Origin of the sequence: Cupriavidus sp. YAF13, assembly GCF_052113425.1 — a bacterium.
Classification (GTDB): Bacteria; Pseudomonadota; Gammaproteobacteria; order Burkholderiales; family Burkholderiaceae; genus Cupriavidus.
On the sequence record NZ_JBFRDD010000001.1, the window covers coordinates 274787 to 370808 of the forward strand.

Annotated in this window: 88 protein-coding genes and 3 pseudogenes (1 of these 91 only partly in view); 60 read left to right on the forward strand and 31 right to left on the reverse strand. The window is 65.0% G+C overall.

The window, feature by feature from the left end; all coding sequences use genetic code 11:
• The 3 genes in view from AB4061_RS01570 to AB4061_RS01580 are tightly spaced (at most 59 nt apart) and all read left to right on the forward strand, a layout consistent with a single transcriptional unit that may run on beyond the window.
• Positions 1–10: the final stretch of a hypothetical protein gene (locus AB4061_RS01570; RefSeq protein ID WP_441630284.1), read on the forward strand. The gene continues 572 nt to the left of window position 1, outside the view; 10 of the gene's 582 nt are visible here — the last part of the coding sequence; the start codon falls outside the window, past its left edge; it ends in the stop codon at positions 8–10.
• 23 nt (positions 11–33) lie between these two features.
• Positions 34–687 carry a GNAT family N-acetyltransferase gene (locus AB4061_RS01575; RefSeq protein WP_441630286.1) on the forward strand — a complete coding sequence of 218 codons (654 nt, stop codon included), beginning with the start codon at positions 34–36 and terminating at the stop codon, positions 685–687.
• A 59-nt stretch (positions 688–746) separates the two neighbouring features.
• On the forward strand, positions 747–1232 hold the full coding sequence (locus tag AB4061_RS01580; protein WP_006161979.1) for a disulfide bond formation protein B: 486 nt from the start codon (positions 747–749) through the stop codon (positions 1230–1232).
• A gap of 88 nt (positions 1233–1320) precedes the next feature.
• On the opposite strand, the gene AB4061_RS01585 is transcribed toward AB4061_RS01580, so the two are convergent.
• Positions 1321–3267, reverse strand: coding sequence for an ATP-binding cassette domain-containing protein (locus AB4061_RS01585; protein WP_441630289.1), 1947 nt, complete (start codon positions 3265–3267; stop codon positions 1321–1323).
• Positions 3268–3523: 256 nt separating this feature from the next.
• Between AB4061_RS01585 and AB4061_RS01590 the strand changes: the two genes are divergently transcribed.
• The 10 genes from AB4061_RS01590 to AB4061_RS01635 all read left to right on the forward strand — a co-directional run bounded on the left by AB4061_RS01590 (position 3524) and on the right by AB4061_RS01635 (position 15228).
• On the forward strand, positions 3524–4636 hold the full coding sequence (locus AB4061_RS01590) for a MurR/RpiR family transcriptional regulator (RefSeq protein WP_441630291.1): 1113 nt from the start codon (positions 3524–3526) through the stop codon (positions 4634–4636).
• 5 nt (positions 4637–4641) lie between these two features.
• On the forward strand, positions 4642–5595 hold the full coding sequence (locus tag AB4061_RS01595; RefSeq protein WP_441630293.1) for an isoaspartyl peptidase/L-asparaginase family protein: 954 nt from the start codon (positions 4642–4644) through the stop codon (positions 5593–5595).
• A gap of 94 nt (positions 5596–5689) precedes the next feature.
• Positions 5690–7579: a dipeptide ABC transporter ATP-binding protein gene (locus AB4061_RS01600; protein WP_441630295.1), complete on the forward strand. Its 1890-nt coding sequence runs from the start codon at positions 5690–5692 to the stop codon at positions 7577–7579.
• A 23-nt stretch (positions 7580–7602) separates the two neighbouring features.
• Positions 7603–9150: a glutathione ABC transporter substrate-binding protein GsiB gene (gene gsiB / locus AB4061_RS01605; protein ID WP_441630296.1), complete on the forward strand. Its 1548-nt coding sequence runs from the start codon at positions 7603–7605 to the stop codon at positions 9148–9150.
• 154 nt (positions 9151–9304) lie between these two features.
• On the forward strand, positions 9305–10225 hold the full coding sequence (gsiC, locus tag AB4061_RS01610) for a glutathione ABC transporter permease GsiC (protein WP_441630298.1): 921 nt from the start codon (positions 9305–9307) through the stop codon (positions 10223–10225).
• Between the two features lie 11 nt (positions 10226–10236).
• Positions 10237–11154 carry a glutathione ABC transporter permease GsiD gene (gene gsiD, locus AB4061_RS01615; RefSeq protein ID WP_183031225.1) on the forward strand — a complete coding sequence of 306 codons (918 nt, stop codon included), beginning with the start codon at positions 10237–10239 and terminating at the stop codon, positions 11152–11154.
• A gap of 13 nt (positions 11155–11167) precedes the next feature.
• The gene (locus AB4061_RS01620; protein ID WP_441630300.1) at positions 11168–12235 is read left to right on the forward strand and encodes a DmpA family aminopeptidase; all 1068 of its coding nucleotides are present in this window, start codon (positions 11168–11170) and stop codon (positions 12233–12235) included.
• Positions 12236–12248: 13 nt separating this feature from the next.
• On the forward strand, positions 12249–13061 hold the full coding sequence (locus AB4061_RS01625) for a M55 family metallopeptidase (RefSeq protein WP_441630302.1): 813 nt from the start codon (positions 12249–12251) through the stop codon (positions 13059–13061).
• A gap of 155 nt (positions 13062–13216) precedes the next feature.
• Complete coding sequence (locus tag AB4061_RS01630; RefSeq protein ID WP_441630304.1) at positions 13217–14053, forward strand: hypothetical protein; 837 nt, start codon at positions 13217–13219, stop codon at positions 14051–14053.
• Between the two features lie 95 nt (positions 14054–14148).
• A complete protein-coding gene (locus AB4061_RS01635) occupies positions 14149–15228 on the forward strand; it encodes a M14 family metallopeptidase (protein WP_441630306.1) in 1080 nt (359 codons plus the stop codon).
• Positions 15229–15353: 125 nt separating this feature from the next.
• Here the strand turns inward: AB4061_RS01635 and prmB are convergent, their stop codons facing one another.
• The 6 genes from prmB to dapC form a co-directional block, all read right to left on the reverse strand.
• Positions 15354–16247: a 50S ribosomal protein L3 N(5)-glutamine methyltransferase gene (gene prmB, locus AB4061_RS01640; protein WP_441630308.1), complete on the reverse strand. Its 894-nt coding sequence runs from the start codon at positions 16245–16247 to the stop codon at positions 15354–15356.
• 25 nt (positions 16248–16272) lie between these two features.
• On the reverse strand, positions 16273–17424 hold the full coding sequence (gene dapE / locus AB4061_RS01645) for a succinyl-diaminopimelate desuccinylase (RefSeq protein WP_441630310.1): 1152 nt from the start codon (positions 17422–17424) through the stop codon (positions 16273–16275).
• A 97-nt stretch (positions 17425–17521) separates the two neighbouring features.
• The gene (locus AB4061_RS01650) at positions 17522–17869 is read right to left on the reverse strand and encodes an arsenate reductase (protein ID WP_441630448.1); all 348 of its coding nucleotides are present in this window, start codon (positions 17867–17869) and stop codon (positions 17522–17524) included.
• 49 nt (positions 17870–17918) lie between these two features.
• On the reverse strand, positions 17919–18281 hold the full coding sequence (locus tag AB4061_RS01655) for a hypothetical protein (RefSeq protein ID WP_441630312.1): 363 nt from the start codon (positions 18279–18281) through the stop codon (positions 17919–17921).
• Between the two features lie 217 nt (positions 18282–18498).
• Entirely contained in the window at positions 18499–19326 is an 828-nt protein-coding gene (gene dapD, locus AB4061_RS01660; RefSeq protein WP_043346976.1) for a 2,3,4,5-tetrahydropyridine-2,6-dicarboxylate N-succinyltransferase, read from the reverse strand.
• An 83-nt stretch (positions 19327–19409) separates the two neighbouring features.
• Positions 19410–20627 (reverse strand): succinyldiaminopimelate transaminase, encoded by a 1218-nt coding sequence (dapC, locus tag AB4061_RS01665; RefSeq protein WP_441630450.1) that lies wholly within the window; start codon positions 20625–20627, stop codon positions 19410–19412.
• A gap of 213 nt (positions 20628–20840) precedes the next feature.
• Between dapC and AB4061_RS01670 the strand changes: the two genes are divergently transcribed.
• Positions 20841–21821, forward strand: coding sequence for a DMT family transporter (locus tag AB4061_RS01670; protein WP_441630315.1), 981 nt, complete (start codon positions 20841–20843; stop codon positions 21819–21821).
• Between the two features lie 13 nt (positions 21822–21834).
• Here the strand turns inward: AB4061_RS01670 and AB4061_RS01675 are convergent, their stop codons facing one another.
• Positions 21835–22626, reverse strand: coding sequence for a ferritin-like domain-containing protein (locus AB4061_RS01675; RefSeq protein WP_441630317.1), 792 nt, complete (start codon positions 22624–22626; stop codon positions 21835–21837).
• Between the two features lie 534 nt (positions 22627–23160).
• On the opposite strand from AB4061_RS01675, the gene smc reads away from it, so the two are divergent.
• The 4 genes from smc to def are packed head-to-tail and all read left to right on the forward strand — an operon-like array spanning position 23161 to position 30770.
• On the forward strand, positions 23161–26676 hold the full coding sequence (smc, locus tag AB4061_RS01680; RefSeq protein ID WP_441630319.1) for a chromosome segregation protein SMC: 3516 nt from the start codon (positions 23161–23163) through the stop codon (positions 26674–26676).
• Positions 26673–28061 carry a cell division protein ZipA C-terminal FtsZ-binding domain-containing protein gene (locus AB4061_RS01685; RefSeq protein ID WP_441630321.1) on the forward strand — a complete coding sequence of 463 codons (1389 nt, stop codon included), beginning with the start codon at positions 26673–26675 and terminating at the stop codon, positions 28059–28061. The genes smc and AB4061_RS01685 overlap by 4 nt, the downstream gene beginning before the upstream one ends.
• Before the next feature lie 52 nt (positions 28062–28113).
• On the forward strand, positions 28114–30240 hold the full coding sequence (gene ligA / locus AB4061_RS01690) for an NAD-dependent DNA ligase LigA (protein ID WP_441630323.1): 2127 nt from the start codon (positions 28114–28116) through the stop codon (positions 30238–30240).
• Entirely contained in the window at positions 30237–30770 is a 534-nt protein-coding gene (gene def / locus AB4061_RS01695; protein WP_441630324.1) for a peptide deformylase, read from the forward strand. The genes ligA and def overlap by 4 nt, the downstream gene beginning before the upstream one ends.
• A gap of 28 nt (positions 30771–30798) precedes the next feature.
• On the opposite strand, the gene AB4061_RS01700 is transcribed toward def, so the two are convergent.
• Positions 30799–31743, reverse strand: a complete 945-nt coding sequence (locus tag AB4061_RS01700) for a LysR family transcriptional regulator (protein ID WP_441630326.1) — start codon at positions 31741–31743, stop codon at positions 30799–30801.
• Between the two features lie 172 nt (positions 31744–31915).
• On the opposite strand from AB4061_RS01700, the gene AB4061_RS01705 reads away from it, so the two are divergent.
• Positions 31916–33076 carry a hypothetical protein gene (locus AB4061_RS01705; RefSeq protein WP_441630328.1) on the forward strand — a complete coding sequence of 387 codons (1161 nt, stop codon included), beginning with the start codon at positions 31916–31918 and terminating at the stop codon, positions 33074–33076.
• A 137-nt stretch (positions 33077–33213) separates the two neighbouring features.
• Here AB4061_RS01705 and AB4061_RS01710 read toward each other — a convergent pair whose 3' ends face one another.
• From AB4061_RS01710 to map, 3 genes and pseudogenes are all read right to left on the reverse strand, one after another.
• On the reverse strand, positions 33214–35067 hold the full coding sequence (locus AB4061_RS01710; RefSeq protein WP_441630330.1) for a pseudouridine synthase: 1854 nt from the start codon (positions 35065–35067) through the stop codon (positions 33214–33216).
• A gap of 23 nt (positions 35068–35090) precedes the next feature.
• Complete coding sequence (locus tag AB4061_RS01715; protein WP_441630452.1) at positions 35091–37676, reverse strand: [protein-PII] uridylyltransferase; 2586 nt, start codon at positions 37674–37676, stop codon at positions 35091–35093.
• 67 nt (positions 37677–37743) lie between these two features.
• Positions 37744–38565 (reverse strand): annotated as a pseudogene (map, locus tag AB4061_RS01720) (type I methionyl aminopeptidase); the annotation flags it as partial.
• Between the two features lie 396 nt (positions 38566–38961).
• Between map and rpsB the strand changes: the two are divergent.
• From rpsB to AB4061_RS01800, 16 genes are all read left to right on the forward strand, one after another.
• Entirely contained in the window at positions 38962–39705 is a 744-nt protein-coding gene (gene rpsB, locus AB4061_RS01725; protein WP_043346950.1) for a 30S ribosomal protein S2, read from the forward strand.
• Positions 39706–39970: 265 nt separating this feature from the next.
• Complete coding sequence (tsf, locus tag AB4061_RS01730) at positions 39971–40849, forward strand: translation elongation factor Ts (protein WP_006163113.1); 879 nt, start codon at positions 39971–39973, stop codon at positions 40847–40849.
• 325 nt (positions 40850–41174) lie between these two features.
• Positions 41175–41885: a UMP kinase gene (pyrH, locus tag AB4061_RS01735; RefSeq protein WP_043346948.1), complete on the forward strand. Its 711-nt coding sequence runs from the start codon at positions 41175–41177 to the stop codon at positions 41883–41885.
• A gap of 120 nt (positions 41886–42005) precedes the next feature.
• Positions 42006–42566 (forward strand): ribosome recycling factor, encoded by a 561-nt coding sequence (gene frr / locus AB4061_RS01740; protein WP_043346946.1) that lies wholly within the window; start codon positions 42006–42008, stop codon positions 42564–42566.
• 53 nt (positions 42567–42619) lie between these two features.
• A complete protein-coding gene (locus tag AB4061_RS01745; protein ID WP_441630333.1) occupies positions 42620–43393 on the forward strand; it encodes an isoprenyl transferase in 774 nt (257 codons plus the stop codon).
• A gap of 38 nt (positions 43394–43431) precedes the next feature.
• Complete coding sequence (locus AB4061_RS01750; protein WP_441630335.1) at positions 43432–44253, forward strand: phosphatidate cytidylyltransferase; 822 nt, start codon at positions 43432–43434, stop codon at positions 44251–44253.
• An 11-nt stretch (positions 44254–44264) separates the two neighbouring features.
• Positions 44265–45443: a 1-deoxy-D-xylulose-5-phosphate reductoisomerase gene (ispC, locus tag AB4061_RS01755; RefSeq protein WP_441630337.1), complete on the forward strand. Its 1179-nt coding sequence runs from the start codon at positions 44265–44267 to the stop codon at positions 45441–45443.
• A 138-nt stretch (positions 45444–45581) separates the two neighbouring features.
• On the forward strand, positions 45582–46973 hold the full coding sequence (gene rseP, locus AB4061_RS01760) for an RIP metalloprotease RseP (protein ID WP_441630339.1): 1392 nt from the start codon (positions 45582–45584) through the stop codon (positions 46971–46973).
• Positions 46974–47071: 98 nt separating this feature from the next.
• Positions 47072–49405 carry an outer membrane protein assembly factor BamA gene (gene bamA / locus AB4061_RS01765; protein WP_441630341.1) on the forward strand — a complete coding sequence of 778 codons (2334 nt, stop codon included), beginning with the start codon at positions 47072–47074 and terminating at the stop codon, positions 49403–49405.
• 36 nt (positions 49406–49441) lie between these two features.
• Positions 49442–49969, forward strand: a complete 528-nt coding sequence (locus AB4061_RS01770) for an OmpH family outer membrane protein (protein WP_441630343.1) — start codon at positions 49442–49444, stop codon at positions 49967–49969.
• Between the two features lie 34 nt (positions 49970–50003).
• Complete coding sequence (gene lpxD / locus AB4061_RS01775) at positions 50004–51110, forward strand: UDP-3-O-(3-hydroxymyristoyl)glucosamine N-acyltransferase (RefSeq protein ID WP_441630345.1); 1107 nt, start codon at positions 50004–50006, stop codon at positions 51108–51110.
• Positions 51107–51556, forward strand: coding sequence for a 3-hydroxyacyl-ACP dehydratase FabZ (fabZ, locus tag AB4061_RS01780; protein ID WP_441630347.1), 450 nt, complete (start codon positions 51107–51109; stop codon positions 51554–51556). The genes lpxD and fabZ overlap by 4 nt, the downstream gene beginning before the upstream one ends.
• Before the next feature lie 103 nt (positions 51557–51659).
• On the forward strand, positions 51660–52463 hold the full coding sequence (gene lpxA, locus AB4061_RS01785; protein WP_441630349.1) for an acyl-ACP--UDP-N-acetylglucosamine O-acyltransferase: 804 nt from the start codon (positions 51660–51662) through the stop codon (positions 52461–52463).
• A gap of 14 nt (positions 52464–52477) precedes the next feature.
• Positions 52478–53683 carry a lipid-A-disaccharide synthase gene (lpxB, locus tag AB4061_RS01790; protein ID WP_441630351.1) on the forward strand — a complete coding sequence of 402 codons (1206 nt, stop codon included), beginning with the start codon at positions 52478–52480 and terminating at the stop codon, positions 53681–53683.
• Entirely contained in the window at positions 53683–54393 is a 711-nt protein-coding gene (gene rnhB, locus AB4061_RS01795; RefSeq protein ID WP_441630353.1) for a ribonuclease HII, read from the forward strand. Before lpxB ends, rnhB begins: the two co-directional genes overlap by 1 nt.
• Positions 54390–55172 (forward strand): TrmH family RNA methyltransferase, encoded by a 783-nt coding sequence (locus AB4061_RS01800; protein ID WP_441630355.1) that lies wholly within the window; start codon positions 54390–54392, stop codon positions 55170–55172. The genes rnhB and AB4061_RS01800 overlap by 4 nt, the downstream gene beginning before the upstream one ends.
• Positions 55173–55233: 61 nt before the next feature.
• On the opposite strand, the gene ppsR is transcribed toward AB4061_RS01800, so the two are convergent.
• Positions 55234–56145: a posphoenolpyruvate synthetase regulatory kinase/phosphorylase PpsR gene (gene ppsR / locus AB4061_RS01805; RefSeq protein ID WP_441630357.1), complete on the reverse strand. Its 912-nt coding sequence runs from the start codon at positions 56143–56145 to the stop codon at positions 55234–55236.
• Between the two features lie 268 nt (positions 56146–56413).
• Here ppsR and ppsA point away from each other — a divergent pair, with 268 nt between their 5' ends.
• The 3 genes from ppsA (at position 56414) to AB4061_RS01820 (ending at position 60373) form a co-directional block, all read left to right on the forward strand.
• Positions 56414–58798 (forward strand): phosphoenolpyruvate synthase, encoded by a 2385-nt coding sequence (gene ppsA, locus AB4061_RS01810; protein ID WP_441630359.1) that lies wholly within the window; start codon positions 56414–56416, stop codon positions 58796–58798.
• Between the two features lie 141 nt (positions 58799–58939).
• On the forward strand, positions 58940–59365 hold the full coding sequence (locus AB4061_RS01815; protein ID WP_441630360.1) for an NfeD family protein: 426 nt from the start codon (positions 58940–58942) through the stop codon (positions 59363–59365).
• Between the two features lie 75 nt (positions 59366–59440).
• Positions 59441–60373, forward strand: coding sequence for an SPFH domain-containing protein (locus AB4061_RS01820; RefSeq protein WP_441630362.1), 933 nt, complete (start codon positions 59441–59443; stop codon positions 60371–60373).
• A gap of 75 nt (positions 60374–60448) precedes the next feature.
• Here AB4061_RS01820 and smpB read toward each other — a convergent pair whose 3' ends face one another.
• Complete coding sequence (gene smpB, locus AB4061_RS01825) at positions 60449–60901, reverse strand: SsrA-binding protein SmpB (RefSeq protein WP_006164727.1); 453 nt, start codon at positions 60899–60901, stop codon at positions 60449–60451.
• 240 nt (positions 60902–61141) lie between these two features.
• Between smpB and AB4061_RS01830 the strand changes: the two genes are divergently transcribed.
• Both AB4061_RS01830 and AB4061_RS01835 read left to right on the forward strand, forming a co-directional pair.
• Complete coding sequence (locus tag AB4061_RS01830; RefSeq protein WP_150983478.1) at positions 61142–61579, forward strand: type II toxin-antitoxin system RatA family toxin; 438 nt, start codon at positions 61142–61144, stop codon at positions 61577–61579.
• Complete coding sequence (locus tag AB4061_RS01835; RefSeq protein WP_441630365.1) at positions 61572–61919, forward strand: RnfH family protein; 348 nt, start codon at positions 61572–61574, stop codon at positions 61917–61919. The genes AB4061_RS01830 and AB4061_RS01835 overlap by 8 nt, the downstream gene beginning before the upstream one ends.
• Positions 61920–61988: 69 nt before the next feature.
• On the opposite strand, the gene AB4061_RS01840 is transcribed toward AB4061_RS01835, so the two are convergent.
• Positions 61989–62579: a DUF4124 domain-containing protein gene (locus AB4061_RS01840; protein WP_441630367.1), complete on the reverse strand. Its 591-nt coding sequence runs from the start codon at positions 62577–62579 to the stop codon at positions 61989–61991.
• 118 nt (positions 62580–62697) lie between these two features.
• Positions 62698–63666 (reverse strand): DMT family transporter, encoded by a 969-nt coding sequence (locus tag AB4061_RS01845; RefSeq protein WP_441630369.1) that lies wholly within the window; start codon positions 63664–63666, stop codon positions 62698–62700.
• A 123-nt stretch (positions 63667–63789) separates the two neighbouring features.
• Here AB4061_RS01845 and guaB point away from each other — a divergent pair, with 123 nt between their 5' ends.
• The 3 genes from guaB (at position 63790) to guaA (ending at position 67434) form a co-directional block, all read left to right on the forward strand.
• A complete protein-coding gene (gene guaB / locus AB4061_RS01850; RefSeq protein ID WP_441630370.1) occupies positions 63790–65253 on the forward strand; it encodes an IMP dehydrogenase in 1464 nt (487 codons plus the stop codon).
• A 104-nt stretch (positions 65254–65357) separates the two neighbouring features.
• Positions 65358–65840, forward strand: coding sequence for a hypothetical protein (locus tag AB4061_RS01855; protein ID WP_441630454.1), 483 nt, complete (start codon positions 65358–65360; stop codon positions 65838–65840).
• Positions 65815–67434, forward strand: a complete 1620-nt coding sequence (gene guaA / locus AB4061_RS01860) for a glutamine-hydrolyzing GMP synthase (RefSeq protein WP_441630372.1) — start codon at positions 65815–65817, stop codon at positions 67432–67434. The genes AB4061_RS01855 and guaA overlap by 26 nt, the downstream gene beginning before the upstream one ends.
• Positions 67435–67974: 540 nt before the next feature.
• Here the strand turns inward: guaA and AB4061_RS01865 are convergent.
• The gene (locus tag AB4061_RS01865) at positions 67975–68733 is read right to left on the reverse strand and encodes a GntR family transcriptional regulator (protein WP_441630374.1); all 759 of its coding nucleotides are present in this window, start codon (positions 68731–68733) and stop codon (positions 67975–67977) included.
• Between the two features lie 17 nt (positions 68734–68750).
• On the reverse strand, positions 68751–69749 hold the full coding sequence (locus tag AB4061_RS01870; protein WP_441630376.1) for a Bug family tripartite tricarboxylate transporter substrate binding protein: 999 nt from the start codon (positions 69747–69749) through the stop codon (positions 68751–68753).
• Positions 69750–69874: 125 nt separating this feature from the next.
• Here AB4061_RS01870 and AB4061_RS01875 point away from each other — a divergent pair, with 125 nt between their 5' ends.
• From AB4061_RS01875 to leuD, 3 genes are read left to right on the forward strand one after another with little or no spacing between them, the layout of a single operon-like run.
• A complete protein-coding gene (locus AB4061_RS01875) occupies positions 69875–70768 on the forward strand; it encodes an isocitrate lyase/PEP mutase family protein (protein WP_441630378.1) in 894 nt (297 codons plus the stop codon).
• A 10-nt stretch (positions 70769–70778) separates the two neighbouring features.
• The gene (locus tag AB4061_RS01880; protein ID WP_441630380.1) at positions 70779–72185 is read left to right on the forward strand and encodes a 3-isopropylmalate dehydratase large subunit; all 1407 of its coding nucleotides are present in this window, start codon (positions 70779–70781) and stop codon (positions 72183–72185) included.
• 10 nt (positions 72186–72195) lie between these two features.
• Complete coding sequence (gene leuD / locus AB4061_RS01885) at positions 72196–72837, forward strand: 3-isopropylmalate dehydratase small subunit (RefSeq protein WP_441630382.1); 642 nt, start codon at positions 72196–72198, stop codon at positions 72835–72837.
• Positions 72838–73054: 217 nt separating this feature from the next.
• On the opposite strand, the gene AB4061_RS01890 is transcribed toward leuD, so the two are convergent.
• The 4 genes from AB4061_RS01890 to AB4061_RS01905 form a co-directional block, all read right to left on the reverse strand.
• Complete coding sequence (locus AB4061_RS01890) at positions 73055–74188, reverse strand: GGDEF domain-containing protein (protein ID WP_441630384.1); 1134 nt, start codon at positions 74186–74188, stop codon at positions 73055–73057.
• Between the two features lie 348 nt (positions 74189–74536).
• Positions 74537–74692, reverse strand: a complete 156-nt coding sequence (locus AB4061_RS01895; protein WP_441630386.1) for a hypothetical protein — start codon at positions 74690–74692, stop codon at positions 74537–74539.
• A 29-nt stretch (positions 74693–74721) separates the two neighbouring features.
• Positions 74722–75024 carry a UBP-type zinc finger domain-containing protein gene (locus tag AB4061_RS01900; RefSeq protein ID WP_441630388.1) on the reverse strand — a complete coding sequence of 101 codons (303 nt, stop codon included), beginning with the start codon at positions 75022–75024 and terminating at the stop codon, positions 74722–74724.
• Positions 75021–75347, reverse strand: coding sequence for an FAD-dependent oxidoreductase (locus AB4061_RS01905; protein WP_441630456.1), 327 nt, complete (start codon positions 75345–75347; stop codon positions 75021–75023). The genes AB4061_RS01900 and AB4061_RS01905 overlap by 4 nt, the downstream gene beginning before the upstream one ends.
• Before the next feature lie 474 nt (positions 75348–75821).
• Here AB4061_RS01905 and AB4061_RS01910 point away from each other — a divergent pair, with 474 nt between their 5' ends.
• Positions 75822–76520, forward strand: a complete 699-nt coding sequence (locus AB4061_RS01910) for a hydrolase (protein ID WP_441630390.1) — start codon at positions 75822–75824, stop codon at positions 76518–76520.
• Between the two features lie 87 nt (positions 76521–76607).
• On the forward strand, positions 76608–77234 hold the full coding sequence (locus tag AB4061_RS01915) for a hydrolase (RefSeq protein WP_441630392.1): 627 nt from the start codon (positions 76608–76610) through the stop codon (positions 77232–77234).
• A gap of 148 nt (positions 77235–77382) precedes the next feature.
• Here the strand turns inward: AB4061_RS01915 and AB4061_RS01920 are convergent, their stop codons facing one another.
• Together AB4061_RS01920 and AB4061_RS01925 are read right to left on the reverse strand one after the other, a co-directional pair.
• On the reverse strand, positions 77383–78390 hold the full coding sequence (locus AB4061_RS01920) for a tripartite tricarboxylate transporter substrate binding protein (protein ID WP_441630394.1): 1008 nt from the start codon (positions 78388–78390) through the stop codon (positions 77383–77385).
• A gap of 25 nt (positions 78391–78415) precedes the next feature.
• Entirely contained in the window at positions 78416–79594 is a 1179-nt protein-coding gene (locus AB4061_RS01925) for a M20 aminoacylase family protein (protein WP_441630396.1), read from the reverse strand.
• Between the two features lie 134 nt (positions 79595–79728).
• Between AB4061_RS01925 and AB4061_RS01930 the strand changes: the two genes are divergently transcribed.
• Both AB4061_RS01930 and AB4061_RS01935 read left to right on the forward strand, forming a co-directional pair.
• Positions 79729–80637, forward strand: a complete 909-nt coding sequence (locus tag AB4061_RS01930; protein ID WP_441630398.1) for a LysR family transcriptional regulator — start codon at positions 79729–79731, stop codon at positions 80635–80637.
• A gap of 178 nt (positions 80638–80815) precedes the next feature.
• A complete protein-coding gene (locus tag AB4061_RS01935; protein ID WP_441630400.1) occupies positions 80816–81943 on the forward strand; it encodes a sterol desaturase family protein in 1128 nt (375 codons plus the stop codon).
• A gap of 122 nt (positions 81944–82065) precedes the next feature.
• Here the strand turns inward: AB4061_RS01935 and AB4061_RS01940 are convergent, their stop codons facing one another.
• Both AB4061_RS01940 and AB4061_RS01945 read right to left on the reverse strand, forming a co-directional pair.
• The gene (locus AB4061_RS01940) at positions 82066–82266 is read right to left on the reverse strand and encodes a hypothetical protein (protein WP_441630402.1); all 201 of its coding nucleotides are present in this window, start codon (positions 82264–82266) and stop codon (positions 82066–82068) included.
• Between the two features lie 476 nt (positions 82267–82742).
• Positions 82743–82913 carry a hypothetical protein gene (locus tag AB4061_RS01945; protein ID WP_441630404.1) on the reverse strand — a complete coding sequence of 57 codons (171 nt, stop codon included), beginning with the start codon at positions 82911–82913 and terminating at the stop codon, positions 82743–82745.
• Between the two features lie 127 nt (positions 82914–83040).
• Here AB4061_RS01945 and AB4061_RS01950 point away from each other — a divergent pair, with 127 nt between their 5' ends.
• A complete protein-coding gene (locus AB4061_RS01950; protein WP_441630406.1) occupies positions 83041–85245 on the forward strand; it encodes an OsmC domain/YcaO domain-containing protein in 2205 nt (734 codons plus the stop codon).
• Positions 85246–85344: 99 nt separating this feature from the next.
• Positions 85345–86025 (forward strand): SMI1/KNR4 family protein, encoded by a 681-nt coding sequence (locus AB4061_RS01955; RefSeq protein WP_441630408.1) that lies wholly within the window; start codon positions 85345–85347, stop codon positions 86023–86025.
• A gap of 121 nt (positions 86026–86146) precedes the next feature.
• Here the strand turns inward: AB4061_RS01955 and AB4061_RS01960 are convergent, their stop codons facing one another.
• Positions 86147–87091 carry a LysR substrate-binding domain-containing protein gene (locus AB4061_RS01960; protein ID WP_441630410.1) on the reverse strand — a complete coding sequence of 315 codons (945 nt, stop codon included), beginning with the start codon at positions 87089–87091 and terminating at the stop codon, positions 86147–86149.
• A 151-nt stretch (positions 87092–87242) separates the two neighbouring features.
• Here AB4061_RS01960 and AB4061_RS01965 point away from each other — a divergent pair, with 151 nt between their 5' ends.
• From AB4061_RS01965 to AB4061_RS01980, 4 genes are all read left to right on the forward strand, one after another.
• On the forward strand, positions 87243–87986 hold the full coding sequence (locus AB4061_RS01965; protein WP_441630412.1) for an SDR family NAD(P)-dependent oxidoreductase: 744 nt from the start codon (positions 87243–87245) through the stop codon (positions 87984–87986).
• Positions 87987–88075: 89 nt separating this feature from the next.
• Positions 88076–88279 carry a tautomerase family protein gene (locus tag AB4061_RS01970; RefSeq protein WP_441630414.1) on the forward strand — a complete coding sequence of 68 codons (204 nt, stop codon included), beginning with the start codon at positions 88076–88078 and terminating at the stop codon, positions 88277–88279.
• A 222-nt stretch (positions 88280–88501) separates the two neighbouring features.
• The gene (locus AB4061_RS01975; protein WP_441630416.1) at positions 88502–89245 is read left to right on the forward strand and encodes a response regulator; all 744 of its coding nucleotides are present in this window, start codon (positions 88502–88504) and stop codon (positions 89243–89245) included.
• Positions 89242–90579, forward strand: coding sequence for a sensor histidine kinase (locus AB4061_RS01980; RefSeq protein ID WP_441630418.1), 1338 nt, complete (start codon positions 89242–89244; stop codon positions 90577–90579). Before AB4061_RS01975 ends, AB4061_RS01980 begins: the two co-directional genes overlap by 4 nt.
• A gap of 122 nt (positions 90580–90701) precedes the next feature.
• On the opposite strand, the gene AB4061_RS01985 is transcribed toward AB4061_RS01980, so the two are convergent.
• Positions 90702–91751: an alpha/beta fold hydrolase gene (locus tag AB4061_RS01985; RefSeq protein WP_441630420.1), complete on the reverse strand. Its 1050-nt coding sequence runs from the start codon at positions 91749–91751 to the stop codon at positions 90702–90704.
• Between the two features lie 360 nt (positions 91752–92111).
• On the opposite strand from AB4061_RS01985, the gene AB4061_RS01990 reads away from it, so the two are divergent.
• The gene (locus AB4061_RS01990) at positions 92112–92528 is read left to right on the forward strand and encodes an organic hydroperoxide resistance protein (RefSeq protein WP_441630422.1); all 417 of its coding nucleotides are present in this window, start codon (positions 92112–92114) and stop codon (positions 92526–92528) included.
• A gap of 174 nt (positions 92529–92702) precedes the next feature.
• Here the strand turns inward: AB4061_RS01990 and AB4061_RS01995 are convergent, their stop codons facing one another.
• Positions 92703–92930, reverse strand: coding sequence for a hypothetical protein (locus tag AB4061_RS01995; RefSeq protein WP_441630424.1), 228 nt, complete (start codon positions 92928–92930; stop codon positions 92703–92705).
• Positions 92931–93285: 355 nt separating this feature from the next.
• On the opposite strand from AB4061_RS01995, the gene AB4061_RS02000 reads away from it, so the two are divergent.
• Entirely contained in the window at positions 93286–93621 is a 336-nt protein-coding gene (locus tag AB4061_RS02000) for an SDR family NAD(P)-dependent oxidoreductase (protein WP_441630426.1), read from the forward strand.
• Between the two features lie 123 nt (positions 93622–93744).
• On the opposite strand, the pseudogene AB4061_RS02005 reads toward AB4061_RS02000, so the two are convergent.
• Positions 93745–94227 (reverse strand): annotated as a pseudogene (locus AB4061_RS02005) (hypothetical protein); the annotation flags it as partial.
• A 156-nt stretch (positions 94228–94383) separates the two neighbouring features.
• On the opposite strand from AB4061_RS02005, the gene AB4061_RS02010 reads away from it, so the two are divergent.
• Entirely contained in the window at positions 94384–94923 is a 540-nt protein-coding gene (locus tag AB4061_RS02010; protein ID WP_441630428.1) for a sigma-70 family RNA polymerase sigma factor, read from the forward strand.
• Entirely contained in the window at positions 94923–95708 is a 786-nt protein-coding gene (locus tag AB4061_RS02015; protein WP_441630430.1) for an anti-sigma factor family protein, read from the forward strand. Before AB4061_RS02010 ends, AB4061_RS02015 begins: the two co-directional genes overlap by 1 nt.
• Positions 95709–95903: 195 nt before the next feature.
• On the opposite strand, the pseudogene AB4061_RS02020 reads toward AB4061_RS02015, so the two are convergent.
• Positions 95904–96022: pseudogene (locus AB4061_RS02020) on the reverse strand (IS630-like element ISCARN39 family transposase); the annotation flags it as partial.

Consider the following 96022-nt stretch of genomic DNA (forward strand, 5'->3'; position numbering starts at 1 on the left):
TGCGCGCTGACCCTGGCCCAGGAGAACCGCCCCATGCCCGATCAACGCACTTCGGTAGCGGGCGCGGCTGGCCATGCGCCGGTCGTGCTGGAAACCGCGCGGCTGCGCCTGCGCCAGTGGCGTGAGGCGGATTTCGCACCCTTTGCCGCGCTCAATGCCGATCCTGTGGTGATGGCGTGTTTCCCCGCGCCGCTGGAGCGCGCGGCCAGCGACGCGATGGCGCTGCGCTGCCAGGCGCTGATCGCGCAGCGGGGCTGGGGCTTTTGGGCGGTGGAGCGCAAGGCCGATGGCGCTTTCATCGGCTTTGTCGGCCTGCACGAGCCTGCCGCCGCGTTGCCGTTTTCGCCCTGTGTGGAAATCGGCTGGCGCCTGGCGCAGGCGTACTGGGGGCAGGGCTATGCCTCGGAGGCGGCACAGGCTGCGCTGCGCTTCGGCTTCGAGCAGCTTGGGCTGGCGGAAATCGTCTCGTTCACTGCGCTGCCAAATGCCCGTTCGCGGGCCGTGATGGAGCGCCTGGGCATGGTGGCGGATGGCGCCTTCGAGCACCCGGCGGTCGCGCCGGACAGCCCGCTGCGCAAGCACTGGCTCTACCGCTTGCCGTTGGCGCGCTGGCATGCGTCAATCCGCCGCAAGCAGCGCCTTGCCCATCGCAACGGATTGGGCGGGCGCGATCCGCAAAATAGGTAATAATGTGCCTCGTATTGCGCGCCGGCGCATGTCGCCCGGCCCTTTTCTGCTAGTGAGCCATGCAAGCCAATTCCCGTAGTTTCTTTTTGCTGATCGCCGCGATTTCGTTTGGCCTGGTCGGCTATGCCCTCTACCTGCAGCATGTGGAGGGCTACCAGCCTTGCCCGCTCTGCGTGATGCAGCGCTTTGCCTTCGTCGGCATCGGCCTGTTCTCGCTGCTGGCCGCCATTGCGCAGAACACGCGCAGCCTGTGGCAGGGCCTGGGCATGTTGTCCGGCGTGGCCGGCATCGCGGTGGCGGGCTATCACGTGTCGCTGCTGCTCAACCCCAAGGCCAGCTGCGGCATCGACCCGCTGGAGAACTGGGTCAACCAGTTGCCCACGGCCAAGATCCTGCCGCAGGTGTTCTACTCGGATGGCATGTGCACCACGCCGCTGCCCCCGATCTTCGGCCTGTCGATCCCGGCCTGGTCGCTGATCTGGCTGTTCATCCTGTCCGCCACGCTGGCGGTCGGCATGATCCGGCGCGAGAAGAACTACCGCTGACCTGCCTGGCGCGCACTGGAGCGGCCGGCGCGCGCATCCCGGGGGCTGGCGCCCCCGGCACCCCTCGCACGATCAAACGATCAAACCATCAAACGATCAGCTCGATCTGCTCCTGCAGCTCCAGCCAGCGCTCTTCCAGCGTGTCCAGCTCGCCGCCGACTTCGCCCTGGCGCTTGAGCATCTCCATCAGCTTTGCCTTGTTGGCCTCCGCATAGCTGGCTTCGTCGGCCATGAACGTGTCGATCTCGCTCTTGGCCTGCTGCAACACGGCCATGCGCTTTTCCACCTTTTCCAGCTCCTTGGCCAGCGGCTTGCGCAATTGCGTCAGGCGCTGGCGCTCGTCGGCCTCGGCGCGGCGCTGGTCGCGGCGGTTGGCGATGGAGGTGGCTGGCGTTTCTCCGTCTTCCTGTGAGTGCGCCGCGGTGGCGGCGTTGCGCTTGGCCGCGGCTTGCTTGAGCAGCCAGTCCCGGTAATCGTCCAGGTCGCCGTCAAAGGGCTGTATGGTGCCGTCGGCCACCAGCAGGAACTGGTCGGTGGTGGCGCGCAGCAGGTGCCGGTCGTGGGAGACCACGATTAGCGTGCCTTCGAACTGCGCCAGCGCCATGGTGAGGGCCTCGCGGGTGTCGAGGTCCAGGTGGTTGGTCGGCTCATCCAGCAGCAGCAGGTTGGGCTTTTGCCAGACGATCAGCGACAGCGCCAGGCGCGCCTTCTCGCCGCCGGAGAAGGGCTCGATCGACGCGGTGGCCATTTCGCCGCGGAAGTTGAAGCTGCCGAGGAAGTCGCGCAGTTCCTGCTCGCGGGTGTCCGGCGCGAGCCGGGCCAAGTGCTGCAGTGGCGACTCGTGATCGCGCAGCGTTTCCAGCTGGTGCTGGGCAAAGTAGCCGATCTGCAGGCCCTTGCCCTGGCGCAGCGTGCCGGCCAGCGCTTCCTGCGAGGCGGCCAGCGTCTTGACCAGGGTTGACTTGCCCTGGCCGTTGGCGCCCAGCAGGCCGATGCGCTGGCCGGTCTGGATCGACAGCGTGAGGTTGCGCAGGATGGTCACGGGCGGTGCATCCGGCGCGGGAGCGGGATAGCCGCAGTCCACGCCTTCGAGCACCATCATCGGGTTAGGTGCCGAATCCGGCTCGCGGAACTCGAACGCAAAGCCCGCGGCGATATGCACCGGCGCCAGCCGCTCCATCTTCTCCAGTGCCTTGACCCGGCTCTGCGCCTGGCGTGCCTTGCTGGCCTTGGCCTTGAAGCGGGTGATGAAGGATTCGAGGTGGGCGATTTCCTTTTGCTGGCGCGAGTAGGCGGACTGCTGCAAGGCCATCTGCTGCAGGCGCAGCGTCTCGAACTGGCTGTAGTTGCCGCCGTAGCGGCGCAACTGCTGGTTCTCGATGTGCACGGTGACGTTGCAGATCGCATCGAGGAATTCGCGATCGTGGGAAATCATCACCAGCGTGCCCGGATAGCGTGCCAGCCAGTCTTCCAGCCAGACGATGGCGTCCAGGTCCAGGTGGTTGGTGGGCTCATCGAGCAGCAGCAGGTCGGACGGGCACATCAGCGCCTGCGCCAGGTTCAGCCGCATGCGCCAGCCGCCGGAGAACGAGGCCACCGGCTGCGATACCTGCGCCAGCGTAAAGCCCAGGCCCAGCAGCAGGGCCTCCGCGCGTGCCGGCGCGGTGTAGCCGTCGGCATCGGCAAAGGCGGCGTGGGCTTCGCCCTCGGCGCTGCCATCGCCGCTGGCCTGGGCCGCGGCGATGCGCGTTTCGATGTCGCGCAGCCGGGTATCGCCGTCGATCGTGTACTCCACCGCACTGCGCATTACCGCGGGGGTTTCCTGCGCCACGTGGGCAGTACGCCACTGCGGCGGGATGGCCACGTCGCCGCCGTCCGCCTGCAATTCTCCGCGCAGCATGGCGAACAGGGTCGACTTGCCGCTGCCGTTGGCACCGACAAGGCCGACGCGCTCGCCGGGGTTCAGCGTCACGCTGGTGTGGTCGAACAGCACCTTGGTGCCGCGCTGGAGGACTAGCTGGTCGATTCGGATCACGGGAAGGGAAAGGCTGAAGAGGGCTGCGGGTCTGGGGCGGTTGCCCTTGTAGCTCGAAATCTAACCGGCCCCGGCATGGCACGAGGCAACCCGGCATTGTAGCCGCTTCGTATGGCGGCGCCCCCGGAACGCTCGGCGCATGGCGTATGGCCGTCTTCGTTTTCGATTTACCTAGGTGAAAACCCTTGGGCTGGTAAAACTCTATTTTCATGGCATGGGGTTTGCGTGTAAATTTATTTACATAGATCCGCGCCGGATGAAAACGCTGTTTCCCGCCGCGCGCATCCCCGACCAACCCAATGCACGCGCCATGACCAACGGTAACGGTACCCACGGCTCTGCCGGAAAAAACGGCAGCAACGGTGGCAACGGCGGCGCTTCGATCGCGGAGCGCATCGCCCGCGCCTTGCCCACGCTCACGCCAGCGCACCAGCGCATGGCGGAGTACGTGCTGGGCAACCCGTTCCGCGCCGCCACCATGCGCATCGACGAATTCGCCGATGCCGTGGCGGTGTCGGTGGCCACCGCAAACCGCTTCGCGCGTGCGCTGGGCTTCGAAGGCTTCCCGCAGTTCCGCGCCGAACTGGTGCGCGGTTTCGAGGCAACGCTTGCACCAGTTGAGAAATTGCGCACCGAACTGGCGCGTCCCGCCACGGTGGCCGAAGTGTTTGCCGCGTCGCTGGAGGAGGATGTGCGCAACCTCGAAGCCTCGCGGCGCGCGCTCGATGCCGAGACCTGCGAGCGCGCGGTCGAGGCCATCCTGGCGGCGGAGCGCATCTTCGTGGTGGGCTTCGGCGCCAGCGGCTTCCTGGCGGGGCTGCTGCAGCACGGGCTGGATATGTCCTGCCGCACCGTGATCTCGGTCTCGGGCGCGGGCGGTGCGTCTACCGCGGCGCGCCAGTTGTTCAAGCTGCAGCCGCGCGACCTGCTGATCGTGATCGGCTTCCCGCGCTATGTGTATGACACCGTGGCCATCGCCAAGCGTGCCCGCTCGCATGGCGCCCACATCCTGGCGCTGACCGACGGGCCCACTTCGCCGCTGGCGCCGCTGGCCGATATCGCGCTGTACGCCCACACCGGGCGCCAGCTTTCCGCCAATTCGGATGCGGCCGTGCTGGCCTTTATCGAGGCGCTGTGCGGCGCGGTGGCGTATCGCGCCGCGCATGCGGTCAAGGCCGCCGCCGAGATGACCGACTTCCTGCTGCCGTGGCTGCACGGCGCGCCCGCCGGACAAGGGCGGGATGGGCGCGAGCCGCGTGACCAACGCGACCAACGCGAACAACGCGAACAACGCCACGACGAAGCGGCCGAAGGCCGCGCCAAGGCAGCTACGGCACGCCGCAAAAAGACTTCCCCGAACGCATCGTGAACCTCATGAACACCCCAGTCATTGCTATCCACGGCGGCGCCGGCACCATCACCCGTGCCGCCATGAGCCCCGCCAAGGAAGCCGAATACACCGCCGCGCTGAGCGCCGTGCTTGAAGCCGGCCAGCGCGTGCTGGCCGATGGCGGCAGCGCGCTCGATGCCGTCACCGAGGCCGTGCGCCTGCTGGAGGATTGCCCGTTGTTCAATGCCGGCCGCGGCTCGGTGCTGACCCACGCCGGCACCTATGAGCTGGATGCCGCGATCATGGACGGCGCCACGCTGGGCGCCGGCGCGGTGGCCTGCGTCAAGCACCTGCGCAACCCGGTGCTGGCCGCGCGCGCGGTGATGGAGAAGAGCCAGCACGTGCTGTTCGCCGGTGAGGGCGCCGAGGCCTTCGCGCAAGCGCAGGGCCTGGAACTGGTGACACCGGATTATTACTTCACGCAGGCGCGCACCGATCAGTGGGAACGCGCCCGCGCCGCCAGCGGCACGACCCTGCTGGACCACGACGCCGCCACGCTGGCCGCGGAACCCATTGACCCGGACACCAAGTTCGGCACCGTTGGCGCGGTGGCGTTCGATGCGCAGGGGCGCCTGGCCGCCGCGACTTCCACCGGCGGCGTGACCAACAAGCAGGTGGGGCGGGTGGGCGATACGCCCATCGTCGGCGCCGGCTGCTTTGCTGACGATGTGGCGGCGGTGTCCGCTACCGGCACTGGCGAAATGTTCATCCGCACCGTGGCAGCGTACGACGTGGCGGCGCAGATGCGTTATGCAGGCGTGCCGCTGGAAGACGCCGCGCGCCGCGTGGTGATGGAAAAGCTGCCTGCCATCGAAGGGCGCGGCGGCCTCATCGCCGTGGACCGCGCAGGCAACGTCACGCTGCCGTTCAATACCGAAGGCATGTACCGCGGTTTCGCCCGGGTGGGCGAGCCGGTCAATGTGTGGATCTACGGCTGAGCGTGCGCGAGCATGGCAGCGGCATCCGCATGGCAAGCAAAGCATCAAGCAACGCATCAAGCAAAGCATCAACCTAGGCACTAAAGGGGGCCCAGTGGCTGCATCCTCTTCCCAGTCGACCATCGTCCTGCCAGCGCAACGCGTGGTAGCCGTCAACGATCTCACCGTGCGTTTCTCCACCTCGGAGCGCACGGTGGAAGCCGTGCGCAACCTGTCTTTCCACGTCGATCGTGGCGAAACGCTAGCCGTGGTGGGCGAGTCGGGCTCGGGCAAGTCGGTGACCTCGCTTGCGCTGATGCGCCTGGTGGAACACGGCGGCGGCAAGATCGCCACCGGCAGCATGGCGCTGCGGCGGCGCAATGGCCAGGTGCTCGATCTCGCCACCGCCGATGGCGCGGCCATGCGCCGCGTGCGCGGCAGCGACGTGGCGATGATTTTCCAGGAGCCGATGACCTCGCTCAACCCGGTATTCCCGGTGGGCGAGCAGATTGCCGAATCGATCCGCCTGCACCAGGGCAAGAGCCGCGCCGAGGCGCGCGCCGAAGCCCTGCGCATGCTGGAGATCGTGCGCATTCCCGAGGCGCGTCGCGTGCTGGACCGCTTCCCGCACCAGCTCTCCGGCGGCATGCGCCAGCGCGTGATGATCGCCATGGCGCTGTCGTGCAAGCCGGCGCTGCTGATCGCCGACGAGCCCACCACGGCGCTCGACGTCACCATCCAGGCCGAGATCCTGCAACTGATCCGCAACCTGCAGTCCGAGATGGACATGGCCGTGGTCTTCATCACCCACGACATGGGCGTGGTGGCCGAGGTGGCCGACCGCGTGCTGGTGATGTACCGCGGCGAGAAGGTCGAGGAGGGCACTTCCGAGCAAGTCTTCGGCAAGCCCGCGCATCCCTACACCCGCGCGCTGCTGTCCGCGGTGCCCAAGCTGGGTGCCATGCGCGGCACCGACTGGCCGGCCAAGTTCCCGCTGGTGCAGCTGGACCAGGGCGAGCCGGTGGCGCCGGTGCCGCAGGATACGGTGGCGGTGGACGCCTCGCCGATCCTGCGCGTGCGCGACCTGGTGACCCGCTTCGACGTGCCGGGCGGCCTGCTGGGCCGTGTGGCGCGCCGCGTGCATGCGGTGGAGCGCGTGAGCTTTGACCTCTACCCCGGCGAGACCCTGGCACTGGTGGGCGAGTCCGGCTGCGGCAAGTCCACCACCGGCCGCTCGCTGCTGCGCCTGGTCGACAGCCAGAGCGGCACCATCGAGTTCAACGGGCAGGACATCAGCCAGATGCGCGGCGGTGCCTTGCAGACCCTGCGCCGCAATATCCAGTTCATCTTCCAGGACCCCTTCGCCTCGCTCGACCCGCGCGTGCCGGTGGGCTACTCCATCATGGAGCCGCTGCTGGTGCACAAGGTGGCCAGCGGCAGGCAGGCCGAGCAGCGCGTGGCCTGGCTGCTGGAAAAAGTGGGCCTGTCGGCCACCCACGCCTCGCGCTACCCGCACGAGTTCTCGGGCGGCCAGCGCCAGCGCATCTGCATTGCGCGTGCGCTCGCCTTGAACCCGAAGGTGGTGGTCGCTGACGAATCGGTCTCCGCGCTCGACGTTTCCATCCAGGCGCAGATCGTCAACCTGATGCTCGACCTGCAGCGCGAGATGGGCATTGCCTTCCTCTTTATCTCGCACGACATGGCCGTGGTGGAGCGTGTCAGCCACCGCGTGGCGGTGATGTACCTGGGCCAGATCGTCGAGATCGGCCCGCGCCGCGCCATCTTTGAAAACCCGCAGCACCCGTACACCAGGAAGCTGATGTCGGCGGTGCCGATCGCCGATCCGGCGCGCCGCCACCTCAAGCGCGAGCCGCTCTCGGACGAAATGCCCAGCCCGATCCGCGCGCTCGGCGACGAGCCGGTGGTGCAGCCGCTCGTCGCAGTCGGCGGCAACGCCGCTTCCCATCATTTTGTAGCCCGGCACGCCATCGGCGGCGCCTACTGAACTGACGAAACCAAGGAGAATCGATGATGACCCGTTTGGCCCCTTCCAAGTTGATCGCCGGTGGCCTGGCCCTGGCCGCGTTCGGCGCAGGTCCCGCCTTTGCCGCCAAGGATGCCGTGATGGCGGTGTACTCCACCTTCACCACGCTCGACCCGTACGACGCCAACGACACGCTGTCGCAAGCCGCCGCCAAGTCCTTCTACCAGGGCCTGTTCGGCTTCGACAAGGACATGAAGCTGATCAATGTGCTGGCCGAGAGCTATGAAGCCAGCAAGGATGGCCTCACGTACACCATCAAGCTGAAGAAGAACGTGAAGTTCCACGACGGCACCGCCTTCGATGCCGCCGCCGTCAAGGCCAACTTCGACCGCGTTACCAACCCGGCCAACAAGCTCAAGCGCTACACGCTGTTCAACCGCGTGGCCAAGACCGAAGTGGTCGACGCCAACACCGTCAAGGTCACGCTCAAGGAGCCGTTCTCGCCGTTCATCAACGTGCTGGCCCATCCGTCCGCGGTGATGATCTCGCCCGCCGCGCTGCAGAAGTACGGCAAGGACATTGCCTTCCATCCGGTCGGCACCGGCCCGTTCGAATTCGTCGAGTGGAAGCAGCCCGATCACCTGAAGGGCAAGAAATTTGCCGGTTTCTGGAAGACCGGCTATCCCAAGATCGACACCATCACCTGGAAGCCTGTGGTGGACAACAATACCCGCGCCGCCATCATGCAGACCGGCGAAGCGGACTTTGCCTTCAGCATTCCGTTCGAACAGGCAGCGGTGCTCAAGGGCAGCGCCAAGGTGGACCTGATCGCCTCGCCCTCGATCATCCAGCGCTACCTGAGCATGAACACCATGGTCAAGCCGTTCAACGACCCCAAGGTGCGCCAGGCCATCAACTACGCCATCAACAAGGACGCGCTGGCCAAGGTAGCCTTTGCCGGTTACGCCACGCCGATGGACGGTGTGGTGCCCGCGGGTGTGGACTATGCCGAGAAGCTGGGCCCGTGGCCGTATGACCCGGCCAAGGCACGCGCGCTGCTCAAGGAAGCCGGCTACCCGAATGGCTTCGAGACCACGCTGTGGTCCGCGTACAACCACACCACCGCGCAGAAGGTGATCCAGTTCGTGCAGCAGCAGCTGCAGCAAGTCGGCATCAAGGCGAGCGTGCAAGCGCTCGAGGCCGGCCAGCGTGTCGAGAAGGTCGAGAGCGTGCAGAAGCCGGAAGACGCCGGCGTGCGCATGTACTACGTGGGCTGGTCGTCGTCGACCGGCGAGTCCGACTGGGCGCTGCGTCCGCTGCTGGCCTCCGAATCGATGCCGCCCAAGCTGCTGAACACCGCGTACTACAAGAACGACCAGGTCGACGCCGACATCGCCGGCGCCCTGCGTACCACCGACCGTGGCGAGAAGGCCCGTCTGTACAAGGACGCGCAGGAACACATCTGGAAGGATGCGCCCTGGGCGTTCCTGGTGACCGAAAAGGTGCTGTATGCGCGCAGCAAGCGCCTGACGGGCGCCTACGTGACGCCGGACGGCTCGTTCAGCTTCGACGACATCGACATCAAGCAGTAAGCGATCTGGCTTGGCGCGTGGCGCATCCCATCAGCGCGGTGCCACGCGCTCAGCCATCGCTTAGCGGTACAGCGCAGCAAGCCGCGCAAGGCCGCCTGCCCACAGTCGCGGGGGCAGGGCGGGCGGCCCGCGGTCTTTAATCATCCGGTGCATCATGCTGAATTACTTTCTCAAACGATTCCTGGGCGTGATCCCCACATTGCTGATCGTGGCAGTGCTGGTGTTCCTGTTCGTCCACCTGTTGCCCGGCGATCCCGCCCGGCTCGCGGCCGGCCCCGAGGCCGACCAGGCCACGGTGGAACTGGTGCGCCGCGATCTCGGCCTGGACAAGCCGCTGCCCGAGCAGTTCGTGCAATTCTTCTCGAACGCCGTGCGCTGGGAGTTTGGCCATTCGCTGCGCACCAAGCGTCCGGTCAGCGAGGAAATCGGCGACCGCTTCATGCCGACCCTGTACCTGACGCTGGCCTCGATGGTGTGGGCGGTGATCTTCGGCATGGTGATCGGGATCAGCTCGGCCGTCTGGCGCAACCGCTGGCCCGACCGCTTCGGCATGACGCTCGCCGTGTCCGGCATCTCGTTTCCCGCCTTCGCGCTGGGCATGCTGCTGATGGAGGTGTTCTCGGTGCAGCTGGGCTGGCTGCCGTCGATCGGCGCCGATACCTGGAAGCACTACATCCTGCCGTCGATCACGCTGGGCGCCGCGGTGGCCGCCGTGATGGCGCGTTTTACCCGTGCCTCCTTTGTCGAGGTGCTGAATGAAGATTTCGTGCGCACCGCGCGCGCCAAGGGCGTGGGCGAGTTCCTGGTGGTGGCCAAGCACTGCCTGCGCAACGCCATGATTCCCGTGGTGACCATGATGGGCCTGCAGTTCGGCTTCCTGCTGGGCGGCTCGATCGTGGTGGAAAAGGTGTTCAACTGGCCTGGCCTCGGACGCCTGCTGGTGGACGCGGTCGAGATGCGCGACTACCCGGTCATCCAGGCCGAAGTGCTGCTGTTCTCGCTCGAGTTCATCCTGATCAACCTGGTGGTCGACGTGCTGTACACCGTCATCAACCCCGCCATTCGTTACAAGTAAGTGAGGCCGGCATGACCCAGCTATCCACGCCCGCCAACGGCGAACCCGCCGTCCCGGCCGCCGCCGCCACGCAAGAAGCCGTGCGCACGCCCTGGACCGAGTTCTGGCGCAAGTTCCGCAAGCAGCACCTGGCGCTCGGCGCCGGCGTGTTCGTGCTGCTGCTGGTGGCGGTGGCGGTCCTCGCCCCGCACCTGGTGCCTTACGATCCGGAGAATTTCTTTGACTACGACGCGCTCAATGCCGGGCCCTCCGCCGCGCACTGGTTCGGCGTCGATTCGCTCGGGCGCGACATCTTCAGCCGCATCCTGGCCGGTGCCCGCATCTCGCTGGCGGCGGGCTTCTTCTCGGTGATCATCGGCGCCATCGTGGGCACCGTGCTCGGCCTGCTGGCCGGCTACTACGAAGGCTGGTGGGACCGCATCGTGATGCGCATCTCGGATGTGCTGTTCGCCTTCCCCGGCATCCTGCTGGCGATCGGCATCGTGGCCATCCTCGGCAATGGCATGACCAACGTGATCTTCGCGGTGGCTGTGTTCAGCATCCCGGCGTTCGCCCGCCTGGTGCGCGGCAATACGCTGATGCTCAAGCGCCTGACGTATGTGGAAGCCGCGCGCAGCATTGGCGCGTCGGACTTCACCATCCTGATGCGCCACATCCTGCCGGGCACCATCTCGTCCATCGTGGTGTATTTCTCGATGCGCATCGGCACCTCGATCATCACCGCCGCCAGCCTGTCCTTCCTGGGCCTGGGCGCGCAGCCGCCCACGCCGGAGTGGGGCGCGATGCTCAACGAAGCCCGCGCCGACATGGTGACCGCGCCGCACGTGGCGATTTTCCCCAGCCTGGCCATCTTCCTGACCGTGCTGGCGTTCAACCTGCTGGGCGACGGCCTGCGCGACGCGCTGGACCCGAAGATCGACCGGCGCTAAGGAGCGCACGCGGATGTCCGGATCCATGCCGCATATCGGCGCGTTGCCAGCCGGCGCGCGCAACAGCATCACCGACGTGCCGGGAGTGGCGGTTGGCCAATGCACGCTGGCCGATGGCGCCTGCCAGACCGGTGTGACGGTGGTGCTGCCGCACGGCGGCAACCTGTTCACCGACAAGGTGCCGGCCGCCGCGACCGTGCTCAATGGCTTCGGCAAGAGCGTGGGCCTGGTGCAGGTGGAAGAGCTCGGCGTGCTGGAGACACCCATCGCGCTGAGCAACACCTTTGCCGTGGGCGCGCTGTCGCAGGCGCAGATCCGGCAGGCCATTGCGGCCAATCCGGAAATTGGCCGCGCCTGGCCAACGGTCAACCCGCTGGTGTTCGAGTGCAATGACGGCTACCTGAACGACATACAGGCGATGGCCGTGCAGGAGGTGCATTATGCGCAAGCCTGCGCCGCGGCCAGCGTGGATTTCGCGCAGGGCGCGGTCGGGGCAGGGCGCGGCATGTCGTCGTTCGGGCTGAAAGGCGGCATCGGCTCGGCCTCCCGCCAGGCGGGCGGATACCATGTGGGCGTGCTGGTGCAGGCGAATTTCGGCACCTTGCCCAGCTTCACCGTGGCCGGCGCGCGCCTTGGCGGCGTGCTGGCTGAACGGCTCCAGGCGCATACGCGAGCGCCGGCGGAGTCAGGGCCGGAGAAGGGCTCGATCATCATGATCCTCGCCACCGATGCGCCGCTCGACGCCCGCCAGCTGCGCCGCCTGTCGCTACGCGCGGGGGCGGGCCTGGCGCGTACCGGCTCGGTATTCGGCCACGGCTCGGGCGACATCGCGCTCGCTTTTTCCACCGCCTACACCGTGCCGCAGCAAGCCGGCGCGCCCATGCCGGCACTGGCCATGCTGCATGAAACCCGGCTCGATGCGCTGTTTCATGCTGCCGCCGACAGCGTTGAGCAGGCCATCCTGCATGCGCTGTGGCAGGCCGAAACCGTGCATGGCCGCGATGGGCACCAGCGTGTCGCGCTGCGCGAACTGATGCCCGAGCTGCCGCAATGGCTGCTGCGCGCGGCACCGACGAACTGAATCTCCACAAGCCATGAAGATCCTGATTTCCACCGACATCGAAGGCGTTGCCGGCGTTTTTCATCCCGAGCAGACCCGCGCCGGCAACGGCGAGTACGAACGCGCCCGCGCCTGGATGACGGCCGAAGCCAATGCCGCCGTGCAGGGCGCCTTCGCGGGCGGCGCAGCCGAAGTGCTGGTCAACGATTCCCACGGCGGCTTTCGCAACCTGCTGCCCGACCAGCTCGACCCGCGCGCGTGCCTGGTGCTGGGCAAGCCGCGCTACCTTGGCATGATGGCCGGGGTGCACGGCTGCGACGGCGTCTTCATGATCGGCTACCACGGCCGCGCGCAAAGCCGCGGTATCCTCGCGCACACCATCAACAGCAGCGCGTTCGCCCGCATCTGGCTCAACGATCAGGAGTTGGGCGAGGCCGGGATCTACGGCGCCCTGGCGGGCGAATTCGGCGTGCCGGTGCTGATGGCCAGCGGCGACGATGTCTTCGTGGACGAGACCCGGCCGCTGATGCCCTGGGTACGCTATGTGCAGACCAAGCAAGCCGGCGGGCAAGGCAGCGGTACCACGCTGTCGCTTGCCGCAGCGCGCGATGCCATCGCCGCGCAAGCCGAGCAAGCCGTACGCGAGCAGGGCGGGCAGCCCCTGAAGATCAGCGGCCCGATCCGCTGCCGCTTGCAAACCCAAGGCCCGGCCTATGCCGACCTGTTCTGCCAGTGGCCCGCGCTGGAGCGCGTGGACGGCGTGACGCTGGTATTCGACGCCGCTTCGGTGCAGGCGGCCGTGCGCATGCTGAACTGCCTGTCGGCGATGTCGTTCATGCTGAAGTAGGGCGCGGCCTGGCCTGTTGTGGTTGTTGAGGCGTTCGTGCCCGCTTGTGCCGCTGCTGGCCGCATGGTGGACAATGGCGGGTGGCAGGCGCCGGTGGCGCCCCGCAAGCCATCAGCCACTTTGCAGCACTCATCACGGCAGGTACAAGCAGATTCATGATCGCAGTCAACGACGGGAGCTGGACTCCCGTACGCAAGGATTTTGTCGAGCCCGGCACGCGCTGCCGGCAGCAGGCCGGCCGTGGGCGGCACCACGGCTTCGGCAACGGCCAGGCCTTCATCCTGCGCGACGGGCAAGGCCACGAGTACCCCTTTGGCGAGGCCTGCGCGCGGGCCGTGCTTGCTGAGCCGGACCTGTTGTACCTGGTGCCCGACTACACCGAGCGGGACGCCGGCCAGCCCGTGCCCGAAGCGACCGCGCCGGACAACGACGAGTTCGAGGCCACCGGCCCGGCCACCCCGCGTGCCCGCGGCGCGGCGGGCGGCGGCCGCCAAAGCAAGGTCAGCGACGCCGCGCTGCGGCGCACGGCCGCCATCCGTTACCTCGTGCTGCGCATGGAAAAGGTGGCCAGCGTGCCGCGCGTGCAACCCACCGTGCGATTTCCTGCCCTCGAAGCGGTGTATCAGTCCTACCTTGAAACCGGCGAGCTGCCGGATGCCCAGGTCAAGCGCATTCTCGCCATCGAGCGTAGCGCAACCACGCCGCCCAAGCTCAAGACCATCAACTTGCTCGATGTCTACACCGCGCACGTCAAGCTGGAGCGCGTGATCCAGGAATCCAACCGCGTCGAACAGCGCCGGTTCCTGCGCAGCATCCATGACTGGCTGGCGCGCCACTTGGTGCTGTCCGCCGCCCAGATCGCCGCGGCAGGCATCCAGATGCATCCGCATGCGTTCCGCTCCCTGCTGCTGCGTGAGGCGGTGCCGGCGGACGCCACCAAGGGCGAGAAGGGCGAGAAGGGCGAGAAGGGTGCCAAGGGCGGCAAAGGCTAGCTGCCTGGCTTCGGGCGGCTTCGGATGGCAATGCCGGCCAAGTTGGCGTTTAATAGCGGCACCCCCACTCCTCGCCAAGCGCGAAATCTGCTGTCATGTCCTTGCATACCAGCTTTTCCCGCAGCTATGCCGAAGCCCGGCAGAAATTCCGTGACGCGGCCCAGGCAGCCGGCGGCACCCTGACCGATTTTCCCCATCCCACCAAGCGCGGCTGCGCCGACGAGGAACTCGCCATGGATGTCGCCTGGGTGGGCAGCGCCGAGGCCAGGCGCATGCTCATGGTGACCTCAGGCATGCACGGGGTGGAAGGCTTCTGCGGCTCCGGGGCGCAGGTCGCCCTGCTGGCCGACGCGGAACTGCTGCAGGCGTGTGCCGGCGCCGGCGTGGCGCTGCTGCTGGTGCACGCGGTCAATCCCTACGGCTTCTCGCATATGCGGCGGGTCAACGAGGACAACATCGACCTCAACCGCAATTTCATGGATTTCACCCGGCCGCTGCCCGACAACGCGCCGTATGCCGAGGTGGCGCCCATGCTCCTGCCCGAGCACTGGCCGCCCTCCGAGGCCGACCAGGCCGCGCTGATGAAGACGGTGGCCGAGAAAGGCCTGCCCTGGTACCAGGCGGCGGTGAGCGCCGGCCAGTACCAGGCGCCAGACGGGCTGTTCTTCGGCGGCAACAAGGCGACCTGGAGCAATTACACGCTGCGCCGCATCCTGGCGCGCTTCGGCGCCGGGCGCGAGGCCGTGCGCTGGATCGACGTGCACACCGGCCTGGGGCCGTGGGGCTATGGCGAGCCGATTTACATGGGGCCGGACAACGCGGAGCAGATCGACAAGGTGCGTGCCATCTGGGGCAATACCGTGACCTCGATCTATGACGGCTCATCGGCTTCGGCCAATCTGAACGGCATGGCATGGCTGGCTGTGCCGGAGACGTTGCCCACGCTGGGTTACAACGGGATCGCGCTGGAGTTCGGGACGTTGCCGGTGACCGAGGTGCTTGAGGCGCTGCGGGGAGATCACTGGCTGCATTTGCATCCCGAGGCGGATGAAGGCCAGCGCAATTTGATCCGGCAGGCGATGTGGCATGCGTTCTATGGCGATGCCGATGACTGGCGGGAGGGGGTGGTGGAGCAGGTGAGGGAGGCGGTGGTCAAGGGGGTGGTGGGGTGGTAGCTTAGTCCGGGCTTGGCGGCCCGTTGAAAAAAGCCCTTCTTCGGCTCAGCGAAGAAGGGCTTTTCCCAATGCAAGGCGTAACACCGTCACGCTTCGGCGCTGAAGCGCCGGTTACCTTCAATCCCTCAATCCGGCAGCGCCTCATAAGTCAGCAGGAACACCTGTTCCTCGCCAGCGCTGACCGGCAGCCAGACGATCTCCAGTTCGGGGAACGCAGCTTCCACATTGGCGTGCTCGTTGCCGATCTCCACCACCAGCGCGCCGCCCGGGTTCAGGTGCGCTTTGGCGCCGGCGATGATGCGGCGGACCACGTTCATGCCGTCGTCGCCGCCAGCCAGTGCGATGCGCGGCTCGGCCTGGTATTCGGCCGGCAGCGCTTGCATGGAGGTTTCGTTGACGTAGGGCGGGTTGGTGAGGATCACATCGTACTTGGCGCCCGCGGGCAGCGGTGCGTACAGGTCGCCCTCGTACAGGCTGATGCGGTCTTCCATCTTGTAGTCCGCCACATTGCGGCGGGCTACGGCCAGCGCATCCGGCGAGATGTCGACCGCATCGATGCGGGCCTTCGGCCAGACATGCGCGGCGATGATGGGCAGGCAGCCCGAGCCGGTGCACAGCTCCAGCACCGGGCCGATTTCGGCGCTGTCGCCTACCCACGGTTCCAGCCCTTCATGCAGCAGTTCGCCAACGAAGCTGCGCGGCACGATCACGCGCGAGTCCACGTAAAAGCGCAGGCCATGCATGAAGGCCTCGTTGGTGATATAGGCCGCGGGCACGCGCTCGGTCACGCGGCGTTCGATGACCTGCAGCACGGCGTCGACTTCTTCGGGCAGCAGGCGCGCGTCGAGGAACGGGTCGAGCGTGTCCAGCGGCAGGTGCAGCGTGTGCAGCGTCAGGTACGCGGCTTCGTCGTAGGCATTGGCGCTGCCGTGGCCAAAGGACAGCTTGGCCTGGGTGAAGCGCGATACCGCGAAGCGCAGCAGGTCGCGCACGGTGAGCAGGGGGGAGGAGGTTGCCATAACGTCTTTTTCTGGTCCGCGGCGATCAGGCGATCAGGCGTTCCAGCACGCCACGGTAAATGTTCTTGAGGGGTTCGATAAATCGCACTTCCACGTGCTCGTCGATCTTGTGGATGCTTGCATTGGGCGGCCCGAACTCGATCACCTGCGGGCAGATCCTGGCAATAAAGCGGCCATCCGAGGTGCCGCCGGTGGTGGACAGCTCGGTCTTGACGCCCGTTTCCGCCGCGATGGCGCCAGCCAGCGCTTCGGAGAGATCGCCGCGCGCGGTCAGGAAGGGCTCGCCGCCCAGGGTCCAGTCCAGGTCGTAGTCGAGCTGGTGGCGATCCAGGATGGCATGCACGCGTGCCTTCAGGCCGTCGGGCGTGCTGGCGGTGGAGAAGCGGAAATTGAAATCGACGGTGACATGGCCGGGGATCACGTTGGTGGCGCCGGCGCCGCCGTGGATATTCGACATCTGCCAGCTGGTGGCGGGGAAGTACTCGTTGCCTTCGTCCCAGCGCTCGTTCACCAGGTCGGTCAGTGCGGGCGCGGCCAGGTGGATGGGGTTCTTGGCCAGATGCGGGTAGGCGATATGGCCTTGCACGCCCTTGACGGTGAGCTTGCCGGAGAGCGAGCCGCGACGGCCGTTCTTGACCATGTCGCCGAGCGTGTCGACGGAGGTGGGCTCGCCCACCACGCAGTAGTCGAGCCGTTCGCCGCGCGCCTTGAGCGCTTCGACCACTTTCACGGTCCCGTCATGCGCCGGGCCTTCTTCGTCGCTGGTGATCAGGAAGGCGATCGATCCCGCGTGGTCCGGGTGGGCCTGCACGAATTCTTCGACCGCCACCACGAAGCCGGCGATCGAGGTCTTCATGTCGGCGGCGCCGCGGCCGTACAGCTTGCCGTCGCGGTGGCTGGGCAGGAAGGGGTCGGAGCCCCATTGCTCCAGCGGGCCGGTGGGCACCACGTCGGTGTGGCCGGCAAAGGCCAGCAGCTTGCCGTCCTGGCCGCGCGTGCCGCGCTTGACGGCCCACAGATTGGTCACGCGGAAGTCGTCCGGGCCGCTGACGATGGCTTCGCAGGCGAAGCCCAGCGCCTTCAGGCGGGTTTCCAGCACGGCCTGGCAGCCTTCATCGGCGGGCGTGACGGAGCGGCGGCGGATCAGGTCTTCGGTGAGGGCGAGGGTGGGGTTCATGGTGGCAGCGAGGAGGCATGTGGCGCCGGAATCCGGCGGGTGCATGGTTCGAGTCTTGCGTCCTGGCAGCGCGCATGTCCTGGCGCTGCCATCGGGCTTAAAAAAGGCTGGCGTAATTATCCGGTGAAAACCCCACGCTGACGCTGCCCTTGTGGGCCAGCACCGGCCGCTTGATCAGCGACGGGCTTTGCTGCATCAGCGCAATCGCGCCGGCTTCCTGTTCTGCAAGCGCCTTGTCCGCGTCGGACAGCGCGCGCCAGGTGGTGCCTTTGCGGTTGAGCAGGGTGGCGAGCGGCACATGCGCGAGCCAGCCGCGCAGCATGGCTTCGTCCACGCCTTGCTTCTTGAAGTCGTGGAAGGTGTATTCCACGCCGTTGGATTCAAGCCAGGTGCGGGCTTTCTTGACGGTATCGCAGTTGGGAATGCCGTAGAGCAGGACAGTCATGGCGATGAGGGAGACGATGAGCGGAGAAACGCGGGGCAGGCCGGTCTGGCTAGCGCAGCAGAAGGTTAAGGGCGACCACCAGGCCGGCAAGTCCAAGCGCAAAGCCGGCCATGGCCACGCCGGTCATCAGGCGCAGGCGACGATCCAGCCGCGCGGCTTCGCGGCGCAGGGCCTCGATGGTGATGGCGTGTTGCTCGGCCAGCAGCTTGACGGCCTCGGCCTGCTGCATGGCGGCGTTTTCCAGCTCTGCAATGCGCGCGGCAGGGTCGCGCGTGTCCGGACCTGGCATGCCGTCGGCGCCGCCATCGCGGCGCTTGCCCTTCTTGATCTTCTCGATGGTCTTGTTGGCCTGTTCGAGGATCGTGGGCAGCAGCGAGAGAACGGTGGTGACAGTGGTCGGGTCCAGGGCCATGATTCGCTTGCGAAGGGCGGGCCAGCGGCGGCCGGCGGCGGTATCCATTGAGCGGGAACCGTTGGAGAGCGGGAAACAGGAATCGGGAAAAGGAAACGGGAAACGAGAAACGGGGCGAGGGGAGCGTCAGCGTTCTGATCCGGCATTCCGATTCAGACCGGCCGCGCACGCGCGCGGTTCCGGGCCAGGGGCGCTCCCCTCGATGCAGCGGGCGAGATCAGTCGCCGCGCAGCAGGTCGTTCAGGCTGGTCTTGGCGCGGGTCTGCGCGTCCACCTTCTTGACGATCACGGCGCAGTACAGGCTGTACTTGCCATCCTTGGAGGGCAGGTTGCCCGCCACCACCACCGAGCCAGCCGGCACGCGGCCGTAGTGGATCTCGCCGGTTTCGCGGTCATAGATCTTGGTCGACTGGCCGAGGTACACGCCCATCGAGATCACCGAGTTTTCTTCCACGATCACGCCTTCGACCACTTCCGAGCGCGCGCCGATGAAGCAGTTGTCTTCGATGATGACCGGGTTGGCCTGCAGCGGCTCGAGCACGCCGCCGATGCCGACGCCGCCGGACAGGTGGACGTTCTTGCCGATCTGGGCGCACGAGCCGACGGTGGCCCAGGTGTCGACCATGGTGCCTTCATCGACGTAGGCGCCGATGTTGACGTACGAGGGCATCAGCACGGCGTTCTTGGCGATGAACGAGCCACGGCGGGCGACCGCCGGGGGCACCACGCGGAAGCCGCCCTTGGCGAAGTCGTCGGCGGTCCAGTTGGCGAACTTGGTCGGCACCTTGTCGTAGAACTGGGCGAAGCCGCCAGCGGACATCGGCGCGTTGTCTTCCAGGCGGAACGACAGCAGCACGGCCTTCTTGATCCACTGGTTGACGATCCATTCCTTGCCTTGCTTCTCGGCCACGCGCAGGGCGCCGGTGTCGAGCTGGCCGATCACGTTGGCCACGGCTTCGCGGATGTCGTTGGGGGCGGACTTGGGCGAGAGGCTTGCGCGGTCTTCCCATGCCTGGTCGATCAGGGCTTGCAGTGCTTGCGTCATATGCGTGTTTTCAGTGGTTGATCGTTGTCTACAACAAAATACGGTGTGTGCGGTGCGGTGCACTTTGCCCGCACACGCTGGTTTCAGCCCAGCGACTTGCAGAAGGCGACGATGCGGCGCGCGCCTTCCAGGCATTCCTCGGGCGTGGCCACCAGCGCCATGCGCACGCGGTTGGCGCCCGGGTTGATGCCGTCGGCCTCGCGTGCCAGGTAGCTGCCCGGCAGCACGGTGACGTTCTGCTCGGCCAGCAGGCGCGCGGCAAACTCAGTGTCGGACAGGCCGGTGCGCGAGACATCCGCCCACAGGTAGAAACCGGCATCGGGCAAGGCCACGTCCAGCACCTCGGCCAGCATCGGCGTGACCTGGGCAAACTTGCGCACGTAGGCGGCGCGATTGTCGCGCACATGGGCCTCGTCGTTCCAGGCCGCCACGCTGGCGGTCTGCACCGCCGGGTTCATGGCGCCGCCGTGATAGGTACGGTATAGCAGGAATTTCTTCAGCAGGGCGGCATCGCCGGCCACGAAGCCCGAGCGCAGGCCCGGTACGTTGGAGCGCTTGGACAGGCTGGAGAACATCACCAGGCGCTCGAAGGGATGTGCGCCTTCGGCGCGGCCCAGCTTGTGCGCCGCTTCCAGCGCGCCCAGCGGCGGTTCGCCTTCCTTGAAGTAGATCTCGGAGTAGCACTCGTCCGAGGCGATCACGAAGCCATGGCGGTCGGACAGCGCGAACAGCTCGCGCCAGTCTTCCAGCGACAGCACGGCGCCGGTCGGGTTGCCCGGAGAGCACACAAAGACCAGTTGCACCTTGGCCCAGGTCTCGTCGCGGATGCGGTCGAAAGCGGGCGCGAAGTTGCGCGCCGGATCGCTGTTTGCAAATACCGGCGTGGCACCGGCCAGCAAGGCCGCGCCTTCATAGATCTGATAGAACGGGTTGGGGCACAGCACCAGCGCGCCGGGCTGGCTGGCGTCGACCACGGTCTGGGCGAAAGCGAACAACGCCTCACGCGAGCCGGTGACCGGCAGCACCTGGGTGGCGGCATTGACCGCCGGCAGGCTGTAGCGGCGCTGGATCCACGCGGCCATGCACTGTCGTAGTGCATCGGATCCGGCCGTTGTGGGATAATTCGCCAGCCCTTGCAGCGCGTTCGACAGCGCCGTCTTGATGAATTCGGGCGTGGGGTGCTTGGGTTCGCCGATGCCGAAGCTGATCGCGGGCAGCGCGCCGTTTGGTTTGACGTCAGCCAGCAGCACGCGCAGTTTCTCGAACGGATAGGGCTGGAGCAGGTCGAGGCGGGGATTCACGATCGGGTTCAGGCCGGTAGGGCCAAGCTCAAAGCCGGTCATTATAAAGGATTGCCGGGCATTCCCGCGTGCCGGCAAGGCCTTGGCGGCGCGCCGCGCCGGCTTGTCCCTGGCTATCCCCAGCCGTCCGCGACCGGCCCCGGTCGCGCCGCGGTGATTTTCCGATACCGAATACTGAACGGTTGCCCAAGCGGCAGCCCTAACCGTTTTCCCATGAGTAATCTGCCCGTCACTTCCACCGATTCGGCCCCGGCCGACCCGCATGCCTTCAAATCCACCTTGTCCATCCTGCTGGGTGCCTCGGTCTGGGGCATCGCCTGGTTCCCCTACCGGGTCCTCGCCGGCTGGGGCCTGGGCGGCATGACGGCAGCCGCGCTGGTGAGCGCCATGGCAGCGCTGATCGCCCTGGTGGCCTTCGCCCGCCACCTGGGCGGCCTGCGCTGGTCGTGGCTGTTCGTGGCGATCGGGCTGGCGGCGGGCGTGACCAACGCCGGCTTTGTATGGGGCAGCGTCAACGGCCATGTGATGCGGGTGTTGCTGCTGTTTTACCTGACGCCGGTATGGACGGCCTTGTTTGCCCGCGTCTTCCTGGGCGAGAAGCTGTCTGCCTCCGGCTTGCTGCTGGTGGTGCTGGCGCTGTTTGGCGCAGGGTTGATGCTATGGACGCCGGAAGTGGGCCTGCCGCTGCCCACACGCGCGGCGGAATGGTCCGGCCTGATCGGCGGCATGGGGTTTGCCGTCAACAACGTGCTGTCGCGCCGGGCCGGGCAGCTTTACCCGCAGATGGATGCGCGCCTGCGCACCGTGATGGTCTACGTGGGTTGCACCGCGGTCGGCCTGCCGTGCGCGCTGTTGCTGGAGCCGGGCGGCGTGGCGCTGTCGCCGGTCATCGGCTGGGCCGGCGCGGCGCTGATGCTGGGTCTTGCCGCCACGCTGGTGCTGAGCAATTCGGTGGTCCAGTACGGACTGCAGCGCCTGCCGGCCAACCGGGTATCGCTGCTGATGCTGTTCGAGATCGTGATCGCGGCGGTGTCGTCGTGGTGGCTGGCGACCGAGACGCTGAGCTGGAAGGAGGCCGCCGGCGGCCTGTGCATCGTGGCGGCTGGCGCCTTGTCGGGGCTGGTGCACCGCACCAAGGCGCGCCGCGGCGACGATGCCGCCGGTGCGGCGGACCAGGCGCTACAGCCGCAATAGCTGGCGCCGCGCCTCAGTAAAGCATCGCCCGCGACACCACCGCCACCAGCGGCTTGCGGATGGCGCGTTCCACGCCGGCATGCAGGTGCAGCGGGCGGAGCAGCATCTTGACCGTCATCTCGATCGGCAGGTTGCGCCGGATCACGGCGCTCACCCGGGAGTTGAGCCTGCGCACGTCCCGCTGCGGAATCTCCTCGGTGCCGCGCTCGATGCGCAGCACGTTGCGCAGCGCGATCTCCGCGTCTTCGTTCTTGATTTCCAGCAAGCGGCGCACCAAGGCCCCCAGTACGCGCAGGCGGCCGAGCCGTTCCACGCCGTTGAAGGTGTTGAAGTAGCGGTAGAAGTGCTTGTAGTGGCGCACCTCGTCGTCAGCGATGCGCCGCGTCAGGTTGCGCAGCACCGGCTCGTCGCTGGCTTGCTCCAGAGAGCGGTAGAGGGCCGCGGTGCCAGTCTCGACTACGCAGCGCGCGGCCATCTCAAGGGCTTTCGTGGGCTCGAAATTGTCGATCGAGCAGGTATGGCGGTATTCGTCGAAGAACCGCGCATAGCCACGCTCCCAGTCGAATTCGGGCCAGACATGCTCCACGTAGCGCCGCAGGGCCATGCCGTGCTGCAGCTCCTCCGCCTCCCAGTGTTCGGACAGCCAGCTGGAGGCCTCGGGATTGGTGGCGTAGTAGTTGGCCAGGTTGCCGGCGTACGTGTCCGAGCCGCTTTCGACAAAGGACGCCGACACCAGCAGGTAGAACAACTCTCGATCGGGCCGGACAAGGGCGGTGTCGATGGCCTGGAAATCGATGTCGCTCAAGGACCATGGTGGCGTTTTAGCCACATTCCCGGCATCTTGGCCGGGTAAGCTGCTGTCTGATATCGCCGGTGAGAAGGCGGTCATGCTGGACACTCCCAGAAGGGTCGCGAAGCCGGGTTCCGTGTTGGCCGGAGGCAGCCATTGCGCCGGAAGCGGGGCGGCAGGTGCAATAGGCCTCAAGGATCACGCTGACAATAAAGAGACTAGCACTAACCCTTGGAAGTTTCCCGCCGGTGCCAAGAGATGCGAGGATTTTCCGTGCAGGGTGGTGTCTTTTGTCGCATGGCAGCATCGCCGCAAGTGTGGGGCGTGAACGGCACAAGGTGTATCGGAAGCGGCCCAAATCCCCAAGGGAAATGGCTTGCGCTTAGCCCGGAAAGCGCCCGGACGCCGAAGGCGCGATGGTATGATTAGCGCCATCTATCGGGCACAAGAGAGAAGGCATGGGGCGCAACCGGCACGCGTCGGCCCCGCTTCTCATTGGAGCCCGGCTCTCCTGAACGCTGCATTACGCTAGATACCCCACGACCAACCGTGCGACTGTCCTCGATCAAGCTGGCGGGCTTCAAGTCCTTCGTCGATCCCACCAATTTTCAAGTGCCCGGCCAACTGGTCGGCATCGTCGGTCCCAACGGCTGCGGCAAATCGAACATCATCGACGCGGTGCGCTGGGTGCTGGGCGAGTCGCGTGCCTCCGAGCTGCGCGGCGAGTCCATGCAGGACGTGATCTTCAATGGCTCCACCGCACGCAAACAGGCTGGCCGCGCCAGCGTCGAACTGGTGTTCGACAACCCTGAGGGGCGCGCTGGCGGGCAATGGAGCCAATACGCCGAGATCGCCGTCAAGCGGGTGCTGACCCGCGACGGCACGTCCTCCTACTACATCAACAACCAGGCCGTGCGCCGCCGCGATATCCAGGACATCTTCCTGGGCACTGGCCTGGGGCCGCGCGCCTACGCCATCATCGGGCAGGGCATGATCTCGCGCATCATCGAGGCCAAGCCCGATGACATGCGGATCTTTCTCGAAGAAGCCGCGGGGGTGTCCAAGTACAAGGAACGCCGCCGCGAAACCGAAAACCGCCTGTCCGACACGCGCGAGAACCTGACCCGCGTGGAAGACATCCTGCGCGAGCTCGGCACCAACCTGGACAAGCTCGAAGGGCAGGCCGAAGTGGCCCAGCGCTTCAAGACCTTGCAGTCCGACGGCGAGGAAAAGCAGCACCTGCTGTGGCTGCTGCGCAAGCGCGAGGCACAGGCCGAGCAGGAGCGGCACACGCGTGCCATCGAGCAGGCACAGATCGACCTGGAGGCGCAAACCGCGCAACTGCGCCACGTCGAGGCCGAGCTCGAGACCATGCGCRCCGCGCATTACGCCGCCTCCGACAATATGCACACCGCGCAGGGCGGCTTGTACGAAGCCAATGCCGAGGTCAGCAAGCTCGAGGCCGAGATCCGCTATGTGGTGGAGTCGCGCAACCGCGTGCAGGCGCAGATCGCAGCACTGACGGCGCAGCGCGAGCAGTGGCAGGGCAAGGCCGAGCAGGCTACCGATGCCCTGGCGCAGGCCGAGGAAGAGCTGGCGGTGGCCGAAGGCCGCACCATCGAAGCCCAGGAGGCCGTCGCGCACAAGACCGATGAGCTGCCCACGCTGGAAGCCCAGTGGCGCGATGCCCAGGTGCTGTCCAACGAGCAGCGCGCCAGCATCATGCAGGCTGAGCAGGCGCTTAAGCTGGAGGCCGCGCAGCAGCGCAGCGCCGACCAGATGCTGCAGCAGCTGGAGCAACGCCGCGAGCGCCTGTCCGGGGAAGAAAAGGGGCTGGACCGCCCCGATGAAACCCGCCTGGAAGAGCAACGCGCCGAGCTGGCCGAGCAGGAAGCCGTGCTGGAAGAAGCGCAGGCCATCCTGGCCGACTCCGCCGACAGCGTGCCGCGCCTGGATAGCGAGCGCCGCAGCGCGCAGGAGCGCGTGCAGCGCGAGGCCGCCGCGATCGGGTCGCTCGAAGCGCGCCTGACCGCGCTAAAGCAGCTGCAGGAAAACGTGCAGACCGAAGGCAAGGTGCAGCCCTGGCTGGCCAAGCACGGCCTGGCCGATCTGCCGCGCCTGTGGAAGAAGCTCCATATCGAGCCGGGCTGGGAGAGCGCGCTGGAATCCGTGCTGCGCGAGAAGCTCGGCGCGCTCGAAGTCTCCAACCTGGACTGGATCAAGTCCTTCCTGTCCGACGCGCCGCCCGCCAAGCTGGCCTTCTACTCGCCGCCACCGGCCGGGCGCCCGCAGGAAACCCCCGCCGGCATGCGTCCGCTGATGGCGCTGGTGCAGATCACCGAGCCCGGCATCCGGGCCGTGATGCAGGACTGGCTGGCCGATATCTACACCGCCACCGACATGGCGTCGGCGCTGGCCCAGCGTGCCACGCTGCCCGAAGGCGCGTCGTTCGTCGTGGCCGAGGGCCATCTGGTGGGCCGCAGCTCGGTCCACCTCTATGCGGCCGATTCCGAGCAGGCCGGCATGCTGGCCCGCGAGCAGGAAATCGAAAACTTGCAAAAGCAGGCGCGCGCCCAGCTGCTGCTGTCCGACGAAGCCAAGAGCCAGGCGGTCCGAGCCGAGGCAGCCTACACCCAGGCCAGCGCCGCGCTCACCGAGGCCCGCGGACGCAGCGAGCAGGCCACGCGCCGCGTGCACGCGCTGCAGATGGATGTGCTCAAGCTGTCGCAGGCCATGGAGCGCTACGCCGCGCGCAGCGGCCAGATCCGCGAGGAACTGGCCGAAATCGCCGCGCAGATCGAAGAGCAGCGCGCCATCCGCGCCGAGTCCGAAGCCAGCTTCGAGCAGCACGACGCCGCGCTGGCGGAGATGCAATCCACGCACGAAGACCACCAGATGGCCTTCGAGGCGCTGGACAGCAAGCTGTCGTCGGCGCGGCACCAGCTGCGCGACTTCGAGCGCGCGGCGCAGGAAGCGCTGTTTGCCGAGCGCAACCTGGCTAACCGCATCGACGAGCTGCGCCGCAATATCCAGACCGCGGGCGACCAGTCGGAGCGTCTCGCCCAGTCGCTGGAAGATGCCCGCGTCGAGCTGGAAACCATCAATGAGCAGACCGCCCACACCGGCCTGCAGGATGCGCTGGAGCGCCGTGCCGAGAAGGAAGAAAAGCTCCAGCTCGCCCGCACCGAGCTCGATGCGCTGTCGGCGCAATTGCGCCAGTACGACGACCAGCGCCTGGCCGCCGAACGTAGCCTGCAGCCGCTGCGCGACCGCATCACCGAGTACCAGTTGAAGGAGCAGGCCGCGCGCCTGAACCAGGAGCAGTTCAGCGAGCAGCTGACGACCGCCGAGGTGGACGAGGCCGCGCTGGCCGGGAAGCTCACGCCCGATCTCAAGCCCTCCTACCTGCAGGGCGAGGTCACGCGCCTGAACAACGCCATCAACGCGCTCGGGCCGGTGAACATGGCCGCGCTGGACGAACTGGCGGCGGCGCGCGAGCGCAAGACTTTCCTCGATGCGCAGTCGGCCGACCTGATCGACGCCATCACCACGCTGGAAGACGCGATCCACAAGATCGACCAGGAAACCCGCGCGATGCTGCAAGGGACCTTCGACCAGGTCAACCTTCACTTCGGCGAGCTGTTCCCGTCGCTGTTCGGTGGCGGGCAAGCCAAGCTGATCATGACCGGCGACGAAATCCTCGACGCCGGCGTGCAGGTGATGGCGCAGCCGCCGGGCAAGAAGAACTCGACCATCCACCTGCTGTCGGGCGGTGAGAAGGCCCTGACGGCCATCGCGCTGGTGTTCGCCATGTTCCAGCTCAACCCGGCGCCGTTCTGCCTGCTGGACGAGGTGGACGCGCCGCTGGACGATGCCAATACGGAGCGCTACGCCAATATGGTGGCGCGCATGTCGGACAAGACCCAGTTCGTCTTCATTTCCCACAATAAAATCGCAATGGAAATGGCACACCAGTTGATTGGCGTGACGATGCAAGAGCAAGGTGTATCGCGTATCGTCGCCGTGGATATGGACGCAGCGCTCTCGATGGCGGAGGCAGCATGACGCTCCAGACCGCCCTGATCGTTGCAGGCATTGTCCTGCTGCTGCTGGTAGTCGCCTACAACCAGTGGCAGATCCGCAAGGCGCGCCGCCCGCGCGCCCTACAGCCCGATGATGACCTGCCGCCGATGCGCGAGCCGGTGGTGAGCCCGGTGGTCAAGCCGGAAGTCAGCGCCAAGCTGCATGAGCCATTGCCCGAGCATCAGGTCGAGCGGCGCGAGCCCACGTTGTCGGCTTCGCCGCTGGACGCCGCCGCCGTGGCGGCTGGCATGGCCGCCAGCTCAGCCGATGCCGACGACGCCCTGGCGGATGAAGTCGCCGTTGCCGCGGCGCCGTCGTCGGCCCATGCACCCAATGCGGCTGCCGGCAAGCCCGGGCATGCCGAGGAGGCGGGAGAGTCTGCCGGGACCGCCGAATCGCACGGCGCTGCGGACCACGAAGAACACGCGGACCACGCGGACCACGGGGAACGCACTGAACAGCAAAAGCCCAAGCAAGAGGCCGCGCCTGCCCAGGCAGCGCAGCCGGAGCCCGTTGCGCTCGATGGCCAGCCCACGCCGGCCGTCATCGATCCGCTGATCGACTGCATCGTGCCGCTGCACCTGGAGCGCAAAAGCTCGGGTGATCGCATCCTGCCGCTCACCGGCCGCCTGCGCCGTGCGGGGACCAAGCAGGTGCACATCGAAGGCCTGCGCAGCGAAGCCAATGCCTGGGAGGCGGTCACAGCCGGCCATCAGTATGAAGACCTGCAGGTGGCGGTGCAGCTTGCCAACCGCGGCGGCGCGCTCAATGCGCTCGAGTTTTCGGAGTTCGTCAATGCGGTGGAAGCGCTGGCGGAAGCGCTCGACGCCTCGGCCGATCTGCCCGACATGACCGAGACGGTCGCCAACGGCCGCGAGCTGGATGCGTTTGCCGCCAGTTGCGATGTGCAGCTTGGCGTCAACGTGATCTCCGACGGCGCGCCGTGGTCGGCAGCCTATGTGCAGACGGTGGCGACCCAGGACGGGCTGGTCCTGTCGCGCGACGGCACTCGCTTCACGCGCTATCAGGCCAACGCCGAGGGCGTGCAGCGGGCGCTGTTCACGCTGCAGTTCGGCGATACCAACTTCCTGCGCGATGACCTCACGGCCAAGGCCGGCCGCCAGATCACGCTGCTGCTCGATGTGCCGTCCGCGACGCAGGCGACCAAGCCGTTCAAGACCGTGTGCGAGTACGGCTACAGCCTGGCGCAGCGCATGGGCGCGCAACTGGTCGACGACAACATGCGGCCGTTGAGCGAATCGTCCTTCGTCGCCATCTTCGGCCAGCTTCAAACACTCTACGACAAGCTGGAAGCCCGCGGCATGCCCGCGGGCTCGCCGGTGACGCTACGTTTGTTCAGTCTCTGATACGCCAGTTCGGCATCGACGATAACGACGACAACGGATTCAGTCCTTCAGCATGAGCACCAAACCAGAAGGTGCGGCGGCGCAAGCCCCCGCGCCTATCAGCGATTCTCCCGCCGCGCGCGCCGACTGGCTGCGCGCCGAGCTGGAGCGCCACAACTATCAGTACTACGTCCTCGATGCGCCTTCGGTGCCCGATGCCGAGTACGACGCGCTGTTCCGCGAATTGCAGGACATCGAGGCCAAGCATCCCGAATTGCTGACACCTGAGTCGCCCACGCAACGCGTGGGCGGCCAGCCGCTGTCGGCCTTCGATACGGTGCGCCACGCCATCCCGATGCTGTCGCTCAACAACGGCTTCGAGGATGAGGATGTGCTGGCCTTCGACCGCCGTTGCGCACAGGGGCTGGGGCGTGCCGCCCCCGCCGAGGGCACGGCCGACCTGTTCAGCGCCGCCGAAGCGGTGGAGTATGCCTGCGAGCTGAAGTTCGATGGCCTGGCCATGTCCTTGCGCTACGAGGCCGGCCGGCTGGTGCAGGCCGCCACCCGCGGCGACGGCGAGACCGGCGAGGACGTGACCGTCAACGTGCGCACCATCAAGGCGATTCCGCTGCGCTTGCGCGGGGAGGCTGAGGCCTTGCCGGCGGTGCTGGAAGTGCGCGGGGAAGTCTTCATGTATCGCCGCGAGTTCGACAAGCTCAATGCGCGGCAGGCCGAGGCCGGGGAGAAGACCTTCGTCAATCCGCGCAATGCTGCCGCCGGCAGCCTGCGCCAGCTGGATCCGCGCATCACCGCCAAGCGCCCGTTGTCGTTCTTTGCCTACGGGCTGGGCGAACTGCAAGGCGTGCCGCGTCCCGAGACGCACAGCGCCATGCTCGACTGGTTCGCCGGGCTCGGCATGCCAGTCTGCGCGGAGCGCGAAGTCGTGCGGGGCGCGGACGGTTTGCTGAGCTTCTATCGCGGAGTGGGCGAGCGGCGCGCGGCGTTGCCTTACGACATCGACGGCGTGGTGTACAAGGTCAACGCGCTGGCCGAGCAGGAGCGCCTTGGCTTCGTGTCGCGCGCGCCGCGCTTCGCGCTGGCGCACAAGTTCCCGGCCCAGGAAATGACCACGGTGGTCGAGGATATCGAGGTGCAGGTTGGCCGCACCGGCGCCATCACGCCGGTGGCGCGGCTGGCGCCGGTGTTCGTTGGCGGCGTGACGGTGACCAATGCCACGCTGCACAACGAGGACGAGATCCGCCGCAAGGACGTGCATATCGGCGATACCGTGATCGTGCGGCGCGCCGGCGACGTGATTCCCGAAGTGGTGGCGGTGGTGCCGGAGCGCCGGCCCGCCGACGCACGCGCCTTCGTCATGCCCACCGCATGCCCGGTGTGCGGATCGCACATCGAGAAGCTGGAAGGCGAGGTGATCGCGCGCTGCACCGGCGGATTGATCTGCGCGGCCCAGCGTAAGCAGGCGCTGCTGCATTTCGCGCAGCGCCGCGCCATGGATATCGAAGGCCTGGGCGACAAAGTGGTCGAGCAGCTGGTCGACATGGCGATCGTGCACACGCCAGCCGATCTCTACAAGCTCGGCGTCGCCAAGCTGGCCGCGCTGGACCGGATGGCCGACAAGTCGGCTACCAACCTGGTGGCGGCCATCGAGGCGTCGCGCGAGACCACGCTCAACCGCTTTATCTTCTCGCTTGGCATCCGCCATGTGGGCGAAGCGACGGCCAAGGACCTGGCCAAGCATTTCGGCAAGCTCGATGGCCTGCTGGCAGCCGACGAGGCCGCCTTGCTGGAGGTCAACGACGTGGGGCCGGTGGTGGCGCAGTCCATCGCCAACTTCCTGGCCGAGCCGCACAATGTGGAAGTCATCGAGCAACTGCGTGCCGCCGGCGTGCAATGGCCGGAAAGCGAGCCGGCGGAGCGCGCTGCGCCCGCGCCGCTGAGCGGCAAGACGTTCGTGCTGACTGGCACGCTGCCCACGCTGTCGCGCGAAGACGCCAAGGAAAAGCTGGAAGCGGCCGGCGCCAAGGTGGCCGGCTCGGTGTCGAAGAAGACCGACTATGTGGTGGCTGGCGCGGAAGCCGGCAGCAAACTGGAAAAAGCCGAGGCGCTCGGCGTGCCCGTGCTGGACGAGGCCGCCTTGCTGGCTTTGCTGGCCGAGCTTAATACCGGAGATCAAGCATGATCCGTGACATTCTCAAGATGGGCGACCCGCGCCTGCTCCAGGTAGCGCGCCCTGTCACGCGCTTCAACACGCCCGAGCTGCGCATCCTGATCGACGATATGTTCGACACCATGGATCACGCCAATGGCGCTGGCCTGGCTGCGCCGCAGATCGGCGTGGACCTGCAGGTGGTGATCTTCGGCTTCGACCGCAATCCGCGCTATCCCGACGCGCCGACCGTGCCCAAGACCGTGCTGATCAATCCCGAGCTGACGCCGCTTGGCGAGGAGCAGGATGAAGCCTGGGAAGGCTGCCTGTCGGTGCCGGGGCTGCGCGGTGTGGTGCCGCGTTTCACGCGCCTGAAGTACACCGGCTTTGACGTGATGGGCGGGCGCATCGAGCGCATTGCCGAGGATTTCCACGCGCGCGTGGTGCAGCATGAATGCGACCACCTGCAGGGCATCCTCTATCCCATGCGGGTGACGGACTTCACGCGCTTCGGCTTTACCGATGTGCTGTTCCCCGAGCTGCCTCCCAATAGTGACGACTGACTGGCGACGACTGACCGGTGACGACTGATCAGCGATTGCCCTGGCGGCGATGGCGTGCCGCGATACGGTGGGTCAGGGCGACCAGCGCCGCGCAGGCGGGATTGTCGTCGCGCTCCCGGTAAGCCAGGGTCAGCGGCGCGCGCAGCTGGTCGGCTTCTTCCATGCGGCGGTAGGCCACGCCGTGCGGGTTGAGCCCGGCCATCGAGGCCGGCACCACGGTCACGCCGGCGCCGGCGGCTACCAGGTTCAGGTTGCTCAGCATGCGCTCGACTTCCGCGCCCACGCGCGGCGTGAAGCCCAGCCGCTCGCACACCTTCAGCAGATCGCCATACATGCCCGGCGCGCCCGGGCGCCGCACCAGGATGAACGCATCGTCTGCCAGCGCGCGCAGCGAGATGGCTTCCTGGGCCGCTGCGTGGGCCGGCGCGCCGCGCTTGCGCAGCAGCGGATGGTCCAGCGGCAGCGCGATCACCATTTCCTCTTCCAGCAGCAACTCGAAACGCAGGCCTTCGGGGCGCCCCACCGGCGCGCGCAGCAGTGCGACATCGATCGTGCCTGCGGTGAGTTGCTCGATCACCTCGGCGGCGTTGTTCTCGCTGAGCTTGAGCGCAATGCCGGGAAAGCGGCGGCGGCAGGCGCGCAGGACCTCGGGCGTCAGCTTGTGCGCGGCTGCCGAGCTGGTGAATCCGACCGATAGCATGCCTTCCTCGCCGCGTGCCATGCGGCGCATGCGCTGGCGCGTCTGGTCCAGGCGCGCGAAGATGTCCAGCGCGTCAGTGCGCAGCGCCTGTCCGGCGGCGGTGAGCGCCACACCGCGCGGCTGGCGCTCGAACAGCATCACGCCCAGCTCCGTCTCGAGCGCCTTCAACTGTTGCGACAGCGGAGGCTGCTGGATGCCCAGCTGCTCGGCGGCGCGCGTGATGTGGCCGGTTTCGGCTACCGCGAGAAAGTAACGAAGGTGTCTCAGTTCCATGGTGTCTTTCCGGGCTGGGCGCGGCAGAAAGCATATCTTTTCGATATGTATTTCCACTGTGGCATATATTTTACATCGAGGTCGCGGCGGCCTAGGATGGTGCGGCTTTACGAACGAAAACACGGGCGCGCGCGCCAGGCGGCGCGCCGCATCGAGCACCGGGAGACAGGATATGAAGACACTTTGCCTTGCACGCTGCGCATCGATCGCCTCGATTGCACTGATTGCGCTAGCCGCGGCGGCCCAGTTTGGCTGCGCCGCCCCGGGCGCGGACAGTGCCGCGAGCGCGAAGCAGGCCGCACCGGCGCCCGGCACGGCGCAGCAAGCTGCAGCGCCCCAATGGCAGCGGGTCAGGCTCGGCACGGGCGCGAGCGCCTACGATTTCCCGGCCTATGCCAACCATCCGCTGGACGCAGACCTGCGCGGCATCCGCGAGGTGATCTTCGTCCAGCACGGGCTGCAGCGTAACGGCGACGACTACTTCGCGGCCGGCGCGGCACTGCTCAAGCAAACCGGGCGCAATCCCGACGAGGTGCTGCTCATCGCGCTGAACTTCCCCGGCACGCCGGATGCGGCCAAGGGCAAGCATTTCGACGGCATGCCGATATGGAGCGTGCAGGGCTGGATGAGCGGGGAGGATGCGGTCAACCCGCCGTTCTCGGTCAGCTCGCTGCAGGTGCTGGACGACCTCGTCAGCATGGTGACCAACAAGGCCCGTTTTCCCGCGGTGACCCGCGTGACCGTGGCCGGCCATTCGGGTGGCGCGCAACTGGTGCATCGCTATGCAGTGCTGAACAATGTCGATGAGCGTATCCGCGCGGGCGGCATCGATCTGCGCTACGTGGTGGCGAATCCTTCGTCGTATCTGTATTTCACGCCGGAGCGCCCACGCGGAACGAGCTTTGCGCCCTATGACACAGCCATTTGCGCGGACTACGACAATTACCGCTACGGCATGCGCGACATGGTGCCCTATGCGCGCGGCGCGAGCGGCGATGCGCTGTTCCGCCGCTATCTCCAGCGCCAGGTGACCTATCTCGTGGGCTCGGAAGATAACGACCCCAACCACCGCGTGCTCGACAAGGCCTGCGGCGCCGAGGCCGAAGGCCCGACCCGGCTGGAGCGCGCGCGTGGCTACCTGCGCTACGCGCGGTACCTTGCCGCATCGATGGGCAGCCAGCGTCCGCCGGTGCGCCACCAGGCGTTCGAGGTGGTTGGCGTCGGCCACAACCAGCACCGGATGCTTGGCTCGCAATGCGGTGCCAAGGCGGTGTTCGGGCTGGCGGAGACGGCCAATGCGGACGGCGCGGCTTGCCGTGCGCCGCAGCTGTGAAGCGATTGGCGCAGGGCAGGGCGCGGGCTTGCGGCATGGCTTGAGACATTGGCCATGCTATGAGCCGGTGGGTACGCGGCTCGGCAGATGCGCGCTGGTGGCCATGGCGGCCGCCAGCTTGCTTTTTGGCCTGGTGCTCAGAACTTCTCGAAGGCGCCGAGGAAGCGCCACTGGCCCACCGGCAGGTCGCCCAGCACGATGCGGCCCATGCGTACGCGCTTCAGGCCCACGACCCGCAGGCCAACCTGCTCGCACATGCGGCGGATCTGGCGCTTCTTGCCCTCGCGCAGGACAAAGCGCAATTGCTCCTCGTTCTGCCAGCTCACCTTGGCCGGCTTGAGCGCTTCGCCATCCAGCGACAGGCCGTGGCGCAGCTTCTCGATCAGTTCCACCGGGAACACGTGCGAGATGTCGCGCTCGACCAGGCCTTCCGGCGAATCCCAGCTCACCCGCACCAGGTATTCTTTCTCGACGGTCGAGTCCTCGCCGATCAGGTGGCGCGCAACGCGGCCGTCCTGGGTCAGCACCAGCAGGCCGGTCGAGTCGATGTCGAGCCGGCCGGCAGGCGCCAGGCTCTTGCGCTGCCACGGGGCAAAGCGCTTGCGGGTGGGGTCCAGCTCCCACTGGTTTTCCGGCGCGAACAGCACGGCGGCAGGCTCGTAGCCATCTTCGGCCTGGCCCGACACGTAACCGACCGGCTTGTGCAGCAGCACGGTCACGCGTTCGCCCTGCTCGGAGCGTGCGGCCTGGTGGATCTCGATATTGGCGTCCGGGCTGATGCGCGAGCCCAGTTCGGTAACGGGCTGCCCGTCGACCAATACCCAGCCGCGCGGAATCCATTCATCGGCTTCGCGGCGCGAGCACAGGCCAAGTTCCGACATCCGCTTGGACAGGCGCACCAGGCCATCGGAGCTAGGCTGGGGCGCGTTCTGCACGGGGGCGGCACGTTCCGTACGTTCCGCACGGGCGCCGCCCTGGTAGTCGCGCTGGCCGGCATCGCCGGAGCGGCGCGGACGGTCATTGTCGCCACCGTGAGCGGGACGGCGAGGGCGGTCGTCGCCCTGGCCCGCAAAGCGGCGCGGCCGGTCCTGGCCTTCGCCAGGGCTGAAGCGGCGCGGACGATCGTTGCCTTCGCCCGGGCCGAAATTGCGCGGACGATCATTGCCTTCACCGGCAAAGCGGCGGGGCCGATCCTGGCCTTCGCCTGGGGCGAAACGACGCGGACGGTCATTGCCTTCGCCAGCAAAGCGGCGAGGCCGATCCTGGCTTTCACCCGGGGTGAAACGGCGCGGCCGGTCCTGGCCTTCGCCGGAGCCAAAGTTGCGCGGGCGGTCGTTGCTGTCGCCGCCAAAGCGGCGGGGCCGATCCTGGCCTTCGCCCGGGGTGAAACGGCGCGGCCGGTCCTGGCCTTCGCCGGAGCCGAAGTTGCGCGGGCGGTCGTTGCTGTCGCCGCCAAAGCGGCGGGGCCGATCCTGGCCTTCGCCAGGGGTAAAACGGCGCGGCCGATCCTGGCCTTCACCCGGGGTGAAACGGCGCGGCCGGTCCTGGCCTTCGCCGGAGCCAAAGTTGCGCGGGCGGTCGTTGCTGTCGCCGCCAAAGCGGCGGGGCCGATCCTGGCCTTCGCCAGGGGTAAAACGGCGCGGCCGATCCTGGCCTTCACCGGAGCCAAAGTTGCGCGGGCGGTCGTTGCTGTCGCCGCCGAAGCGGCGGGGCCGATCCTGGCCTTCGCCCGGTCCAAAGCGACGTGGCCGGTCCTGGCCGTCGCCCGTGCGCGGGCCGCGCGGCGGGCGCTGGCTAGCGTCTTCCGCCTTCTTGCGGCCACCGGCGCGTTCCTGTGCCTGCTTGATGCCGTCGACCACGGCGCGCACGCGTCCGCGGTTCAGGTCGGACACTCGCACCGGCCGGGTGGCGGCGGGTTTGCGGGCATTGCCCTCGGGCGCGGCGGTCTTGATGCCCAGCGTCTTGCGCTTGGGCGAATTGCTATCGGTCATATCTTCTATGTGGGGCGTCCGGCCTAGATGGCCAGCGCCGCCAGCAGGTCCTGTTCAAGCTGTAACTGCAGTTTGTTATCCGAGGCGAGGCGGCTGCCATCGACCAGGAAAACGTCTTCCACCCGCTCGCCGAGCGTATTGATGCGGGCGGTATGCACCGAGGTGCGATGTTTGGCCAGTACGCGGGAAATCGCGTACAGCAGGCCGGTGCGGTCGTTGGCCGACAAGGAAAGCAGGTAGTACTGGCCGCGCTCGTCGGGGCGCAGGTCCACGCGCGGCTTGATCGGGAAGCTGCGCGACTGGCGCGACAGCCGCCCCTGGGCGGGTTCCGGCAGCGTGCCTTGCTGCTGCAGGCGCTCGGCCAGTTCGTGCTCCACCAGCGCGATGATGTCGCGGTAGTTGCCGCTGGCATCGCTGCTGATGCCCGGGTCGGTCACCTGGAACGTATCCAGCGCATAGCCGTGGCGCGTGGTGTGGATCTTGGCTTCCTGGATGGAGAAGCTCTTGCGCTCGAAATAGCCGCAGATGCGCGCGAACACGTCGGGCTGGTCCTTGACGTAGACCGCCACCTGCAGGCCTTCGCCCGCAGGCGACAGGCGTGCCTTGACCACCGGCACCGGGCTGTCCACCTTGTTGTACAGGTGCCGCGTGAGCCAGGCGATGTCGCGTGCGTCGTGGCGCAGGAAGAAGGCCACGTCGAGCTGGGCCCACAATGGCTTGCCCAGTTCCGGGTCGAACGCCTTGAGCCGCAGTTGCGCGATGGTGTCGTCCTTGCGCTGCGCCCACAGCGAGTGCGGGTCCACGCGCGCGCCGCCCAGCACGCGCAGCGTGATGCGGTAGAGGTCTTCCAGCAGCTTGCCCTTCCACGCGTTCCACACCTTGGGGCTGGTGCCGCGGATATCGGCCACGGTCAGCAGGTAGAGCGCGGTCAGGTAGCGTTCGGTGCCGACCACGCGGGCGAAGGCATGGATCACGTCCGCATCGGTCAGGTCTTGCTTTTGCGCGACATGGCTCATGGTCAGGTGATGCTCGACCAGCCAGGCGATCAGGTCGGTATCTTCGCGCTCGATGCCGTGCTGCTTGCAAAAGCGCCGCGCATCCGCCGTGCCGAGCTTGGAGTGATCGCCGCCGCGGCCCTTGGCGATGTCGTGGAACAGCGCCGCCACCCACAGCACCCAGGGGCGGTCGAAGGTGGCCATCAGCTGGCTGCAGAAGGGGAATTCGTGCGTGTGCTCGACGATGGCGAAGCGGCGCATGTTGCGCACCACCATCAGGATGTGCTGGTCCACCGTGTAGACGTGGAACAGGTCGTGCTGCATCTGCCCGACGATGCGGCGGAAGTTGATCAGGTAGCGGCCCAGCACGCTGGTCTGGTTCATCAGGCGCAGCGCGTGGGTGATGCCCTGCGGCTCTTGCACGATGGCGAGGAACAGGCGGCGGTTCACCGGATCGTTGCGCCAGCTCGCGTCCATCACCGTGCGGGCGTTGTACAGGCCGCGCAGCGTGCGTGGCGACAAGCCCTTGACGCCCGGCGTGCGCTCGTACACCAGGAAGGTTTCCAGGATGGCGTGGGGCTCGCGCTCGTAGAGATCGTCGCTGGTGATCTCGAGCATACCCTGGCGTTCCACGAAGCGCTCGTTGATGACGCGCGTCACCTTGGATTCGCTCGGGAACAGCATGGCCTCGATATTGAGCAGCAGCACGATATTGAGCTGCGTGACCGCCTTGGCTGCCCAGTAGTAGCGGCGCATCAGCTGCTCGCTGGCGCGCTTGTTATTGTTCTGGCGGTAGCCGAAGGCCTCGGCCAGCGCGGTCTGCAGGTCGAACACCAGCACGTCCTGGCGGCGCCCGGCCACCAGGTGCAGGCGCGCGCGGATGGTCTTGAGCAGGCGCTCGTTGCGGGCGAGTTCCTGCGCTTCGCGCTCGCTCAGCAGCCCGCGCTCGAACAGTTCCTTCCAGCTGTCGCCCAGCCCGGCGGCCTTGGTCATCCACAGGATCAACTGCAGGTCGCGCAGGCCGCCGGGGCTTTCCTTGCTGTTGGGTTCGAGCGAGTAGGGCGTGTCCTGGTACTTGGCGTGGCGCTGGCGCATTTCCAGCAGCTTGGCCTGGAAGAAGGCGCGCGGGTCCAGGTCGGCCTGGTAGCGCGTCTGCAGCTCGGCAAACAGCTTGCGGTTGCCGGTAAGCAGGCGCGCTTCCAGCAAGGACGTCTGGATGGTCACGTCCTGGTGCGATTCGCGGATGCAATCGTCCACGGTGCGCACGGCGGAGCCGATCTCAAGGCCCAGGTCCCAGCACAGGCCAATGAACTTCTCCAGCCTGGAGGTGGTGTCCTCGTCGGGTTCCGCGGGCAGCAGCAGCAGCACATCCACGTCGGAAAACGGGAACAGCTCGCCGCGCCCATAGCCGCCCACCGCCACCAGCGCGCTGTCGTCCGGCAGGCCCAGGCCGCACCAGGCTTCGACCAGCGCGGCATCGACCGCGCGCCGCAGGCGCGTCAGCAGGTGCCCGACATGGCCGTGCGCGTTGAAGTCCGCGAACACGGCTTGCTTGTCGGCTTTCAGCTGATCGCGAACACGGGTGGCGAGGATGATTTCCGGCGTGGCGTCCATGGCTAGGGCTTGGGGCATCGAAGGGACGGCTGAAACAAGAAGGGCGCCAACTTTGGCGCCCGTAGCGTCAGGCTGCAACAGAATCAGTGATGAACGACGGCGGCGCCTGCGTGCCCGCGGAGACGGTAAGCACGTCGTAGCCGGTCTCGGTCACCAGGATGGTGTGCTCCCACTGCGCGGACAGGCTGCGGTCACGCGTCTTGACGGTCCAGTGGTCGGGCATGGTGCGGATATCGCGCTTGCCGGCGTTGACCATCGGCTCGATCGTGAAGATCATGCCGGCCTGGATTTCCATGCCGGTGCCGGGGCGGCCGTAGTGCAGGATCTGCGGGTCCTCGTGGAAGTTCTTGCCGATGCCATGGCCGCAGTACTCGCGCACCACGGTGTAGCCCGCCGCTTCCGCATGGACCTGGATCACATGGCCGATATCGCCGAGGCGGGCGCCGGGGCGCACCTGGGCAATGCCCTTCCACATGCATTCGAAGGTGATCTGCGCCAGGCGCTTGGCCAGGATCGAGCCCTCACCGGCAATGAACATGCGGCTGGTGTCGCCGTAGTAGCCTTCCTTGGTGATCACGGTGATGTCGAGGTTCACCGCGTCGCCGGACTTCAGCACGCGTTCGCCCGGGATGCCATGGCAAATCACGTCGTTGACCGACGTGCAGATGGCGCCGGGGAAGGGGGGGTAGCCGGGCGGCGCATAATTCAGGGGCGCGGGTACCGTGCCCTGCACATCGCGCATATAGGCGTGGCACAGCCGGTCGAGTTCGCCGGTGGTGACCCCCGGCTTGACGAAGGGCGTGATGTAGTCGAGGACCTCGGAGGCCAGCCGGCAGGCCACCCGCATTTGGGCGATATCGTCGGCGTTCTTGATATGGATGCTCATGCTGCTCGCAAAAGTGGYGGCGAAGCCACGGGCTGCGCCTCAAATTGAATCTGAAAGTGGGATTATCGCACCATCGGGCACCAACCGCAGCCGAAAACGGGCTTCGCCGGCGACGGGCGCCTGCTTTTCATGGCGAGTGGCCCCTTGAGCGAAGTCCTGTTTTGTTGCTACAATCGCTGGCTAGCCTTCTTGTGGCTACCTGGCAGGTCGATGTGACTTGCCAGCAGCGRCTCGCGGGCCGGGGCAGTCACTACTGTGCTGCGGTATTTGGCAGGCGCCTTGCGCTTATTAAATACAAAGTTTTTGAAATTGCTTGAAATTGCGAGTCCGTCCATCCGGGGTGTTCCTTTTCAGGAATGTCGGGGCGGACTTCAGACCTAACCCTTTTGGAGATTTTTCATGTCCGTTACCATGCGCGAAATGCTGGAGGCCGGTTGCCACTTCGGCCACCAAACCCGCTTCTGGAACCCCAAGATGGCTCCGTACATCTTCGGCCATCGCAACAAGATCCATATTATCAACCTCGAAAAGACGTTGCCGATGTTCCAGGACGCGCTGAAGTACGTGCGTCAACTGGCAGCAAACCGCGGCACCGTGCTGTTCGTGGGCACCAAGCGTCAATCGCGCGAAATCCTGGCTGAAGAAGCAGGCCGCGCTGGCATGCCTTACGTCGATGCCCGCTGGCTCGGCGGCATGATGACCAACTTCAAGACCGTCAAGATCTCGATCAAGCGCCTGAAGGACATGGAAGCCGCCAAGGAAGCTGGCGCGCTGGAAACCATGAGCAAGAAGGAAGCGCTGATGTTCGAGCGCGAAATGGACAAGCTGCAAAAGTCCATCGGCGGCATCAAGGACATGGGCGGCGTGCCTGACGCCATCTTCGTGGTCGACGTCGGCTACCACAAGATTGCCGTCACCGAAGCCAAGAAGCTGGGCGTGCCCGTCATCGGTGTGGTCGATACCAACCACTCGCCGGAAGGTATCGACTACGTGATCCCGGGCAACGACGACTCGAGCAAGGCAGTTGCCCTGTATGTGCGCGGCGTGGCCGACGCGATCCTGGAAGGCCGTGCAAACGCCGTGCAGGACGTGGTTGAAGCCGCACGCGGCGGCGACGATTTCGTCGAAGTCGAAGAAGCCTAAAGGCTTGCTGCCGAGAGGACCCCGTACCGCGCGCATCGCAAGCTGACACATCATCGCTAGCCAACCGGCCCCTGGGCCGGGGTGCTGCGCGCAGCCGGGGGCTTTCCGGCAACCGAGGGGGCGAATCTTACGCCCCCTTTTTTCGAATTGTTGTCATCCGCCCCTGGCATGATCTGGCGCGGGTGAAGTTGAACTTACCTCCGGTCCCGGATCGCGCCACATCGACGGCGGGGTAGGGCGGGGCGAACCATTCAAGGAGTGACAAATGGCGGCAATTACCGCAAGCATGGTGGCAGAACTGCGCGCGAAGACCGACGCGCCGATGATGGAATGCAAGAAGGCCCTGACCGAGGCCGAAGGCAACCTGGAAAAGGCTGAAGAGCTGCTGCGCGTCAAGCTGGGCAACAAGGCCAGCAAGGCCGCTTCGCGCGTGACCGCCGAAGGCGTGGTCGTGTCCTTCATCGAAGGTACCACCGGCGCGCTGGTGGAACTGAACTGCGAAACCGACTTCGTGTCGAAGAACGATGACTTCATGGCGTTCTCGAACAAGGTCGCCGAACTGGTCGCCAAGCAGAACCCGGCCGACGTGGCTGCGCTGTCGGCGCTGGAAATCGACGGCGTGACCGTGGAAGCCACCCGTACCGCCCTGATCGGCAAGATCGGCGAAAACCTGGCGATCCGCCGCTTTGCCCGCTACGCCAATGGCGGCAAGCTGGCCGCTTACCTGCACGGCACCCGCATCGGCGTGATGGTCGAGTTCGACGGCGACGAAACCGCCGCCAAGGACGTGGCCATGCACGTTGCCGCGATGAAGCCGGTGTCGCTGTCGTCCGCCGACGTGCCCGCCGACCTGATCGCCAAGGAACGCAGCATCGCCGAGCAAAAGGCTGCCGAATCGGGCAAGCCGGCCGAAATCGTCGCCAAGATGGTCGACGGCTCGGTGCAGAAGTACCTGAAGGAAGTGTCGCTGTTCAACCAGACCTTCGTGAAGAACGACAAGCAGACCGTCGAGCAGATGCTCAAGGCCGCTAACACCACGGTCAAGGGTTTCACCCTGTACGTGGTCGGTGAAGGCATCGAGAAGAAGCAGGACGACTTCGCCGCTGAAGTGGCCGCCCAGGTGGCAGCTGCCCAAAAGGCCTGAAGTCCTGGCGGCCAGGGTGCCCGGTAGGGTGCCCTACCGGTCGCCGTATAATGCCGAGGGGCACCGCAAGGTGCCCCTCGGCACAAATGACCGCGCCGCGCTTACCCGTGCGGCGCGGGCTTGGTAGCCCGTTTCCGCAGTCGTCTGACCAGCCGTGCTTCAGGGGCGCTTTGTACGCGAGGTTTCGTGTGCTATTGCGCTGTTGCCGTGCCGGAACCAGGCCACCCCGAAAACCGGCTTTTATAGCGGCGGCACGCCGATCCGTGCCGCCTGCCTTCAAATTTGCGGCTCAACAGAACGAGCCGAACCAGCTCCGGGGATCAATATGCCAGCCTATAAGCGCGTCCTACTGAAATTGTCCGGCGAAGCCCTGATGGGCGATGATGCCTTCGGCATCAACCGCTCCACCATCGAAAGCATGGTCAATGACATCGCCGAGATCGTAAGGCTGGGCGTCCAGGTCGCGGTGGTGATTGGCGGCGGCAATATTTTCCGCGGCGTGGCCGGCGGGGCAGCGGGCATGGACCGCGCCACGGCCGACTACATGGGCATGCTGGCCACCATGATGAATGCGCTGGCCCTGCAGGACGCCATGCGCCACGCCGACATCGTGGGCCGCGTGCAGTCGGCGCTGCGCATGGACCAGGTGGTCGAGCCTTACATCCGCCCGCGCGCCATCCGCCAGCTGGAGGAGGGCAAGGTGGTGATCTTCGCCGCCGGCACCGGCAACCCGTTCTTCACCACCGATACCGCGGCGGCCCTGCGCGGCGCGGAAATCGGTGCGGAGATCGTGCTCAAGGCGACCAAGGTGGACGGTGTCTACACTGCCGACCCCAAGAAGGACCCCAGCGCCACGCGTTACACCACGATCTCCTTTGATGAGGCGATCTCGCGCAACCTGCAGGTGATGGATGCTACGGCATTCGCCCTGTGCCGCGACCAGAAGCTGCCGATCAAGGTGTTCTCCATCGTCAAGCCGGGCGCGCTCAAACGTGTGATCCTGGGTGAAGACGAAGGTACGCTGGTGCACGTATAAGTGCGGCACCAGGCGCTGGCACGCTGCCGCCGAAGGTGGCGCRCGTGCTGGCAAAGAGTAGAATGATTCATTTTCGATCCCGCCGTCCGGGATCATGATTACCCGTTTTCGGAGGTAAAGATGAGCGTCGCCGACACCAAGAAGAGCGTCGAGCAGAAAATGCAAAAGACCATTGAAGCGTTCAAGGCCGACCTGGCCAAGATTCGCACTGGTCGTGCACACACCGGTCTGCTCGACCACGTGCAAGTGGATTACTACGGCTCCCCCGTGCCGATCAGCCAGGTGGCCAACGTCGGCCTGGCCGATTCGCGCACCATCAGCGTGCAGCCTTGGGAAAAGAAGATGGTCAGCGCCATCGAGAAGGCCATCCGCGACGCGGACCTGGGCCTGAACCCGTCGACCATGGGCGAGACCATCCGCGTGCCCATGCCCATGCTGACCGAAGAGCGCCGCAAGGAACTCGCCAAGGTCGTCAAGGGCGAGGCCGAGGGCGCCAAGATCGCCGTGCGCAACCTGCGCCGGGATGCCAACGAGCAGTTCAAGAAGCTGGTCAAGGACAAAGCCATTTCCGAGGACGACGAGCGCCGCGGCCAGGACGATGTCCAGAAGCTGACCGACAAGTTCGTTGCCGAGATCGACAGGATGGTCGCCGAGAAGGACAAGGAGATCATGACGGTGTGACGCATGATGCGGCGGCTTGCCAGCCGCCGCTGTGTCCGGTACCGTTTCCCATCATGCATCACATCAGTTCCACGCTCAGCGTCCCCGACTCTACCTATGTGCCCCGCCACGTTGCCATCATCATGGATGGCAACGGCCGCTGGGCGACCCAGCGGCACTTGCCACGCGTAGCCGGCCACAGCCGTGGCCTGGATGCCGTCCGGGCCGTGGTGGAGGCCTGTGCCGCGCGTGGCGTGCAGTACCTGACCCTGTTCGCGTTCAGTTCCGAGAACTGGCGCCGCCCGGCGGACGAAGTCTCGTTCCTGATGCGGCTGTTCATGACCGCACTGCGCCGTGAGGTGATCAAGATGCACGCCAACAACATCCGCGTGCGGGTGGTTGGCGACCTGAGCCGCTTCAGCCCGCGGATCCAGCAGCTGATCACCGATGCCGAGGCTCGCACGGACGGCAACACTGGCCTGACGGTGACCATCGCCGCCAATTACGGCGGCCGCTGGGATCTGCTCCAGGCCGTGCGCAAGATGCTGGCGCGCTCGCCCATGCTCGATCCGGAATCCGTGGACGAATCCGTGCTCGCGCCGCACCTGGCCATGGCCTACGCGCCGGAGCCGGACCTGTTCATCCGCACTGGCGGCGAGCAGCGCATCAGCAATTTCCTGCTGTGGCAGCTGGCCTACTCCGAGCTCTATTTCACCGACGTGTTCTGGCCGGATTTCAGCGCTGCGGAGCTTGACAAGGCGTTTGCCTCGTACCGGCAGCGCGAGCGCCGCTTCGGCCGTACCAGCGCGCAAGTGGTCGCACCACCCGGCCTTTCCGGCACCGCCTGAAGCCCGTTTTCCATTTTTTCACCGGAATCCCGCAGCGCATGCTTCTTACCCGTGTCATCACCGCCGTATGCCTGTTGCTGCTGATCCTGCCGATCCTGTTTCTGGCACCTCCGTCGGCGCTGGCTGGCCTGGTGGCGGTGATCGTCGTCCTGGCAGGCTGGGAATTCGGCCGCCTGATCGGGCTGCGCGGCTTCTGGCCCTATGTCTATGCGGTGGCCTGCCTGGTCGCCCTGATCGGCTGGCATGATGCCGCCGACCGCCAGGCGCTGACGCGCCTGCTGCAGATCGGCGTGGCCTGCTGGGGCGTCGCCGTGGTGCTGCTGGCGCGCGGCGTACGCCAGGCGAGCCCGTCCTTTACCTTGCTGGGCGCCATTCTCGGCCTGTTCATGCTGCCCGCGTTCGGCCACGCCACCCTGATCCTGCGCGAGCTGGGCATCGGGGTGCTGCTATCGGTAGCGGTGCTGGTCTGGGCGGCCGATATTGGTGCCTATTTCGTCGGCAAGGCCATCGGGCGGCGCAAGCTGGCCCCCACCATCAGCCCGGGCAAGTCCTGGGAAGGCGCCATCGGCGGCTGGCTGGTGGTGCTGCTGATCGCATTCGGGCTGGCCGCTACCCAAGCTTTTTCCCCGACCTGGTTCTCTCGCATGGCCGACCGTAACGGCCTGGCCGTCGTGGCGCTGCTGTCGACCCTGCTGGTGGTTGCCAGCGTGGTCGGCGATCTCTTCGAGTCGTTGCTCAAGCGCCAGGTTGGCATGAAAGACAGCAGCCGGCTGTTGCCTGGCCATGGCGGCGTGCTCGACCGGATCGACGCGCTGTTGCCCGTGTTTCCGCTGGCCGCCTTGCTGGCCATCTATCTTTGAGTTGATCTGATATGCGTCGTATTACCGTCCTGGGTGCCACCGGCTCGATCGGGGAAAGTACGCTTGATGTGGTCAAGCGCCACCCCGAGCGCTATGCCGTCCATGCGCTGACGGCGCACCGGCAGGTCGACAAGCTGGCGGCGCAGTGCCGCGAGTTCCGCCCAGCGCACGCCGTGGTAGGCACCGCCCAGGCCGCAAGCGAGCTGCAGGCGCTGCTGCGTGCCGAAGGCATCAAAACCGAGGTGGGCTATGGCGAAGCGGCCCTGGAAGCGGTGGCGGTCGATCCCGCGGCCGATTCGGTGATGGCCGCCATCGTCGGCGCCGCCGGGTTGCGTCCCACGCTGGCCGCGGCGCGGGCGGGCAAGCGCGTGCTGCTGGCCAACAAGGAAGCGCTGGTGATGTCGGGCCGGCTCTTCATGGATGCCGTGCGCGAGCACGGCGCCACGCTGCTGCCGATCGACAGCGAGCACAATGCCATCTTCCAGTGCCTGCCGGCGGACGATCCGCGCCTGAGCGCGGGCGTCTCCAAGATCCTGCTGACGGCTTCCGGCGGCCCGTTCCGGACTCGGGACCCGGCCACCTTGCACGATATCTCGCCGGACGAGGCCTGCGCCCACCCGAACTGGGTGATGGGCCGCAAGATCTCGGTCGACTCCGCCACTATGATGAACAAGGGGCTGGAGGTGATCGAGGCGCACTGGCTGTTCGCCGCGCCGGCGGACCGCATCGAGGTGCTGATCCACCCGCAGAGCATCGTGCATTCGATGGTGTCCTACGCGGACGGCTCGGTGCTGGCCCAGCTCGGCAACCCCGACATGCGTACGCCGATCGCCTATGGGCTCGCCTATCCCGAACGCATGCACGCGGGCGTTTCCCCGCTGGACCTCACCCGTGCGGGCGCACTGACCTTCGAAACCCCGGATCTGGCGCGTTTTCCCTGCCTGGGCCTGGCGTTCGACGCCTTGCGGGCGGGCGRGGTGGCCCCGGCCATCCTGAACGCCGCCAACGAGGTTGCCGTCGAGGCGTTCCTGCAAGGCCGGATCCGTTTTACCGACATCGCGCGCATCGTGGCGCAGGTGCTGGCGCAGGCCTCGCCGGGCAGTGTCGACACGCTGGAAGGCGTGATGGACATCGACCAGGATGCGCGCCGCCGCGCCGGCGCCCTACTGGAAAGCGCGCGTTCGTGCTGACGCCGGTGGCGGCGCGGCCGGGATCGGCGACAATAGCGGCGCACCGGCCCATGCCGGCGCACCGGTTGCCGGGCCGCCTGCCCGGCGTCTACTTTGTGCCATCGGGGCATTCCGGCCCCTGACGACAAGCTGCCTGCCATGCAAACCGTAATTGCTTTCGTCGCCGCCCTTTGCATCCTGATCTATTTCCATGAAATGGGTCATTACCTGGCCGCGCGCCTGTGCGGGGTCAAGGTGCTGCGCTTCTCGATCGGCTTCGGGCGGCCGCTGGTGCGCTGGGTGTCCAAGGGGCGGGACCGCACCGAGTGGACCATCGCCGCGATTCCGCTCGGCGGCTACGTCAAGATGCTCGATGAGCGGGAGAGCGATCCGGGCCATGATGCGCCGGTCGATCCCGCGGACCTGCCACGCGCCTTCAACCGGCAACCGGTGGCCAAGCGCTTCGCGATCGTGGCAGCCGGGCCGCTGGCCAACTTTGCCCTGGCCATCGTGCTGTATTTCGTGCTGTTTGCAGGCGGCATGCGCGAGGCCGCGCCCATCGTCGCGGCGCCGCCTGCCGGCACCCCTGCTGCGGCGGCGGGCTTGCGCGAGGGCGACCGCGTGCTGGCGCTGCAGGCCAACGGCGAGACCGAGCAGGTTCGTTCCTGGAACGACCTGCGCATGGCCGTGTTCGCCCAGGGCTTTGGCGACGCCAGCGCGGTGCTGCACGTGCGCGCTGCCGATGGCGCCGAGCGCGATGTGAAGCTGCCGCGGCTGCCGAATACCGGCGGCAATCCCGAGCAAGACCCGCTTGCCACGCTGGGGCTGGCCCTCAAGGGCGGGCCGGTGACGATCACCGAAGTCCTGCCGGACTCCGCCGCGCAACGCGCCGGCCTGCGCCAGGGCGATCGCGTGGTGGCCTGGCAAGGACGCCCGCTGACCCAGGCTGGCGAACTGATCCGCGGGGTCAGGGCGCAGCCCGGCGCCCAGGTCACGCTTGGCATCGAGCGGGAGGGCCGGCGCCTGGATGTGCCCGTGAAGCTCGATACGGTTGCCGCGGCGCAGGGCGCCAGCGCGGCAACCGGCGCCACCGGCAAGCTGGGCGCCGCGCTGAGCCAGGCGGTCGAGATGGAAACCGTGCGCTACCAGCCGGTCGAGGCGCTGAGCCGCGCGGTCGGGCAGGTCTGGAGCACCAGCGCGCTCTCGCTCAAGCTGCTCGGAAAGATGCTGGTGGGGCAGGCTTCGCTGCAGAACCTGAGCGGCCCGCTGACCGTGGCGGACTACGCGGGGCGCGCCGCCCACCTCGGCTGGCAGCCCTTTGTCGGCTTCCTGGCGTTGGTCAGTGTTAGCCTCGGTGTATTGAATTTGTTACCTATTCCGGTATTGGATGGGGGGCATTTGCTGTATTATTGCGTTGAATTTTTGACTGGCAGGCCCGTACCAGACCACTGGCAGGCTGTGCTGCAGAAGGTCGGCATCGCCTGCGTCTTGCTCCTGACTTCGCTCGCCTTGTTCAACGATGTCAGCCGGCTGTTCTTAGCGCGCGGCTAGACATAGGTTGCCGGCTGCGGCGTGCGGGTGTCACTGACACCCCGCGCCGGATGCCGAGCCAAGGCGCAGCCCCGTGAAGCATCGGAGCCCAATCCTGCATGGAATCAAAGAGGGGATCAAGATTGATCAGACATAAGCGCATCTCGCTGGGCGTGCTGGCGAGTGCCATCATCGCGGCCTGGACCCCAGTGAGTTGGGCCGCGGAGCCATTCGTCGTCAAGGACATTCGTGTCGAAGGCCTGCAGCGGGTCGAGCCGGGTACGGTGTTCGGCTACCTGCCGGTCAAGGTCGGCGAAACCTTCAGCGACGACAAGGGCGCGGACGCCATTCGTGCCCTGTATAACACCGGGTTCTTCAAGGACGTCCAGATCCGTTCCGAGGACGGCGTGCTGGTGGTCCAGGTGGAAGAACGTCCCGCCATTTCCCAGCTCGAATTCGTCGGCATCAAGGAATTCGACAAGGACACCCTGCGCCGCTCGTTGCGCGCGGTGGGCGTGGCCGAGGCCCGGTACTACGACAAGGCCCTGATCGACAAGGCAGAGCAGGAGCTCAAGCGCCAGTATGTGGCGCGTGGCTACTATGCTGCCGACGTCCAGACCACGATCACCCCGGTCGACCGCAACCGCGTGTCGGTGGTGTTCAATGTCGACGAAGGTCCGGTGGCCAAGATCCGCCAGATCAATATCGTCGGCAACAAGGCCTTCAAGGAAAGCACGCTGCGCGATGAAATGCAGCTGTCGACCCCGAACTGGCTGTCCTGGTACACCAAGAACGACCTGTATTCCAAGCAAAAGCTCACCGCCGACCTGGAAGCACTGCGTTCGTACTATCTGAACCGCGGCTACCTCGAGTTCTCCATCGAATCGACACAAGTGTCGATCACGCCGGACAAGAAGGACATCTTCCTGACGCTGAACATCAAGGAAGGCGACCAGTACAAGGTGTCGGACATCCGCCTGGCGGGCGAGCTGCTCGGCAAGCAGGCCGAGATGGAAAAACTGCTCAGGCTGCAGAAGGGCGAGGTCTTCTCGTCCGAGAAGCTGACCCAGAGCACCAAGGCCATTACCGACCTGCTGGGCACCTACGGCTACGCGTTCACCACCATCAACCCGCAGCCGCAGATCGACAAGGAAAAGCGTGAAGTCGCGCTGACCCTGATGGTCGATCCGGGCCGTCGCGTCTACGTGCGCCGCGTCAACGTGGTGGGCAACAGCAAGACGCGCGACGAAGTCGTGCGCCGCGAAATGCGCCAGATGGAAAGCTCGTGGTTCGACAGCGAAAAGCTGACGCAATCGCAGGCCCGTATCAACCGTACCGGCTACTTCACCGACACCAACATCACCACCGAGGACGTGCCGGGCGCGCCCGACCAGGTCGATGTGAACGTCAACGTGACCGAGAAGCCGACCGGGCAGATCAGCCTGGGCCTGGGCTTCTCCTCCACGGACAAGCTGGTGCTGCAAGCCGGCCTGCGCCAGGACAACGTGTTCGGGTCGGGTACCAGCCTGGGCCTGGACGTGAACACGGCGAAGTCCTTCCGTACCATCTCGCTGACGCAGTACGATCCGTACTTCACGGTGGACGGCATCAGCCGCTCGACCGATATCTACTACCGTACGTCGCGGCCGCTGTACTACACCGGCGACCAGGATTACAAGATCGTATCGGAAGGCGGCAACGTCAAGTTCGGTGTGCCGTTTACGGAAACCGATACCGTGTTCTTCGGTATCGGCTACGAGCGCACCCAGGTGACCATCTCGCCGAACACGCCGATCCAGTACGGCCAGTGGCTGAGCAAGATCGGCAAATCGAGCGGCGATCCGATCAACAACTTCCCGTTTACGATCGGCTGGGCCCGTGACCGTCGCGACAGCGCGCTGGTCCCGACCAAGGGACCCTACACGCAGGTCAACCTTGAAGTGGGCGTGCCCGGCGGCGATACGCAATATTATCGCGCCAGTGCCCAGCAGCAATATTTCTATCCGCTGTCCAAGGCCTTCACGCTGGCCTTCAACGGTGAAGTGGCTTACGGTCACGGCTACGGGAACACGCCGTTCCCGGTGTTCAAGWACTTCTACGCCGGTGGTATCGGTTCGGTKCGCGGCTACCAGACCAGCACGCTSGGMMMGAAGGACCAGAACGGCAATCCGATCGGCGGCGCCTCCAAGATGATCGGCAATGTCGAATTCATCTTCCCGCTGCCGGGCTCGGGCGTGGACCGGACCCTGCGCCTGTTCACCTTCTTCGACTTTGGTAACGTGTACGAGGAAGGGGCCCCGATACTGTTCAGCCAGCTCAAGTATTCGACGGGCCTGGGCATGTCCTGGCTGTCGCCGATCGGCCCGCTCAAGATCAGCGTGGGCTTCCCGCTGAAGAAGGACGAGACCGACAAGGTACAGCGCTTCCAGTTCCAGATCGGTACTGCGTTCTGATCGGGCATAGAAGATAGAAGATTGAGGAACGGATTCATGAAAACAACATTCCCACTGATCAAAAGCCTGACGGCGGCTGCGCTGACGGCTGGCGCGCTGCTGGCAGCCGCGCCCGCGACGGCACAGGAAGCGCGCATCGCCGCGGTCAATTCCGAGCGTATCCTGCGTGATTCGGTGCCTGCCAAGCAGGCCCAGGTCAAGCTGGAGCAGGAGTTCTCCAAGCGCGATCGCGAGTTGCAGGACATGGCCCAGAAGATCAAGGGCATGGCCGACAAGCTCGACAAGGACACCGCTGTGCTGGCCGATGCCGACCGCCAGCGCCGTCAACGCGAAGTGGCCGATCTCGATCGCGAATTCCAGCGCAAGCAACGTGAATTCCGCGAGGATCTGAACCAGCGCCGCAACGAGGAACTGGCCCAGGTGCTCGAGCGCGCCAACCGCGTGATTCGCCAGCTTGCGGAGCAGCGCAAGTACGACCTGATCGTGCAAGAGGCCGTGTATGTCAATCCTCGCATCGACATTACCGACGATGTGATGAAAGCGTTGAACGCCGGCAGCAAGTAAGCTGCCAGTTTTCGCCGTCCAAGGAAGTACTGCCATGCAAACACCCACACTGGGTCAGCTCGCCACCGATACCGGCGCGCAGGTTGTGGGTGATCCCGACCTCGCCGTGCGCGGCCTCGCGCCGCTCGACCAGGCCGGTCCCGACCAGCTCTCGTTTCTCTCGAATCCCCTGTACCTGCCGCAGGCGCTGGCCTCCGGCGCCGGCGCCGTGATCGTGTCGGCGGCCGACCTGGAGCGCATTCGCGCCGAAGGGCAGGCCGACGGCCGCAACTGGCTGGTGGCACGCAATCCCTACGTGTGCTTTGCGCGTATCGCGCAGGGGTTCGATCGCCGCGCCAATACCGACCACCGTACCGGCATCGACCCGCACGCCAGCGTGGCGCCCGATGCCGTGGTGCCGGCGTCCTGCTTCATCGGCCCCAACGTGGTGATCGAGAGCGGGGCGCGGCTTGGCGAGCGGGTGCGCATCCTGGCCAACGGCTTTGTCGGTGCCGGGGCGCAGATTGGCGATGACACGCTGATCTACGCCAATGTCTCGGTCTACCACCAATGCGTGGTGGGTATGAGATGCATACTGCACAGCGGTGTGGTGCTGGGTGCGGATGGCTTCGGCTTTGCCCCGGACATCGGCCCGGCTGGCGTCGAGTACGTCAAGATTCCCCAGACCGGCCGCGCCGTGCTGGGCAATGACGTCGAGGTCGGCGCCAATACCGCGATCGACCGCGGCGCCATGGCCGACACGGTCATCGAGGACGGCTGCAAGCTCGACAACCAGGTACAGATCGCGCATAACGTGCGGGTGGGCGCGCATACTGTGATCGCGGGATGCGCGGCGATTGCTGGCAGTACCAAGGTAGGGCGCTTCTGCGTGATCGGGGGCTCGGCCAACTTTGCCGGCCACCTGAACATTGCCGACCGCACCACGGTATCCGGTGGCACTTCGATCACTAAATCCATTTCCAAGCCCGGCGGGCATTTCACAAGCGTGTTCCCGGTCCAGCCGCATGGCGAGTGGGAACGCACTGCAGCCACCTTGCGAGGCCTGAGCAAATTGCGCGATCGCGTGATCCAGCTCGAGAAGCGCTTGCAAGGGCAGGACGCCGGCAAATCTATCCAGCATACCGAAGAGAAAAAACCATGAACGCCGTCGATATCGACATCTGCAAGATCCTCAAGCTGCTGCCGCATCGTTACCCGTTCCTGATGGTAGACCGCGTGCTTGAACTGGAGCCGCAAAAGCGTATCAAAACGCTGAAGAACGTCACCATGAACGAACCGTACTTCCAGGGCCATTTCCCGGGCCACCCCGTGATGCCGGGCGTGATGATCCTCGAAGCGCTGGCGCAGTCGGCCGGCTTGCTGACCTTCGGCGCCGAAGTAGAGCGCAAGGAAAACTCGCTGTATTACTTGGTCGGCATCGACGGCGCGCGCTTCAAGCAGGTCGTGACGCCGGGCGACCAACTGCACATGACGGTATCCGTAGAACGCTATATCCGCGGCATCTGGAAGTTCAAGGCATTTGCCACCGTCGACGACAAGGTGGCTTGTGAAGCTGAGTTGATGTGCACCGTCAAACAAGCCGACTAAGAAACCTGCCTTCAGGGCTACGTCCTGAAGGCAGGTCTTGGACGTATTTGGCTCACTGTGTTGACCGTTCAATCTTTTCATCTCAGACCATAGGACAGGACGCATGACGCAAATCCATCCCAGCGCACTGGTTGACCCGAAGGCCGAGCTTGCTGCCGACGTGACCGTCGGGCCGTTTTCCATCGTGGGTCCGCACGTGCGCCTTGGCAGCGGTACCCAGGTGGGCGCGCATACCACCATCGAAGGGCATACCACTGTTGGCGCGGATAACCGCATCGGGCCTTACGCTTCGGTGGGCGGCACGCCGCAGGACATGAAGTACCGCAACGAGCCGACCCGGCTTGTGATCGGCGATCGCAATACCATTCGCGAATTCACCACCATCCACACCGGCACGGTGCAGGACCGGGGCGTGACCAGCATCGGCGACGACAACTGGATCATGGCCTACGTGCACATCGCGCACGATTGCCAGGTGGGCAACCACACGGTGTTCTCCAGCAACGCGCAGATCGCCGGCCACGTGCAGGTGGGCGACTGGGCCATTCTTGGCGGGATGAGCGGGGTGCACCAGTTCGTGCGCATCGGCGCGCACGCCATGCTGGGCGGCGCCTCGGCCCTGGTGCAGGACCTGCCGCCGTTCGTGATCGCCGCTGGCGACAAGGGCGGCAACAAGGCCACGCCGCACGGCATCAACGTGGAAGGCATGCGCCGCCGTGGTTTTGACGCCGCGCAGATCGCGGCCCTGCGCCAGGCTTACAAGGTGCTGTACAAGTCCGACCTGAGCTTTGAAACCGCCCGCAACGAGATCGCGCAACTCATTGCACAGGCCGAAGGCACCGCCACGGCTCCGTTGCAGGATTTCCTCGACTTCATTGCCGCCACGCAGCGCGGCATTGTGCGCTGAAGCCGGATACAGCCATGGTCGAAGGTGTCCTACCGGCCATGGAGGCCACGCCGGTTGCGGCGGGCGCGGGCAATCGCGGCACCATTGCCATGGTGGCTGGCGAGAACTCTGGCGACCTGCTTGCCTCCCTGCTGATGGGTGGGCTCAAGGCCCGCCTCGGTGAAGTGAGTTACGCCGGCATTGGCGGCCCCCGCATGATGGCGCAGGGGTTCGAGTCGCAATGGCCGATGGACACCCTCTCGGTCAACGGCTACGTGGAGGTGCTGGGCTCGCTGCGCGAGATTCTCGCCACGCGCCGCGCCATCAAGGAAAAGCTGCTGGCGCAGCCGCCGCTGTGCTTTATCGGCGTGGACGCGCCAGATTTCAACTTCGGGCTCGAAGTGCCGCTGCGCCGAGCCGGCATTCCGGTGGTGCACTTTGTCAGCCCATCGATCTGGGCCTGGCGCGGCGGGCGCATCCGCACCATCGCGCGCGCGGTCGACCACATCCTGTGCCTGTTCCCGTTCGAGCCGGAGATCTATGCCCGCGCCGGGATTCCCGCCACTTATGTGGGCCATCCGCTGGCCGACGTGATCCCGATGGTGCCGGACACGCAGGGCGCCCGCGAGAAGCTTGGCCTGCCAGCCGGGCCGCGCGTGGTGGCCGTGCTGCCCGGTAGCCGGCAGTCCGAGGTGCGCAACCTGGGCGCGACGTTCTTCGCGGCCATGGCGCGMATGTACAGCATGGACGGCAATCTCGCCTTTGTGCTGCCGGTTGCCAGCGCGCCGCTGCGAGAGATCGTCGCGGGCCTGCACCAGCAGTATCCGCAGATCCCGCTGACCGTCATCGACGGGCAGTCTCACCTGGCCATGGAAGCCGCCGACGTGATCCTGCTGGCGAGCGGTACCGCCACGCTGGAGGCCGCGTTGTACAAGAAGCCCATGGTGATTTCGTACAAGGTGCCCTGGCTGACCGCGCAGATCATGAAGCGGCAGGGTTACCTGCCGTATGTGGGCCTGCCCAACATCCTGTCGGGGCGTTTTGTCGTGCCCGAATTGTTGCAGGATGACGCGACGCCCGAGGCATTGGCGCGCGAGACGCTGCTGCAGTTGAACGACGAAGGCAATACCGCGTTCCTGCGGGACCATTTCACCCAGATGCACCAGACGCTTAAACGCAATACCGCCGAGATCGCTTCGGCCGTGGTCGCCGACCTGATCCAGCAGCGGAGGGGTGTGTAATGGCGCGCCGACCCACAGCCACCGCCAAGGGCGATTCGGCCCAGCTCGGCTTTGACCTTGCCGGCACCGCCGCGCAGGTACGCCACTTGTGCGGCGTGGACGAAGCGGGCAGGGGCCCGCTGGCCGGCCCGGTCTATGCCGCCGCCGTGGTGCTGGATCCGGCCCGCCCGATCCAGGGCCTGGCGGACTCCAAGGTGCTGACCGCGCGCCGTCGTGAAGCGCTGTTCGACGAGATTCGCGAGCGCGCCCTGGGCTGGCATATCGCCCAGGCTTCGGTGGAAGAAATCGACACGATCAACATCCTGCATGCCACCATGCTGGCCATGCAGCGTGCCGTGCATGGCCTGGCCGATTCCGGCCTGGAGCCGGACCTGGTGCAGGTCGACGGCAACCGCTGCCCGCAGGTGCGCTTTGCGGTCGAGGCCATCGTCAAAGGCGATGCCAAGGTGCAGGCCATCTCGGCGGCTTCCATCCTGGCCAAGGTGGCGCGCGACCGCGAGCTGCTGGTGCTGCACGCCACGTACCCACAGTACGGCTTCGATGCCCACGCCGGTTACGGCACGCCGCAGCACCTGGCCGCGCTTGCCGAGTTCGGCGCCACGCCGCACCACCGGCGCTCGTTCGCGCCCGTGCGCGAAGCCATCGCGATGGGGCGGATCGCGCCCGTGGCCGCCATCCCGGCGCCAGCACTCCCGGAGCCGCTACTGTGAAACACGTCACGTCGCGCGAAAACGCGCTGTTCAAGCACCTCAAGGCACTGACTGGTTCCACGCATGCGCGCCGCAAGGCAGGGCAGTCGGTGCTCGATGGCGTGCACCTGGCGCAAGCCTACCTGGACGCGCTGGGCCAGCCGGTGCAGTGCGTGGTGTCGGAGCGGCACTACGATCATGCCGAGGTGGCGCAGCTGCTCAGGCAGATCGAGCCCGAGCGCGTGGTCCTGCTGGCGGATGCCTTGTTCGATCTGATTGCCGGCGTGGTCAATGGCATCGACCTGATGCTGGTCATCGAAACGCCCTCCGGCCACCTGCCGTCCCATATCGACACCGATTGCATCATCCTGGACGGCGTCCAGGATGCCGGCAACGTCGGCTCTATCCTGCGCAGCGCCGCGGCCGCAGGCATCCAGCACGCCTTCCTCGTCACGGGCAGCGCCTTCGCCTGGTCCACCAAGACCCTGCGCGCAGCCATGGGCGCCAATTTCCACCTGAACATTGTCGAACACTGCACGCTCGACATGCTGGCGCCGCGCCTGGCGGTGCCGCTGCTGGCCACGTCCTCGCACGCGCAGGCAGCCGTGTTCGACACCGACCTGCGCGCACCGGTAGGCTGGGTGGTCGGCAATGAAGGCGCGGGCGTGAGCCCGGAATGGATGGCCAAGGTCGGCCGCACGGTGGGCATTCCCCAGCCGGGCGGGCTGGAGTCGCTGAATGTGGCGGCCGCGACGGCGATCTGCCTGTTCGAGGCGGTGCGGCAGCGCCGCCCTGGCTAAGCCTGCCACCACTTCGCCGTACTGACGGGCCCGCGCGCCCGCCGTGCGGCGTCGGCCTGACTCAATAATTGCTGTCGCGGTCCACCTTGATCTCCTGCAGGATCGTGGTGGCGATCTCTTCGATCGACTTGTGGGTGGACGACAGCCACTTGATGCCCTCGCGGCGCATCATGGCCTCGGCCTCGTTGACCTCGTAGCGGCAGTTTTCCGGCGCGGCGTACTTGCTGCCCGGACGCCGCTCGTTGCGGATCTCGGCCAGGCGCTGCGGGTTGATCGACAACCCGAAGATCTTGCTCTTGAACGCGTAGAGCGCGGTGGGCAGCTTGCCGCGCTCGAAGTCGTCGGGAATCAGCGGGTAGTTGGCCGCCTTTAGCCCGTACTGCATGGCAAGGTACAGGCTGGTCGGGGTCTTGCCGCTGCGCGACACGCCCACCAGGATGATGTCGGCCTCGGCCAGGTTCTTGTGCGACTGGCCATCGTCATGCGCGAGCGAGAAGTTGATCGCCTCGATGCGGTTCTGGTAGGCCTCGGTGTCCGCATTCTGGTGAAAACGGCCGATCGCATGGGTGGACTTCAGGCCGAGTTCCTTCTCCAGCGGCTCGATGAAGGTCTGGAACATGTCCAGGATCATGGCCTTGGCGCGGCGGATCGCCTTGTTCGACTCCTGGTTGACCAGGGTGGTGAAGACGATGGGCTGCACGCCTTCCGCGTAAAAGGCCTCGTTGATCTTGCCCACCGCGATGTGCGCTTTTTCGGGCGTGTCGACGAACGGCATGCGCACCTTGCGGAAACGCATCTCGAACTGGGCCAGGATCGAGTGGCTGAAGGTTTCGGCGGTAATGCCGGTGCCATCGGAGACGATAAAGACGGTGCGGATGGCGGGGCGCTCCTCCTCCTTACGCGGTTCCTGGGGGTGCTGCGGCGCAAGTGGCGCGGCGGGAGCGTCGGGCTGGGGAGCGTCGGGGAAGGACATGTATGGACAATTATTTTTGAATCCGCGTTCCGCGAAAGTGCGGTGCGGCACGGTAGAATAGCGGCGATCTTTTCGCTAAGCAATTCCGCCAGCGCTGTTGGCACAACGATTCGGCCACGAATTGTCAACAATGTGCGCTGCAGCAATCACGATCGCACACCGATTGTGAGCCGCTGGGGCTGTTTAGCCAAGCGATCCGTCCGGTAGCAGAACTCCAACAATATTCCGGGCGTCAGCAACAGGTTTCTTACTTTGTTTTGAGGCTTTTATGAACAACCCGGCAATTGACGGCGCATACCTGCTGCCGTTCGAGCAGTTGCGCAAGGAAGATGTGGAAACCGTGGGCGGCAAGAATTCGTCGCTCGGCGAGATGATCTCGCAGCTGGCCGAGGCTGGCGTGCGTGTGCCCGGCGGCTTTGCCACCACTTCGCTGGCTTTCCGCGACTTCCTCGCCTACAGCAACCTGACCCAACGCATTTCCGATCGCCTGAAGGCCCTCAACGTCGACGACGTCAAGGCCCTGGCCGAAGCCGGTGCCGAGATCCGCAACTGGGTCGTCGAAGCGCCGTTCCAGCCCCGCCTGGAAAAGGAAATCCGCGAGTTCTACGCGCGTGCCGAAGAGCGCGAAGGCGCCGAGGCTTCGTTCGCCGTGCGCTCGTCGGCTACCGCCGAAGACCTGCCGGATGCATCGTTCGCCGGCCAGCAGGAGTCGTACCTCAATGTCAGCGGCATTGACGATGTGCTGGACAAGATCCGCCACGTGTTCGCCTCGCTGTACAACGACCGCGCCATTTCCTATCGCGTGCACAAGGGCTTCGCGCACGACATCGTCGCGCTGTCCGCCGGCGTGCAGCGCATGGTGCGCTCGGATGTGGGCGCCGCAGGCGTGATGTTCACGATCGACACCGAATCCGGCTTCCCCGATGTCGTCTTCATCACCTCCAGCTACGGCCTGGGCGAAACGGTGGTGCAGGGCGCGGTCAACCCGGACGAGTTCTACGTCTTCAAGCCCACGCTGCAAGCGGGCAAGTACCCCATCATCCGCCGCTCGATCGGATCCAAGCTGATCAAGATGGAATTCACCGCGCCGGGCGAAGCCGGCCGCGTCAAGACCGTCGACGTACCCATCGAGCTGCGCAACCGCTACTCCATCACCGACGCCGATGTGTCGGAGCTGGCCAAGTACGCGATGATCATCGAGAAGCACTACGGCCGCCCGATGGACATCGAGTGGGGCAAGGACGGCCGCGACGGCAAGATCTACATCCTGCAGGCCCGCCCGGAAACGGTGAAGAGCCAGTCCGCCGGCAAGGCCGAGCAGCGCTTCAAGCTCAAGGGTACGGCACCCGTGCTCACCAGCGGTCGCGCCATTGGCCAGAAGATCGGCACCGGCCGCGTCCGTGTGATCAATGACCCGTCCGAAATGGAACGCGTGCAGCCCGGCGACGTGCTGGTCGCCGACATGACCGATCCCAACTGGGAACCGGTGATGAAGCGCGCCGCCGCCATCGTGACCAACCGCGGTGGCCGTACCTGCCACGCGGCCATCATCGCGCGCGAGCTGGGCGTGCCCGCCGTGGTCGGCTGCGGCGACGCCACCGACCTGCTCAAGGACGGCACACTGGTGACGGTGTCTTGCGCCGAGGGCGATGAAGGCCGCGTGTACGATGGCCTGCTGGAAACCGAGGTCACCGAAGTGCAGCGCGGCGAAATGCCGGACATCGACGTCAAGATCATGATGAACGTCGGCAACCCGCAACTGGCCTTCGACTTCTGCCAGATCCCGAACCAGGGTGTTGGCCTGGCCCGCCTCGAGTTCATCATCAACAACAACATCGGTGTCCACCCGAAGGCCATTCTCGACTACCCGCAAGTCGATGCCGACCTGAAGAAGGCCGTCGAAAGCGTGGCCCGCGGCCATGCCAGCCCGCGTGCGTTCTACGTGGACAAGCTGGCCGAAGGCATCGCCACCATCGGCGCGGCGTTCTACCCGAAGCCCGTCATCGTGCGCCTGTCGGATTTCAAGTCCAACGAGTACAAGAAGCTGATCGGCGGTTCGCGCTACGAGCCGGACGAAGAAAACCCCATGCTGGGTTTCCGTGGCGCCTCGCGCTACATCTCCGAGGACTTTGCCGAAGCCTTCGAGATGGAATGCAAGGCCATGAAGCGCGTGCGCGACGACATGGGCCTGACCAACGTCGAGATCATGGTGCCGTTCGTGCGCACGCTCGGCCAGGCCGAGAAGGTCATCGGCCTGCTGGCCAAGCACGGCCTGAAGCGCGGCGAGAATGGCCTGCGTGTCATCATGATGTGCGAAGTGCCGTCCAACGCCATCCTGGCCGAAGAGTTCCTGCAGTACTTCGACGGCTTCTCGATCGGCTCGAACGACCTGACCCAGCTCACGCTGGGCCTGGACCGCGACTCCGGCATGGAGCTGCTGGCCAAGGACTTCGACGAACGCGACCCGGCCGTCAAGTTCATGCTGTCGCGCGCTATCTCTACCGCGCTGCGCCTGGACAAGTACGTTGGCATCTGCGGCCAGGGCCCCTCGGACCACCCGGACTTTGCACTGTGGCTGGCCAAGGAAGGCATCAAGTCGATCTCGCTGAATCCGGATTCGGTGGTCGATACCTGGAAGCAACTGGCTTCCTGAGGCATTTGACGTCACAATAGCGGTACACCGGCCCTGCGCCAGGTGTTCCGAACCCCCGCAGGCGCTCTGGCGCTGCGGGGGTTTTTTGTTTTGGCCGTGGCCAGGACAAACGTAGGCAAGCAGGCAAGCAAGGAGGCAAGGATGGCGCCGTACTACATCTGGTTTGCGCTGGCCGCGGTGCTGGTGATCGCGGAACTGGGGCTCGGCACCTTGTATTTGCTGATGGTGGCGCTTGGCGCCGCGGCAGGTGGCCTGGGTGCGCTGGCCGGGCTTGGCGCAGCCGCCCAGACCCTGGTGGCGGCGCTGGTGGCGCTAGCCGGCTTTGTCGCGCTGCGGCGCTCCCGCTATGGGCACGTGAGGCGCGATGCGGCGGAGCGCGATCCCAACGTCAACCCGGACATCGGCCAGGAACTCGAGGTACCAGCCTGGGGCGAGGCCGGGCGGGCACGCGTGCGTTACCGCGGCACCGACTGGGACGTGGAACTCCAGGCGGCCGGCCCGGCAGCGCCTGGGCGTTTTCGCATCGTCGAGGTGCGCGGCAACACGCTCTTCGTCAGCCCGCGATAGAGCAAGGCAGGGCGCGCCCCCGGTTTCCCCCCGTTTTCTGCTGTTCGCTTTTCTCAACCCCGTCACGGAGGTCCCATGTTCGAATTCTTCGGCAGCCTGCTGCCCCTGCTGATCCTGGTCGCCGTCATCGTGCTAGTGGCGCAAAGCTTCAAGATCGTGCCGCAGCAACATGCCTGGGTGCTGGAACGCCTCGGCAAGTACCGCGCCACGCTGACGCCGGGGCTGACCGTCGTGCTGCCCTTCATCGATCGCGTGGCCTACAAGCATGTCCTGAAGGAGATCCCGCTCGATGTGCCGAGCCAGATCTGCATCACCAGGGACAACACGCAATTGCAGGTGGACGGCGTGCTGTATTTCCAGGTGACCGACCCGATGAAGGCATCCTACGGGTCCAGCAATTTCGTGGTGGCTATCACCCAGTTGTCGCAGACCACGCTGCGCTCGGTGATCGGCAAGCTGGAGCTGGACAAGACCTTCGAGGAGCGCGAGTACATCAACCACAGCGTGGTCAATGCGCTGGACGAGGCCGCCGCGAGCTGGGGCGTGAAGGTGCTGCGCTACGAGATCAAGGACCTCACGCCGCCCAAGGAAATCCTGCATGCGATGCAGGCGCAGATTACCGCCGAGCGTGAAAAGCGCGCGCTGATCGCCGCGTCGGAAGGCAAGCGCCAGGAGCAGATCAACCTGGCCACGGGCGCGCGCGAGGCCGCCATCCAGAAGTCCGAAGGCGAGCGGCAGGCGGCCATCAACCGGGCGCAGGGCGAGGCCTCGGCGATCCTGGCGGTGGCCGAGGCCAATGCGCAGGCCATCGAGAAGATCGGGCATGCCATCCGCACGGACGGCGGCATGGAGGCGGTGAACCTGAAGGTGGCGGAGGAGTACGTGAGCGCCTTCGGCAACCTGGCCAAGCAGGGCAACACGCTGATCGTGCCGGGCAACCTTGGCGAGATGAGCACCATGATTGCGTCGGCGCTGCAGATCGTCAAAAGCCAGCAGAAGGGGGCTTGAAGCGAGGGGGCTTGAAGAAGCGGGCTTGCGTAGAGCAGGCAGTCTTGCGGCGTGCCGCCGGGCTGCCGCGGTCTTTTACTCCTTGCCCGCGCCCTTCATGATGCGCGCCTTCTCCCGCTGCCAGTCGCGGTCCTTCTCGGTTTCGCGCTTGTCGAACATCTTCTTGCCCTTGGCCAGGCCGATCTCGCATTTGACGCGTCCGCGCGTGTAGTGCAGGTTGAGCGGCACGATCGTGAAGCCGCGCTGCTCCACCTTGCCGATCAGGCGCTTGATCTCTTCTGCCTTGAGCAGCAGCTTGCGGGTGCGCACCGCGTCGGGCGAGATGTGGGTGGAGGCGCTGTTGAGCGCGCTGATATGGGCGCCGATCAGGAACAGCTCGGCATCGCGAATGACCACGTAGCCTTCCTTGATCTGCACGCGTCCCGCGCGGATCGCCTTGACTTCCCAGCCCTCGAGCACGATCCCCGCCTCATATCGCTCTTCGATGAAGTAGTCGAAAAAGGCTTTCTTGTTGTCTGCGATGGTCATGCGGTCCGGATAGTGGAAATGGAGATAAGTAAAACAAACACCAAAAAAACGAAGGGGAAAGTCGCTGCAGGGCCGTGCAAGGCCATCAGGCGGCGGTTTGGGCGCTATCGTGCGCGTCCGGGGTGCTGTCGGCGCGCGCGTGGGCTAAAATCGGGATTCTAGCAAACCGGCCCGCTCCGGTGGATTCCGCAGTGCGTCATGGCGCTGGCGGCGCCCGCGCGGGCCATGATTCCCCACTACATGGCAGACGTCCATAAATCCGTGCTGCTCGGCCATTCTGCCGAGCAGATGTACAACCTGGTCACGCAAGTCGAGGACTATCCCAAGTTCCTCCCCTGGTGCGGTGGCGTGGAGGTGTTCGAGCAGACCGAGACGATGCTCGACGCCAAGATCTACATCCACTTCAACGGCATCAAGCAGTATTTCCACACCCGCAATACGCAGGAGCGGCCTACCAAGATCGATATGGTGTTCGAGGACGGCCCCTTCAAGACCTTCAGCGGTTCCTGGCGCTTCACGCCGCTGCGCGAGGATGCCTGCAAGATTGAATTCCACCTGCACTACGAGTTTTCCAGCTTCCTGCTGGAGAAAATCATCGGGCCGGTGTTCAGCATGATCGCCAATACGTTTGTCGATGCGTTCGTCAAGCGTGCCGAAATGGTCTACGGCAATGGCTGAGCACGACGCCGGCACCGCGGCCCCGGTGCGCATCTCGGTTTGCTATGCCCGCCCAGGCAACGCCTTCCTGAAGGAGGTCGAGGTACCCGCCGGCACCAGCATTGTCGCCGCGATCGCAGCTTCGGGCCTGCTGCAGGCTTGTCCGGAAGTGGATCCCGCCACCATGCGGGTCGGCATCTTCAGCAAGCTCAAGACGCCGGATACCCTGGTGCGGGCCGGCGACCGCGTCGAGGTCTATCGCCCGCTGGTGGCCGATCCCCAGTCGGCGCGCAACCGGCGCGTGCAGAAGACCCGCAAGGGCGGCACGCGCGAAGGGCAGAAATGGCTGCGTGGCGGCTGACAGGCCCCGGCGCGGAGCTGCGCGGGCGCGCAGGTGCTCGGGTGCTCGGGTGCTCGGGTGCTCGGGTGCTCAGGTGCAGTTTTGCGCGAGCGTGGCGTTGATGCGTTGCAATTCGGCCTGCCGCTCGTCATCGTTCAGTTGCTGCGGCGAGCCATCGGGCGCTGACACGGCAATGCGGCGGTTCTGCTGCAAGGACGTCGCATAGTTGCGCGATTGCGCGCAGCGCACCTGGCGCTCCTGCGCGGCCAGGTCCTTGGCAGCCTGATCCGCTTCGGCCTTCGCCTGCGCGGCGCGGCGTTTCTCGAAGGCTTCCTCGGCACTTGCCATGGACTCTGCTTTCACGTTGCCATTGCCCTTTGCGCCCGGCGCCGGCGCAGTCTGGGTGGCGGCGGCAACGCCTGCGGGGCTGGCTGCCGCGGTTGCCGCGGCTGGCGAGCCGCCCGGCGGCTCGACCGGGCGCAAGCTGCCGGCAAAGCGGCCGGGTGCCTTGATCACGCGGGCGGCCGGCACCGAAGGCGGCGGCGGCACGTCGCTGTAGACCATGTGACCGCTGCCGTCGCGCCACTGCCATGGCGAATCCGCCTGGGCGGTGGCTGCCTGGCACAGGCAGGCGAGGGCGGCCAGCGTGGCGAGCTTGATGTGCGCGGTCGATCGTTTCATGGCTTAGCGTGTTGGGGCAGCCTGCGGTGATAGTGAATGCGGCAGCAGGGCGCGCAGGGCTGGAACCCCGCTGTGCGAGTGACGCGCGCGCCCTTGGCTGCCGGGATTGGCCGCTAGTTTAGGCAGACTTGTCGGCGGCGTGCAAGCGTACCGACCAGGCCACGCCAATCATCAGCAACGCGATGGCCGCGATCTCCAGCGGGCGCGGCAGGCGGTGGTCGAAGACAAAGCCGTACGCCAGCGCGAACAGCGTCTCGAATACGATCATTTGCCCCGACAGCGTAAGCGGCAGGCGGCGGCTGGAGATATTCCAGAGGTTGTTGCCGATCAGTGACGCACCAAGCGCCACGGCCGCGTTGACCATCCAGAACCACTGCCAGTCGCGGCCGCCGCTGGCCGCATCCAGGCTGTCGCCGGCCACCAGCCAGCCCAGCAGTGCCAGCAGCGCGAGCACCACCGATACCACGCCGGTGGAGATGCCGTACAGCGCGGACCATTCATTGCCGCTGTACTGCGGGTTGCGCTGCAGGTAGCGTGCGTTGTCGACCGCGTAGAGCGTCCAGCACACCAGCGCGCCAGCCGCGCACATCACGCCGGCCAGCCGTTGCCAGACGGTGCGCACCGCCTCACCCGCGGCAGCGCCGTGCGCGTGTCCGCCGCCGGCGAACAGGTCGATATTGATGCAGGCGATGCCGGCGGCCACCACCAGCAACGGCCAGATCAGGCGCGACAGCGGCACGGCGCCATGGTCGCGCCGGCCCATGATGGTGACGGAGATGGGCAGGATGCCGATGATCAGCGAGGTGGGGCCCACGCCGGCCAGCTGCACGCCGAACGCCAGYAGCACGTAATAGAGCAGGTTGCCGGTGAAGGCCTGGCGCAGCAGCGCAAGGCAGTCCGCGCGCGTGAGCTTGCGCGCAATGCGCTTCATCAGCGGCAGCGCGGCGATGAAGGCAACCAGCCCATAGGCCAGGTAGCGGCCGATCGCGAGTTCCCAGGGGGAGAATACGGGCAGCAGCTTGGGGGCGATAAACACCATGCCCCAGAAGGCGCCGGCCAGCAGGCCGCACAGTACGCCAATACCCATTGTGGCTTGCCTATCCCTGAAAAAAAGACAAAGAGCATAGCAGACTTGAACAAGGGCACTCGCAGGCGCGTCAAGAAACGTGCCATTCCTGTATAATTCGGTTTTGCGCCTAGAGGAATTGCTATGCGTCTTGTCCAGAAAGCACTCACATTCGATGACGTGCTCCTCGTGCCGGCCTATTCGTCGGTACTGCCCCGGGATGTTTCGCTCCGTACCCGCCTGACCCGTTCGATCGAATTGAACATTCCGCTGGTATCCGCCGCCATGGATACCGTCACGGAAGCCCGCCTGGCAATTGCCATGGCGCAGGCCGGTGGTATCGGCATTGTCCACAAGAACCTGAAGCCGGCCGACCAGGCCCGGGAAGTGGCGCGCGTGAAGCGCTACGAATCCGGCGTGCTGCGTGACCCGATCACCATTCCCCCCGACATGAAGATCCGCGATGTGATTGCACTATCACATCAATACGGCATCTCCGGTTTCCCGGTGGTGGAAGGCAAGACCGTGGTCGGTATCATCACCAACCGCGACCTGCGTTTCGAGGAAGAGCTGGATGCGCCCGCGCGCGCCAAGATGACGCCGCGCGAAAAGCTCGTCACGGTGGGCGAAGACGCATCGCTGGAAGACGCCAAGCGCCTGATGAACCGCCACCGCCTCGAGCGCGTGCTGGTGGTCAACAAGGACTTTGAGCTCAACGGCCTGATCACCGTCAAGGACATCCAGAAGGCAGTGGAACATCCGCTGGCCAGCAAGGATGACCGCGGACAGCTGCGGGTCGGCGCCGCAGTCGGCGTGGGCCCTGACAACGACGAGCGCGTGGACCTGCTGGTCAAGGCCGGCGTGGACGTGATCGTGGTCGATACCGCCCACGGCCACAGCCAGGGCGTGCTGGACCGCGTGCGCTGGGTCAAGCAGAACTACCCGCAAGTGCAGGTGATCGGCGGCAACATCGCCACCGGTGCTGCCGCGCGCGCGCTGGTCGATCATGGCGCCGACGSCGTCAAGGTCGGCATCGGCCCGGGCTCGATCTGCACCACCCGCATCGTCGCTGGCGTGGGCGTGCCGCAGATCACTGCGGTCTCCAACGTGGCCGAAGCCCTCAAGGGCACCGGCGTGCCGCTGGTGGCCGACGGCGGCATCCGCTACTCGGGCGACATCGCCAAGGCACTGGCTGCCGGCGCGCATGTGGTCATGATGGGCGGCATGTTCTCCGGCACCGAAGAGGCACCGGGTGAAGTGTTCCTGTACCAGGGTCGTTCCTTCAAGAGCTACCGCGGCATGGGTTCGGTCGGCGCGATGAAGGACGGCGCGGCCGATCGCTACTTCCAGGAAGACAATACCGCCAACGTCGACAAGCTGGTCCCCGAAGGCATTGAAGGCCGCGTGGCCTACAAGGGCTCGGTCACCGCCATCATCCACCAGATGTGCGGCGGCGTGCGTGCCTCCATGGGCTACTGCGGCAGCAGCTCGATCGCCGACTGGCACGAGACGTCCGAGTTCGTGCAGATCACCGCCGCGGGCATGCGCGAGTCGCATGTGCACGACGTGCAGATCACCAAGGAAGCGCCGAACTACTACATCGACTAAGTTGGTGTCAGTGAGTCGACCCGGCAGGTCTTTATGAACTGGCGGCTGTGCGGGATCCCCGGATCCCGCACAGCGCGCTGCAACTGCCGCAGCCGCAGCCCGCGATGTACGGGCAGTTACTCGGCGTGGCCTTGACCGGCCTGGCCTTGCTGCTGTGGCAGGCAACCGTCAACGGGCAGCTCACGGTGGCGGTGGCGCGAACAGTCGGGCAGGTCAACCTCGCCAGCGCGGTGCTGATCGTGGCGTGGATGCTTATGTTCGACCTGCCGGTGCAGGGTGCCGGAAAGATCTGGCTGCCGGTGCTGGCCGCGGTCCTGGCCTTCTTCGCCGCGGTGCAGATCCCGGCCGCCAAGCGCGTACGCGTGCGCGAACGCGAGCAGCGTGAACAACGCGAGCTGCAAAAAGAGACGCAAAACAAGGATGCCGGCACAGTCCCCGTGGCACGCCGGCCGCAATCACCCGAATACCGGCGCGAGCCGAGTGTCACGCCGCCGCCCGGCTATGGTCCGGGCACCGAAGTGATGACCGAGCCCGCACCGGACGAAACGCCATCCGCCCATCATGCACGACAAAGTCCTCATCCTTGATTTCGGCTCGCAAGTCACGCAGCTGATCGCCCGCCGCGTGCGCGAAGCGCACGTCTACTGCGAAATCCACCCGAACGACGTCACGGACGAATTCGTGCGCGAGTTCGCGCCCAAGGGCATCATCCTGTCCGGCAGCCACGCCAGTACCTACGAAGACCACCAGCTGCGCGCGCCGCAGGCAGTGTGGGACCTCGGCGTGCCGGTGCTGGGCATCTGCTACGGCATGCAGACCATGGCCGTGCAACTGGGCGGCAAGGTGGAGTGGAGCGACCATCGCGAGTTCGGCTACGCCGAGATGCGCGCGCATGGCCACACCGCGCTGCTCAAGGACCTGGAGGATTTCTCCACGCCCGAAGGCCACGGCATGCTCAAGGTCTGGATGAGCCACGGCGACAAGGTTGCCGAGCTGCCGCCGGGCTTCAAGCTGATGGCGTCCACGCCCAGCTGCCCGATCGCCGCCATGGCCGACGAAGCGCGCGGCTACTACGCCGTGCAGTTCCACCCGGAAGTCACGCATACCGCCAAGGGCCGCGACATCCTGGAGCGCTTCGTGCTGAAGATCGCGGGCGCCAAGCCTGACTGGGTCATGCATGACCACATCACCGAAGCCGTCGCCAAGATCCGCGAACAGGTGGGCGACGAAGAAGTGATCCTCGGCCTGTCCGGCGGCGTCGATTCCTCGGTGGCCGCAGCCCTGATCCACCGYGCCATCGGCGACCAGCTCACCTGCGTGTTCGTCGACCACGGCCTGCTGCGCCTGAACGARGGCRASATGGTSATGGASATGTTCGCCGGCCGCCTGCACGCCAAGGTCATCGCCATCGACGCGTCCGAGCAGTTCCTTGGCCACCTGGCCGGCGTGACCGATCCGGAGCAAAAGCGCAAGATCATCGGCCGCGAGTTCGTCGAAGTGTTCCAGGCCGAGGCCAAGAAGCTGACCAACGCGAAGTGGCTGGCTCAAGGCACGATCTACCCCGACGTGGTGGAGTCCGGCGGCACCAAGACCAAGAAAGCCACCACCATCAAGAGCCACCACAATGTGGGCGGCCTGCCGGAAACGCTCGGCCTGAAGCTGCTCGAACCGCTGCGCGACCTGTTCAAGGACGAAGTCCGCGAACTCGGCGTGGCGCTCGGCCTGCCGCCGGAGATGGTCTACCGCCACCCGTTCCCGGGCCCGGGCCTGGGTGTGCGTATCCTGGGCGAGGTCAAGCGTGACTACGCCGAACTGCTGCGCCGCGCCGACGCAATCTTCATCGAAGAGCTGCGTGGCACGGTTGCTACCGAGCAGGATGCCGCTGCCGGCATGTGCGAGCCTTCGCAAGTCGGCAAGAGCTGGTACGACCTGACCAGCCAGGCCTTTGCGGTGTTCCTGCCGGTCAAGTCGGTTGGCGTGATGGGCGACGGCCGCACCTATGACTACGTGGTCGCGCTGCGCGCGGTGCAGACCACCGACTTCATGACGGCGCACTGGGCGCATTTGCCGTACGCGCTGCTGGGCCGCTGCTCGAACCGCATCATCAATGAGGTTCGTGGTTTGAATCGCGTGGTGTACGACGTGTCGGGCAAGCCGCCGGCGACGATCGAGTGGGAGTGAAATCGGGTCCTTCGGGGACTATCGCCGGCCAGTGGAACAGGTTGGCGGTAGAACCCGGAGGCCGGATTAAGGCCCTCCCGTTTACTATCCAGACCAAATCGGTCTTTGACGGTAAAAACCCCCCTTTGGAAAGCACGATTTCATGCGGTTTTCCGGGCATGAGCAGGCTTCCTGGCTCCCGACGGTAAAAAGCCGTCACGACTCGATCTCTCAAACGGGATGCGGCTCACGCCGCTCGCCACTGTCGCTGACGATTCCCAGACCAGGCTCAGGCGCGGGCTCACACCGTGGCGTCCGGTAACGCCACGGGCTCGCACCAATGACGTGTCGGTCATCGCGGCGCTGCCGTTCCCTTTATAGCGCGGAACCGTTTCTTCGCGAACGCCGGGCGCGTCCATGGGCTTGGGAGGCTCAGAAAGCGACACAACACTGGATCCAGCGCCTCCCCAAATTTCGTCACCCACTCCACCATACCGATCAAAATTGCTACCTGCGCTGGCTCCCCAAGCACGAGCACGAGCAGGGGGAAACGCCGCCGCTCTAGTAGGAAAGCAATTGGCCGCCGCTGCCGGGCACCTGCGCCGCTGTGCCCAGCCTGTTCGTCGCTAGGGCGCGGATCAGCACGTCACGATTGGTAAGGATGTGCTCGCGCATCAATGCCTCGGCGCGGCCGACCTCGTGCAGCGCCAGCGCGTCCACGATGCGGTAGTGCTCCGCCAGCGCCTGCCGACTGTGGTCGCGCTGGTACAGCAGCATCAGGGCGTCATGGTCGTGGGGATGCGATTTGCTGTCGAAGATGATGGGCAACTGCCGCGCGCGGCGCACGGCGTCGGTCAGCCAGCTGTTGTCCGCCAACTCCAGCAGCGCGTAGTGAAAGTCGAGATTCATGTTCTGCCACAGCAGGGCCTGCTGGTCGTTCCACTCTTCCTCGTGCAGCACCCGCCGCTGAGCCGCCAGGAGGCCGCCCAGGCGCTCCTGTTCGGCGTGCATCAGGCCGCGCTCGCCGATCAGCCGGCAGCCCAAGCCCTCGAGCGTGGCCCGCACGGTGAAGGCGTCCTTGATGTCCTTGGGCTGGAAGCGGCGGACCAGGAAGCCGCGATTGGGCTGGTAGACCAGCAGGCCCTCGTCGGCGAGCCGGGCCAGCGCATCGCGCACCGGCGTGCGGGAGACGCCCAACTCCTGGGCCAGTGTGACCTCCATCAAGTGGGACCCGGGCGGAATCTCGCCGTCGAAGATGCGGTTGCGCAGGGTATCCGCGACTGATAGCGCGCGGGTCCGGGAAGTTTCGGGAGAGGACATCTTTCTGGATTGTGGATTCAGTCGGTGTGGATGTGTCGGCTGCGGATGAGATTACCCCACATTGTCCGCTCGCCGGCAAGGAACCGGCTGGTCTGCTCGGGCGTCGAGGGGAATCTCTCTGCTCCGCTGGCCTCGATCGCCTGGGCGAGCTGCCCGTCATCGAGCGCCTGCGCAAGGGCGCCATGTAGCTTGCCGATAATCTCCTTCGGCGTTTCGGCCCGCGTAAACAGGCAGGTCCAGCTATAGATCTCCACCGGGATGCCCGATTCCTTCAGCGTGGGCACGTCCGGCAGCGACGCGATCCGCGCGCGCGACGCCACCGCGAGCGGCCGCAGCGTGCCGCTGCGGATATGGGGCAGCACGGTGGCCGGATTGGAAAACATCATCTGCACCTGGCCGCCGATGGTGTCCGCGATGGCCGGCGCATTGCCGCGATAGGGGATGTGCGTGAGCACGACGCCGGTCGCCTGCGCGAACAGTTCGCCAGACAGGTGGGAAGTGTTGCCATTGCCCGCGCTGCCGAAGTTGATCCGCCCGGGCTGCGCCCGTGCCATGCGCAGCAGGTCCGCCAAGGTCTTCGCCTTCGATGCCGAATTGACGACGAGCACGTTCGGGCCGCGGCTGACGCAGCCGACCGGCGTGAAGTCGCGGGCCGGATCGTAGGGCGGGCGCGCCATCATCAATGGCGCGTTGATCTGCTCGGCGGGCGTCCCCAGCAGCAGGGAATAGCCGTCCGCCGGCGCGCGCAAGACCTGCGCGGCACCCAGCGTGCCGCTGGCGCCGCTCTTGTTCTCCACTACCACGGATTGGCCCAACTGCCGGGACAGGTTCTTCGACAGCAGGCGGGCGATCGTGTCGGTGGTCCCGCCAGCAGGGAATGGCACGACCAGCGAGAGCGGTCGCGCGGGCCATGCAACGCTCGTTTCGGCGTGCGCCCAGGAGGCGGGGCAGACGGTGCCGACGAGCGCGAGCAGCAGGACGGGGCGAGTCCGGCGGAGGGATTTCAGGGTAGGCATGTGCAGGTCTCCTTTCTTCTGTATGTATGCATATTAGCGTGATTAATGCTTCAAGCTTACTTTATTTGTTGAAAAAATAAAAACATGCATACATACTATTCGAACCACGACCAGCCAGACTCATCATGCGAAAGACTGCATTGCTCCAGAAACTGATCCATGCACCGGAACTCCTTGTCATGCCGGGTGCCTTTGACCCCCTGTCCGCCCGCATCGCGCAGGAGGCGGGTTTTCCCGCGGTGCAGTGCTCAGGCTTCGGCATTTCCGTGAGCCGGCTGGGACTGCCGGACTACAGCTTCCTCTCGCTGTCCGATATGGTCGCGGCCACGCAGCAGATAGTCGACGCCATCGACCTGCCGGTCATGGCCGACGGCGATACCGGCTTTGGCAATGCCGTCAACGCTTGGTATGCGGTCAAGGCCTTTGAGCGCATTGGCTGCGCGGGCGTCAATATCGAGGACCAGGTCATGCCCAAGCGCTGCGGCCACCTGGAGGGCAAATCCATCGCGCCGCTGGACGAAGCAGTGCAGAAGATCCGCGCCTGCGCCGAGGCGCGCGCGGATCCGGATTTCGTGATCAACGCGCGTACCGACGCGCTTGCCGTGGGCGGCATCGAGGAAGTGATCCGTCGCGGCAATGCCTACCTGGAGGCCGGGGCGACCATGATCTTCGTGGACGGCATGACGTCCAAGGAGTTGGCGCGGCAGGCCGTGCAGGGAATTCGCGGGCCGGTGGCGATCAATGTGGTCGAAGGCGGCAAGTCGCCCGAGGCCTTCACGTTCGAGGAGATGCAGCGCATCGGCATTGCGCGCGTGAGCCTGCCCGCCACGCTGATGCTGGCTGCCATCCAGGGCATGCGTGACGCGCTGACGGCGCTGCGCGCCAACGGCTACGCCGGTGGCCCCGGGGCGCGGTTGGCGGACTTTCGCGAGCAGCTCGAGCTGGTCGGTTTCAAGGAGGTGTTCGCGCTGGAGCAGCGCTATTTGGCCGGGCTGCAGCATCCCGGCACCGCACGGTGAGGTGAGCACTATGTATGCATCACCGCGCAACATCATCGAGAAGATCTGGGACCAGCATGTTGTGGCGCAGCTGGATGGCGAGCAGGCGCTGCTACATGTCGACCGGGTCTTCCTGCACGACCGCGCCGGGCCGCGCGTGCTGGCCGGCCTGGAGGAGGGGGGGCATCGCGTGGCGCATCCGAGCCTTGTGTTCGGCACCATGGACCACATCGTCGACACTCAGCCGGGCCGGTGCGACGACACGCTGGTTCGGGGCGGGCGCAGCTTCATTGAGGCCTTTCGCGCCGCCACGCAGCGCTCGGGCATCCGCCTGTTCGACCTGGGCACTCCACGTCAGGGCATCGCGCACGTGATCTCTCCGGAGCTGGGCATCGCCTTGCCGGGCACCACCCTGGTCTGCTGCGACAGCCATACCTGCACTGTTGGGGGCATTGGCGCGCTGGCATGGGGCATCGGCACTACCGAAGGCGAGCATGCCGTCGCCACGCAGTGCCTGGTGCGAAGCAAGCCACGGACCATGCGGGTGTCGTTCCATGGCAGCCTCGGGCCGGCGGTGTCGGCCAAGGACATGGTGCTGGCCTTGATCGGCAGGTTCGGCGTCAGCGGTGGCGACGGGCATGCCATCGAATTTTCGGGCGAGGCAGTGCGGACGCTGGATGTGGAGGGGCGGCTGACCTTATGTAATATGGCCGTCGAGTTCGGCGCCTGGACTGGTCTGGTGGCGCCAGACGCGCGTACCGTCGAATGGCTGGCGGGGCGGCCCTTTGCCCCTTCAGGTGCCGCCTGGGATGCAGCGGTTTCGGATTGGCTCGCGCTGCGCTCGGACGATGACGCGCACTGGGACAAGGAGCTGGAGTTGGACTGCGCGGAGCTCGTTCCCCAGGTGAGCTGGGGAACCCATCCCGGCCAGGTCGTGGGCATCACCGGCGCAGTGCCGCCTCCCGCCGACGCGGATGCCGAGCGCGCGCTCCGCTATATGGAGCTGCACCCCGGGCAGCCGATGCTGGGGACTCCCATCGACGCGGCCTTCATCGGCTCCTGCACCAATAGCCGCCTGCCCGACCTGCGCGCCGCCGCGCAGGTGGTGCGGGGACGACGCGTGCGCCCTGGCGTAAAGGCCATCGTGGTGCCCGGATCGACCAGTGTGAAGCATGCCGCAGAAAGTGAGGGCCTGGATCGTGTGTTCACGGAAGCAGGCTTCGAGTGGCGCGAAAGCGGCTGCTCGTTGTGCTTCTTCGCCGGCGGCGATAACTTCGACCAGCCTGGCAAGCCCGGGCGCCGCGTGATCACCAGCACCAACCGCAACTTCGAGGGCAGGCAGGGCCCGGGTGTGCGCTCTCACCTGGCCAGCCCGGCAACGGTGGCGGCCTCAGCCATCGCCGGCTGCATAGCCGATCCACGTCCGCTGCTGCGCTAGGGAGCATCACATGGAACAGTTCATCCAACTGAAGGGAATCGCCGCTCCGCTGATGCGAGCCAACATCGATACCGATCTTCTCATTCCCTCGCGCGAGATCAACTCACCCGGGCGAGATGGCTATGGTGAGAAGCTGCTCGCGCCTTGGCGCTATGAAGCCAGCGGGAGCGGGAACGGACAGCGTGTCGAGCGCCCCGACTTTGTGCTCAATCGCGAACCCTACCGCCGGGCGACGATCCTGCTGGCCGGCGAGAACTTCGGCAGCGGATCCTCGCGCGAGGCCGCCGTCTGGGCGGTGCGGCAGTTTGGCTTTCGCTGCGTCATCGCGCCGTCGTTCGGCGCGATCTTCCAGAGCAACTGCTACCGCAATGGCGTGCTGCCGGTGGTGCTGCCCGCGAATGAAATTGCCGTGCTGGCTGCCGAAGCCGAGCGGGAGGTGCTGGAGCTGACCGTCGATCTTGAGTCCTGCACGGTGCGGCACCCGCAGGGCCGCTGCTTGCCGTTCATCGTCCCCCCGAGCGAACGCACCCTGCTGCTCGAAGGGCTCGATGCCATTGGCCTGACTTTGAAGCGCCGGGCCGAGATCGAGGCGTACCAGGCGGCGCTGCGTGAGACGCGTCCCTGGGTTTTGGCCGTAGAAGAGCCGCTTTGACATCTCAGGTGGCCAGAGACCGTGCTGGCCACCTCATCTCACCTCACCTCACCGAAACGGTTCGATCCAGACCATGACAAACACTGCATTCATCGGACTCGACTACTTTGTCGATATCACGCACCCGGACGGCAAGATCGCGCATTGCATCTCGCGATGAGTGGCGTCGTTAAGACGCCTCGATGCCGCTCCAGACCTCAGCTTGGGGTGGCTGGATCTACACGACGCTCGTCTTCACAAGGTTGCGACCGCCGCCCTTCGCCGCATAACAAGCAGTGTCCGCTGTCTTTATCCAGGCATCCCACGCCCCGCCATTCCGGTCGCTCCAGGCCACACCGATGCTCGCGGTAACGCTAACGCGCCCGCCGTCGATCACAATGGACATTGCTTCGATTCGCTTGCGAAGCCGTTCAGCGACCGCTCTGGCAGCTTGCTCGTCGACGTTCGGAAGAAAGAGCGCGAACTCCTCGCCTCCGTATCGCGCAAGGACGTCCCCCTCGCGCAGTCCATCTCGGACAGCTGTAGCAACCGACGCCAGCACGAGGTCTCCCACAGGATGCCCGAATCTGTCGTTGATCTGCTTGAAGTGGTCCACATCCAGGATCGCGAGAGCGCTGTTTGCGAGCGGCGCTGGAGGAAGGCGCCCCAGGAACCATCGGCGGTTACCGACGCCGGTCAGCGCATCGGTGTCCGCTGCAAGCTGAAGACCCGCTTCGCGCCGCTCCCTGACGAGTGTCACAACCAGCAGTGCAATCCAGAAATTGAAGAATATCTGAAGAAAAAAGGCAGTCGAAAAGTCAAATTCCGATGGAATATCGAGAACGATGCAAACGAGGCGCACAGCATAGATCAGCGCACTCACCAGGAGGCACGCAGCCAACGGACGACGCACAGGCAGTGGCTCGCTATGTCGGTCCTGCCATATCTCGACTGCCGAAGCTGCGAGGGACATTACCGCGGTCAGGTGAAAGACGCTCGCCCGCTGAGAATTCACAAGCGGGAATCCCGACACTATGCCAAACATGAACCATGCTGCCGGCACGAGTACGACAATCCAGTAAAGGCTCCGGCGGCGGCCACTTAGGCGCCGTATGCCGTCCCAGAGCAGCGGATAGGCGATCGTCCCTAAAAGAAGACTCAAATGCGTCCACAGCCAAAGCGGTAAGGCGGCCCGCTCCCCAAACGCAGCCAGCACTGCACCAATTGCCAAAGCAATCAAAGCAACGGCGAGACGCCCTAAACCCGTGCGCCGGGACGAACGCTTGCGGCTATGCAAGATTGCCGCAGCGCCTGCAATCAACGAGGTGTTGTGCAGAAGAATAATGGTGCCCACATCGAAAGTCGGGTGCATATAGCCCCTTCGGCTCCCATACACGAATTATCGAAGAAGCACTTTTCCACAAAGATGACTGGCGCGATTGGGATTTGCCCCAGCCCAAATCGCGCATGCACAGTGACTCGCCGCGGAACCGGGCAGCGACGCCCACTTTGGTATCGAAGTGGACGACGCGCTCGAAATGGCAGCGCAAACCGAAGTATAGCTGCGGCCGGGCCGGCGAACCGTCGCTTGTCTGCTGCGGATTCAACCTGTCGATGCAACGGATTGATGGCATCGTTCAGCCGGTGTATCGAAGTCTGGTGTCTTTCGGGGGCGCTCATTGAGCCGCCTCGCTCCGGCTAGCCCCGGCGGGCCTGGCGCTCAGAAGACGTGGCGGATGCCGACCAGCGCGCCAATCATGTTCTTCTGTCCGGGCGCCTGTGCGTAGCTGAACAGGTAGCCGATGAAGGGGCCATCATTGGCCAGGCTGCCGTTATGCGCCCACGCGGTCGTGAGATAGACGTCGGTTTGCCCCACGCGTTCATACAAGCCCGATGGGCGTCCCGTCAGACGAACCGTGGGATGGGTCCTCGTTGCGGCGTCTGGTCCGGGAGCGCAATCCCTTCCCGGTCGATGTAGCACCACCCCCATCCCTCAGGCGGGTCATACCCCTCAATGATTGGATGTCCGGTTTTCTCGAAATGCGCGCGTGCATGCTTGAGGGGAGAGCTATCGCAGCAGCCAACGTGACCGCAGGATCGGCACAAGCGAAGATGCACCCACGGACTGCCCACTTTGATGCATTCTTCGCAACCCAGAGCGCTTGGCACGACATCGCGGATCGTATTCGTATGGTCACAGGTCTTCATTCCACCTCCTTTGTCAGTCTGCTGAAGTAACTGTGGATCTGGGAAATGGCAGCGGCTCCATCGCCGACTGCGGCAGCAACGCGCTTGGTCGAGCCAGCGCGGACGTCGCCGATTGCAAAGACTCCGGTCATGCTGGTCTCGAGCGATGAGGTCGATGCGCCAGTAAGAATGAAGCCCTTGTCATCCGTCGCGATCGAATCGTTGAGCCAGCAGGTATGCAGCGTCGCACCGATGAACAGGAACAGGTGGCAGATGTCGTAGTGCGTCGAGGTCCCGCTGGCGCGAGAGCGGAGTCCGGTGGATTCATCGCCAAGAGCCGTCAGCTTCGGGAAGTTTGGCGGTGGTTGGCGTGAACCAGCGCGGCGTCACGCGAGGCGAGTTTCGATCGGCAACCCGGATTTCAACGTTTTCGTAAATACCAATCAACCTTTGGTATGGTCGATCAGCTCGAAGGCATCTCAGGATGCTCGAGTCGGCCGGCGATCCCCGCGGCCTTCACGTCTGGATCCCGCTCAATTTCCTCGCGACGCCAATCCCCTAAGGCTGTGCTCATGATTTCGGGCCGTGGCCGCTCCTTTCACTTGCGCACGGTTGGTTCGCGCGTCGATCCCCGTTGTCTCGTGCAATCCCAGGTGATATCAAAAGTTTTGAACGACATTGACAATACCGATTGGCTGTTCACACACTTTCCTTCGCTATAGTTCTTCACATGGACGGCGCGGATACGCAACAGAGCGAACAAGGTGCCGCCATGCAAGAACCAAAAATCATTGAATAAATTTCATCGGAGATATCACATGTCGAACGCCAAACTTGAAGTCCTGACCCCGCGCAACAGCCAACTGATCATCATCGACCACCAGCCCCAGATGGCTTTTGGCGTGCAGTCGATGGACCGCCAGACCATGAAGAACAACGTCGTGGGCCTGGCCAAGGCAGCGAAGATCTTCGAGGTGCCGACCACCATCACCACGGTCGAAAGCGATTCGTTCTCCGGCTACACCTACCCCGAACTGCTCGACGTCTTCCCCGGCAAACAGACGCTGGAGCGTACCTCGATGAACTCCTGGGACGACCAGAAGGTGCGCGACGCGCTGGCCGCCAATGGCCGGAAGAAAGTGGTGGTGGCCGGCCTGTGGACCGAGGTCTGCAACACCACCTTTGCGCTGTGCGCGATGCTGGAAGGTGACTACGAGATCTACATGGTGGCCGACGCTTCAGGCGGCACGACCAAGGAAGCGCATGACTACGCCATGCAGCGCATGGTTCAGGCAGGCGTGGTGCCCGTGACCTGGCAACAGGTCATGCTGGAGTGGCAACGGGACTGGAAGAACCGCGAGACGTACGACGATGTGATGGCCGTGGCCAAGGAGCACTCGGGCGCCTATGGCATGGGCGTCGACTACGCCTACACGATGGTCCACAAGGCCGAGCAGCGCACCGCCACGAAGCACGAGTCGCTGGCGCCGGTCCATGCACAGGTGATCGAGCGCTAATCCTGCATTCGCGGGCTGGACGCTCCAGAGGGCGTCCAGTCGCGGCTTGAAGCAAGATCGCGATCTCAAATGAAAAAGGGAACTCCCATGTCCAAACTACCTTTGCTCGAACCCGCCGATTGTGCATTGATCCTCGTTGATGAACAGGCAGGCCTTGCGTTCGCTGCGGGTTCTCAAGACCCCCAGATTCTGCGCAGCAATGGCCTTGCGGTCGCGAAGACGGCGGTCGCTTTTGGCTTGCCGGTTGTGGTCTCCACCTCGGCCTCGAAGGTGTACAGCGGCCCATTGATGCCGGCGTTTCGAGACGTGCTGCAAAACGTCACGCCGATTGAACGCCGCAACATGAACCTTTGGGAAGACGATGCGGTGCGCGACGCGATTACGGCTACCGGAAAGCGTACGCTGATCATCGCCGGCATGCTGACGGAGGCCTGCGTGAGTTTCCCGGTTCTTTCAGCGTTGTCCGAGGGATATCAAGTCTACGTCGTCGCCGATGCTTGCGGTGGGCTGACACCAACAAGCCATGACCTCGCGTTGCGACGGATGGCTTCCGCCGGCGCAGTCATGACTTCCTGGCTCCAACTCCTTCTCGAATTCCAGAGGGACTGGACTCGTCATGACACCTATGAGAAGGCCCGCTCGATCGTGGTTGAGCATGGTGGCGGGTATGGCACGGGCCTCGCGTATGCGCGTGACATGATCAAGCCGGCATGAGCCGCCTCAATGTAGGCGCTTAATGCTCTGCGAGCCGCGCTGGCAAAAGAAGCCGGTCTCGGACGGCGGCTCGCCGCGCTGATCCGGCAGGCCAATATCCGTGTCGACTGACCTGCCGCTCGCGGGGGAGAAGTGGTGGCACTCGGGTTCAGGCTACCGGCTTGCGCCCGACGCTGCGAATGAGCTGGGTGACACGCCCCATGTACTGGTCGAAGTACTGGTTGGCCTGTGCCTGGCTGTCGATGGGCCGCGCGACGGTGCGGCCTTCGGCTTCGAGCTTGGCTCGGATCTCCGGTTTGGCTAGCGCGTCCCCGATCGCACCGCGCAGCAAGGCGACCCGTTCGGCGGGCGTGCCCTGCTTGACGAAGTAACCACCGCCGATCACGTATTCGAAGTCGGGCATCTGCCGGCTTTGCGAGATCAGGGGGATGTGTCTGAGCGGCGCAGGCAACGACCTCGAAAAGCTCGTCAGAACCTTGAGGCGGCCCTGTCCCTGCATGCTGTCGAACGCGGACTGGTAGGGCAGGATGGCAAAGTCCACCTCGCCGCCGGCAACGCCCTGCAGCGCGGGGGCGGCGCCCTTATATGGCACGTGAAGGAAGGGCGTGCCGATGCGGGTGCCGAGGGCGTCGCCCATCAGATGATAGATCGAGTCGATGCCGACGGTGGCGTAGGTCAGCGGCTTGCTCTTGTTCTGCTTCGCCAGGTCGAGGAACTTGTCCAGTGTGTCGGCAGGCAGGCCGCTGCGCACTAGGAGCACGATATTGGCGTCGCTGATGGGGGCCGCCAGCATGAAGTCCTGGGGCTTGTAGCGGGCTGCGGGATTCAGCAACGGGGACAGAAACACCTCGTTGATCGAGCCGTGAAAGAAGGTATACCCGTCGGCCGGCGCGGCCAGCACCTTGTTGGCGCCGATCACCCCGGTGCCGCCTCCATAGTTCTCGACGACCACCAGCTGCTTCACGCTCTTGCCGATGGACTCCCCGAATATGCGTGCAGACGTATCGCTGGCACCGCCCGCCGGATAGGGCACCACCAGCGAGAGGGGCCGGCTCGGGAAGATCTCCGCCGCGAAGGCTGGCAGGGTCGTGAGCAATGGGGAGCCGGCAGTCAGGCCGGCGTATTGCAGGAAGCGGCGGCGGGTGTGCGAAATCATATTTGTCTCCTGTCGTTCATTTTTTTTAAGCGAGATAGCTTCGCGCGAGGCTTGCCCAGAATGCGGCGCCTACCGGGAGGGCCTCGTCGTTGAAGTCGTACATGGGGTTGTGGACCATGCAGCCACCGTCTTCGCCGGTGCCATTGCCCAGGCGGACGTAGGCGCCGGGCCGATGTTCCAGCATGTAGGCGAAGTCCTCGCTGCCCATCACCGGCGCTCGCGCCACGACGTTCTCCTCGCCCAGCAGGCGGATCGCCACCTCGCGCGCACGCTCGGTCTGGCAGTCGTGATTGACCAGGACGGGATACTTGCGCTCGTAGACCACGTCGGCGTCGAGCTGGAAGCTGCTGGCCTGCGTGACCACGAAATCCTGCAGGCGGGCTTCGATGTGGGCGCGCACGCTGGGGTCGAGCGTTCTCACGCCAATCTTGACCGTCGCGGTTTCCGGGACGATGTTGTAGGTCGCGCCGGCCTGGATGGAGCCGACGGTAATGACCGCCGACTTCAGCGCATCGATCTCGCGGCTGACGATGGACTGCAGGCCAAGCACGATGCTGGCCGCACCCTGCATCACGTCGATGCCGTGATGCGGCATGGCGCCATGGGCCGACCGCCCGGTCAGTGTCACCGTGGCGCGGTCGAACGAGGCCATGGCCGGACCTGTGATGAGGCCGATCTGCCCGACCGGCAAGCCCGGGGAGTTGTGCAAGGCATAAACCTCATCGCAGGGAAATCGCTCGAACAAGCCGTCTTCCAGCATGCGCAACGCGCCGCCTTCGTTCTCCTCGGCCGGCTGGAAGATCAGGATCAGCGTCCCATTGAAATCGACGGACTCGGCCAGATACCGCGCCGCGCATAGCAGGATGGCCGTGTGCCCGTCGTGACCGCAGGCGTGCATCTTGCCGGGCAAGGTGCTGGCGTAGTCCAGCCCCGTCTTTTCCTGGATAGGCAGCGCGTCCATGTCGGCGCGAATGCCCAGGGTCCGCTTGCCGCGCCCTTTCCTCAGTGTGCCGACAACGCCCGTCGTGCCCAGGCCGCGGTGGACTTCGTAGCCCCAGCCCCCCAGCAGTTCGGCGACGAGGTCACTGGTGCGATGCTCCTCGAACGCCAGTTCGGGATGAGCGTGGATCTGGCGGCGGATCGCCACAAACTCTGGCGCGATGGCCTTGATGGCGCGCCGCAGGTCGGCGGGGTAGGGGCTCATGGGCTCGTCGGTATCAGGTGAATTGCCAGATTATCTTCGGATGCTTCCGTCGTATCCATGACAACTCTGGGGGCAAATCGTTGTATAAACGACAACAGTCAGACAACAATCAGACGACGAGTCAGGGATAGCGGATGGAAGACATGCTGGATCGGAAGCGGGCGCTGTGCCTGCTGCAGATCATCGAGACGGGCTCCGTGCGGGGCGCGGCGGAGGTGCTGGAGCTGGACCCCTCGGTGGTGAGCCGCGCGGTGGCCAAGCTGGAGGAGGACACGGGCCTGACGCTGCTGGAGCGGCGCGGGCGAGGCGTGGTCGTCACCGACGCCGGCCGCATGATCGCACTCTTCGCCCGCCGCCAGCAGGACCTGCACGACACGTTCCTGGCCGAGGTCAACAACCTGAAGAACGCCCAGCGCGGGCACATCGAAGTGGTCTTCGGGGAGGGCTTCATCGACCTGGTGTTCGAGCCGGTGCTGCGCGAGTTCCTGGTCGCACATCCCGACGTGACCTACAACATCCGGGTGGCGGGCACCGAAGAAACGGTACGCTGCATCCTGGAAGACGTCGCGCACATCGGACTGGTGTTCCAGCCGCCCAACGACGAGCGCCTGCGCTCGCACTACTCGCGGCTGGCACCAATCCGCCTACACGTTCGCAAGGACCATCCGCTGGCGCGGCGCCGCAATGCGCTGACACTGGCGGACCTGGCGCCGCACCAGGGAGCGGCGCTGGTCGAGTCCTTCGGCGTGCGCAAGCACGTACAGGCGGCGGAGTTGGACGAGCACATCACGCTGAAGCCCATGCTCGTCACCAACTCGTTCAAGGTCTTGTGGGAATTCGCGGCGATGGGGCTGGGCTACATCATGACGCCGCGCTCGGTGGCGCTGAAGGGCGCGCAGTTTGCCGATCTGATATCGCTGCCGCTGGCGAATCCGATCCTCAATAACAGCCGCATCCACGTCGTCACGCGAGCCGGGCGACCGTTGTCGCCGGTAGCCGGCACCCTTCTGCGGCACCTTGTCAAGGCGTTGCCCTCGGTCTGAGTTCACGCCAAGGGCAGGCTGTCGCGTGTGACTCCCAGTCTCGCTTTCGGGGTCATCGTACCATCGCACCTTTTGTCCAGAACCCCGTTTATTGCCATAATAGCGACCGTTTCTGACCAGATCCTGCAAGGGGCCGGTCAATCGTCTGTTAGTCGTAAGGCACTTTTTTGAGTGGCGCATGGAAGAACAAATCACCGTCTACGCTTTCCCGGTATTCCTGCTCTTGATGCTGGCGGAACTGGCTTACGGCCTGTTCGCCGGTCGCAATACCTATCGCCTGAATGATGCCCTCAGCAACCTGAGCCAGGGCTTGCTAAGCCAGCTGGTGGCCAGTGTCAGCCAGCTCTTTCAGATCGGCCTGTACGTCTTGACGTGGCGCCGGGTGGCACTGTTTCCCCATGCCGGCCTGTGGGGCAGTGTCTGGGGTTGGCTGCTGGCGATCGTGATGTTCGATTTCTGCGACTACTGGCTACATCGGGTCGGGCATGAAAGTGCGGTGTTCTGGGCCGCCCATGCCGTGCATCACCAGAGCCAGGATTTCAATCTGTCCACCGCGCTGCGGCAGGAGAGCACGGTTGCCTTCCTGGGATGGCCGTTTTACTTGCCGATGGCGTTGGCCGGGGTTGCCCCGCAGCAGTTTGCGCTGGCCGGCCTCATCGTGCTGCTATACCAATTCTGGATCCATACCGAGCACATCGGCAAGCTGGGCTGGTTTGACCGCGTGTTTTCCTCGCCGTCCAACCATCGTGTGCATCATGCGGTCAACGACCAGTACCTGGACAAGAACTACGGCGGGATGCTGATCATCTGGGACCGGCTGTTCGGCACCTTTGCCGAGGAGGAGGAGAAGCCGGTGTATGGTACTCGCAGCCCCCTCAATAGCTGGAGTCCGCTATGGGCGGTGGCTTCCGGTTATGTGCCGCTGTGGCAACTGGCGCGCCGTGCGCCACGCTGGCAGGACAAGCTCAAGGTGTGGTTCAAGGCGCCGGGCTGGCTGCCACCCGGCGTGAGCGATGATAGTGCGCCCTTTGACCTGCAGCGTGCACGCCAGCGCTTCGATCCGCCGCTGGTGGCCGGCGCCGCGCCAGCGGCCCTGCTGCAGTTCGCGCTGCTGATGATGGCAAGTGCCGGCTATCTGTGGCAAAGCGATCAGATGGGGAGCGGCCTGCTGTGGGGGCTGGCACTGTTGCTGATAGCCGGTCTGGCTGGTCTGGGCGCCCTGCTGCAAGGGAGGATGCGGCCACGCAGCCTGCTGGGGCTGGATGTGCTGCTGTTGTTGCTGCTGGCCGGATTGCTGTGGCGCTGACTGGCACCCAGCCGCCAAGTGAAAAAACGGTGGGCTGGACACAATAAAGGCGACATCTTCTCTCAGGGCCGTGCGTGCACGCTCCCTGAGGTAGGCACTTCGGCTTCCCGCATCGTTCTTGATCAAATCCCGCGGATTCGCACGCGCGCGACGACCACGAGGTTGACCGGTCCCAGCCTCATCTGGGTGCGCAAGATCTGGAGCGCCTGGTCGATCAGCGAAGCCTTTGCCCGAGGCGCTGCCGCGACAAGGAAGCGCTCCTCGAAGGCCTGGCGCTGATCGTAGCAGTTGAACGCGATGGCTGTGGCCGTCAACAGTCCCAAAGCCCGTCGTAGATGATCAAGACAAAACGGGGCGACGTCATCCAGGCTCCGCGAAACTGCGCCTTGTATGGGTCTTGCGATACTACCGCGATGAAGCTCGGGCCTGTTGGTCGGATCGAGGCCGGTCCTCACGGTAGGCTTCTACCAGATGGTGTGCAGTTTCCTGCATAACATTGGGGTGACGCCGGAAACGTGACCGGACGATCGTTGCAACGGGGAGGGCGCGGCGTCGATCGCAGTGCACGGCAAGAAACGGCGCCGCGACCACATGGCCCGCGGCGTCCTTTCGCAGAAGGGTCTTTTTCTGTATCCTTAAACCCGATTGACGATGGTGCCGCCAGAGCCGTCGCCCCGCAAATCGCTCCATCTCCCGCGCGAGAAAATGCTCTGCGCGCTTGTCGGTAAGAGCGACGGTAAGGCCCCAAGTTAATCACAGCCAATCCCATTCACCACGCGGGTTTGTGGCGGCCTGTTAATCATGGAGTGGGAGTAAATCCCGTTGGGAAGCATTGTTCGCTAGTTGATTGATTATTAAGGCCCTGTTTTTGCAGGGCTTTATATTTCGGATTACCGTCTGGTAGTTCGCGCATTTTTAATAATGCCATGGCGCATGAGGGCTCGCCGGTTCCGGCCATGTCCTGCGCCATGGCGTTCGCCTGTCAAATTATCCGTATGCGGCCGCGTTTGTGAAAAGCATCGATGCATTGCACGGCACCGGCGCGGCGGCGGATAATAGTGGCTACATCATTTTGAGCATCATTTTTAGAATTCCCCATGGAAATTAAAGTCAACTTTCTCGATAAGCTACGCCTTGAAGCCAAATTCGATGACTTCACGGTAGTGGCCGACCAGCCTATCCGTTATAAGGGCGATGGCTCGGCGCCTGGTCCCTTCGATTATTTTCTGGCCTCATCGGCCTTGTGTGCTGCTTACTTTGTGAAGTTGTACTGCGTAAGCCGAAATATTCCTACCGAAAATATCCGCCTGTCGCAGAATAATATTGTCGATCCGGAAAACCGTTACCAACAGATTTTCAAGATTCAAGTTGAGTTGCCGTCGGATATCTCGGAAATAGACCGCCGAGGTATTTTGCGCTCTATCGAGCGTTGTACAGTGAAGAAAGTGGTGCAGGCCGGACCCGAGTTTGTCATTGAAGAGGTAGAGAACCTAGATGCCGATGCTCAGTCGTTGCTGACGTTGAAGCCGGCTTCTGACGCCAGCACCTATATTGTGGGCAAGGATCTGCCGTTGGAGCAGACCATCACCAATATGTCGGGCGTTTTGGCAGACTTGGGCATGAAGATTGAAATCGCTTCGTGGCGCAATATCGTTCCCAATGTGTGGTCGCTGCATATCCGTGATGCGCACTCGCCCATGTGTTTTACCAATGGCAAGGGAGCGACCAAAGAAAGCGCGTTGGCGTCGGCGTTGGGAGAGTTTATCGAGCGCCTGAATTGCAACCATTTTTATGGCGGTACGTTCTGGGGCGAAGACGTCGCCAATGCGCCGTTTGTTCATTACCCGAATGAGCGCTGGTTCCAGCCTGGCCCTGAGGATGCGCTGCCGGCTGAAATTCTGGATGCGTACTGCCTGGAAATTTATAATTCCGATGGCGAATTGTATGGCTCGCATCTGTACGACACTAACTCCGGCAATGTACAGCGCGGTATCTGTTCGCTGCCGTATGTGCGGCAGTCGGACGGCGAAGTGGTGTATTTTCCGTCCAACCTGATCGAAAACCTATTCGTCAGCAATGGCATGAGTGCCGGTAATACCCTGGCCGAAGCGCAGGTGCAATGCCTGTCCGAGATTTTCGAGCGGGCGGTAAAGCGCGAAATTCTGGAAGGTGAAATCGCATTGCCTGATGTGCCGCACGAAGTGCTGGCGAAATACCCTGGCATTCTGGCCGGGATTCAGGGCTTGGAAGAGCAAGGCTTTCCGGTGCTGGTCAAGGACGCGTCGCTGGGTGGGACCTATCCAGTGATGTGCGTCACCTTGATGAATCCGCGGACAGGCGGTGTCTTTGCCTCGTTCGGCGCGCACCCAAGCTTCGAGGTGGCGCTGGAGCGGAGTCTGACGGAATTGCTGCAGGGGCGCAGTTTTGAAGGCCTGAACGATTTGCCTCAGCCCACTTTTGTCAGTAACGCCGTGACTGAATCAAACAACTTTGTTGAGCACTTCATTGATTCCAGCGGTGTGGTGTCGTGGCGCTTTTTCAGCGCCAAGGCGAATTTCGAGTTTGTTGAGTGGGATTTTTCTGGCCAGGGTGAAAACTCCAATGCCGAAGAAGCCGCAACGCTGTTCGGCATTCTCGAGGACATGGGCAAAGAGGTGTACATGGCGGTGTATGACCAACTGGGCGCCGTGGCCTGCCGGATTTTAGTGCCCGGTTATTCGGAAGTTTACCCGGTAGAGGATTTGATCTGGGATAACACAAACAAGGCGCTGTTGTTCCGCACCGATATCTTGAACTTGCATCGCCTGGACGATGCCGGCCTGGCAGCTCTGCTTGAACGGTTGGATAACAGTGAGCTGGATGAGTACTCCGATATTGCCACTTTGATCGGCATCGAATTTGACGAGAATACGGACTGGGGGAAGCTGACAGTTCTCGAGTTGAAGCTGCAGATTCATCTCGCCTTGCAGCAATTTGAGGAGGCGCAAGAGCTGGTGGGAGCCTTCCTGCAGTACAACGACAACACGGTCGAGCGCGGATTGTTTTACCAGGCCCTGAATGTGGTGCTGGAGGTGCTGCTCGATGACGACCTGGAACTAGACGACTACGCGGTCAACTTCCGTCGGATGTTTGGCAACGCTCGGATGGATGCGGTAATGGGGTCAGTGGACGGCAGCGTGCGCTTCTTCGGGTTAGCGCCAACGAGCATGAAACTGGAGGGTCTCGATAGGCACCACCGCCTGATCGACAGTTACAAGAAATTGCATAAGGCGCGGGCCAATGTGGCGGCTACTGCCAGTTAGGTTGACGAGCCATGGCTGGATGCGCTGACGCCGTTCATCCCCCAGCACAGATCTGGCCAGATCGGCATTAACCGGCAGCATCTCACGGAGAGAACACGGATGGACGCTTTTTCGGCGCTGGCGGACGCCAGCGGCATCACCTTGCCAGCTATGCTGAGGCAACTGATCGACGCAGGCCGCACCGGCTACGGCGCCGACATCGAGGCCTGGCGCACCGACCGGGAGGCTCGCACGCTGGCCGCGCAGCCGGTGCTTTCCTGCGCCTATGATCTGGAGTGGATCGACGCGAAGCAGGCTGGCGAGTTCATCGCCAAATGGCTCAATCCGGCCTTCCAGCACGGCCGGCGCTTCCTGCCGTTCGCGCAGACCGGGGCCGGCGACGCCTACTGCTTGACGCCGCTAGCCAACGGCGACATCGGCGTGGCGCTGGTCTGGCACGACCGCGGCAAAAGCCGGATCGAAGCCGCTTCATTCGCGGCCTTCGTCTATGAGATCCTGGTGCGCAGCGCGGCGGACTTCTCGCATCTGCTCGACGACGATTTCAGCCCCGCCGAGGCGGTACAGTGCGTGGCGGCGAACATCGAGGCCTTGGGGGTGTATCTGCCCGAGGCGATGAGGGCCGGACTGGAGCGCGTGCTCGCCGATGCCTTGCCGGAACCCGATGACGAGGCGGCGAAGATGATCAACGACGAGACCGCGCAGGCAGCGCTGGCATTGCTGCCGGAGGTGGAAGACGCCGCGTTTGCGGTGGTGGCGCGGTGGGAGTGTCGGAAGCAGTGAGGTGGTCGCACTGCCGCCCTCCGGCGCATTGGCCCTGCAGGCATTTCCCAGTGCGCCGTTGACAATCCAAGGCTTTGCCATCTTCAAGTACTAGTACGAGTTTATGCGGGCAATACGATTATCAGCGTCGTCGTGCCCCATCTTGAGCAGAAGCTGGCGGACGCACCTGTTCCATCATGAACTCGACGAACGCACGCACGCGCGATGGCAGCAAACGGCCGTGCGGATACATCAGGCTGACGGGGCGCATGCGCCCGGCAAAAGCTTGCAGGACCTCGACCAGCTCGCCTTGCGCGAGGTCCCGCTCGACGACGAATTGGTAGGTCTGGAACAGTCCCGCGCCCGCTCTGGCCAGCGTCACGCCGGCCAGCACGTCTTCCGCGCACATGTAGCTTCCCGTCGAGAAGATCTCCTTCTCGCGCCCCCCTTCCTTGAACAGCCACGAGATCTGCCGCCCGCTGCTCGGTAGATCGAACTGGATGCACTCGTGCTGGTCCAGGTCCGACAGCGTTCTGGGTACCCCTGCGCGCTTCAGGTAGGCGGGGCTCGCGACCACCACCAGTGCCGCGTCTTCAAGGTGCCGGGAGACCATCATCGAGTCCGGCTGCGCGCGGAAGCGGATCGCCACGTCGAAGTTTTCCTCATGGAAATCGACGTTGCGGTTGCTGATGTGGGCTTCCACCTTGATCAGCGGGTACTTGGCGCGAAACGCGGGCAGGAGCGGCAACAGGCGATGGTGCCCGTAGGTGGTCGGCGCGCTGATGCGGATCGTGCCCGAGGGCTGCACCTGCTCGCCGGTGACCTTGCGCTCGGCTTCGACCAGCTGATTGAGCGCGGCGCGGCATTGTTCGAAGTAATCCTTGCCACCTTCAGTCAACCGGATGCTGCGCGTGGAGCGCACGAACAGGCGCACGCCGAGGCGCTTTTCCAGGCGCGAGATCGAGCGGCTGACGGCGGCAGGCGTGACGCCTGCGGTATTGGCGGCCGCCGTGAAGCTGCCGGCCTCGGCGGCCAGGCAAAAGAGCTCGATGCTGCCGAGCAGGATGTCGTCGAATTGCCGGTGCATATTCTTTACGCCATGTAATAGGACAAGTGTAGCAAACCCCGTTTATTGCGCTCGACAGCAGCAATATAGTTCCTCCACACCGGTGACGGCTTTGGAGTCCGGCACCGGACCCTGAATCTGAATTTGAATCTGGATCCATCGGAGGACCATCATGCGCAACACCGACAACACCGACAACACCGTCGTCATCACCGGCGCCACCAGCGGCATCGGCCTGGGCTTGGCCGAAGCTTTCCTCAAGGCGGGCTACAACGTCGTCGGCACCGGCCGTTCCACCGAGCGCCTGCAAGCCACCGCCGGGCGGCTGAATGCCGGTGAGCGCTTCCTGGGCGTGGCGGGCGACGTCGGTAAGCCCGAATCGGCGCGCCAGGTCTTCGCGCAGGCCATTGCCAAGTACGGCAAGGTCGACGTGCTGGTGAACAACGCGGGCATCTTCACGGCCAAGCCGTTCGTGCAGTTCACGCCGGACGAAGTGGAGGAGCAGATCTCCACCAACCTGAAGGGCGTGCTGTATCCGTCGCAGGAAGCGGCCAAGCACATGAGCGAACGCAAGCGCGGCAAGATCATCAACATCACCGCTTCGCTGGCGCTTCAGCCGCACGGCGGTGTGCCTGCGCTGCTGGCCGTGGCCCTGAAGGGCGGCATCAACCAGGCCACGCGCGCGCTTGCGCTGGAACTGGCGCCCCACGGCGTGACGGTCAACGCGGTCGCCCCGGGCGTCGTGGACACCCCGATGCATGCCGCTGAAACCCATGCGGCACTCGGCAGCCTGCACCCGCTGGGCCGCATCGCCAGCATCGCCGAGATCAGCGACGCCGTGCTTTACCTGGCCAAGGCCGACTTTGTCTCCGGCACCGTGCTGCCGGTGGACGGCGGCTTCAGCGCAGGCCGTTGAATCCGGCCGCCGCGGCCGGACATGTGTCCTGCCGCGGCCCGGAATCCATCGCTCTCATCTCGAAACGTCAATCCATGCAGGAGGCCGCCATGCCTTTCGTCAGCATTCGCATTACCCGCGAGGGAACCACCGCCGAGCAGAAAGCCCAGGTCATCAAGGAAGTCACCGAGACCCTGGAGCGCGTGCTGCACAAACCGCCCGAATGGACGCATATCGCAATCGAAGAGGTGGATACCGACAACTGGGGTTTCGGGGGCCGGACGACCACCGAGATTCGCAAGCAGCCCAGGTAAGCAACTGGCTGCGGGGGGATGGCCGGGTCTGTTGGCGCGCTGGGCTGCCCTCCATCAGGCACCACGGACGTCGCCTGGATGTGTCGCGAACAAGCGAGTATGTACCTCTGTGTGGCAGTGCGAAGGCCGGATACATTGCGATACACGCGGTGCCGAAGGCCGCCATACAATGGCGGCGAAGCTGACTGGCTGAACCCTTCCAATCCTGCCGAGGTGAACCCGATGGAAGCGCACGTCGACCATATCCTGATCGTCGATGACGACCGGGAAATCCGTGAACTCGTTTCGACCTATCTCACCAAGAACGGCCTGCGCGTGACGGTGGCGCCGGATGGCCGCCACATGCGGTCGTTCCTGGAGGCCAATACCGTCGACCTGATCGTGCTCGATCTGATGTTGCCCGGCGATGACGGCCTGGTGCTGTGCCGCGAATTGCGGTCCGGAAAGCAAAAGGCCACGCCCGTGCTGATGCTGACCGCGCGCGACGATGAAACGGATCGCATCATCGGCCTCGAAATGGGCGCGGATGATTACCTTGCCAAGCCCTTTGCCGCGCGCGAGCTGCTGGCGCGCATCAAGGCCGTGCTCCGCCGCACCAGGATGCTGCCGCCCAATCTGCAGATCACCGAAGCAGGGCAGATGCTCGCGTTTGGTCACTGGCGATTGGATACCACCGCGCGCCACCTGATCGACAGCGATGGCACCATCGTCACGCTGAGCGGCGCGGAGTACCGGCTGCTGCGCGTGTTCGTCGACCATCCGCAGCGCGTGCTCAACCGCGACCAGCTCCTCAACCTCACGCAGGGCCGCGAGGCGGACATGTTCGAGCGCTCCATCGACCTGCTGGTCAGCCGCCTGCGCCAGCGCCTGAGAGACGACGCACGCGAACCCAGCTACATCAAGACCGTGCGCAGCGAGGGCTATGTTCTTGCGACGCCGGTGGAGATCAAGGAGGCCCGCCAATGAGCACAACGAGCACGATGAGCACATTGAGCACACTGAGCACGCGCCTCCGGCCCTGGCCGCGCTCGCTGGGTTCGCGCTTGTTCCTGATCTTGCTTGCCGGGCTGGTGATCGCGCATGGCTTGTCGTTTGGCGTGCTGTTTTCCGAGCGCTACATGACAGCGCGCGAAGTCATGCTCGGCACGCTGGAAACCGACGTCGCCACCTCGATTGCCATCCTCGACCGCGTTCCCGCCGCCGAGCGAGCGCAATGGCTGCCGCGCGTGAATCGCGGCAACTATCAATACATATTGGGGCCGGGCTCGCCGGGCGTGCCCGAGATGACGCCACGCGGCAAGGATATTGCCGCGCGGATCACCCAAGCCAGCGAAGGCCGCTTTCCGGTCACGGTGGAGTCGATCCCGGGCGACGGCAAGCAGTTGCAGGCGCACCTGACGCTGAGCGACGGCAGCCCCCTGACCATCGACGTGCATCCGCGCATGATCCCGATCGCGCAGTGGCTGCCTTATGTGCTGGTGATCCAACTGTTGTTGCTGGTCGTATGCTGCTGGTTCGCCGTACGCGTGTCGATCCGGCCGCTGGTGGCGCTGGCCAATGCCGCTGATACGCTCAATCCCAACAGGAAGACGCCGCCGCTGGCCGAAACAGGCCCCACCGAGCTGACGCGCGCCGCGCGGGCGTTCAATGCCATGCGCGAGCGCATCGCCCAGTTCATCGAGGAGCGCGTGCAGATCCTGGCGGCCATCTCACACGATCTGCAGACGCCGATCACGCGCATGAAACTGCGCGCCGAGCTGGCAGAGGACTCCGAGGAGAAGCGCAAGATGGTGCAGGACCTGGCCGAGATCGAAAGGCTTGTGCAGGAAGGGCTGGCGTATGCGCGCTCCACGCATGGCGATGGCGAGAAGCCATCGCGAATCGACCTCGGATCGTTCATCGAGAGCCTGGCCTACGATTATCAGGACACCGGTAAGACAGTGACCATCGAGCAGAACGTCGGCGGCGCCATCGTGACGCGCCCCCATGCGCTGCGCCGGATCCTGACCAACCTGATCGACAACGCAATCAAGTTCGGCGGCGCGGCGGAACTGCGCGTGGACCGCGAGCACGACACCGTGATCATCGAGGTGCTCGATCGCGGCACGGGCATCCCGGAAGACAAGCTCGAAGCCGTGCTGCAGCCGTTCGTCCGGCTCGAGGGCTCGCGCAGCCGCGAGACCGGCGGCTCCGGCCTGGGCCTCGCGATTGCACATCAGCTTGCGGTGGCCATCGGCGGCTCGCTCAAGCTGCGCAACCGTGAAGGGGGCGGGCTGGCAGCGATCGTCAGGCTAGGCTGATCAAAGGGGAGGGTAGAGGCCAGCTTGGTTGTTCGGCGGGGCCACGGTTTCAATGCGCCGCTGTCCGCTTCGAAGCGGCCTGGCCACGCTCGCGGCGACGAGCCTGACCAGGCAACGCGGCGTCAGAGTTGGTCTGCGTCGATCACGGCTCTGGCAAAGTCCTGCGGCGCTTCCTGCGGCAAGTTGTGGCCAATGCCACCCGTGATGAGCCGATGCTGATACTTGCCTGAGAACTTGCTGGCGTAGGCACTCGGTTCCGGGTGCGGCGCGCCATTGGCGTCGCCTTCCATCGTGATGGTGGGCACACCGATGCTCGGAAACGCAGCAAGCCGCCGTTCCAGATCGGCGTATCGGGCTTCGCCCTCGGCAAGGCCGAGCCGCCAGCGGTAGTTGTGGATCACGATGCTTACGTGGTCCGGGTTGTCGAAAGCCGCCGCGCTGCGATCGAACGTGCGGTCGTCGAAGTTCCATGTTGGCGAGGCGAGTTGCCAGATCAGCTTCGTGAACGCGTGCCGGTGCTGCGCATAGCCGACCCGCCCGCGCTCGGTGGCGAAATAGTACTGATACCACCATTGGAGCTCGGCCTGCGGCGCAAGCGGCTTTCGGTTGCCCTCGACACTGCCGATCAGGTAACCGCTGACGGAAACCAGCGCCTTGCATCGCTCCGGCCAGAGCGCCGCGATGATGCATGCCGTCCGCGCGCCCCAATCGTAGCCGGCGAGGATCGCCTTGCTGATGCCCAGCGCGTCCATCAGGGCGAGGGTGTCGAGCGCGAGCGCCACCTGCTCGCCATTGCGAACCGTCGCGGCCGACATGAAACGTGTGCTGCCGTAGCCGCGTGCATACGGCACGATCACGCGGTACCCCGCCGCCGCCAGCGCCGGTGCGACGTCGACAAAGCTGTAAATGTCATACGGCCAGCCATGCAAGAGGATGACGGGAGGGCCATCGGCAGGACCTTCCTCGGCATAGCCGATATTGAGTTCGCCGGCAGTCACCTGCTTGATTGTTGTGAATTGGGCATGCGTACCCGGCCGTGCGGTTGGCGGGCGTGCTGCCGTCTGGCTGGATTCCGCGTGCGCCAGGTCAGACAAGCCAAATGGCGCGGCGGCCAGCGTGAGCGCGGCCGAGCCAAACAGGCGGCGCCGTTTTTGATTGATCGGTTCGGACATGGTTCTCTCCATTGGGACTGATGCCGATGGGAAGCATCGGCGACCGACGTATCGCGCCTGTTTCCCGAACCCTTCGATTTGAAACGTTGCGTATCCGGCAGGCCGCCGGATACAGAGCGATACAAAACCGCATCACAGATCGCGGCCCTGTGCCGCGTCCGCGCCACTTTCCGCAGGTTTTTGCATGCGTCTGTATCACGCGGCCACCGGGATACGTTTCCAGACAGAACAGGGCCCGACGTGCTACGTGCCCGATACGTCGACCGCCTTTAATACGTTCCGTGGCCCGATGCCGAGCACATGCGAAGCGATCTCAGGCCGCGCAATACCCAGCGCAAATCCATCTCAAGGAAATTGATCATGAACCGCATCGAGAACGTCCTGTACACGGGCAAGGTCCACGTCACCGGCGGCCGCGATGGCCAAGCCCATAGCAACGATGGCCGGCTGAATCTGAAGCTGTCCTCACCGGGCAGCAGCGGCGCCGGCACAAACCCTGAGCAACTGTTTGCCGCGGGGTGGTCGGCCTGCTTTATCGGGGCCATGGGCCGCGCCGCCAGCCAGATGAAGATCAAGCTGCCAGCGGACCTTGCGCTGGATACCGAGGTGGACCTCGGCACCACCGATGACGCCTTTTTCCTGCAGGCCCGCCTGAACGTCAGCCTGCCGGGCCTCGACCCGGAGGTGGCGCAAGCGGTGGTTGAAGCGGCGCATCAGATCTGTCCGTATTCGAAAGCCACGCGCGGCAACGTCCACGTTGAACTGCATCTGGTCTGACCCGTGCCGTGATCCGCCCGATGCCGTCGGGCGGATCGTATGCGCGCCAACTCCGTGGGCGCAGCTTCCCACTCCTTACGCACTTGCGTTTGTGTTTCAGTGCATTTCTGTGGCATGACAGCCGACCCAATCAGCGCGGAGGCATTGCTGGACAGCCGTGAGCGTTCTCTGGCTTTACCGCTTGCCCTCCACCACCTCTAGTGCGAAATCCCTGAGAAGCATCTGCCGGCTTGCGTTCAGTATTTCCTGCCCGAGCCTGGGATTGGCGCCGGCTACCGTGCGCGACAGGATGAGCGCGCCTACCATCTCGCTGTAGAACGCGATCGCCTCCCGGCGCGCGTCCTGGCTGTCTCTGCCTTCGGCGCGTTGCTCCGCGACGAGCCCCGTCAAGGTTTCGATCATCTCCTGCAAGCCATTCGCAAAGCGCGCTTGCGCCTCGTGGCCTAGTCGGCGGACGCCGCGGTGAGGCCGCTACCGCGCAACCCTGCCCGATATCACTGCAATGCGTGCCAGACAGATAGAAGTCGACCTGTCGCCTCAAACGGTTGCCGCCCGGTGCAATTTGCGCTGCGATCGCTTGCTTCAGATCGTGGTTGGCTTTGTCCATCGCAGTCGCCACGACTTCGGCCGCTAGCGCACCAACCCTTGCTCAAGCCGATCCGGACGAGGCAACCGAGGCCGAATCGAAAAGCGGCCTGCCCATGTTCGGGAACAGCTTTCCGCGCTGACTTCAAGCGTCATCTCCATCGGAGACATCATGAAACTCACAGGTAACACCGTATTCATCACCGGCGGTGGTTCGGGCATCGGCCGCGGTCTCGCCCAAGCCCTCCACAAGCTCGGCAACCAGGTCATCATCTCCGGCCGACGCGCGGAGCGTCTGCAAGCACCCTGGGTCCGCACCGAGCTGATGAACAGCAGCGAGGAGGAGCGCGCGATGCCTCTCGAAGCATTCATCGCGGGCGCGATCGAACAACTGGGCACAGTTGCCAACGAAATACTGGTGGGCCCCGCCGTGGACATGCGTGCCAATCCGGGACCAAACGAGCACGCCTGGGTCAACACGTTTAACGATCTGATGGCTGCCGGTTGAGCATGCGATTGCCTGGAAGGAGCCAGGCAATCGCACGATAACCCATACCCATCGGTCTTCTCTTTTACTGCCCATCGGTGAACCAATGCCCACGGAAGCTGATTTAGGGGGGCATAGTGCCTATCATTCGGCTGTATGTGCATTTTCTTCAGGGCTGTGAATCAAGCGTTCAGCGGCGTTTCGCGCGATCCTTCGACGCGCAAGCCGATTGCGCAGCTGGCCGGCCACAAAAGCGCTGACGATCAGCAGCAGGTAGAGGATTAGGAGATTGTGACGCCACGCATCGAGAGCGAGCTGGTGCGCAGCCAGTTTCGGATCGGGCGCCGGGAGGCTAGCTCGACTCGCCACCACGGCGCGGGTCATCCGCACAAGGCCTGCCGCCGACAGGAGTGGCACGAACACGAGCAGAGCGAGCAGGGCAGGCTTGGCGCGGCGCACCATCGCATAATGGCGCAAGCGGAGCCACAGTCCCAGGCAACCGTGTACCCAGCCCGGGGCGAGCAATGCAACCTGCAGGCCCTGCGTGCCGCTCGTGATCAGCATGATCACGATCCGCTCATAGTTCGGCTCGAAGCCGTAGAGGGAGGCCGCAAGCCGGCGGCGCACTGGTCACATGATCGGCGCTTGCCATGCCGAATCCACACGAGACCCGAACACGGGATCCGATTCAGGTGGCGGTTCCGGGAATAAAAATGGCATGCCGGCGGTCTTGCTGTTAACTCACTGCCGGTCACGGATTGCGGTTACAGCAGACACTTCACAATGGCCGATCCAGACACCGCGCAGCGTTTCGAGACGCTTGTATTGCCGCATATGACCTCGGCCTTCAATGTTGCGCGATGGTTGACGCATAACGACCAGGATGCCCAGGACGTGGTGCAGGAGGCGTACCTGCGCGCGTTCCGGTTCTTTGGCGGATTCCGCGGCGAGGATGCCCGTGCATGGCTATTGAGCATTGTGCGCAACACCTTCTACACCTGGCATCAGCAGAACCGGGGACATGCAGCACAAACCATGATGTTCGAGGAAGACATGCATAGCCTTGAGACGAGTGTGGCCGACCATGATGACAGTCCTGAAGCCATGCTCATACGCAGCCAGAGCCAGAAGCGGGTGCACAAGGCGTTGCTGGGCTTGCGGCTGGAATACCGGGAGGTGGTCGTGCTGCGGGAGCTGGAGGATTTGTCGTACAAGGAAATCGCCACCATCGTGGGCATCCCGATCGGCACGGTGATGTCTCGCCTGGGCCGAGGCCGCCAGCAACTCGCGGCGCTGCTCGCCCCGACGGATCAGGAGGCGTGATGGATCACAACCAAGCGTTTGCATTACTGCCGGGCTATCTCGACCAGGAGTTGAGCCTGTCCGAAGCACTCGAATTCGAGCGCCATCTTGCTGACTGCGAGCAGTGCCAACAGGCCTATGCACAGCACCGCCAGGTGAGTGCGCAGCTGCACCAGGCGGATTTGCGCGTTGCGGCGCCGCAGGAACTGGTGAAACGCATCAAGGCTGCGCTGCCGGTGCGCCGCACGCTCTGGCAGCGGCTGGGTGAGCGATTTGGGCGGTGGGGAGGCGGCGGGTCGCTGGCCTGGGCGCCGGCTGGCGCTGTGTTGATGAGTGTGGTGGCGTTGACCTGGAGCGTGGGGCTGTACCTCTCGGTGCCATCGAGCGAGACGCGTCTGACCCAGGAACTCGTGGATAACCATATTCGCTCGCTGCAGGTCAATCACCTCTCCGATGTGATTTCAACCGACCGGCATACGGTCAAGCCGTGGTTTGACGGCAAGCTGGACTTTGCGCCGCCGGTGGTCGATCTTGCGCAGCAGGGGTATCCGCTGATCGGCGGCCGCCTGGATTACCTGAAGGGGCGGGCGGTAGCCGTGATGGTCTATCGCTACAAGCTGCACCCGATCAATCTTTATGTGTGGCCGGGCAACGACGCGGGCGCCACGCCCCGCATCTACGCGCAGCAGGGCTATCACCTCGCCCACTGGAGTGCCGCGGGGATGAATTACTGGGCGATTACCGATGCCGGCGAAGCTGAACTGAATGGCTTCATCACGGACCTGCGCGCGCATCCTGCTTCCTAGCCGCCGCAGCGCGGTACACACCGCGGAACTTCGCCTTCGCCACCCGCGACGGCTTGGTGGTGGCGCTCACGAAGGTGCAAGGCTCGACGGAGTTTGCGTCGCTTGGCGTAACAGGCCCGTTTACGGTAGTCCGAGGCCGCCCAGCGGGCCGCGCGGTTTCCCGTGGCTCTATTGATCCTTGTATAAATGATGACATCACCACAACTCGGCCTGCTTCCAGCACGCGGCAATGATGCTAGCGCGTTGCTGTGCGCTGCGCAGCCGATTGCGGGCGGTCGTTTTGAGTTCGGTGAGCGAGTGTGGGCAGAAGTTGG

Bases quoted from the DNA above. Each gene is read 5' to 3' on its own strand.
- rpsB (WP_043346950.1), top strand. From the start codon at position 38,962: ATGTCCGTTACCATGCGCGAAATGCTGGAGGCCGGTTGCCACTTCGGC.
- AB4061_RS01980 (WP_441630418.1), top strand. From the start codon at position 89,242: ATGAGCACAACGAGCACGATGAGCACATTGAGCACACTGAGCACGCGC.
- AB4061_RS01840 (WP_441630367.1), bottom strand. From the start codon at position 62,579: ATGAAACGATCGACCGCGCACATCAAGCTCGCCACGCTGGCCGCCCTC.
- AB4061_RS01835 (WP_441630365.1), top strand. From the start codon at position 61,572: ATGGCTGAGCACGACGCCGGCACCGCGGCCCCGGTGCGCATCTCGGTT.
- AB4061_RS02015 (WP_441630430.1), top strand. From the start codon at position 94,923: ATGGATCACAACCAAGCGTTTGCATTACTGCCGGGCTATCTCGACCAG.
- AB4061_RS01975 (WP_441630416.1), top strand. From the start codon at position 88,502: ATGGAAGCGCACGTCGACCATATCCTGATCGTCGATGACGACCGGGAA.
- AB4061_RS01910 (WP_441630390.1), top strand. From the start codon at position 75,822: ATGTCGAACGCCAAACTTGAAGTCCTGACCCCGCGCAACAGCCAACTG.
- AB4061_RS01935 (WP_441630400.1), top strand. From the start codon at position 80,816: ATGGAAGAACAAATCACCGTCTACGCTTTCCCGGTATTCCTGCTCTTG.
- AB4061_RS01710 (WP_441630330.1), bottom strand. From the start codon at position 35,067: ATGACCGATAGCAATTCGCCCAAGCGCAAGACGCTGGGCATCAAGACC.
- AB4061_RS01985 (WP_441630420.1), bottom strand. From the start codon at position 91,751: ATGTCCGAACCGATCAATCAAAAACGGCGCCGCCTGTTTGGCTCGGCC.
- AB4061_RS01685 (WP_441630321.1), top strand. From the start codon at position 26,673: ATGACGCTCCAGACCGCCCTGATCGTTGCAGGCATTGTCCTGCTGCTG.
- ppsA (WP_441630359.1), top strand. From the start codon at position 56,414: ATGAACAACCCGGCAATTGACGGCGCATACCTGCTGCCGTTCGAGCAG.
- AB4061_RS01875 (WP_441630378.1), top strand. From the start codon at position 69,875: ATGCGAAAGACTGCATTGCTCCAGAAACTGATCCATGCACCGGAACTC.
- AB4061_RS01815 (WP_441630360.1), top strand. From the start codon at position 58,940: ATGGCGCCGTACTACATCTGGTTTGCGCTGGCCGCGGTGCTGGTGATC.
- smpB (WP_006164727.1), bottom strand. From the start codon at position 60,901: ATGACCATCGCAGACAACAAGAAAGCCTTTTTCGACTACTTCATCGAA.
- AB4061_RS01635 (WP_441630306.1), top strand. From the start codon at position 14,149: ATGTCCTTGCATACCAGCTTTTCCCGCAGCTATGCCGAAGCCCGGCAG.
- AB4061_RS01945 (WP_441630404.1), bottom strand. From the start codon at position 82,913: ATGGCGCAGGACATGGCCGGAACCGGCGAGCCCTCATGCGCCATGGCA.
- AB4061_RS01960 (WP_441630410.1), bottom strand. From the start codon at position 87,091: ATGCACCGGCAATTCGACGACATCCTGCTCGGCAGCATCGAGCTCTTT.
- AB4061_RS01575 (WP_441630286.1), top strand. From the start codon at position 34: ATGCCCGATCAACGCACTTCGGTAGCGGGCGCGGCTGGCCATGCGCCG.
- dapE (WP_441630310.1), bottom strand. From the start codon at position 17,424: ATGAACCCCACCCTCGCCCTCACCGAAGACCTGATCCGCCGCCGCTCC.
- gsiC (WP_441630298.1), top strand. From the start codon at position 9,305: ATGCTGAATTACTTTCTCAAACGATTCCTGGGCGTGATCCCCACATTG.
- AB4061_RS01915 (WP_441630392.1), top strand. From the start codon at position 76,608: ATGTCCAAACTACCTTTGCTCGAACCCGCCGATTGTGCATTGATCCTC.
- AB4061_RS01625 (WP_441630302.1), top strand. From the start codon at position 12,249: ATGAAGATCCTGATTTCCACCGACATCGAAGGCGTTGCCGGCGTTTTT.
- AB4061_RS01745 (WP_441630333.1), top strand. From the start codon at position 42,620: ATGCATCACATCAGTTCCACGCTCAGCGTCCCCGACTCTACCTATGTG.
- AB4061_RS01670 (WP_441630315.1), top strand. From the start codon at position 20,841: ATGAGTAATCTGCCCGTCACTTCCACCGATTCGGCCCCGGCCGACCCG.
- frr (WP_043346946.1), top strand. From the start codon at position 42,006: ATGAGCGTCGCCGACACCAAGAAGAGCGTCGAGCAGAAAATGCAAAAG.
- AB4061_RS01955 (WP_441630408.1), top strand. From the start codon at position 85,345: ATGGACGCTTTTTCGGCGCTGGCGGACGCCAGCGGCATCACCTTGCCA.
- AB4061_RS01595 (WP_441630293.1), top strand. From the start codon at position 4,642: ATGAACACCCCAGTCATTGCTATCCACGGCGGCGCCGGCACCATCACC.
- AB4061_RS01855 (WP_441630454.1), top strand. From the start codon at position 65,358: ATGTACGGGCAGTTACTCGGCGTGGCCTTGACCGGCCTGGCCTTGCTG.
- AB4061_RS01965 (WP_441630412.1), top strand. From the start codon at position 87,243: ATGCGCAACACCGACAACACCGACAACACCGTCGTCATCACCGGCGCC.
- AB4061_RS01620 (WP_441630300.1), top strand. From the start codon at position 11,168: ATGTCCGGATCCATGCCGCATATCGGCGCGTTGCCAGCCGGCGCGCGC.
- AB4061_RS01705 (WP_441630328.1), top strand. From the start codon at position 31,916: ATGAAGACACTTTGCCTTGCACGCTGCGCATCGATCGCCTCGATTGCA.
- AB4061_RS01590 (WP_441630291.1), top strand. From the start codon at position 3,524: ATGAAAACGCTGTTTCCCGCCGCGCGCATCCCCGACCAACCCAATGCA.
- fabZ (WP_441630347.1), top strand. From the start codon at position 51,107: ATGAACGCCGTCGATATCGACATCTGCAAGATCCTCAAGCTGCTGCCG.
- AB4061_RS01750 (WP_441630335.1), top strand. From the start codon at position 43,432: ATGCTTCTTACCCGTGTCATCACCGCCGTATGCCTGTTGCTGCTGATC.
- dapD (WP_043346976.1), bottom strand. From the start codon at position 19,326: ATGACGCAAGCACTGCAAGCCCTGATCGACCAGGCATGGGAAGACCGC.
- AB4061_RS01700 (WP_441630326.1), bottom strand. From the start codon at position 31,743: ATGGAACTGAGACACCTTCGTTACTTTCTCGCGGTAGCCGAAACCGGC.
- gsiD (WP_183031225.1), top strand. From the start codon at position 10,237: ATGACCCAGCTATCCACGCCCGCCAACGGCGAACCCGCCGTCCCGGCC.
- AB4061_RS01970 (WP_441630414.1), top strand. From the start codon at position 88,076: ATGCCTTTCGTCAGCATTCGCATTACCCGCGAGGGAACCACCGCCGAG.
- pyrH (WP_043346948.1), top strand. From the start codon at position 41,175: ATGCCAGCCTATAAGCGCGTCCTACTGAAATTGTCCGGCGAAGCCCTG.
- AB4061_RS02000 (WP_441630426.1), top strand. From the start codon at position 93,286: ATGAAACTCACAGGTAACACCGTATTCATCACCGGCGGTGGTTCGGGC.
- ligA (WP_441630323.1), top strand. From the start codon at position 28,114: ATGAGCACCAAACCAGAAGGTGCGGCGGCGCAAGCCCCCGCGCCTATC.
- AB4061_RS01770 (WP_441630343.1), top strand. From the start codon at position 49,442: ATGAAAACAACATTCCCACTGATCAAAAGCCTGACGGCGGCTGCGCTG.
- leuD (WP_441630382.1), top strand. From the start codon at position 72,196: ATGGAACAGTTCATCCAACTGAAGGGAATCGCCGCTCCGCTGATGCGA.
- AB4061_RS01995 (WP_441630424.1), bottom strand. From the start codon at position 92,930: ATGATCGAAACCTTGACGGGGCTCGTCGCGGAGCAACGCGCCGAAGGC.
- AB4061_RS01920 (WP_441630394.1), bottom strand. From the start codon at position 78,390: ATGATTTCGCACACCCGCCGCCGCTTCCTGCAATACGCCGGCCTGACT.
- AB4061_RS01820 (WP_441630362.1), top strand. From the start codon at position 59,441: ATGTTCGAATTCTTCGGCAGCCTGCTGCCCCTGCTGATCCTGGTCGCC.
- lpxA (WP_441630349.1), top strand. From the start codon at position 51,660: ATGACGCAAATCCATCCCAGCGCACTGGTTGACCCGAAGGCCGAGCTT.
- AB4061_RS01830 (WP_150983478.1), top strand. From the start codon at position 61,142: ATGGCAGACGTCCATAAATCCGTGCTGCTCGGCCATTCTGCCGAGCAG.
- AB4061_RS02010 (WP_441630428.1), top strand. From the start codon at position 94,384: ATGGCCGATCCAGACACCGCGCAGCGTTTCGAGACGCTTGTATTGCCG.
- AB4061_RS01950 (WP_441630406.1), top strand. From the start codon at position 83,041: ATGGAAATTAAAGTCAACTTTCTCGATAAGCTACGCCTTGAAGCCAAA.
- AB4061_RS01925 (WP_441630396.1), bottom strand. From the start codon at position 79,594: ATGAGCCCCTACCCCGCCGACCTGCGGCGCGCCATCAAGGCCATCGCG.
- rseP (WP_441630339.1), top strand. From the start codon at position 45,582: ATGCAAACCGTAATTGCTTTCGTCGCCGCCCTTTGCATCCTGATCTAT.
- AB4061_RS01880 (WP_441630380.1), top strand. From the start codon at position 70,779: ATGTATGCATCACCGCGCAACATCATCGAGAAGATCTGGGACCAGCAT.
- AB4061_RS01630 (WP_441630304.1), top strand. From the start codon at position 13,217: ATGATCGCAGTCAACGACGGGAGCTGGACTCCCGTACGCAAGGATTTT.
- AB4061_RS01580 (WP_006161979.1), top strand. From the start codon at position 747: ATGCAAGCCAATTCCCGTAGTTTCTTTTTGCTGATCGCCGCGATTTCG.
- AB4061_RS01715 (WP_441630452.1), bottom strand. From the start codon at position 37,676: ATGGACGCCACGCCGGAAATCATCCTCGCCACCCGTGTTCGCGATCAG.
- AB4061_RS01990 (WP_441630422.1), top strand. From the start codon at position 92,112: ATGAACCGCATCGAGAACGTCCTGTACACGGGCAAGGTCCACGTCACC.
- AB4061_RS01930 (WP_441630398.1), top strand. From the start codon at position 79,729: ATGGAAGACATGCTGGATCGGAAGCGGGCGCTGTGCCTGCTGCAGATC.
- prmB (WP_441630308.1), bottom strand. From the start codon at position 16,247: ATGGCAACCTCCTCCCCCCTGCTCACCGTGCGCGACCTGCTGCGCTTC.
- AB4061_RS01865 (WP_441630374.1), bottom strand. From the start codon at position 68,733: ATGTCCTCTCCCGAAACTTCCCGGACCCGCGCGCTATCAGTCGCGGAT.
- def (WP_441630324.1), top strand. From the start codon at position 30,237: ATGATCCGTGACATTCTCAAGATGGGCGACCCGCGCCTGCTCCAGGTA.
- tsf (WP_006163113.1), top strand. From the start codon at position 39,971: ATGGCGGCAATTACCGCAAGCATGGTGGCAGAACTGCGCGCGAAGACC.
- gsiB (WP_441630296.1), top strand. From the start codon at position 7,603: ATGATGACCCGTTTGGCCCCTTCCAAGTTGATCGCCGGTGGCCTGGCC.
- AB4061_RS01900 (WP_441630388.1), bottom strand. From the start codon at position 75,024: ATGAAGACCTGTGACCATACGAATACGATCCGCGATGTCGTGCCAAGC.
- lpxD (WP_441630345.1), top strand. From the start codon at position 50,004: ATGCAAACACCCACACTGGGTCAGCTCGCCACCGATACCGGCGCGCAG.
- AB4061_RS01870 (WP_441630376.1), bottom strand. From the start codon at position 69,749: ATGCCTACCCTGAAATCCCTCCGCCGGACTCGCCCCGTCCTGCTGCTC.
- AB4061_RS01655 (WP_441630312.1), bottom strand. From the start codon at position 18,281: ATGGCCCTGGACCCGACCACTGTCACCACCGTTCTCTCGCTGCTGCCC.
- AB4061_RS01650 (WP_441630448.1), bottom strand. From the start codon at position 17,869: ATGACTGTCCTGCTCTACGGCATTCCCAACTGCGATACCGTCAAGAAA.
- AB4061_RS01890 (WP_441630384.1), bottom strand. From the start codon at position 74,188: ATGCACCCGACTTTCGATGTGGGCACCATTATTCTTCTGCACAACACC.
- rnhB (WP_441630353.1), top strand. From the start codon at position 53,683: ATGGCGCGCCGACCCACAGCCACCGCCAAGGGCGATTCGGCCCAGCTC.
- ppsR (WP_441630357.1), bottom strand. From the start codon at position 56,145: ATGTCCTTCCCCGACGCTCCCCAGCCCGACGCTCCCGCCGCGCCACTT.